This window comes from Streptomyces sp. NPDC059788, assembly GCF_042732265.1.
Taxonomy (GTDB): domain Bacteria; phylum Actinomycetota; class Actinomycetes; order Streptomycetales; family Streptomycetaceae; genus Streptomyces.
The window spans coordinates 56,511-145,379 of the sequence record NZ_JBHWHY010000026.1 but is presented as its reverse complement, the minus strand read 5'-3'; the positions used below and the strand labels follow the sequence as shown (position 1 = coordinate 145,379).

At 70.5% G+C, this 88,869-nt stretch carries 94 protein-coding genes and 4 tRNA genes (1 of these 98 cut by a window edge); 75 read left to right on the top strand and 23 right to left on the bottom strand.

Annotated features, from left to right (window positions below):
* Positions 1 to 79: 79 nt before the first annotated feature.
* Positions 80 to 568, bottom strand: coding sequence for a YajQ family cyclic di-GMP-binding protein (locus ACFV57_RS23495; protein ID WP_385235514.1), 489 nt, complete (start codon positions 566 to 568; stop codon positions 80 to 82).
* Positions 569 to 760: 192 nt separating this feature from the next.
* On the opposite strand from ACFV57_RS23495, the gene ACFV57_RS23490 reads away from it, so the two are divergent.
* A tRNA-Tyr gene (locus tag ACFV57_RS23490) sits at positions 761 to 842 on the top strand.
* A gap of 125 nt (positions 843 to 967) precedes the next feature.
* Here the strand turns inward: ACFV57_RS23490 and ACFV57_RS23485 are convergent.
* Together ACFV57_RS23485 and ACFV57_RS23480 are read right to left on the bottom strand one after the other, a co-directional pair.
* Positions 968 to 1,627, bottom strand: a complete 660-nt coding sequence (locus tag ACFV57_RS23485; RefSeq protein ID WP_385235511.1) for an NAD(P)H-binding protein — start codon at positions 1,625 to 1,627, stop codon at positions 968 to 970.
* A gap of 71 nt (positions 1,628 to 1,698) precedes the next feature.
* Positions 1,699 to 2,988 carry a hydrolase gene (locus ACFV57_RS23480; RefSeq protein WP_385235508.1) on the bottom strand — a complete coding sequence of 430 codons (1,290 nt, stop codon included), beginning with the start codon at positions 2,986 to 2,988 and terminating at the stop codon, positions 1,699 to 1,701.
* A 180-nt stretch (positions 2,989 to 3,168) separates the two neighbouring features.
* On the opposite strand from ACFV57_RS23480, the gene ACFV57_RS23475 reads away from it, so the two are divergent.
* The 6 genes from ACFV57_RS23475 to ACFV57_RS23450 all read left to right on the top strand — a co-directional run bounded on the left by ACFV57_RS23475 (position 3,169) and on the right by ACFV57_RS23450 (position 5,804).
* Positions 3,169 to 3,241: transfer RNA gene (locus ACFV57_RS23475), tRNA-Thr, on the top strand.
* A 49-nt stretch (positions 3,242 to 3,290) separates the two neighbouring features.
* A tRNA-Met gene (locus ACFV57_RS23470) sits at positions 3,291 to 3,363 on the top strand.
* Between the two features lie 88 nt (positions 3,364 to 3,451).
* Positions 3,452 to 3,616, top strand: coding sequence for a 50S ribosomal protein L33 (gene rpmG, locus ACFV57_RS23465; protein WP_006604855.1), 165 nt, complete (start codon positions 3,452 to 3,454; stop codon positions 3,614 to 3,616).
* Between the two features lie 168 nt (positions 3,617 to 3,784).
* A complete protein-coding gene (locus ACFV57_RS23460) occupies positions 3,785 to 4,240 on the top strand; it encodes a MaoC family dehydratase N-terminal domain-containing protein (protein WP_030017016.1) in 456 nt (151 codons plus the stop codon).
* A gap of 4 nt (positions 4,241 to 4,244) precedes the next feature.
* Positions 4,245 to 4,679 carry a MaoC family dehydratase gene (locus ACFV57_RS23455; protein WP_385235503.1) on the top strand — a complete coding sequence of 145 codons (435 nt, stop codon included), beginning with the start codon at positions 4,245 to 4,247 and terminating at the stop codon, positions 4,677 to 4,679.
* A gap of 69 nt (positions 4,680 to 4,748) precedes the next feature.
* Entirely contained in the window at positions 4,749 to 5,804 is a 1,056-nt protein-coding gene (locus tag ACFV57_RS23450) for a UDP-N-acetylmuramate dehydrogenase (protein ID WP_385235500.1), read from the top strand.
* A gap of 27 nt (positions 5,805 to 5,831) precedes the next feature.
* On the opposite strand, the gene ACFV57_RS23445 is transcribed toward ACFV57_RS23450, so the two are convergent.
* Entirely contained in the window at positions 5,832 to 6,848 is a 1,017-nt protein-coding gene (locus ACFV57_RS23445; protein ID WP_385235497.1) for an adenosine deaminase, read from the bottom strand.
* Between the two features lie 119 nt (positions 6,849 to 6,967).
* Positions 6,968 to 8,200 carry a pyridoxal phosphate-dependent aminotransferase gene (locus ACFV57_RS23440; RefSeq protein ID WP_385235495.1) on the bottom strand — a complete coding sequence of 411 codons (1,233 nt, stop codon included), beginning with the start codon at positions 8,198 to 8,200 and terminating at the stop codon, positions 6,968 to 6,970.
* Positions 8,201 to 8,384: 184 nt separating this feature from the next.
* Between ACFV57_RS23440 and ACFV57_RS23435 the strand changes: the two genes are divergently transcribed.
* The 16 genes from ACFV57_RS23435 (at position 8,385) to panD (ending at position 28,150) form a co-directional block, all read left to right on the top strand.
* Positions 8,385 to 8,457, top strand: a tRNA-Trp gene (locus tag ACFV57_RS23435).
* 110 nt (positions 8,458 to 8,567) lie between these two features.
* A complete protein-coding gene (gene secE, locus ACFV57_RS23430) occupies positions 8,568 to 8,861 on the top strand; it encodes a preprotein translocase subunit SecE (protein ID WP_385235492.1) in 294 nt (97 codons plus the stop codon).
* 72 nt (positions 8,862 to 8,933) lie between these two features.
* Positions 8,934 to 9,857, top strand: a complete 924-nt coding sequence (nusG, locus tag ACFV57_RS23425; RefSeq protein ID WP_385235489.1) for a transcription termination/antitermination protein NusG — start codon at positions 8,934 to 8,936, stop codon at positions 9,855 to 9,857.
* Positions 9,858 to 10,026: 169 nt separating this feature from the next.
* Positions 10,027 to 10,461 carry a 50S ribosomal protein L11 gene (rplK, locus tag ACFV57_RS23420; protein ID WP_030262765.1) on the top strand — a complete coding sequence of 145 codons (435 nt, stop codon included), beginning with the start codon at positions 10,027 to 10,029 and terminating at the stop codon, positions 10,459 to 10,461.
* Between the two features lie 106 nt (positions 10,462 to 10,567).
* Positions 10,568 to 11,290, top strand: coding sequence for a 50S ribosomal protein L1 (rplA, locus tag ACFV57_RS23415; RefSeq protein ID WP_385235486.1), 723 nt, complete (start codon positions 10,568 to 10,570; stop codon positions 11,288 to 11,290).
* Positions 11,291 to 11,552: 262 nt separating this feature from the next.
* Positions 11,553 to 12,434, top strand: coding sequence for a hypothetical protein (locus ACFV57_RS23410; protein WP_385235483.1), 882 nt, complete (start codon positions 11,553 to 11,555; stop codon positions 12,432 to 12,434).
* A gap of 315 nt (positions 12,435 to 12,749) precedes the next feature.
* Positions 12,750 to 13,301 (top strand): 50S ribosomal protein L10, encoded by a 552-nt coding sequence (rplJ, locus tag ACFV57_RS23405; RefSeq protein WP_030017006.1) that lies wholly within the window; start codon positions 12,750 to 12,752, stop codon positions 13,299 to 13,301.
* 89 nt (positions 13,302 to 13,390) lie between these two features.
* The gene (gene rplL, locus ACFV57_RS23400; RefSeq protein WP_385235480.1) at positions 13,391 to 13,774 is read left to right on the top strand and encodes a 50S ribosomal protein L7/L12; all 384 of its coding nucleotides are present in this window, start codon (positions 13,391 to 13,393) and stop codon (positions 13,772 to 13,774) included.
* Positions 13,775 to 14,378: 604 nt separating this feature from the next.
* A complete protein-coding gene (gene rpoB / locus ACFV57_RS23395; RefSeq protein WP_385235477.1) occupies positions 14,379 to 17,861 on the top strand; it encodes a DNA-directed RNA polymerase subunit beta in 3,483 nt (1,160 codons plus the stop codon).
* Between the two features lie 124 nt (positions 17,862 to 17,985).
* Positions 17,986 to 21,885, top strand: a complete 3,900-nt coding sequence (locus ACFV57_RS23390) for a DNA-directed RNA polymerase subunit beta' (RefSeq protein ID WP_385235537.1) — start codon at positions 17,986 to 17,988, stop codon at positions 21,883 to 21,885.
* Between the two features lie 327 nt (positions 21,886 to 22,212).
* Positions 22,213 to 22,692, top strand: a complete 480-nt coding sequence (locus ACFV57_RS23385; RefSeq protein ID WP_385235474.1) for a DUF1707 and DUF4190 domain-containing protein — start codon at positions 22,213 to 22,215, stop codon at positions 22,690 to 22,692.
* A 418-nt stretch (positions 22,693 to 23,110) separates the two neighbouring features.
* The gene (gene rpsL / locus ACFV57_RS23380) at positions 23,111 to 23,482 is read left to right on the top strand and encodes a 30S ribosomal protein S12 (protein ID WP_003948652.1); all 372 of its coding nucleotides are present in this window, start codon (positions 23,111 to 23,113) and stop codon (positions 23,480 to 23,482) included.
* A gap of 2 nt (positions 23,483 to 23,484) precedes the next feature.
* The gene (rpsG, locus tag ACFV57_RS23375; RefSeq protein WP_030017001.1) at positions 23,485 to 23,955 is read left to right on the top strand and encodes a 30S ribosomal protein S7; all 471 of its coding nucleotides are present in this window, start codon (positions 23,485 to 23,487) and stop codon (positions 23,953 to 23,955) included.
* Positions 23,956 to 23,994: 39 nt separating this feature from the next.
* On the top strand, positions 23,995 to 26,115 hold the full coding sequence (gene fusA, locus ACFV57_RS23370; protein ID WP_385235471.1) for an elongation factor G: 2,121 nt from the start codon (positions 23,995 to 23,997) through the stop codon (positions 26,113 to 26,115).
* A gap of 155 nt (positions 26,116 to 26,270) precedes the next feature.
* Positions 26,271 to 27,464 (top strand): elongation factor Tu, encoded by a 1,194-nt coding sequence (tuf, locus tag ACFV57_RS23365; RefSeq protein ID WP_361149173.1) that lies wholly within the window; start codon positions 26,271 to 26,273, stop codon positions 27,462 to 27,464.
* 260 nt (positions 27,465 to 27,724) lie between these two features.
* On the top strand, positions 27,725 to 28,150 hold the full coding sequence (gene panD, locus ACFV57_RS23360; protein ID WP_385235467.1) for an aspartate 1-decarboxylase: 426 nt from the start codon (positions 27,725 to 27,727) through the stop codon (positions 28,148 to 28,150).
* 195 nt (positions 28,151 to 28,345) lie between these two features.
* Here panD and ACFV57_RS23355 read toward each other — a convergent pair whose 3' ends face one another.
* From ACFV57_RS23355 to ACFV57_RS23340, 4 genes are all read right to left on the bottom strand, one after another.
* A complete protein-coding gene (locus ACFV57_RS23355) occupies positions 28,346 to 29,353 on the bottom strand; it encodes a hypothetical protein (protein ID WP_385235464.1) in 1,008 nt (335 codons plus the stop codon).
* 457 nt (positions 29,354 to 29,810) lie between these two features.
* A complete protein-coding gene (locus ACFV57_RS23350; RefSeq protein ID WP_385235461.1) occupies positions 29,811 to 30,644 on the bottom strand; it encodes a TauD/TfdA family dioxygenase in 834 nt (277 codons plus the stop codon).
* Complete coding sequence (locus ACFV57_RS23345; RefSeq protein ID WP_385235458.1) at positions 30,631 to 32,643, bottom strand: nucleotidyltransferase domain-containing protein; 2,013 nt, start codon at positions 32,641 to 32,643, stop codon at positions 30,631 to 30,633. The genes ACFV57_RS23350 and ACFV57_RS23345 overlap by 14 nt, the downstream gene beginning before the upstream one ends.
* Before the next feature lie 265 nt (positions 32,644 to 32,908).
* Positions 32,909 to 34,174 carry an MFS transporter gene (locus ACFV57_RS23340; RefSeq protein ID WP_385235455.1) on the bottom strand — a complete coding sequence of 422 codons (1,266 nt, stop codon included), beginning with the start codon at positions 34,172 to 34,174 and terminating at the stop codon, positions 32,909 to 32,911.
* A 638-nt stretch (positions 34,175 to 34,812) separates the two neighbouring features.
* Between ACFV57_RS23340 and ACFV57_RS23335 the strand changes: the two genes are divergently transcribed.
* The 33 genes from ACFV57_RS23335 (at position 34,813) to truA (ending at position 54,017) form a co-directional block, all read left to right on the top strand.
* Positions 34,813 to 35,091, top strand: coding sequence for a hypothetical protein (locus ACFV57_RS23335; protein WP_385235452.1), 279 nt, complete (start codon positions 34,813 to 34,815; stop codon positions 35,089 to 35,091).
* A gap of 146 nt (positions 35,092 to 35,237) precedes the next feature.
* A complete protein-coding gene (locus ACFV57_RS23330; RefSeq protein ID WP_385235449.1) occupies positions 35,238 to 36,149 on the top strand; it encodes a hypothetical protein in 912 nt (303 codons plus the stop codon).
* 432 nt (positions 36,150 to 36,581) lie between these two features.
* Positions 36,582 to 36,890 carry a 30S ribosomal protein S10 gene (gene rpsJ / locus ACFV57_RS23325; RefSeq protein ID WP_004571821.1) on the top strand — a complete coding sequence of 103 codons (309 nt, stop codon included), beginning with the start codon at positions 36,582 to 36,584 and terminating at the stop codon, positions 36,888 to 36,890.
* Positions 36,891 to 36,904: 14 nt separating this feature from the next.
* The gene (rplC, locus tag ACFV57_RS23320) at positions 36,905 to 37,549 is read left to right on the top strand and encodes a 50S ribosomal protein L3 (protein WP_030016992.1); all 645 of its coding nucleotides are present in this window, start codon (positions 36,905 to 36,907) and stop codon (positions 37,547 to 37,549) included.
* A gap of 8 nt (positions 37,550 to 37,557) precedes the next feature.
* The gene (gene rplD / locus ACFV57_RS23315; RefSeq protein WP_385235444.1) at positions 37,558 to 38,208 is read left to right on the top strand and encodes a 50S ribosomal protein L4; all 651 of its coding nucleotides are present in this window, start codon (positions 37,558 to 37,560) and stop codon (positions 38,206 to 38,208) included.
* On the top strand, positions 38,208 to 38,531 hold the full coding sequence (gene rplW, locus ACFV57_RS23310; protein WP_030016990.1) for a 50S ribosomal protein L23: 324 nt from the start codon (positions 38,208 to 38,210) through the stop codon (positions 38,529 to 38,531). Before rplD ends, rplW begins: the two co-directional genes overlap by 1 nt.
* Before the next feature lie 39 nt (positions 38,532 to 38,570).
* Positions 38,571 to 39,407 (top strand): 50S ribosomal protein L2, encoded by an 837-nt coding sequence (gene rplB, locus ACFV57_RS23305; protein WP_073768979.1) that lies wholly within the window; start codon positions 38,571 to 38,573, stop codon positions 39,405 to 39,407.
* A 12-nt stretch (positions 39,408 to 39,419) separates the two neighbouring features.
* The gene (rpsS, locus tag ACFV57_RS23300) at positions 39,420 to 39,701 is read left to right on the top strand and encodes a 30S ribosomal protein S19 (RefSeq protein WP_030016988.1); all 282 of its coding nucleotides are present in this window, start codon (positions 39,420 to 39,422) and stop codon (positions 39,699 to 39,701) included.
* Positions 39,702 to 39,745: 44 nt separating this feature from the next.
* Positions 39,746 to 40,093 (top strand): 50S ribosomal protein L22, encoded by a 348-nt coding sequence (gene rplV / locus ACFV57_RS23295; RefSeq protein WP_004571827.1) that lies wholly within the window; start codon positions 39,746 to 39,748, stop codon positions 40,091 to 40,093.
* Positions 40,093 to 40,920: a 30S ribosomal protein S3 gene (rpsC, locus tag ACFV57_RS23290; protein WP_004571828.1), complete on the top strand. Its 828-nt coding sequence runs from the start codon at positions 40,093 to 40,095 to the stop codon at positions 40,918 to 40,920. Before rplV ends, rpsC begins: the two co-directional genes overlap by 1 nt.
* A gap of 5 nt (positions 40,921 to 40,925) precedes the next feature.
* Positions 40,926 to 41,345 (top strand): 50S ribosomal protein L16, encoded by a 420-nt coding sequence (rplP, locus tag ACFV57_RS23285; RefSeq protein ID WP_004571829.1) that lies wholly within the window; start codon positions 40,926 to 40,928, stop codon positions 41,343 to 41,345.
* Complete coding sequence (gene rpmC / locus ACFV57_RS23280) at positions 41,345 to 41,569, top strand: 50S ribosomal protein L29 (protein ID WP_004950453.1); 225 nt, start codon at positions 41,345 to 41,347, stop codon at positions 41,567 to 41,569. The genes rplP and rpmC overlap by 1 nt, the downstream gene beginning before the upstream one ends.
* Positions 41,569 to 41,850 carry a 30S ribosomal protein S17 gene (gene rpsQ, locus ACFV57_RS23275; protein ID WP_030589651.1) on the top strand — a complete coding sequence of 94 codons (282 nt, stop codon included), beginning with the start codon at positions 41,569 to 41,571 and terminating at the stop codon, positions 41,848 to 41,850. Before rpmC ends, rpsQ begins: the two co-directional genes overlap by 1 nt.
* 131 nt (positions 41,851 to 41,981) lie before the next feature.
* Positions 41,982 to 42,350: a 50S ribosomal protein L14 gene (rplN, locus tag ACFV57_RS23270; RefSeq protein ID WP_003974257.1), complete on the top strand. Its 369-nt coding sequence runs from the start codon at positions 41,982 to 41,984 to the stop codon at positions 42,348 to 42,350.
* A 3-nt stretch (positions 42,351 to 42,353) separates the two neighbouring features.
* Positions 42,354 to 42,677, top strand: coding sequence for a 50S ribosomal protein L24 (gene rplX, locus ACFV57_RS23265; RefSeq protein WP_360124509.1), 324 nt, complete (start codon positions 42,354 to 42,356; stop codon positions 42,675 to 42,677).
* Complete coding sequence (rplE, locus tag ACFV57_RS23260) at positions 42,677 to 43,237, top strand: 50S ribosomal protein L5 (RefSeq protein WP_030016984.1); 561 nt, start codon at positions 42,677 to 42,679, stop codon at positions 43,235 to 43,237. Before rplX ends, rplE begins: the two co-directional genes overlap by 1 nt.
* Before the next feature lie 2 nt (positions 43,238 to 43,239).
* On the top strand, positions 43,240 to 43,425 hold the full coding sequence (locus ACFV57_RS23255) for a type Z 30S ribosomal protein S14 (protein WP_004571834.1): 186 nt from the start codon (positions 43,240 to 43,242) through the stop codon (positions 43,423 to 43,425).
* Positions 43,426 to 43,691: 266 nt separating this feature from the next.
* Positions 43,692 to 44,090 carry a 30S ribosomal protein S8 gene (gene rpsH, locus ACFV57_RS23250; RefSeq protein ID WP_227046489.1) on the top strand — a complete coding sequence of 133 codons (399 nt, stop codon included), beginning with the start codon at positions 43,692 to 43,694 and terminating at the stop codon, positions 44,088 to 44,090.
* 22 nt (positions 44,091 to 44,112) lie between these two features.
* On the top strand, positions 44,113 to 44,652 hold the full coding sequence (gene rplF / locus ACFV57_RS23245; protein WP_073768965.1) for a 50S ribosomal protein L6: 540 nt from the start codon (positions 44,113 to 44,115) through the stop codon (positions 44,650 to 44,652).
* A 3-nt stretch (positions 44,653 to 44,655) separates the two neighbouring features.
* Positions 44,656 to 45,039: a 50S ribosomal protein L18 gene (gene rplR, locus ACFV57_RS23240; protein WP_385235434.1), complete on the top strand. Its 384-nt coding sequence runs from the start codon at positions 44,656 to 44,658 to the stop codon at positions 45,037 to 45,039.
* Between the two features lie 44 nt (positions 45,040 to 45,083).
* Complete coding sequence (rpsE, locus tag ACFV57_RS23235; RefSeq protein ID WP_385235431.1) at positions 45,084 to 45,689, top strand: 30S ribosomal protein S5; 606 nt, start codon at positions 45,084 to 45,086, stop codon at positions 45,687 to 45,689.
* Positions 45,689 to 45,871, top strand: a complete 183-nt coding sequence (rpmD, locus tag ACFV57_RS23230) for a 50S ribosomal protein L30 (RefSeq protein WP_360124500.1) — start codon at positions 45,689 to 45,691, stop codon at positions 45,869 to 45,871. Before rpsE ends, rpmD begins: the two co-directional genes overlap by 1 nt.
* A 1-nt stretch (position 45,872) precedes the next feature.
* Positions 45,873 to 46,328 carry a 50S ribosomal protein L15 gene (gene rplO, locus ACFV57_RS23225; RefSeq protein WP_385235428.1) on the top strand — a complete coding sequence of 152 codons (456 nt, stop codon included), beginning with the start codon at positions 45,873 to 45,875 and terminating at the stop codon, positions 46,326 to 46,328.
* Positions 46,329 to 46,563: 235 nt separating this feature from the next.
* Positions 46,564 to 47,877, top strand: coding sequence for a preprotein translocase subunit SecY (gene secY / locus ACFV57_RS23220; protein ID WP_360124494.1), 1,314 nt, complete (start codon positions 46,564 to 46,566; stop codon positions 47,875 to 47,877).
* Positions 47,877 to 48,530: an adenylate kinase gene (locus tag ACFV57_RS23215; RefSeq protein WP_385235424.1), complete on the top strand. Its 654-nt coding sequence runs from the start codon at positions 47,877 to 47,879 to the stop codon at positions 48,528 to 48,530. Before secY ends, ACFV57_RS23215 begins: the two co-directional genes overlap by 1 nt.
* A 125-nt stretch (positions 48,531 to 48,655) precedes the next feature.
* On the top strand, positions 48,656 to 49,492 hold the full coding sequence (map, locus tag ACFV57_RS23210; protein WP_385235421.1) for a type I methionyl aminopeptidase: 837 nt from the start codon (positions 48,656 to 48,658) through the stop codon (positions 49,490 to 49,492).
* 193 nt (positions 49,493 to 49,685) lie between these two features.
* Entirely contained in the window at positions 49,686 to 49,907 is a 222-nt protein-coding gene (gene infA, locus ACFV57_RS23205) for a translation initiation factor IF-1 (RefSeq protein ID WP_003956442.1), read from the top strand.
* Between the two features lie 59 nt (positions 49,908 to 49,966).
* Positions 49,967 to 50,080 (top strand): 50S ribosomal protein L36, encoded by a 114-nt coding sequence (rpmJ, locus tag ACFV57_RS23200; RefSeq protein WP_003956441.1) that lies wholly within the window; start codon positions 49,967 to 49,969, stop codon positions 50,078 to 50,080.
* Positions 50,081 to 50,286: 206 nt separating this feature from the next.
* Positions 50,287 to 50,667: a 30S ribosomal protein S13 gene (gene rpsM, locus ACFV57_RS23195; protein ID WP_006604894.1), complete on the top strand. Its 381-nt coding sequence runs from the start codon at positions 50,287 to 50,289 to the stop codon at positions 50,665 to 50,667.
* A 60-nt stretch (positions 50,668 to 50,727) separates the two neighbouring features.
* The gene (gene rpsK, locus ACFV57_RS23190; protein ID WP_004571845.1) at positions 50,728 to 51,132 is read left to right on the top strand and encodes a 30S ribosomal protein S11; all 405 of its coding nucleotides are present in this window, start codon (positions 50,728 to 50,730) and stop codon (positions 51,130 to 51,132) included.
* A gap of 255 nt (positions 51,133 to 51,387) precedes the next feature.
* Positions 51,388 to 52,410 (top strand): DNA-directed RNA polymerase subunit alpha, encoded by a 1,023-nt coding sequence (locus ACFV57_RS23185; protein WP_003956430.1) that lies wholly within the window; start codon positions 51,388 to 51,390, stop codon positions 52,408 to 52,410.
* Positions 52,411 to 52,598: 188 nt separating this feature from the next.
* A complete protein-coding gene (rplQ, locus tag ACFV57_RS23180) occupies positions 52,599 to 53,093 on the top strand; it encodes a 50S ribosomal protein L17 (RefSeq protein ID WP_385235417.1) in 495 nt (164 codons plus the stop codon).
* 72 nt (positions 53,094 to 53,165) lie between these two features.
* Positions 53,166 to 54,017: a tRNA pseudouridine(38-40) synthase TruA gene (truA, locus tag ACFV57_RS23175; RefSeq protein ID WP_385235414.1), complete on the top strand. Its 852-nt coding sequence runs from the start codon at positions 53,166 to 53,168 to the stop codon at positions 54,015 to 54,017.
* Between the two features lie 18 nt (positions 54,018 to 54,035).
* On the opposite strand, the gene ACFV57_RS23170 is transcribed toward truA, so the two are convergent.
* The gene (locus ACFV57_RS23170) at positions 54,036 to 54,860 is read right to left on the bottom strand and encodes a hypothetical protein (protein ID WP_385235411.1); all 825 of its coding nucleotides are present in this window, start codon (positions 54,858 to 54,860) and stop codon (positions 54,036 to 54,038) included.
* 57 nt (positions 54,861 to 54,917) lie between these two features.
* Here ACFV57_RS23170 and ACFV57_RS23165 point away from each other — a divergent pair, with 57 nt between their 5' ends.
* The 5 genes from ACFV57_RS23165 to glmM all read left to right on the top strand — a co-directional run bounded on the left by ACFV57_RS23165 (position 54,918) and on the right by glmM (position 60,578).
* On the top strand, positions 54,918 to 56,537 hold the full coding sequence (locus tag ACFV57_RS23165; protein ID WP_385235408.1) for an ABC-F family ATP-binding cassette domain-containing protein: 1,620 nt from the start codon (positions 54,918 to 54,920) through the stop codon (positions 56,535 to 56,537).
* A gap of 83 nt (positions 56,538 to 56,620) precedes the next feature.
* A complete protein-coding gene (locus ACFV57_RS23160) occupies positions 56,621 to 57,880 on the top strand; it encodes a glycosyltransferase 87 family protein (RefSeq protein ID WP_385235405.1) in 1,260 nt (419 codons plus the stop codon).
* 205 nt (positions 57,881 to 58,085) lie between these two features.
* Positions 58,086 to 58,529, top strand: coding sequence for a 50S ribosomal protein L13 (gene rplM / locus ACFV57_RS23155; RefSeq protein ID WP_385235402.1), 444 nt, complete (start codon positions 58,086 to 58,088; stop codon positions 58,527 to 58,529).
* Between the two features lie 41 nt (positions 58,530 to 58,570).
* Entirely contained in the window at positions 58,571 to 59,077 is a 507-nt protein-coding gene (rpsI, locus tag ACFV57_RS23150) for a 30S ribosomal protein S9 (protein WP_385235399.1), read from the top strand.
* A gap of 142 nt (positions 59,078 to 59,219) precedes the next feature.
* Positions 59,220 to 60,578 carry a phosphoglucosamine mutase gene (gene glmM, locus ACFV57_RS23145; protein ID WP_385235396.1) on the top strand — a complete coding sequence of 453 codons (1,359 nt, stop codon included), beginning with the start codon at positions 59,220 to 59,222 and terminating at the stop codon, positions 60,576 to 60,578.
* 19 nt (positions 60,579 to 60,597) lie between these two features.
* Here glmM and ACFV57_RS23140 read toward each other — a convergent pair whose 3' ends face one another.
* Positions 60,598 to 61,536, bottom strand: coding sequence for a DUF389 domain-containing protein (locus ACFV57_RS23140; protein WP_385235393.1), 939 nt, complete (start codon positions 61,534 to 61,536; stop codon positions 60,598 to 60,600).
* A 42-nt stretch (positions 61,537 to 61,578) separates the two neighbouring features.
* Positions 61,579 to 62,577 (bottom strand): type I pantothenate kinase, encoded by a 999-nt coding sequence (gene coaA, locus ACFV57_RS23135; protein ID WP_385235390.1) that lies wholly within the window; start codon positions 62,575 to 62,577, stop codon positions 61,579 to 61,581.
* A 167-nt stretch (positions 62,578 to 62,744) separates the two neighbouring features.
* Between coaA and glmS the strand changes: the two genes are divergently transcribed.
* The 7 genes from glmS (at position 62,745) to ACFV57_RS23100 (ending at position 70,181) form a co-directional block, all read left to right on the top strand.
* Complete coding sequence (gene glmS / locus ACFV57_RS23130; protein WP_385235387.1) at positions 62,745 to 64,592, top strand: glutamine--fructose-6-phosphate transaminase (isomerizing); 1,848 nt, start codon at positions 62,745 to 62,747, stop codon at positions 64,590 to 64,592.
* Positions 64,589 to 64,957, top strand: coding sequence for a holo-ACP synthase (locus ACFV57_RS23125; protein WP_385235384.1), 369 nt, complete (start codon positions 64,589 to 64,591; stop codon positions 64,955 to 64,957). Before glmS ends, ACFV57_RS23125 begins: the two co-directional genes overlap by 4 nt.
* Before the next feature lie 128 nt (positions 64,958 to 65,085).
* The gene (locus ACFV57_RS23120) at positions 65,086 to 66,510 is read left to right on the top strand and encodes an NAD(P)H-hydrate dehydratase (protein WP_385235381.1); all 1,425 of its coding nucleotides are present in this window, start codon (positions 65,086 to 65,088) and stop codon (positions 66,508 to 66,510) included.
* Positions 66,511 to 66,625: 115 nt separating this feature from the next.
* Positions 66,626 to 67,786, top strand: a complete 1,161-nt coding sequence (gene alr, locus ACFV57_RS23115; RefSeq protein ID WP_385235377.1) for an alanine racemase — start codon at positions 66,626 to 66,628, stop codon at positions 67,784 to 67,786.
* Positions 67,783 to 69,090, top strand: a complete 1,308-nt coding sequence (locus ACFV57_RS23110) for an alpha/beta fold hydrolase (RefSeq protein WP_385235374.1) — start codon at positions 67,783 to 67,785, stop codon at positions 69,088 to 69,090. Before alr ends, ACFV57_RS23110 begins: the two co-directional genes overlap by 4 nt.
* Positions 69,091 to 69,254: 164 nt before the next feature.
* Positions 69,255 to 69,791: a tRNA (adenosine(37)-N6)-threonylcarbamoyltransferase complex ATPase subunit type 1 TsaE gene (gene tsaE, locus ACFV57_RS23105; RefSeq protein WP_385235371.1), complete on the top strand. Its 537-nt coding sequence runs from the start codon at positions 69,255 to 69,257 to the stop codon at positions 69,789 to 69,791.
* A gap of 153 nt (positions 69,792 to 69,944) precedes the next feature.
* Complete coding sequence (locus ACFV57_RS23100; RefSeq protein WP_385235368.1) at positions 69,945 to 70,181, top strand: hypothetical protein; 237 nt, start codon at positions 69,945 to 69,947, stop codon at positions 70,179 to 70,181.
* A gap of 72 nt (positions 70,182 to 70,253) precedes the next feature.
* Here ACFV57_RS23100 and ACFV57_RS23095 read toward each other — a convergent pair whose 3' ends face one another.
* Positions 70,254 to 70,820 (bottom strand): hypothetical protein, encoded by a 567-nt coding sequence (locus ACFV57_RS23095; protein ID WP_385235365.1) that lies wholly within the window; start codon positions 70,818 to 70,820, stop codon positions 70,254 to 70,256.
* Between the two features lie 86 nt (positions 70,821 to 70,906).
* On the opposite strand from ACFV57_RS23095, the gene tsaB reads away from it, so the two are divergent.
* From tsaB to ACFV57_RS23070, 5 genes are all read left to right on the top strand, one after another.
* Positions 70,907 to 71,566 (top strand): tRNA (adenosine(37)-N6)-threonylcarbamoyltransferase complex dimerization subunit type 1 TsaB, encoded by a 660-nt coding sequence (gene tsaB, locus ACFV57_RS23090; protein WP_385235362.1) that lies wholly within the window; start codon positions 70,907 to 70,909, stop codon positions 71,564 to 71,566.
* Positions 71,567 to 71,619: 53 nt separating this feature from the next.
* The gene (rimI, locus tag ACFV57_RS23085) at positions 71,620 to 72,162 is read left to right on the top strand and encodes a ribosomal protein S18-alanine N-acetyltransferase (protein WP_385235534.1); all 543 of its coding nucleotides are present in this window, start codon (positions 71,620 to 71,622) and stop codon (positions 72,160 to 72,162) included.
* A complete protein-coding gene (tsaD, locus tag ACFV57_RS23080) occupies positions 72,155 to 73,321 on the top strand; it encodes a tRNA (adenosine(37)-N6)-threonylcarbamoyltransferase complex transferase subunit TsaD (RefSeq protein ID WP_385235358.1) in 1,167 nt (388 codons plus the stop codon). Before rimI ends, tsaD begins: the two co-directional genes overlap by 8 nt.
* A 68-nt stretch (positions 73,322 to 73,389) precedes the next feature.
* Positions 73,390 to 73,770, top strand: coding sequence for a hypothetical protein (locus ACFV57_RS23075; protein WP_385235355.1), 381 nt, complete (start codon positions 73,390 to 73,392; stop codon positions 73,768 to 73,770).
* Positions 73,771 to 73,827: 57 nt separating this feature from the next.
* Positions 73,828 to 74,193 (top strand): hypothetical protein, encoded by a 366-nt coding sequence (locus tag ACFV57_RS23070; RefSeq protein WP_385235352.1) that lies wholly within the window; start codon positions 73,828 to 73,830, stop codon positions 74,191 to 74,193.
* Positions 74,194 to 74,222: 29 nt separating this feature from the next.
* Here the strand turns inward: ACFV57_RS23070 and ACFV57_RS23065 are convergent, their stop codons facing one another.
* The 5 genes from ACFV57_RS23065 to ACFV57_RS23045 form a co-directional block, all read right to left on the bottom strand.
* Complete coding sequence (locus ACFV57_RS23065; RefSeq protein WP_385235349.1) at positions 74,223 to 75,437, bottom strand: methyltransferase domain-containing protein; 1,215 nt, start codon at positions 75,435 to 75,437, stop codon at positions 74,223 to 74,225.
* Between the two features lie 161 nt (positions 75,438 to 75,598).
* A complete protein-coding gene (locus ACFV57_RS23060) occupies positions 75,599 to 77,134 on the bottom strand; it encodes an FtsW/RodA/SpoVE family cell cycle protein (protein WP_385235531.1) in 1,536 nt (511 codons plus the stop codon).
* A 50-nt stretch (positions 77,135 to 77,184) separates the two neighbouring features.
* Positions 77,185 to 78,477 carry an LCP family protein gene (locus ACFV57_RS23055; RefSeq protein WP_385235346.1) on the bottom strand — a complete coding sequence of 431 codons (1,293 nt, stop codon included), beginning with the start codon at positions 78,475 to 78,477 and terminating at the stop codon, positions 77,185 to 77,187.
* 55 nt (positions 78,478 to 78,532) lie between these two features.
* Positions 78,533 to 80,071 carry a sensor histidine kinase gene (locus tag ACFV57_RS23050; RefSeq protein WP_385235343.1) on the bottom strand — a complete coding sequence of 513 codons (1,539 nt, stop codon included), beginning with the start codon at positions 80,069 to 80,071 and terminating at the stop codon, positions 78,533 to 78,535.
* Positions 80,061 to 80,741 (bottom strand): response regulator transcription factor, encoded by a 681-nt coding sequence (locus tag ACFV57_RS23045; RefSeq protein ID WP_385235340.1) that lies wholly within the window; start codon positions 80,739 to 80,741, stop codon positions 80,061 to 80,063. The genes ACFV57_RS23050 and ACFV57_RS23045 overlap by 11 nt, the downstream gene beginning before the upstream one ends.
* 1,040 nt (positions 80,742 to 81,781) lie before the next feature.
* Between ACFV57_RS23045 and groES the strand changes: the two genes are divergently transcribed.
* Both groES and groL read left to right on the top strand, forming a co-directional pair.
* Positions 81,782 to 82,090 carry a co-chaperone GroES gene (gene groES / locus ACFV57_RS23040; RefSeq protein WP_010986397.1) on the top strand — a complete coding sequence of 103 codons (309 nt, stop codon included), beginning with the start codon at positions 81,782 to 81,784 and terminating at the stop codon, positions 82,088 to 82,090.
* Positions 82,091 to 82,193: 103 nt separating this feature from the next.
* On the top strand, positions 82,194 to 83,816 hold the full coding sequence (groL, locus tag ACFV57_RS23035; RefSeq protein ID WP_385235337.1) for a chaperonin GroEL: 1,623 nt from the start codon (positions 82,194 to 82,196) through the stop codon (positions 83,814 to 83,816).
* A 119-nt stretch (positions 83,817 to 83,935) separates the two neighbouring features.
* Here the strand turns inward: groL and ACFV57_RS23030 are convergent, their stop codons facing one another.
* The 5 genes from ACFV57_RS23030 to ACFV57_RS23010 form a co-directional block, all read right to left on the bottom strand.
* A complete protein-coding gene (locus ACFV57_RS23030; RefSeq protein WP_385235334.1) occupies positions 83,936 to 84,985 on the bottom strand; it encodes a hydroxyacid dehydrogenase in 1,050 nt (349 codons plus the stop codon).
* Positions 84,986 to 85,013: 28 nt separating this feature from the next.
* Positions 85,014 to 85,949, bottom strand: a complete 936-nt coding sequence (locus ACFV57_RS23025; protein WP_385235331.1) for a carbohydrate ABC transporter permease — start codon at positions 85,947 to 85,949, stop codon at positions 85,014 to 85,016.
* A complete protein-coding gene (locus tag ACFV57_RS23020; RefSeq protein WP_385235329.1) occupies positions 85,949 to 86,932 on the bottom strand; it encodes a carbohydrate ABC transporter permease in 984 nt (327 codons plus the stop codon). Before ACFV57_RS23020 ends, ACFV57_RS23025 begins: the two co-directional genes overlap by 1 nt.
* Positions 86,929 to 88,248, bottom strand: a complete 1,320-nt coding sequence (locus ACFV57_RS23015; protein WP_385235326.1) for an ABC transporter substrate-binding protein — start codon at positions 88,246 to 88,248, stop codon at positions 86,929 to 86,931. The genes ACFV57_RS23020 and ACFV57_RS23015 overlap by 4 nt, the downstream gene beginning before the upstream one ends.
* Positions 88,249 to 88,399: 151 nt before the next feature.
* Positions 88,400 to 88,869, bottom strand: partial view of a LacI family DNA-binding transcriptional regulator gene (locus tag ACFV57_RS23010; RefSeq protein WP_385235323.1) — the final stretch only. Its footprint extends 847 nt past the window's final position; only the last 470 of its 1,317 coding nucleotides appear in the window; the start codon falls outside the window, past its right edge; the stop codon is at positions 88,400 to 88,402.

The following is an 88,869-nucleotide window of genomic DNA, read 5'->3' as shown; positions in this document are numbered from 1 at the left end:
GCCGAGAACGTTCTCGGCGGTGGCCCCCGTCGCGTTGCGCGCCCCGTCTAGCGGTGCCCGCGCGGGCCGTACCGGTGGATCACCGGTAGTTCACGAACTGCAGCGCGAAGTCCAGGTCCTTGCCCTTCAGCAGCTGCTGCACCGCCTGGAGGTCGTCCCGGCTCTTCGAGGTGACGCGCAGCTCGTCGCCCTGCACCTGCGCCTTGACGCCCTTCGGGCCCTCGTCGCGGATGATCTTGGCAACCTTCTTCGCGTTCTCCTGGGAGATGCCCTCCTGGAGGGAGGCGAAGATCTTGTACTCCTTGCCGGAGGCCTGCGGCTCGCCCGTGTCCAGCGCCTTCAGCGAGATTCCGCGCTTGATCAGCTTGGACTGGAAGATGTCGAGGACAGCCTTCACCCGCTCCTCGGCGTTGGCCCGCATCTCGATCTTCTCGCCCGACCACTCGATCGACGCGCCCACGCCCTTGAAGTCGTAGCGCTGCGAGATCTCCTTGGCGGCCTGGTTGAGGGCGTTGTCGACCTCCTGCCGCTCGACCTTCGAGACGATGTCGAAACTGGAGTCGGCCATCTTGAGTTGGCTCCTCGTACGTAGATCCGTCAGGGGTGCGGCCCGTTCAGGACCGCTCCGCAAGCCTAGCCACCCTGAGCATGATCGAGCCGGGAAGAACCGAGTGGCGAACCACCCCCGGCCATCGGGTATGGTTTACGTCGTTGCCACGGAGCGACGCCACACCGGCAAAACTCCCGGCAGCAAATCCCTGGCGGTGTGCCCGAGCGGCCAAAGGGAGCAGACTGTAAATCTGCCGGCTCAGCCTTCCCAGGTTCGAATCCTGGCGCCGCCACAGGACCGAAGAGGCCCCGATCCGTGAAAACGGATCGGGGCCTCTTCGCTTGACATCGAAGGGCGCCGGGGCCCGCGCGGCCCCCGCTCCGCACGGAGCAAGGGCCACGGCGGGCGGCGTGACGGTCAGCCCGCCACGGCGCGTACGGCGTCCTCCACGGGCGTGTCGCCGCCGATCAGCTCCAGCGTGCGGCCGATCGTGCGCGGTTCGTCCAGGAGGGCGGCGAGCACGGCTGCCACGTCGTCCCGGGTGATCTCGCTGCGGCCGGTCGACTCGGCGAGGCGCACCAGGCCGGTGCCCGGGTCGTCCGTCAGGCGGCCGGGGCGCAGGATCGTCCAGTCCAGGCCGGACCGGGCCCGTACGTCCGCGTCGGCGGCACCCTTGGCGCGCAGGTACGCGGCGAACACCTCGTCGGTGCCCTCCGGCGGCTGTGTGTCGGCGCCCATCGAGGAGACGACGAGGAAGCGCCGTACGCCGGCCGCCTCCGCCGCGTCCGCGAAGAGGGCGGCGGCGCCGCGGTCCACCGACTCCTTGCGTTCGATTCCGCTGCCCGGTCCGGCGCCCGCCGCGAAGACCGCCGCGTCCGCGCCTTCGAGGTGCCGGGCGACGTCCTCGACCGTGGCCGACTCCAGGTCGCAGACGACCGGCTCGGCACCGGCGGACAGCAAGTCCCCGGCCTGTTCGGGCCGGCGGATGATGCCCGCGACCTCGTCTCCGCGCCCGTGGAGCAGCCGTTCCAGCCGCAGCGCGATCTGACCATGTCCACCTGCGATGACAATGCGCATGATCCCGACCGTACGCCTGTCCCGCCGTCAGGGCCCGCCGCCCCGGCGCGCGCCGCTCCGGGCGCCCTCTCTCACCGCTGCGACTGCCGCGGCAGCTCCAGCGCCACCACCGCCGCCGAGTCGCAGTACTCGCGCACCGCACTCGTCCGCGCCACCACGCGCCCCCGGTGCACCACGATCCGGCTGTACGCCAGCGACAGCACCCCGGCGAGGCTCTCGCCGCGTACGGCCAGGAGTTCGGCGGGGAAGCCCGCCTCGACGCGGACCTCCGGCAGGCCCAGGGTCGCGCGCGCGTCCGTACTGACCGCCCCGTAGGCGGCGTCGGGCCCCGCCTCGCCCAGAGAGGCCAGCAGGTACGCCGCCTCCAGGGGATCGCCGCGTCCCACCGGGTTCGCCGCGTCGCGCAGGGCTCCGCTGCCCGCGGCCACCCGCACCCCGGCCGCACGCAGCAGCCGTACGGGCGCGAAACGGGCTGTCCGGCCCGCGGCCCCGCCACGGCCCGGCCGCCCGGCGCCGTGCCGCTCCAGGGCCGCACAGCCGCCCTGCGGCAGGCAGACGACCGTCACGCCGGCCGCGGCGAGCTGCTCGGCGGTGCGCGCCGCGACGTCCGCCGGCAGCGCCGACAGGCCCGTGCACGGCCCGATCGTCACACCGGGCCGCAGCCCGCCCGCCATCGCCGCGAACCGCGCCAGGCGCGCGGGGTCGTCACCGTCCGTGTGGAGGTCCACCGCGCAGCCGTGCTCGCCCGCGAGCTCCAGGACGGCTTCGGCGTATCCGGCCGGGTCGGGGTCGAGGTCCGGGCAGCCGCCGACGACGGTGGCGCCCATCTTGACGGCGTCCCGCAGCATCGCCAGCCCGTCCGCCCCGGCCGCCCCGGTGAGCATCCGCGGCACCGCGACGGCGGTCATCTCGGCCAGCCCGCTCAGCGACCGGCCCGCCTGGAGGACGGCCTCCAGCGACCGCAGCCCCTGGACGTCGCCGACGCGTACGTGGGTGCGCAGCGCCGTCGCGCCGTGGCCGAGTTGCAGGAGGGCGGCTTCCGTGGTGCGTCGCTGCACGCCTTCGAGGGTGTCGTCGGCGGGGCCGGTGGCGTCCGCGGTCAGCGCGGTGTCGCAGTGCGCGTGCGGCTCGGCGGGGGCCGGAAGCAGCAGGTAGCCGCCGAGGTCGACGCGGGAGCCCTGCGGGGCGAGGCTGCCCGCCGTGCCGACCGCCTCGATGCGCCCGCCGCTGAGCCGTACGTCCACCACGCGGCCGTCGGCGAGCCGGGCGTCGCAGAGCACCAGGGTGCCCGCCGCGGCGCCCGCGCCGTCGCTGCCCGTGGCCTTCTCGGGTCCCGGCTGCGGCTGACTGCTGTCGGACATCGCGCTCCTCGAAGGACCGGGCTGCAAGATCACGCAGCGTGGTCCGAGCCTAGGGGGCCCTCCGGGGAGCTTCGCGGAGGCGCGAAATAGTCGTACCGGTGTGGTGCGAGGGGCGGCCGGGGCGGTCCGCGGATACGGATTTCACCTTTGGCGGCAGGCCGTGTAATGTCTTCATCGCTCGCCCCAATAGCTCAGTCGGCAGAGCGTCTCCATGGTAAGGAGAAGGTCTACGGTTCGATTCCGTATTGGGGCTCTGATGTGTGAGGTATCCCGCCTTCGGGCGGGGGACCGACTCGCATCGCAGCGGTGTAGCTCAGTCGGTAGAGCAAGCGGCTCATAATCGCTGTGTCACCGGTTCAAGTCCGGTCACCGCTACTAACAGTAGCCGATTGTGGGGTCGGTCTCCCGATCGGCTACTCTTCTATGCGTTCATCCGTCCATCTGTCCGTCAAGGAGCACTCACGTGGCTGCCACCGACGTCCGCCCGAAGATCACGCTGGCCTGCGTGGAGTGCAAGGAGCGGAACTACATCACCAAGAAGAACCGGCGTAACGACCCGGACCGTCTTGAGATGAAGAAGCACTGCCCGCGTTGCAACTCGCACACCGCGCACCGCGAGACGCGATAACACCAGGCTCGATCGCGAGGCCGTCCCCAGTTGCTGGGGGCGGCCTCGCGGCGTTGTGGTGCGAGGGGCGCGCGCGGCGCGGCGACAGGGCCCGCTGCCGCTCCGGCGTGCCGGTATGTCAAGGTCAGGGTCCTTATACAGGGACCAGTTCAGGGAGGTTGCGAGCCCATGGCGCTCGACCAGTCCTTCGTCGGGCGGAGCTACCCGGCCACCGCTCCTTATGAGGTCGGCCGGGAGAAGATCCGCGAATTCGCCGAGGCGATCGGGGACCCCGCCCCGGCGTACACCGACGCCGAAGCCGCCAGGGCGCTCGGTCACCCCGATGTGATCGCCCCGCCGACCTTTGTGTTCTCCATCACCTTCCGGGCCGCCGGGCAGGTCGTCGAGGACCCGCAGCTGGGTCTCGATTACAGCCGGGTCGTGCACGGTGACCAGAAATTCGTCTACACCCGGCCGGTACGCGCCGGAGACCGGCTGACGGTCACCTCGACCATCGAGGCGATCAAATCCATGGCCGGGAACGACATTCTCGATATCCGCGGCGAGGTGCACGACGAAGCGGGCGAGCACGTGGTGACCGCTTTCACGAAGCTGGTGGCGCGCGCCGCCGGGCAGGAGGGCTGACGCGATGGCGGCGAAGATCTCTTACGACGACGTCGAGGCCGGCACCGAACTTCCGGCGCAGAGCTTTCCCGTGACCCGCGACACGCTCGTGCGGTACGCGGGCGCCTCCGGTGACTTCAACCCGATCCACTGGAACGAGAAGTTCGCCAAGGAGGTCGGCCTGCCCGACGTGATCGCGCACGGCATGTTCACCATGGCCGCGGCGGTCCGTGTGGTCACCGACTGGACCGGCGACCCGGGCTCGGTCGTCGAGTACGGCGTGCGCTTCACCAAGCCCGTCGTGGTCCCCAACGACGACCAGGGCGCGGTCGTCGAGGTCAGCGCCAAGGTCGCGGCCAAGCTGGACGACGAGGCCCGTACGGTCCGCGTCGACCTCACCGCGACCAGCGACGGCAAGAAGGTGCTCGGGATGTCGCGCGCGGTGGTGCGGCTCGCCTGAGCTGCCTGATCGTTACGCCACGGGGGCGGCCCGGCCGGACGGCGGGGCCGCCCCCGTACCCTTGGGCCCGTGCACGAACTCCACGATGCCCCCCTCGCCCCGCTGACCACCTTCCGCCTCGGCGGCCCGGCCACCCGGCTGCTCACCGCCACGACGGACGACGAAGTGATCGCGGCCGTCCGCGAGGCCGACGCCGCGGGCACCCCGCTGCTCGTCATCGGCGGCGGCAGCAACCTGGTCATCGGCGACAAGGGCTTCGAGGGCACCGCGCTGCGCATCGCCACCCGCGGTTTCGCGCTCGACGGCACCGACCTGACGCTGGCCGCGGGCGAGAACTGGTCCGACGCGGTGGCCCGTACGGTCGCGGCCGGGCTCGCGGGCATCGAGTGCCTGGCCGGCATCCCCGGCTCGGCGGGCGCCACGCCCATTCAGAACGTCGGTGCGTACGGACAGGAAGTGTCCGCCACCATCACCGAAGTGGTCGCGTACGACCGCATAGCGCGCGAGACCGTGACTCTTTCGAACGCCGAGTGCGCGTTCACCTACCGCCACAGCCGCTTCAAGGAGCACCCCGACCGGTTCGTCGTGCTGCGGGTGCGCTTCGCCCTGGAGGACGCGGGCGGGCTGTCCGCGCCGATCAAGTACCCGGAGACCGCCCGCACCCTCGGCGTCGAGGCCGGCGACCGGGTGCCGGCCGCCGTCGCCCGCGAGACCGTGCTGCGGCTGCGGGCCGGCAAGGGCATGGTCCTGGACCCGGAGGACCACGACACCTGGTCCGCGGGCTCCTTCTTCACCAACCCGATCCTCACCGAGGCCCAGCACGCCGACTTCGTCGCACGCGTGCGCGAACGCCTCGGAGCGGACGTCGCCCCGCCCGCCTTCCCGGCCGGCGACGGACGCGTGAAGACCTCGGCCGCCTGGCTCATCGACCGGGCCGGCTTCACCAAGGGCTACGGCGACGGCCCGGCCCGCATCTCCACCAAGCACACCCTCGCCCTGACCAACCGCGGCCGGGCCACCACCGAGGACCTGCTCGCGCTGGCCCGCGAGGTCCGCGAGGGCGTCCACGCGGCCTTCGGCGTCACGCTGGTCAACGAGCCGGTGACGGTCGGCGTCGCCCTCTAGCAAACCGGACGGCGCCGAGCGGCCCGCTCACCGCAGCCACTCCTCCACCCCCGCCAGCAGCTGGCGCCGCACGTCCTCCGGCGCCCGCGACGCCAGGACCGACTGGCGGGCCAGCTCGGCCAGCTCGGCGTCCGAGAAGGCGTGCGCCGCGCGGACGATCTCGTACTGATCCGCCAGCCGGGACCCGAACAGCAGCGGGTCGTCGGCGCCCAGCGCCATCGGGACGCCGGCGTCGTACAGGGTCCGCAGCGGGACGTCCTCGGGCTTCTCGTAGACGCCCAGGGCCACGTTCGACGCCGGGCAGACCTCGCAGGTCACCCCGCGCTCGGCCAGCCGCCGCAGCAGCGCGGGGTCCTCGGCGGCCCGCACGCCGTGGCCGACGCGCGTCGCGTGCAGGTCGTCCAGGCAGTCCCGCACGCTCGCCGGGCCGGACAGCTCGCCGCCGTGCGGCGCCGCCAGCAGCCCGCCGTCGCGCGCGATGGCGAAGGCCCGGTCGAAGTCGCGGGCGAAACCGCGCCGCTCGTCGTTGGAGAGCCCGAAACCGATCACGCCGCGGTCGGCGTAGCGGACCGCGAGACGGGCGAGCGTCCGGGCGTCCAGGGGGTGCTTCATCCGGTTGGCGGCCACCAGGACGCGTATCCCGAGGCCGGTGTCCCTGGAGGCGGTGTGCACCGCGTCCAGGATGATCTCCAGGGCCGGGATCAGCCCGCCCAGCCGGGGCGCGTACGAGGTCGGGTCGACCTGGATCTCCAGCCACCCGGAGCCGTCCCGCACGTCCTCCTCGGCGGCCTCGCGGACCAGCCGCTGGATGTCCTCCGGGGCGCGCAGGCAGGAACGCGCGAGGTCGTACAGCCGCTGGAAGCGGAACCAGCCGCGCTCGTCCGTCGCCCGCAGCTTCGGCGGCTCGCCGCCCTTCAGGGCCTCCGGCAGGTGCACGCCGTACTTGTCGGCGAGCTCCAGCAGGGTCGCGGGCCGCATCGACCCCGTGAAGTGCAGGTGCAGGTGGGCCTTCGGCAGTGCTCGGACATCGCGTACACGTTCCATCCCAGGATCTTGCCGTACGCGGCCGACGCGCCGGTAGGCCCTCGCCCGAACGAGCCCCCGCCCGAAAGCAGATGCGGGCCCCGGGAAGACCCCGGGGCCCGCACAGGTGCCGATGCGCGCTACTTCGCCTCGGCCAGCAGCTTCTGGACCCGCGAGATGCCCTCGACCAGGTCCTCGTCGCCGAGCGCGTACGACAGACGCAGGTAGCCCGGCGTGCCGAAGGCCTCACCCGGCACCACCGCGACCTCGGCCTCCTCCAGGATCAGCCCGGCCAGCTCCACACTCGTCTGCGGGCGCTTGCCGCGGATCTCCTTGCCCAGCAGGCCCTTGACCGACGGGTACGCGTAGAAGGCGCCCTCCGGCTCGGGGCACAGCACGCCCTCGATCTCGTTGAGCATCCGCACCATCGTCTTGCGGCGCCGGTCGAAGGCGACCTTCATCTCCTCGACGGCGTCCAGGTCGCCCGAGACGGCCGCGATGGCCGCCGCCTGCGCCACGTTGGAGACGTTGGAGGTGGCGTGCGACTGGAGGTTCGCCGCGGCCTTGATGACGTCCTTGGGGCCGATGGCCCAGCCCACCCGCCAGCCGGTCATCGCGTACGTCTTCGCCACACCGTTGACGATGATGCACTTCTCGCGCAGCTCCGGCACCACCACCGGCAGCGAGGAGAACTCGGCGTCGCCGTAGACCAGGTGCTCGTAGATCTCGTCCGTGAGGACCCACAGGCCGTGCTCGGCGGCCCAGCGGCCCACCGCCTCGACCTGCTCGCGGGTGTAGACCGCGCCGGTCGGGTTGGACGGCGAGACGAACAGCAGCACCTTCGTACGGTCCGTACGGGCGGCCTCCAGCTGCTCCACGGTCACCCGGTAGCCGGTGGTCTCGTCGGCCACCACGTCCACCGGCACGCCGCCCGCCAGCCGGATCGACTCCGGGTAGGTGGTCCAGTACGGGGCCGGCACGATGACCTCGTCGCCCGGGTCCAGGATCGCCGCGAACGCCTCGTAGATCGCCTGCTTGCCACCGTTGGTGACCAGCACGTTCGCCGCCTCGACCGCGTAACCGGAGTCGCGCAGCGTCTTCGCGGCGATCGCTTCCTTCAGCTCGGGCAGGCCGCCCGCCGGGGTGTAGCGGTGGTACTTCGGGTTGCGGCAGGCCTCGACGGCGGCCTCGACGATGTAGCCGGGCGTGGGGAAGTCGGGCTCACCGGCGCCGAAGCCGATCACCGGGCGCCCGGCGGCCTTGAGGGCCTTGGCCTTGGCGTCCACGGCGAGGGTCGCGGACTCGGAGATCGCCCCGACGCGGGCCGACACCCGACGGTCGGTGGGGGACTGTGCGGGAGGAGTAGCGCTCATGTACTGCATGTTCCCAGACCGCCGACGGGGCGGGCACATGGGTTTGAAAGCACCGCCCGGGGGCTTTCTGTTCGACGCCCGGCCGCGAAGCACGTACACTCGCTGTCCGTTGGCTCCCAACAGGGCGCAAGCGGCCACGCACCTGGTGCACTGGTCGGGATGCGGTAGGTTGGGGGAACCACAAAGGGTCGTAGCTCAATTGGTAGAGCACTGGTCTCCAAAACCAGCGGTTGGGGGTTCAAGTCCCTCCGGCCCTGCTACACGCACTTCTTCACCAAGGTGCGTGCACGCGTACGTACTGAAATGCACCGCCGTGCGGCTCTACCGGGCGCGGCACGGCCCACGACCCGGATTCAGGTGAGGACGAGTGACGGACGCCCTGGGCTCCATCGACATGCCTGAGCGCGGTCGTTCCGAAGACGAGGCCTCGGACGCCAAGAAGCCCCGCCGCGGCGGCAAGCGCGGCAAGAAGGGCCCGTTCGCCCGCCTCGCGCTCTTCTACCGGCAGATCATCGCCGAACTCCGCAAGGTCGTCTGGCCCACGCGCGGCCAGCTTTCGACGTACACCACCGTGGTGATCGTCTTCGTCGTCATCGTCATCGGTCTCGTAACCGTGATTGACTTGGGATTCAACGAGGCCGTCAAGTACGTCTTCGGCTGATCCCGCGAAGGGCGCCTTTGCGGGCGCCCCTTTGCATGTTCAACCCCTTGAAGCCAGGAAGAAGCAGCCACCGTGTCTGACCCGAACCTGAACGACGCCGCCGACTCCGTCGAGACGGCAGCGGCCGACGTTGACGCGGCTGCCTCGGCCGAGGTCGAGGGCGACGCTGCGGCGATTGCCGACGAAGAGGGCGCTCGCGAGATCGTCGAGGCAGCCGACGAGAACGACGAGCTCGACACCGAAGAGGCCGAGGCGGGCGAGCCCGCCGAGGAGGCCGCGGTGAGCGTCGAGGACGAGGACGAGGACGAGGCCACCGTCGTGGCCGAGACCGCCGAGGACGCGGCGGCGCAGGACGAGGCCGAGGACGCGGGCGAGCCCGTCGATCCGATCGCCGCGCTCCGCGAGGAGCTGCGCACCCTGCCGGGCGAGTGGTACGTGATCCACACCTACGCCGGCTACGAGAAGCGCGTGAAGGCCAACCTGGAGCAGCGCGCCGTCTCGCTCAACGTCGAGGACTTCATCTACCAGGCCGAGGTCCCCGAGGAAGAGATCGTCCAGATCAAGAACGGCGAGCGCAAGAACGTCCGCCAGAACAAGCTCCCGGGCTACGTGCTCGTGCGCATGGACCTGACGAACGAGTCGTGGGGCGTCGTGCGCAACACGCCCGGTGTCACCGGCTTCGTGGGCAACGCCTACGACCCGTACCCGCTGACCCTGGACGAGATCGTCAAGATGCTCGCCCCGGAGGCCGAGGAGAAGGCCGCCAAGGAGGCCGCCGAGGCCGAGGGCAAGCCGGCGCCGTCCCGCAAGGTCGAGGTCCAGGTGCTGGACTTCGAGGTGGGCGACGCGGTCACCGTCACCGACGGCCCGTTCGCCACGCTGCAGGCCACGATCAACGAGATCAACGCCGACTCGAAGAAGGTCAAGGGCCTCGTCGAGATCTTCGGCCGCGAGACCCCGGTCGAGCTGAGCTTCGACCAGATCCAGAAGAACTGACACCTTCTGGAACCACCGCTTCCGAACAGGTCAGACGTGCCCCTCGGGGACCGTCTGACCTGCTCGGTTTTTGGCCGTACCGCTATACCCGTTATCGTGGTGCGGTATGCCTCCATCCGGATGACCGGATGGACTGGCGAAAAACCTCTCACTAGGACCCGGAGAGAGCATGCCTCCCAAGAAGAAGAAGGTCACGGGGCTCATCAAGCTCCAGATCCAGGCCGGTGCCGCGAACCCGGCTCCGCCGGTCGGCCCCGCGCTGGGTCAGCACGGCGTCAACATCATGGAGTTCTGCAAGGCCTACAACGCCGCGACCGAGTCGCAGCGTGGCTGGGTGATCCCGGTGGAGATCACGGTCTACGAGGACCGTTCCTTCACCTTCATCACCAAGACCCCGCCGGCCTCGAAGATGATCCTGAAGGCCGCGGGCGTGGAGAAGGGCTCCGGCGAGCCGCACAAGACCAAGGTCGCCAAGATCACGGCCGACCAGGTCCGCGAGATCGCCACCACCAAGATGCCCGACCTGAACGCCAACGACCTGGACGCCGCGTCGAAGATCATCGCCGGCACCGCCCGTTCCATGGGCATCACGGTCGAGGGCTGACAGTCACCCCGCATCCGCCCCGCGGCACCCGCCGCACCCCGGGGCACGTGGCAGGGCCAGGCGCTGGCCCGCACCACGACTCCATCGCCACCATTCAGGAGCAGCAGTGAAGCGCAGCAAGAATCTTCGCAACGCGGACGCGAAGATCGACCGGGAGCGGCTGTACGCCCCGCTCGAAGCCGTCCGTCTGGCCAAGGAGACCTCTCCGGCCAAGTTCGACGCGACCGTCGAGGTCGCCATGCGTCTGGGTGTCGACCCGCGCAAGGCCGACCAGATGGTCCGCGGCACCGTGAACCTTCCGCACGGCACCGGTAAGACCGCCCGGGTCCTGGTCTTCGCGACCGGCGACCGTGCTGCGGCCGCGGAAGCCGCGGGCGCCGACATCGTCGGCTCCGACGAACTGATCGACGAGGTCTCCAAGGGCCGCCTGGACTTCGACGCCGTCGTCGCCACGCCGGACCTCATGGGCAAGGTCGGCCGCCTCGGCCGCGTGCTCGGTCCCCGTGGTCTGATGCCGAACCCGAAGACCGGCACCGTCACCCCGGATGTCGCCAAGGCTGTCACCGACATCAAGGGCGGCAAGATCGAGTTCCGCGTGGACAAGCACGCGAACCTCCACTTCATCATCGGCAAGGTGTCCTTCGACGACGCCAAGCTGGTGGAGAACTACGCCGCGGCGCTGGAGGAGATCAACCGTCTCAAGCCGTCCGCCGCCAAGGGCCGCTACATCAAGAAGGCCACCATCGCCACCACGATGGGCCCCGGCGTCCCGGTCGACTCCAACCGCACCCGCAACCTCCTCGTCGAGGAGGACGTGCTCGCCGTCTGAGTCTGACGGCAGGCGCGCGCGTACGCGTACGTCGGGCCCCGCACCTCACCGAGGTGCGGGGCCCGACGCGTTGTCCGGCACAGGCGCCCTCAGGGGCCGTACGGAGCGTCGCGGGGGCCCGGCGCCGGCCCGGTCACGTCCGGCGCGGGGCTCGGCGTGGGGCCCGGTTCACGCCCGGCGCGGGGCCCGGCGCGGGCACTGTCACCCCTCTGCACTACGCTCACCGGCAGTCGTAAAGCTGATCTACAACGGGGAGACACACGTGCGTACTGCGCGGATCACTGCGCTGGCGGCCGGCGTCGTCATGATGGCCGGACTGACCGCCTGCGGCGGCAAGGACGGCGGCGACAAGGCGGGCGGCGACAACGCGGCGGGCGGCGGCTCGCCGGTCCAGGCCGCCGTGGCAGCGCTGCGGACGGCCTCCGAGAAGACCGGTTCGGAGAACTCGGCCAAGGTCGAGGGCACGAACAAGCTGGGCCAGGCCACGCAGACCATCAAGGGCGAGATGGACTGGTCCAACGGCATCCGCATGAACGCCGAGATAACCCAGCAGGGCTCCGCCCTGGGCGGCGGCAAGCCGATGAAGGCCGTGTACACGCCGCAGGCGATGTTCATGAACCTGAACCTCGGCGGCAAGCCCTGGATGAAGTACGACTACGACGCGCTGGCCAAGCAGTCCGCGGCCGGCGCGCTCATCAAGGACCAGATGCAGAACAACAACCCGACGCGGGCCATGGAGCTGGTCATCGCGTCGGGCAAGGCCAAGAAGGTCGGTACGGAGGATGTGCGCGGCGTCCAGGCCACGCGCTACACCGCGACCATCGACGTGGCCGAGCTGAGCCGCATGCAGGCCTCCAAGAACTTCAGCGAGAAGGACATGAAGTCGCTGGAGGACATGCTCAAGCAGACCGGCACGAAGAACGAGACGATCGACCTGTGGATCGGCCAGGACAACCTGCTCGTCAAGAAGCGTGAGCAGGCCAAGAACAACCAGGGCGGCCTGGACTCCACGGTCTTCTACTCGGACTACGGCACCAAGGTCACGGCCCAGGAGCCGCCGGCCTCGCAGGTCCTCGACGCGAGCAAGCTCGGCGCCGGCGCCGGCGCCGGGGGCGGTGCCGGGGGCGGCGGCCTGGCGGGCTGAGGCCGCCCGGCCCCGCCGTTCCCGGGCCCGGCGCGCCGCGCGCCGCCGGGCCCGGGAACGGATTTGCCTGCGCCCTGGCCGTTCGCGTACCGTAGCGAAGAAGCCAAAGACCGCTGGTTGTCTCTGTGCGTCCGTGTGGCGTACGGAACCGAAGGATCCGCTAGCTGCGGACGGCCTGCGCAGGTGTCGAGGAAGAACTCCCGGAAGAACTCCGTTTCGCCCGGTTGAGCCATGCCCCGTGCGCCTGCGCCGGGGCGTTTGTTTTGCCCAGCCCCTTCTGCGCGGTCCTCATCACCCGGAAGGAGGCCGAGGCTCATGGCGAGGCCCGACAAGGTCGCAGCCGTCGAGGAGATCACGGAGAAGCTCCGTAACTCCAACGCCGCTGTTGTGACCGCGTACACCGGACTGTCCGTCGCTCAGCTCAAGCAGCTGCGCCGTTCGCTCGGTGACAACGCTCAGTACCGTGTGGTGAAGAACACGCTGACCAAGATTGCGGCCAATGAGGCCGGGATCACGCTGGACGAGCACCTCAAGGGCTCGACGGCCGTCGCCTTCGTGACCGGTGACCCGGTCGAGGCGGCGAAGGGTCTTCGTGACTTCGCCAAGGAGAACCCCTCTCTCGTCATCAAGGGCGGTGTCCTCGATGGCAGGGCGCTGTCCGCCGACGAGATCAAGAAGCTTGCGGACCTCGAGTCCCGCGAGGTTCTGCTCGCCAAGCTGGCGGGTGGCATGAAGGCGTCCATGGCCAAGGCCGCGGCGACCTTCCAGGCCCCGCTCACGAAGATGGTCCGCACCGCGGAAGCTCTTCGCAGCAAGGTCGAGCAGGGCGGTGCCGGTGAGCCGGCTCCCGCCGAGGCCGCGGAGTAACCACTTCGCAGTCCAGCGGGCACGTCTGCTCAGCACGCCCGCCGCAATGTACATCCGGCACCAGCCGAATTAGTGGAAGGACCGCCACCATGGCGAAGCTCACCCAGGACGAACTGCTGGCCCAGTTCGAGGAGATGACCCTGCTCGAGCTCTCCGACTTCGTGAAGAAGTTCGAGGAGAAGTTCGACGTCGAGGCTGCCGCCCCGGCCGCCGTCGTTGCCGCTGCCCCGGGTGCCCCGGCCGCCGAGGCCGCCGAGGAGCAGGACGAGTTCGACGTCATCCTCACCGGTGCCGGCGACAAGAAGATCCAGGTCATCAAGGTCGTGCGTGAGCTGACCTCGCTGGGTCTGAAGGAGGCCAAGGACCTCGTCGACGGCACCCCGAAGCCGGTCCTCGAGAAGGTCGCCAAGGACGCCGCGGACAAGGCCGCCGAGGCCCTCAAGGGCGCCGGCGCCTCCGTCGAGGTCAAGTGACCCGACGAGTCTGCTGACTCTTCGCAAACCTGAAGGCGATCACCCATGCGGGTGGTCGCCTTCGGGCGTTCGGGCCGCGGCTGCGCCGTCCCGCCCTTCCGTGCGAGTATGGTGATCTTCGTTGCCCGGCCGTGCACCCCGTGACGATCTTCCAGTGGGTGGGGGGCCTTGACGAACCGCACGCAGCGCGCAATTCTCAGGACGCGACGACAGAAGCGATCCGGGTTCGAGGCATGGATCGCCGGCGAAGAGGGAAGCATCGGGGTGCGCCTGTTGGCGCACGGCTCGTGGCAGGCATAAGACGTTGGGCGTTGAGACGAACAAAGAGGGGTTCCTCCGTCACGGAGGGTGCCACCTCCCGGAGGGAGAAGATCGGTATCACGGTGCTGAACCGGTCTCCGGAAACTCGCTCTGGACATCAGTGTGCCGAGTGGCTACACTGACCCTTTGCGCTGCCTGTTAGCTGCTCCCTGCCCGTCACCAGGGGCATACCCGAGCCCGAGCAATACCGACTGATCCGCCCTGACCTGGGCCTTTCTCCGGTTGTGTTCGGTCCGGGACCGGTACGCGCGTAGTGAGTCCGAGCCCTCGGAAGGACCCCCTCTTGGCCGCCTCGCGCAACGCCTCGACTGCCAATACGAACAACGGCGACAGCACCGCCCCGCTGCGCATCTCTTTTGCGAAGATCAAGGAGCCCCTCGGGGTTCCGAACCTCCTTGCGCTGCAGACCGAGAGCTTCGATTGGCTGCTCGGCAATGCCGCATGGAAGGGTCGCGTCGAGGCTGCGCTGGACAGTGGTCAGGACGTCCCCACCAAGTCCGGTCTGGAGGAGATCTTCGAAGAGATCTCCCCGATCGAGGACTTCTCCGGGTCGATGTCGCTGACGTTCCGCGACCACCGATTCGAGCCCCCGAAGAACTCCATCGACGAGTGCAAGGAGCGCGACTTCACGTACGCGGCCCCGCTCTTCGTCACCGCCGAGTTCACCAACAACGAGACCGGGGAGATCAAGTCCCAGACGGTCTTCATGGGCGACTTCCCGCTCATGACCAACAAGGGCACCTTCTGCATCAACGGCACCGAGCGTGTCGTCGTCTCGCAGCTGGTCCGCTCGCCGGGCGTCTACTTCGACAGCCAGATCGACAAGACCTCCGACAAGGACATCTTCACCGCCAAGATCATCCCGTCCCGGGGTGCCTGGCTGGAGATGGAGATCGACAAGCGCGACATGGTCGGCGTGCGCATCGACCGTAAGCGCAAGCAGTCCGTGACCGTCCTCCTCAAGGCCCTCGGCTGGACGACCGAGCAGATCCTGGAGGAGTTCGGCGAGTACGAGTCCATGCGCGCCACCCTGGAGAAGGACCACACCCAGGGCCAGGACGACGCGCTGCTCGACATCTACCGCAAGCTGCGCCCGGGCGAGCCGCCGACGCGCGAGGCCGCGCAGACGCTGCTGGAGAACCTCTACTTCAACCCGAAGCGCTACGACCTCGCGAAGGTCGGCCGCTACAAGGTCAACAAGAAGCTCGGCGGCGACGAGCCGCTGGACGCCGGTGTGCTGACCACCGATGACGTCATCGCCACGATCAAGTACCTGGTCAAGCTGCACGCCGGCGAGACCGAGACGATCGGCGAGAACGGCACGGAGATCGTCGTCGAGACCGACGACATCGACCACTTCGGCAACCGCCGCCTGCGCAACGTCGGCGAGCTGATCCAGAACCAGGTCCGTACGGGGCTCGCCCGTATGGAGCGCGTCGTGCGCGAGCGCATGACCACCCAGGACGTCGAGGCGATCACGCCGCAGACCCTGATCAACATCCGGCCGGTCGTCGCCTCCATCAAGGAGTTCTTCGGCACCAGCCAGCTGTCCCAGTTCATGGACCAGACCAACCCGCTGTCGGGCCTGACCCACAAGCGCCGGCTGTCCGCGCTGGGCCCCGGTGGTCTGTCCCGTGAGCGGGCCGGCCTGGACGTCCGTGACGTGCACCCCTCGCACTACGGCCGCATGTGCCCGATCGAGACGCCCGAAGGCCCGAACATCGGTCTGATCGGTTCGCTCGCCTCGTACGGCCGGGTCAACGTCTTCGGCTTCATCGAGACGCCGTACCGCAAGGTCGTCGAGGGCCGGGTCACCGAGCAGGTCGACTACCTGACCGCCGACGAGGAGGACCGCTTCCTCATCGCCCAGGCGAACGCTCCCCTCACCGAGGACATGGAGTTCGCCGAAGGCCGCGTCATGTGCCGCCGCCGCGGTGGTGAGGTCGACCTCGCCGCCCGCGAGGACGTGGACTACATGGACGTCTCGCCGCGCCAGATGGTGTCGGCCGCGACCGCCATGATCCCCTTCCTGGAGCACGACGACGCCAACCGCGCGCTCATGGGATCGAACATGATGCGCCAGGCCGTGCCGCTGATCAAGGCGGAGGCCCCGCTGGTCGGCACCGGCATGGAGTACCGCTGCGCGGTCGACGCCGGTGACGTCATCAAGGCCGAGAAGGACGGTGTGGTCCAGGAGGTCTCCGCGGACTACATCACCGTCGCCAACGACGACGGCACGTACACCACGTACCGCGTCGCCAAGTTCACCCGCTCCAACCAGGGCACCTCCTTCAACCAGAAGGTCGTCGTGGACGAGGGCGCGCGCGTCGTCGTGGGCCAGGTGCTCGCCGACGGTCCCTCCACCGACGAGGGCGAGATGGCGCTGGGCAAGAACCTGCTCGTCGCCTTCATGCCCTGGGAGGGCCACAACTACGAGGACGCGATCATCCTGTCGCAGCGCCTCGTGCAGGACGACGTCCTGTCCTCGATCCACATCGAGGAGCACGAGGTCGACGCCCGGGACACCAAGCTGGGCCCGGAGGAGATCACCCGGGACATCCCGAACGTCTCCGAGGAGGTCCTCTCGGACCTCGACGAGCGCGGCATCATCCGGATCGGTGCCGAGGTCGTCGCCGGCGACATCCTCGTCGGCAAGGTCACGCCCAAGGGTGAGACCGAGCTGACCCCCGAGGAGCGCCTGCTGCGCGCGATCTTCGGTGAGAAGGCCCGTGAGGTCCGTGACACCTCGCTGAAGGTCCCGCACGGCGAGATCGGCAAGGTCATCGGCGTCCGCGTCTTCGACCGCGAGGAGGGCGACGAACTGCCCCCGGGCGTGAACCAGCTGGTCCGCGTCTACGTCGCGCAGAAGCGCAAGATCACCGACGGTGACAAGCTCGCCGGCCGCCACGGCAACAAGGGCGTCATCTCGAAGATCCTGCCGGTCGAGGACATGCCGTTCCTGGAGGACGGCACCCCGGTCGACATCATCCTCAACCCGCTGGGTGTCCCGTCCCGAATGAACCCGGGACAGGTCCTGGAGATCCACCTCGGCTGGCTCGCCAGCCAGGGCTGGAAGGTCGAGGGCGACGCCGACTGGCAGAAGCGTCTCCAGGCGATCGGCGCCGACGAGGTCGCGCCCCGCACCAACGTCGCGACCCCGGTCTTCGACGGTGCGCGCGAGGACGAGCTCGCTGGTCTGTTCGACTCCACGCTGCCGAACCGCGACGGCGAGCGGATGGTCAAGGACACCGGCAAGGCCCGGATGTTCGACGGCCGTTCCGGTGAGCCGTTCCCGGACCCGATCTCGGTCGGGTACATGTACATCCTGAAGCTCCACCACCTGGTCGACGACAAGCTGCACGCGCGTTCGACCGGTCCGTACTCGATGATCACCCAGCAGCCGCTGGGTGGTAAGGCCCAGTTCGGTGGCCAGCGCTTCGGTGAGATGGAGGTGTGGGCGCTGGAGGCTTACGGCGCCGCGTACGCCCTCCAGGAGCTGCTGACCATCAAGTCCGACGACGTGACCGGCCGCGTGAAGGTCTACGAGGCGATCGTCAAGGGCGAGAACATTCCCGAGCCCGGCATTCCCGAGTCCTTCAAGGTGCTCATCAAGGAAATGCAGTCGCTCTGCCTGAACGTGGAGGTGCTGTCCTCGGACGGCATGTCCATCGAGATGCGCGACACGGACGAGGATGTCTTCCGCGCCGCGGAGGAGCTCGGTATCGACCTGTCCCGGCGCGAGCCGAGCAGCGTCGAAGAGGTCTGACGGGCCTGGCCGGGGCTCCTGCCCCCAAGGAGCCCCGGTCGCCCCGGACCCGTACAGACCATGATGTAGAGCCCATTTTTTCGCTTACGCGAAGGGCACGACCCTGAAAGAGGGATTGACGACAGTGCTCGACGTCAACTTCTTCGACGAGCTGCGGATCGGCCTGGCGACCGCGGACGACATCCGACAGTGGTCCCACGGTGAGGTCAAGAAGCCGGAGACCATCAACTACCGCACCCTCAAGCCGGAAAAGGACGGGCTCTTCTGCGAGAAGATCTTCGGTCCGACCCGGGACTGGGAGTGCTACTGCGGCAAGTACAAGCGTGTCCGGTTCAAGGGCATCATCTGCGAGCGCTGCGGCGTCGAGGTCACTCGCGCCAAGGTGCGCCGTGAGCGGATGGGCCACATCGAGCTGGCCGCGCCCGTCACGCACATCTGGTACTTCAAGGGCGTTCCGTCGCGGCTGGGCTACCTGCTCGACCTCGCCCCGAAGGACCTGGAAAAGGTCATCTACTTCGCCGCCTACATGATCACGTGGGTGGACGAGGAGCGCCGTACGCGCGACCTGCCCTCGCTGGAGGCGCACGTCTCCGTCGAGCGCCAGCAGATCGAGCAGCGCCGCGACGCCGACCTGGAGGCCCGCGCCAAGAAGCTCGAAACCGACCTGGCCGAGCTGGAGGCCGAGGGCGCCAAGGCGGACGTGCGCCGCAAGGTGCGCGAGGGCGCCGAGCGTGAGATGAAGCAGCTGCGCGACCGCGCGCAGCGCGAGATCGACCGTCTCGACGAGGTGTGGAACCGCTTCAAGAACCTCAAGGTCCAGGACCTGGAGGGCGACGAGCTGCTCTACCGCGAGCTGCGCGACCGCTTCGGCACGTACTTCATGGGCGGCATGGGCGCCGCGGCGCTGCAAAAGCGCCTGGAGTCCTTCGACCTGGACGAAGAGGCCGAGAAGCTCCGCGAGATCATCCGTACCGGCAAGGGCCAGAAGAAGACCCGCGCGCTCAAGCGCCTGAAGGTCGTCTCCGCGTTCCTGCAGACCCGCAACAGCCCCAACGGCATGGTGCTGGACTGCATCCCGGTCATCCCGCCGGACCTGCGTCCGATGGTGCAGCTGGACGGTGGCCGCTTCGCGACCTCCGACCTGAACGACCTGTACCGCCGTGTGATCAACCGCAACAACCGCCTGAAGCGGCTTCTCGACCTCGGCGCGCCCGAGATCATCGTGAACAACGAGAAGCGGATGCTCCAGGAGGCGGTCGACGCCCTCTTCGACAACGGCCGTCGTGGTCGCCCGGTGACGGGCCCCGGCAACCGTCCGCTGAAGTCCCTCAGCGACATGCTGAAGGGTAAGCAGGGCCGTTTCCGTCAGAACCTGCTCGGTAAGCGTGTGGACTACTCCGCGCGTTCCGTGATCGTCGTCGGTCCGCAGCTGAAGCTGCACCAGTGCGGTCTGCCGAAGGCCATGGCGCTGGAGCTCTTCAAGCCGTTCGTGATGAAGCGCCTGGTCGACCTGAACCACGCGCAGAACATCAAGAGCGCGAAGCGGATGGTCGAGCGCGGCCGCACGGTCGTCTACGACGTCCTCGAAGAGGTCATCGCGGAGCACCCGGTTCTGCTGAACCGTGCGCCCACCCTGCACCGCCTCGGCATCCAGGCCTTCGAGCCGCAGCTGGTCGAGGGCAAGGCCATTCAGATTCACCCGCTCGTGTGTACCGCGTTCAACGCGGACTTCGACGGTGACCAGATGGCCGTGCACCTGCCGCTGTCCGCGGAGGCGCAGGCCGAGGCCCGCATCCTGATGCTGTCCTCGAACAACATCCTCAAGCCGGCCGACGGCCGTCCGGTCACCATGCCGACCCAGGACATGGTGCTGGGTCTGTTCTTCCTCACCACCGACGAGGCGGAGCGCAAGGTCATCGGCGAGGGCCGGTCCTTCGGCTCGGTCGCCGAGGCGATCATGGCCTTCGACAACCGGGAGCTCTCGCTCCAGGCGAAGGTCGACATCCGCTTCCCGATCGGCACCGTTCCGCCCCGCGGCTGGACCCCGCCGGTGCAGGAGGAGGGTGAGCCGGAGTGGCAGCAGGGTGACAGCTTCCGGCTGCGTACGACCCTGGGCCGCGCGCTCTTCAACGAGCTGCTGCCCGAGGACTACCCGTTCGTCGACTACTCGGTGGGCAAGAAGCAGCTCTCCGCGATCGTCAACGACCTGGCCGAGCGCTACCCGAAGGTCATCGTGGCGGCGACGCTCGACAACCTGAAGGCGGCCGGTTTCCACTGGGCGACCCGTTCCGGTGTCACCGTCGCGGTCTCGGACATCGTCGTGCCGGAGGCCAAGAAGGCCATCGTCGCGGGCTACGAGGCCCAGGACGAGAAGGTCCAGAAGCAGTACGAGCGCGGTCTGATCACCAAGGACGAGCGCACTCAGGAACTGATCAACATCTGGACCAAGGCGACCAACGAGGTCGCCGAGGCGATGAACGAGAACTTCCCCAAGACGAACCCCATCTTCATGATGGTTGACTCGGGTGCCCGAGGAAACATGATGCAGATGCGGCAGATCGCCGGTATGCGTGGTCTGGTGTCGAACGCGAAGAACGAGACCATCCCGCGGCCCATTAAGGCGTCGTTCCGCGAGGGTCTGTCCGTGCTGGAGTACTTCATCTCCACCCACGGTGCCCGTAAGGGTCTCGCGGACACCGCCCTGCGTACCGCCGACTCGGGTTACCTGACCCGTCGTCTCGTGGACGTCTCGCAGGACGTCATCATCCGCGAGGAGGACTGCGGCACCGAGCGCGGTCTGAAGCTGCGGATCGCCAGCAAGGGCGCCGACGGTGTGCTGCGCAAGGCGGACGACGTCGAGTCCTCCGTGTACGCGCGGATGCTGGCCGAGGACGTCGTCGTCGACGGCAAGGTCATCGGCCCCGCCAACGTCGACCTGGGCGACGTGCTCATCGACCAGCTGGTCGCGCACGGCGTCGAGGAGGTCAAGACCCGCTCGGTCCTGACCTGCGAGTCCGCGGTCGGCACCTGTGCCTTCTGCTACGGCCGCTCGCTGGCCACCGGCAAGCTGGTCGACATCGGTGAGGCGGTCGGCATCATCGCCGCCCAGTCCATCGGTGAGCCCGGCACCCAGCTGACGATGCGTACCTTCCACACCGGTGGTGTGGCCGGTGACGACATCACCCTGGGTCTGCCGCGTGTCGTCGAGCTCTTCGAGGCCCGTACGCCCAAGGGTGTCGCCCCGATCTCCGAGGCCGCCGGCCGCGTGCGGATCGAGGAGACGGAGAAGACCAAGAAGGTCGTCGTCACGCCGGACGACGGCAGCGACGAGACGGCGTACGGCGTCTCCAAGCGTGCCCGTCTGCTGGTGGGCGAGGGTGACCACGTCGAGGTCGGCCAAGCGCTGACCGTGGGTGCCGTCAACCCGCACGACGTGCTGCGCATCCTGGGCCAGCGCGCCGTCCAGGTCCACCTGGTCGGCGAGGTCCAGAAGGTCTACAACAACCAGGGCGTGGCGATCCACGACAAGCACATCGAGATCATCATCCGGCAGATGCTGCGCCGTGTGACGATCATCGAGTCCGGCGACGCGGAGCTGCTGCCGGGCGAGCTGGTGGAGCGTACGAAGTTCGAGGGCGAGAACCGTCGTGTGGTCCAGGAGGGCGGTCACCCCGCCTCCGGCCGTCCGCAGCTGATGGGTATCACCAAGGCTTCGCTGGCCACCGAGTCCTGGCTGTCGGCGGCGTCCTTCCAGGAGACGACCCGGGTGCTGACCGACGCGGCGATCAACGCCAAGTCGGACTCCCTGATCGGCCTCAAGGAGAACGTCATCATCGGTAAGCTCATCCCGGCCGGTACGGGCCTGTCCCGCTACCGCAACATCCGGGTGGAGCCCACCGAGGAGGCCAAGGCCGCGATGTACTCGGCCGTCGGTTACGACGACATCGACTACTCGCCCTTCGGCACCGGCTCCGGCCAGGCGGTCCCGCTGGAGGACTACGACTACGGTCCGTACAACCAGTAAGGGCCCGGTCGGCCTGACGGGCCGTACCGGACACGCACTGTAACCGCAGGGCGGCCACCCACTCGGGTGGCCGCCCTGCGGTGTTCGCGGGCCGCGGGGCGGTGCGTACGGGCCGCGTGGCCGTGCGCGGGTGGCCGGGATGGTGCGGTGGCGCGCCGCGGATTCGTCGCCCGGGGAACCGTGCGCTCGGCCGGCGCGTACTGAATGATGGGTGTACTGCCTAATGTGGGGGAGGTGCTCAGGGTGGCGTTCCAGCCGTGGCAGGGTGGGCAGCCGGCGCCGTGGCAAGGCGGGCAGCCGGTGCAGGGTTCCGGTCAGGCTCCGGCGATGCGTGCCTCGCACGCCGATCGCGAGCGTGCGGTGGACGTGCTGAAGGCCGGGTTCGCCGAGGGCCGGCTTCCCCAGGAGGAGTACGAGCAGCGGATCGGCCGCGCCTATCAGGCGCTGACCCACGGCGAGCTCCAGATGCTGGTGGCGGACCTGCCGCAGGGGCCGGTGCCGCAGTCGCAGTTCGCGCCCCGTCCGGCGGTGCCCCCGGCGTTCATGCCGGCGCCGATGCCGGTGGTGGCGCCCACGAACGGCTCGGCGACGGGCGCCCTGGTCTGCGGCATCCTCACGCCGGTGACCTGGGGGCTGACGTCCATACCTGCGGTCATCCTGGGGCACAAGGCGCGGGCGGAGATCCGCCGCACGGGCGAGCGCGGGGACGGTCAGGCGGTCGCCGGGCTGATCCTGGGCTGGCTCGGCATCGGCGGCTGGCTGCTGTTCTTCGTCTTCATGGTGATGGTGGGGATCGCGCACCTCTGAGGGCGCGGCGGGGGCGTACAAAGGCTCCGGCACGCGGGGGTACGGTAGGTCCCGCAGAAGGGCCCGACACCCCTCACGGCGCCCGCCACGGCGCGTGCAGCGATGGTGGAGCCTTCTTCCGTACGGCCCCTGATCGCACTACGGTGGCCGCAGCGCCGGGGGAGTCCGGCGTGTCCTTCGCGTGTGCATTTGTTTTGACCGCAGCCCATGCGGTAGGTACGCTCTGACCTTGTGCCTGGGGTGTCCTCGTGCTGCCGTGCGTGCAAGCGTCCGCACGGAAGCCGGGTCTCGACACCGCAATCTGCCGCCGTCCTCGTTCCAGCGAGGGGTCTGCAGTATTCGACACACCCGACCGCGTGGGTCGGGGATTGTTCCAGGTTAGCTTTACCGAGACTGGCACACAGAAACCGGAGAAACGGTGCCTACGATCCAGCAGCTGGTCCGCAAGGGCCGGCAGGACAAGGTCGAGAAGAACAAGACGCCCGCACTGGAGGGTTCGCCCCAGCGCCGCGGCGTCTGCACGCGTGTTTTCACGACCACCCCGAAGAAGCCGAACTCGGCCCTGCGTAAGGTCGCGCGTGTGCGTCTGACCAGCGGCATCGAGGTCACCGCTTACATTCCGGGTGAGGGCCACAACCTGCAGGAGCACTCGATCGTGCTCGTGCGTGGCGGCCGTGTGAAGGACCTGCCGGGTGTTCGGTACAAGATCATCCGCGGCTCCCTCGACACGCAGGGCGTCAAGAACCGCAAGCAGGCTCGCAGCCGCTACGGCGCCAAGAAGGAGAAGTAAGAATGCCTCGTAAGGGCCCCGCCCCGAAGCGCCCGGTCATCATTGACCCGGTCTACAGCTCTCCTCTGGTGACCTCCCTCATCAACAAGGTTCTGCTGAACGGCAAGCGCTCCACCGCCGAGCGCATCGTTTACGGCGCCATGGAGGGTCTGCGCGAGAAGACCGGCAACGACCCGGTCATCACGCTCAAGCGCGCGCTGGAGAACATCAAGCCGACCCTTGAGGTCAAGTCCCGCCGTGTCGGTGGCGCGACCTACCAGGTCCCGGTCGAGGTCAAGCCCGGCCGTGCCGCCACGCTCTCGCTGCGCTGGCTCGTGGGCTACTCCCGCGCCCGCCGCGAGAAGACCATGACCGAGCGCCTCATGAACGAGCTGCTGGACGCCTCGAACGGCCTCGGCGCTTCGGTCAAGAAGCGTGAGGACACCCACAAGATGGCCGAGTCCAACAAGGCCTTCGCGCACTACCGCTGGTAGTCGCTACCCACATCGAGACCGAGAGAAGATTGAGCCACTATGGCCACCACTTCGCTTGACCTGGCCAAGGTCCGCAACATTGGGATCATGGCCCACATCGACGCGGGCAAGACGACCACCACCGAGCGGATCCTGTTCTACACCGGTGTTTCGTACAAGATCGGTGAGGTCCACGACGGCGCTGCCACGATGGACTGGATGGAGCAGGAGCAGGAGCGCGGCATCACGATCACGTCTGCCGCGACGACCTGCCACTGGCCGCTGAACAACGTCGACCACACCATCAACATCATCGACACCCCGGGCCACGTCGACTTCACCGTCGAGGTGGAGCGTTCGCTGCGCGTGCTCGACGGTGCGGTGACGGTGTTCGACGGCGTTGCCGGTGTTGAGCCGCAGTCCGAGACCGTCTGGCGCCAGGCGGACCGCTACGGCGTGCCGCGTATCTGCTTCGTCAACAAGCTCGACCGCACCGGTGCGGAGTTCCATCGCTGCGTCGACATGATCGTGGACCGCCTGGGCGCGACCCCGATCGTGATGCAGCTGCCGATCGGCACCGAGGCGGACTTCAAGGGCGTCATCGACCTCGTCTCCATGAAGGCGCTGGTCTGGTCCGCCGAGGCCGCCAAGGGCGAGATGTACGACACCGTCGACATCCCGGCCACGCACACCGAGGCCGCCGACGAGTGGCGCGGGAAGCTGCTGGAGGCCGTCGCCGAGAACGACGAAGAGATGATGGAGCTGTACCTGGAGGGCCAGGAGCCCACCGTGGACCAGCTGCACGCGGCGATCCGCCGTATCACCATCAACTCGGGCAAGGGCGGCGACGTCACCGTCACCCCCGTGTTCTGCGGTACCGCCTTCAAGAACAAGGGCGTGCAGCCCCTGCTCGACGCGGTCGTGCGCTACCTGCCGTCGCCGCTGGACGTCGAGGGCATCGACGGCCACGCGGTCAACGACGCCGAGCAGGTCATCACGCGCCGTCCCTCCGAGGACGAGCCGCTGGCCGCTCTCGCGTTCAAGATTGCGAGCGACCCCCACCTGGGCAAGCTCACCTTCATCCGGGTGTACTCGGGCCGCCTTGAGGCCGGCTCGCAGGTCACCAACTCGGTGAAGGGCAAGAAGGAGCGCATCGGCAAGATCTACCGGATGCACGCGAACAAGCGTGAGGAGATCGACTCGGTGGGTGCCGGCGACATCGTCGCCGTCATGGGTCTGAAGCAGACCACCACCGGTGAGACCCTCTGCGACCCGTCGAACCAGGTCATCCTGGAGTCGATGGAGTTCCCGGCCCCGGTCATCCAGGTCGCCATCGAGCCCAAGTCCAAGGGCGACCAGGAGAAGCTGGGTGTCGCCATCCAGCGTCTCGCCGAGGAGGACCCGTCCTTCCAGGTCCACACGGACGAGGAGACCGGTCAGACCATCATCGCGGGTATGGGCGAGCTGCACCTCGACGTGCTGGTCGACCGTATGAAGCGCGAGTTCCGGGTCGAGGCCAACGTCGGCAAGCCGCAGGTCGCGTACCGCGAGACCCTGCGCAAGCCGGTGGAGCGTCTGGACTACACGCACAAGAAGCAGACTGGTGGTTCCGGCCAGTTCGCGAAGGTGCAGATCGCGCTCGAACCGCTTGAGGGCGACGGGTACGAGTTCGAGAACAAGGTCACCGGTGGCCGTATCCCGCGGGAGTACATCCCGTCCGTGGACGCGGGCTGCCAGGAGGCCATGGAGTTCGGCGTGCTCGCCGGCTACCCGCTGACCGGCGTCAAGGTCGTGCTCCTCGACGGCGCGTTCCACGAGGTCGACTCTTCGGAGATGGCCTTCAAGATCGCCGGTTCGATGGCCTTCAAGGAGGCCGCCCGCAAGGCCAGCCCGGCCCTGCTGGAGCCGATGATGAAGGTCGAGGTGACGACGCCCGAGGACTACATGGGTGACGTCATCGGCGACATCAACTCGCGTCGCGGTCAGATCCAGTCCATGGAGGACCGCCACGGCGCCAAGCTCGTCACGGGCCTGGTTCCGCTCTCGGAGATGTTCGGCTACGTCGGAGACCTCCGCAGCAAGACCTCGGGTCGCGCAAGCTACTCGATGCAGTTCGACTCCTACGCCGAGGTTCCGCGGAACGTCGCCGAGGAGATCATCGCGAAGGCCAAGGGCGAGTAGTACCGGCTCGCACGAGTCGCAAGACGCTTTAGGCTTGACACCGTCTGCCGGGGCCCGTCCCCGCCACCCGCGAGGGGGCCCCGGCGGCCGGCATCCCAGCAAAGATCACCTGGCGCCGATGAGTAAGGCGTACAGAACCACTTCAGGAGGACCCAGTGGCGAAGGCGAAGTTCGAGCGGACTAAGCCGCACGTCAACATCGGCACCATCGGTCACATCGACCACGGTAAGACGACCCTCACGGCCGCCATTACCAAGGTGCTGCACGACGCGTTCCCGGACCTGAACGAGGCCTCGGCCTTCGACATGATCGACAAGGCGCCCGAGGAGCGCCAGCGCGGTATCACCATCTCGATCGCGCACGTCGAGTACCAGACGGAGAACCGTCACTACGCCCACGTTGACTGCCCCGGTCACGCGGACTACATCAAGAACATGATCACCGGTGCCGCCCAGATGGACGGCGCGATCCTCGTGGTCGCGGCGACCGACGGCCCGATGCCGCAGACCAAGGAGCACGTGCTCCTGGCCCGCCAGGTCGGCGTGCCCTACATCGTCGTCGCCCTGAACAAGGCCGACATGGTGGACGACGAGGAGATCCTGGAGCTCGTCGAGCTCGAGGTCCGTGAGCTCCTCTCCGAGTACGAGTTCCCGGGCGACGACGTTCCGGTCGTCAAGGTCTCGGCGCTCAAGGCGCTCGAGGGCGACAAGGAGTGGGGCGACTCCGTCCTCAAGCTGATGGCCGCCGTCGACGAGGCGATCCCGCAGCCCGAGCGTGACGTCGACAAGCCGTTCCTGATGCCGATCGAGGACGTCTTCACGATCACCGGCCGTGGCACCGTCGTCACCGGTCGTATCGAGCGTGGTGTCCTCAAGGTCAACGAGACCGTCGACATCATCGGCATCAAGACCGAGAAGACCACCACCACGGTCACCGGCATCGAGATGTTCCGCAAGCTGCTCGACGAGGGCCAGGCCGGTGAGAACGTCGGTCTGCTGCTCCGCGGCATCAAGCGCGAGGACGTCGAGCGCGGCCAGGTCATCATCAAGCCGGGCTCGGTCACCCCGCACACGGAGTTCGAGGCGCAGGCGTACATCCTGTCGAAGGACGAGGGTGGCCGCCACACCCCGTTCTTCAACAACTACCGCCCGCAGTTCTACTTCCGTACCACCGACGTGACCGGCGTCGTGACCCTCCCCGAGGGCACCGAGATGGTCATGCCGGGCGACAACACCGAGATGTCGGTCCAGCTGATCCAGCCGGTCGCCATGGAGGAAGGCCTGAAGTTCGCCATCCGTGAGGGTGGCCGGACCGTCGGCGCCGGCCAGGTCACCAAGATCGTCAAGTAAGTCCTTGACGGTCGGGGAGACCCGGCAGCTCTTCTGAGCGCTCAGAGAAGCCCCGCTCACCTTCGGGTGAGCGGGGCTTCTCGCTGTTCGGGGGCCGTCGCTGTGCGGAGCTCTGCCGGTCGGTGCCTCTCGCTGTTCAGGGCCGGGGCGGGTGTTCAACTGCGGGCCCCGGTCCCTTCTGCTGCACAGCGCGGCTGCCTAGCATGAGCGGATCGGCGCGTACCCGCCGAGGACGCGACCCTTCTCCCGGGAGTGACACCGTGCAGCGCACCATGTTCAAGTCCAAGATCCACCGTGCCACCGTGACCCAGGCCGACCTGCACTACGTCGGCTCGGTCACGGTCGACGCCGACCTCCTGGACGCCGCCGACCTGCTGCCCGGCGAGCTGGTCCACATCGTCGACATCACCAACGGTGCCCGCCTGGAGACGTACATCATCGAGGGCGAACGCGGCTCCGGCGTCCTGGGCATCAACGGCGCCGCCGCGCACCTCGTCCACCCCGGCGACCTGGTGATCCTCATCAGCTACGCCCAGGTGGACGACGCCGAGGCCCGCGCGCTGCGCCCGCGCGTCGTCCACGTGGACGCGAACAACCGGATCGTCGCCCTGGGCACGGACGCCTCGGAGCCGGTGCCGGGCGGCGACACGGAGCGGAGCCCGCAGGCGGTTGTGCAGGGGCGGTGAGCGGGGCGGGACGAAGTCGTTCCGTGGGCGGGCAGGGGCGGAGTACGCGCTCGGTGTGGCCCGGTCGGCCGGGTGGTCGGCTGAGGTGCTGCCGGTGGAGCGTGGGCAGTGGCACCCGGGTGCTGTCCGGGCCTTTCGGAGGTACGGGGCTCGGCCGGCGGAGGCCCGGCCGCGGGACGGTGCCCGGAGCGGCGCCTAGGCGGGGGCTCCCGTTCGGCGTAGGCAGGGGTTGCAGAGGTCCGCGTGTGCGGATCGGAAGGCCAGGTCGCATTCCGGGCAGTTCCGCAGGGGCAGGACGTGTGGCTGTGCCGGGGGCTCGGGGAGCGGGGGAGGCAGAAGGTCGTCGAGCCGGTGGGCGACGAAGGCCGCCGGGATCTTGACGCGGGGCGGCAGGTCGGCGGTGAGAGCGCGGCGTACGGACTCGGGGGAGACGCCTCGCTCCAGCCAGCGGGCGACGCTCGGCGCGAGCCGGTGTACGTCGCGTTGGGAGAGCAGCAGGCGGGGATCGTCCGCGCGGAGGCCCGACAGGACGTCCAAGGCGGCCGCTGAGGGCTTGGGGGACGGCTGCGCGGGGGTGGCCGGGGGCGGTTCGGGTGCGGGCCGGGGCGGGGCCTGGACGAAGCCGCGGTAGGTCAGCTCGGCGAGGTCGAGGGGGGTGGGGGCGAGGAGGGCGGGGGTGCCGGGTGCGCGGGGTCGGGAGGCGGGAGCAGGGGGTGGGGCTGCGGGCGGGGGTGGAGTGGTGCGGGGTTTCGGGATCGGGGGTGGGGCCTGGGGCTGGGGCGGGAGGTTTGTGGCGGGGGTGGTGGTGGGCGTCGTGGGGGTGTTGTCGGGGGGCTCGTCGGGGGTCTCCGGGTTCGCGTACGCGTACGTGACGGTGCGGAACCTGCCCCGGTCGCCCCGCTGCCTGGCCCGCTCGATGTAGCCGCGGTCCTCCAGTTGGCGCAGGGCGGCGGCGATCCGTTCGCGGCCTTCGGGGAAGCGCTTGGCCAGGGTCACGATGTCGACCGGGGAGCCGTCCGGCAGGGACAGGATGTACGTCGCGATGCCGATCGCCATCGCGGACAGCTCGCGGTGCTGCGCGAGGTGGTTGCCGATGATCACGTAGCGCTTGGGGCGGCTGCCGCTGATCTTGCGCAGACCGGTGGCGTATCGGCGAACCGGGTCACAGGGGCGTTCTTGGGTACTAGGCTGCAGGTCGTCCATCGGGAAGGGTCTTCTTCCTTGGTGGTCAGGTCCGCCGGAAGTTCGTGCTTCCAGGCGGGCGGGCCCTCGCTCGGGATGTCAGTCCCGGTCGAGGGCCATTTGCATATGACGGGGGCTTTTGCGGCGCGGATGCCGCTGTGGCTGAGAGTGCACCCTCCGGCCCGGCGGAAGCCACCATTCCGCCTCCTGATCACCCAGGTGGGTGACAACGGGGACGGTAGGGGAGGGTTGGGTAATTTCCCCCCGGTCCTTTGGTCTTTTAGGGGCGGGGGCACCGTCGGCCGGTCCACCGTCGGCCGGTCCACCGGACGCCGGTGCACCGGACGCCGGTCGGCCGGACGCCGGTCGGTTCCGGGAGAGGCGCGTCGGCGGAGCTGTCGGTGGGGGCGGCGGGTGTGTTTTCGGCCGGGCGCCGTCACCGCGTGGCCGGGCGCCGTCACCGCGTGGCCGTGTGCCGTCACCGTGCGGCCGGGGCCGCGGGGAAGCCGAAGACCATACGGGCGCAGGTCGGCCCCGTGGCGTCGAAGTTGAGACGGCGCAGCATGCGGGGCTCGCCGGCGGGGATGGTCGTCCGGCCGTGGACGACGGCCGAGTTGTCGGCGATCAGCACGTCGCCGGGGGCGAGCTTGAAGGCCAGCCGGTTCGCGGGGGCGGCGAAGAAGCGGCACAGCTCCGCGAACTGGTCCCGGACGTCCGGGCGCGGCACGACCCGCGACATGCCGTCCGGCATCCGGAACTTCAGGCCGCAGACGCCGCCGCGGTGCCGGAACAGCGGCTGCGTGCTGGTCCGGCCGGTACGGGTGATGGTCAGCGCGTCGGGCTCCGTCAGCGCCTGCCACCGCCCCGGGAAGTGCCGCGCCAGGTGCTGGCGGGCCGCCTGGGCGCTGGCCAGCACGGACAGTCCGCCGCGGGCGGCCGGGCGTACGCACTGGAGCGTGATGAGGGCCTCGGGGCGGTCGCGGAAGGCGCCGTCCGTGTGCAGCAGGTGCTCCGAGCGGGTGGAGCCGGGGAAACCGTCGACCGGCTCCGCGGGCGTGATCGGCACGATCCCGTCGTCGTCCGCCCGCGGGTGCGGTGCCGGGGTGCCGAAGCGCCACCGCAGACCGAGCAGGTCCTGACGGCTCCCCGCGCGCTCCGTGCTGCGCAGGACCGCGAAGCCGTACCGGTTGAACGCGGACAGCATCTCGCGTTCCTGCGCCGTCGACATGCAGGACAGGGAGCCGACCCGGACGGTCTGCGCCGCCAGGGACAGGCCGGAGCCGAACGGGCGGCGGAGGTCAGCTGACGCCATGGCCGGTGCCCTCGGGGAAGGCGGGGCGGGGGACGCCGTTCTTCGGAGTACCGGGATACGGGCCGCCGTTCTTCGGAGCACCGGTGTGCGGACCGCCGTTCTCCGGAGCACCGCTGTACGGGAGCCCGGCGGCCGGTGGGGTGGCCGCCGGCCCGGCGGTGAGCGTGGCCAGCCAGCCGCGCAGCACGGCACCGGCCACCCGTTCGGCCTCGGCGCGGTCGTGCCGTACGTCGCCGGGCGCTTCGCCGGTGCCGTCGGGCTGCCGACGGTGGAAAGCGGCGAGGGCCTGGTCGTCGGCCGGGTACTCGGCACCGCTCTCCAGCCGCAGCATGATCTTCGCGAGGAGGGCGGTGGACTTGTAGAGCACCCGCAGGTCCGGTTCGCCGAGCAGGAGCTGCTTGCGGAGGGTGACGGCGGCCCGCACGCCGTCGCGCACACTGACGTCCGCGTACGTCACGGCGTCCGGTACGGGCAGGACGAGGCCGGGCGCGCACCACAGCGGCGCGATCGCACCCGCCCCGCTGAGGGTGAGGACGTGCAGCAGCCGCGACGGCAGCGCGCCCGCGCGGAGCTCGTCCTCGGTGAGCACCGTCATCGTCATCCGCACCCCTTCGAGCACCGGTTCCAGCTCGGTGCGTACGCCCCGGAGCCGGGGGAGCCGGTCCTGCGGTGCCAGCACGAGCACGTCCAGGTCGCTCCAGCCGTGCTGGTACGTGCCCCGGGCCGCGCTGCCGGTGACGGCGAGCAGGTCCACGGCCGGGCGCGGGCCCGTCAGCCGCCCGCGCAGTTCGCGCAGGTAGGTCCCCAGGCACGGCGGAAGCCCCAGGCTGTGGACGGCCACGGGTCTCGGCGGCCGGAAGGTCCAGGCCGCGTCGAAGGCCAGGCGGTCCAGCCGCCGCTGGAGGCTCAGCTGCGCCCAGGGGGCGGCGGGGGCCCGGCCCGAGGCCCCCTGCCGTGCCGCTCCCTGCCCCGCGGTGTCCGGCCCGAGGGGTTCGGGTGCGGTGGCGCGCAGCCGGTCGCCGAAGATCCTTCGCAGCTCGGCGAGGGTGCCGTGGTCGCGTACGGGCTCGATGCTGACGCGGTCGAGGAACGGGTGCGCCGCGCAGTAGCGGTCGAGGCCGTCGGCGATGCGCTCGGCCCGGTTCGCGGCGTCGTCGGCCCGCGTACCGGCCGGGCCGGGGGCCGTGGCGCCGAGGAGGTGTTCCGCGTCCAGCCGGGCGTAGCCGCGGCGGGTCCGCAGGTACTCGCCCGCGGCGTCGCGCGCCTGGTCGCAGTCGCCGCCGAGCGCCACCACCCGTACGCGGGAGAGCGCGCATTCCGGCACCGCGGGGTAGCGCCGGTGCAGGCACTGGCGCAGCTCGTGCTGGATGTCGATGACGGACCGGTCGCCGACGACGACGGCCGCGTCGAAGCGTCCTTCGTCGAGGAGACGGTGGATCTGGTCGTGGAGCCGTCGCTGGTAGCTCTCCAGGTGGCTGTCGGGGGCGGGGGAGCGGGCCAGGCCGCGCGCGGCGCCGCGGGCCGGGTCCTCGTCGTGCAGCAGGACGACGCCGTATTCGCTCTCCTCGGCGGCGCGCAGGGCGGTGCGGTACGGCGCGAGCGCGGCGCGGGCGGCACGGGCCGCCCGTGCCGTACCGCAGTGCTCGCGCACCGCGACGACGGCCGCCAGCGCCGCTTCCAGCATGGGCAGGCCCTGCCGTACGCCTCGCAGGTCACAGGCCTGGGGCTGCCGGGCGCGGGACAGGTACGAAGTGGCGAGGACGTCCGCCAGCTCCCGGTAGGAAGCACCTTCGAGCCACCACCCGGTTCTCTCCGTGCCGGTGAGGGCGGGCCACCGTGGGGCGTGTTTCTCCGCGGGCGCGGAGATCTCGATCTGCGGGGTGCGGCGGGCCAGCATGCGCAGCTGGGTGTCCTTGCCCACGCGGGCCGGTCCGCTCACGGCGATGACGGGGTGCGGGGACGGCGGGCGGTTTTCGCGCGGTGGGTTCATCCGGGGCATGGGTTTTTTTCCTCCGGTGATGCGTGGTTCGGGTTCGGGTTCGGGTTCGGGTTTTCGTGGGGTTGTGTGCATGGGGGAGGCGGATGGAGTTTTTCTTTCGGGTTGCGTTTCTTTGTGTGCGTGGAATTTGCGCGGACGAGCGGAATGCGGGCGCCATTCATGCGCGGCGGCGGAGGCGCGGAGACGCGGTTGACTGAAGTGCGGATACGGGGATACGTGACGGCGTGCGCGGGAATTCCGTACGGAGAATCCGTCGCGGCCGGGGTCACGCCTTCGTACGGGACAGCACCAGGCCGACCCCCGCGGCCGCCGCGAGGGAGGCCAGGCCACCGGTGAGAAAGCCGGTACGGGGCCCCCAGGCCGCGGTGACCCAGCCGACGGCCGGCGCGGTCACCGGCGTACCGCCCATGAACGCGATCTTGAAGAGGCTCATCACCCGGCCCCGCGTCGCCGCGTCGGCTGTCAGCTGGACATGTGCGTTGGCGGTGACGGTGACGACCAGGCCGGTCGTGCCGACCAGGACCAGCAGGGCCGCGAAGAGCCACAGGGCGGGGGCGAGGGCGGCGGCCGTCTCCAGCGCGCCGAACAGCAGCGCCGCCATGGTCAGCACCCGCCGCGGCGGCGCGAGGCTGCGCGCCGCCCACAGGGCGCCCGCCACCGCGCCCGCCGCCAGCAGGGAGTTGAGCAGCCCGTACACGCCGGAGCCGGTGTGGAAGACCTGCACGGTGAACGCGGTCAGCCAGACGGGGAAGTTGAAGCCGAACGTGCCGACGAAGGCGACCAGCACGATGGGCCACAGCAGGCCGGGGTCGCGGGCGACCTGCCGCAGCGTCGCCCTGACCTGGCCGCCGCCGCGTGGGGCGCGCGCGGCCGGGTGTATCTCGCCGGTGCGCATGAGCAGCAGGGCGGCCGGCGGCGCGAGGTAGGAGAGGCCGTTGAGCAGGAAGGCCCAGCCGCTGCCCACCGCCGTGATCACGACACCGGCGACCGCGGGGCCGATCAGACGGGCGGTCTGGAAGACGGCGGCGTCCAGACTCACCGCGTTGCGCAGCTGCTCGGGGCCGACCAGCTCGGCGACGAACGCCTGCCGGGCGGGGGCGTCCGCGACGGAGACCAGACCCAGCGCGGCCGCCATCAGGTACACATGCCAGGGGCGCGCCTGGCCGGACAGGACCAGCGCGGCCAGGCCCAGGCCCGTCGCGCCCAGCGCGGTCTGGGTCCACAGCAGCAGCCGGCGCATGGGCATCCGGTCGGCGATCAGGCCGCCGTGCAGGCCGAGGAGCAGCATGGGCGCGTACTGGAGGCCGATGGTGACCCCGACGGCGGCGGAGGAGCCGGTCAGCTCGACGACCAGCCAGTCCTGGGCGATGCGCTGCATCCACGTCCCGGTGTGGGATACGGCCTGTCCGGCGGCGAACAGCCGGTAGTTGCGGATGCGGAGCGATCCGAAGGCCGCGGCGGCCCGCCCGGACGGACCCGACGCGCGGCGGGGCGGCAGGGATGCGGGGGCGGGGCCCGGCGCGCCGGTCACGTCCGCCGCTCCCTCGCGGGGACCGGGAACGGATTTTGTCCGTACGCGGGCGCGGGATTTCCGTTTCCGTTTCCGTATCGGAATCGGGTCATGGCAGCTCCCTCCCGCGTCGATACGGTCCAGGATTCCCCCGGCGGTGCCCTTCAGTCGCCGGACTCTCCGGCTTCATTCGGAAGGCTTCCATTTCTTGTGAGCTGTAGGACTTTTCTGGGGAGTCAATTGCGGCGCCCATTCCGTCCGGCCGGTTTTCTTTTCGCGCTCGGCGGTCGCGGGGCGCTCGGGCGCGCGCGGTGGTGCGCCGGAGCCGGGGAGCGGAGTGCGCGCCGCGCCGTGCCGCGAGTGGTGGAAGTTCGGCTCGCGGGGTGTGGCGCGCACGAATTACCGAGGAGGCTTCCGTCATTTGGAGTAACGTGCTGGTGTCGGAGCGTCACCGTCTTGGGAGGGGCGGCTCGCGCCGAGGGGGGCGGGCGTCGCCAACAAGTCCAGTCGGCACCGGAGGAGTCAGCCTCTCGTGGTACTTGCTCACCCCGTCGTCCGCGCCGGGCCGCCGTTCGGCGGCGGCCCGGCGCCCGCCCCGAAGCCGTGCGCGCGCCGCGCGCCGCTGGGGCCGTCCGTACGCGCCGACGGGCGGTGAGCGGGTGGCCGCGAACGAGATCAAGCCCGGCGACCACCCCAAGAAGGACGTGCGGCGGGTCCTGGAGAAGTGGGTGGCCCGGGGGTGGGTGCTGCGCAAGGACGGGCACTGGGGGCGGCTCTACTGCCCGTGCGAGGGGCGCTGCACCGCCATCCCCGTGGCCGGTACGCCGCGCAGCGCCACCGCGCACGCGCGCACGATCGACCGCCTGGCGTCCCGGTGCCCCCTGCCCTGTGGCGCGGCGAACCGAAGTCTCACGGGGATGCCGCGCGGCGAAGCGTGACCGTCGCGTCAACTGAGGTGGGCCGTCGGAGATCGTTCGTTTTGCGACAGTTGGCCGCGCGATGTTCGCCAGGCTTTGTCATGCTTTGTCTGTTGACGAACGACAACAGACCTGCAACCCTGCCGGAGGACTAGGGGGACGCCGTCATGGACTACGACTTCACCTTCGTCGTCACGGGCGCGAGCGTCGACGACCAGGACGCCGTCGACGCGCTGCGCGACAGCTGCGACGCCCTCCTCGCGCGGGCCGGCGGCGCCGACCTGCTCAGCGTCACCTGGCCCGGCGACTGCGCCGTGCGGGCCGCCCTCGAAGCGGCGTCGGCGGCGCGGGCCGCGGTGCCGCGCCTGCGGGTGCGCCGCCTCGACCGCGACCTGGTGGGCATGCACGAGATCGCCGAGCGCACGGGCCGCTCCCGGCAGAACGTCGCCCAGTGGGCCGCCGGGGCACGCAAGGCCCGCGGCGCGCCCTTCCCGGAGGCCGAGGGGACCGTAGGGCGCTCCCAGGCCTGGCTGTGGTCGGAGGTCAACCGCTGGCTCGCCGCGCACGGCCTGGACGACGGGGCCGCCCACCCCACGCGCGAGGAGATGGCGGAGATCGACGTGGCGCTGGCCGGCCGGGTCGCGCTGACGTTCCGGTTCGCCGCGACCCCGGGCTTCCAGGAGGGGCGCCAGCGCGTCATCGAGGAACTGCGCAACCGCCACATAAACCGGTTCCTGGGCATACTGGCCGGGTTCGACGGCACCACCGACGGGCACGGCAACCACGTCCTGGTCGTGGCCGACGGTCGGGAGCCGGCGCGCGGGGTGATGGAGCGCGTGGCGCAGTTCCCGCACGACGTGGTGCTGGTGACCGAGACCGACCAGTTCACGGTCACCGTCCTGTCCAGCCGCGGCCCGGGCCGCTCCGGCCGCGTCGTGCCCGTACCCGGCACGGCGACGGTCGGCGAGTGGCTGCGCCAGGTCCGCGACTTCCCGCACGCCGCCTTCGCCGTCGAGGGTGACGACCGCCACACGGAGGAGCCCGCCCGCATCCAGTGGCAGATGGCCATCGCGGCGTAGGGGAGGGGCCGGGCGGCCTTCGCCGGTGTTCCGTTCCGGCGCGTCGGAGACGGGTCCGTGCACCCGGACGGTGTGGCGCGGTGTACGATCTCCCGCTCGATTGGCAGCGTTCGCCGCTGGTGTGGCACACTGTCCAGGTTGCTCGGTTGAGTGCCGATGCTGCGCGCCTCCCGCCGGGAGGACTGGAAGCGAGTCCTAGGTATTCGTCGCCTCTTATCAGAGGCGGAAGTACGGGAATCTTCCGGGAAGTGCAGCGGGGTGCCTCAGCCAGGCGCCCGGTGGGTGTTCATCCCCCACGTTTTCCTTCTCGAAGGATCACCCTTGCGGAGATCTGCGGGAAGGAGCGCGACACGCCCGACCGCGTGGGTCGGTGGATGAACGGCAACGCACCGGGTCCCAGAGCGTTACGAGAGACAGGACTACGAAGTAGCCATGGCGGGACAGAAGATCCGCATCCGGCTCAAGGCCTACGACCACGAGGTCATCGACACGTCGGCGAAGAAGATCGTCGAGACGGTGACCCGTACTGGTGCGTCGGTCGCGGGCCCGGTGCCGCTCCCCACCGAGAAGAACGTGTACTGCGTCATCAAGTCGCCGCACAAGTACAAGGACTCGCGCGAGCACTTCGAGATGCGCACGCACAAGCGCCTGATCGACATTCTCGACCCGACGCCCAAGACCGTTGACTCGCTGATGCGCCTGGACCTTCCGGCCGGCGTTGACATCGAGATCAAGCTCTGAGAGGCGCAGTAGAGATGGCTAAGCAGATCAAGGGCATCCTGGGCGAGAAGCTCGGCATGACCCAGGTCTGGGACGAGAACAACCGTGTCGTCCCGGTCACTGTGGTCAAGGCCGGCCCCTGCGTCGTTACCCAGGTGCGCACCAATGACCAGGACGGCTACGACTCCGTCCAGATCGCCTTCGGCGAGATCGACCCGCGCAAGGTGAACAAGCCCCTCAAGGGCCACTTCGCGAAGGCCGACGTCACCCCCCGCCGTCACCTCGTCGAGGTCCGTACCACTGACGCCAGTGAGTACACCCTCGGCCAGGAGCTGACCGCCGAGACCTTCGAGTCGGGCGTCAAGGTGGACGTGACCGGCAAGAGCAAGGGCAAGGGCTTCGCCGGTGTCATGAAGCGTCACGGCTTCCACGGCGGCAAGGCTTCGCACGGTGCCCACCGCGTGCACCGCAAGCCGGGCTCCATCGGTGGCTGCGCCACCCCGGGCCGCGTGTTCAAGGGCATGCGGATGGCCGGCCGTATGGGCAACGAGCGGGTCACCACCCAGAACCTGACCGTCCATGCCGTTGACGCGGAGAAGGGTCTGCTGCTCATCAAGGGCGCAGTTCCTGGTCCGAACGGCGGCCTCGTCCTGGTCCGTACCGCGGCCAAGGGGGCCTGAGGTAACCGATGAGCACCATTGACATCCTTTCGCCGGCAGGCGACAAGGCCGGGACCGTCGAGCTCCCCACGGAGATCTTCGACGCGAAGGTCAGCGTTCCGCTGATCCACCAGGTCGTTGTCGCGCAGCTGGCCGCGGCCCGTCAGGGCACGCACAAGACCAAGACTCGCGGCGAGGTCCGCGGCGGTGGCAAGAAGCCGTACCGCCAGAAGGGCACCGGCCGCGCGCGCCAGGGTTCGACCCGCGCGCCGCAGTTCGCCGGCGGTGGCGTCGTGCACGGTCCCGTGCCGCGTGACTACTCGCAGCGGACCCCGAAGAAGATGAAGGCCGCCGCCCTGCGCGGTGCCCTCACCGACCGGGCCCGCAACAGCCGCATCCACGTCGTCTCCGGCGTGGTCGAGGGCGAGGTCTCCACCAAGGCCGCCAAGGCTCTCCTCGGCAAGATCAGCGAGCGCAAGCACGTGCTGCTGGTCGCCGAGCGCGCCGACGAGGCCGCGTGGCTCTCCGCCCGCAACCTGCCCCAGGTCCACATCCTGGAGCCGGGCCAGCTGAACACGTACGACGTGCTCGTCTCCGACGACGTGGTCTTCACCAAGGCCGCCTTCGAGTCCTTCGTGGCTGGTCCCAAGGCCGCTGAGCTCGAAGGGAGCGCCGCCTGATGACTGAGGCGACCGTTACCAGCAAGTCCTTCTCGGACCCGCGCGACCTTCTGGTCAAGCCGGTCGTCTCCGAGAAGAGCTACGCGCTGCTGGACGAGAACAAGTACACGTTCATCGTCGACCCGCGTGCGAACAAGACCCAGATCAAGCAGGCCGTCGAGGCGGTCTTCTCGGTCAAGGTCACCGGGGTCAACACGATCAACCGCCAGGGCAAGCGCAAGCGCACCCGCACCGGTTTCGGTAAGCGCGCCAACACCAAGCGCGCCATCGTGACCCTCGCCGAGGGCGACCGTATCGACATCTTCGGCGGCCCGGTCTCCTAACGGAGTCCGAGTCGTCCGGAATCGGACGAGGACTGAGAAATGGGTATCCGCAAGTACAAGCCGACGACCCCGGGCCGTCGTGGCTCCAGCGTCGCCGACTTTGTCGAGATCACGCGGTCCACGCCGGAGAAGTCGCTGGTCCGCCCGCTGCACAGCAAGGGCGGCCGTAACAACGCCGGTCGTGTGACCGTTCGCCACCAGGGCGGTGGCCACAAGCGCGCCTACCGCGTGATCGACTTCCGTCGTCACGACAAGGACGGCGTGCCGGCCAAGGTCGCGCACATCGAGTACGACCCGAACCGCACCGCGCGCATCGCGCTCCTGCACTACGCGGACGGCGAGAAGCGCTACATCATCGCCCCCCGCGGCCTGGTGCAGGGCGCTCGGATCGAGAACGGCCAGGGCGCCGACATCAAGCCGGGCAACAACCTGCCGCTGCGCCACATCCCGGTCGGTACGACGATCCACGCCATCGAGCTGCGGCCCGGCGGCGGCGCGAAGTTCGCCCGCTCCGCGGGTGCCTCCGTGCAGCTGCTGGCGAAGGAGGGCACCATGGCCCACCTTCGTATGCCGTCCGGTGAGATCCGCCTGGTCGACGTCCGCTGCCGCGCCACTGTCGGCGAGGTCGGCAACGCCGAGCAGTCGAACATCAACTGGGGCAAGGCCGGCCGTATGCGCTGGAAGGGCGTCCGCCCGACCGTGCGTGGTGTCGTGATGAACCCGGTCGACCACCCGCACGGTGGTGGTGAGGGCAAGACCTCCGGTGGTCGCCACCCGGTCTCGCCCTGGGGCCAGAAGGAGGGTCGTACGCGTTCGCCGAAGAAGGCTTCGAACAAGTACATCGTCCGCCGCCGCAAGACGAACAAGAAGCGCTAGGAGCGGGTTTAGATGCCGCGTAGTCTCAAGAAGGGGCCCTTCGTCGACGACCACCTGAGCAAGAAGGTGGACACGCAGAACGAAGCCGGCACCAAGAACGTCATCAAGACCTGGTCCCGCCGCTCCATGATCGTCCCGGCCATGCTCGGCCACACGATCGCGGTGCACGACGGCCGCAAGCACGTCCCGGTGTTCGTCACCGAGTCGATGGTCGGCCACAAGCTCGGCGAGTTTGCGCCGACCCGCACCTTCCGCGGCCACGAGAAGGACGACCGCAAGTCGCGTCGTCGCTGATCGACCGGAGTGCGAAGACTATGACTGACACCGAAGGGACAACCATGGAAGCCAGGGCCCAGGCGCGGTACATCCGCGTCACGCCCATGAAGGCCCGCCGCGTGGTGGACCTTATCCGTGGCATGGATGCCACGGAGGCTCAGGCGGTCCTGCGTTTCGCCCCGCAGGCCGCGAGCGTGCCCGTCGGCAAGGTGCTGGACAGCGCCATTGCCAACGCGGCGCACAACTACGACCACACGGACGCCTCCTCGCTGGTCATCAGCGAGGCGTACGTAGACGAGGGTCCGACCCTGAAGCGGTTCCGTCCGCGTGCCCAGGGCCGTGCCTACCGGATCCGCAAGCGGACCAGCCACATCACCGTGGTCGTCAGCAGCAAGGAAGGAACCCGGTAATGGGCCAGAAGGTAAACCCGCACGGGTTCCGGCTCGGCATCACCACCGACTTCAAGTCGCGTTGGTACGCCGACAAGCTGTACAAGGACTACGTCAAGGAAGACGTCGCCATTCGTCGCATGATGACGAAGGGCATGGAGCGCGCCGGCATCTCGAAGGTGGAGATCGAGCGCACCCGTGAGCGCGTCCGCGTCGACATCCACACCGCTCGTCCGGGCATCGTCATCGGCCGCCGCGGCGCCGAGGCCGACCGCATCCGCGGCGAACTGGAGAAGCTGACCGGCAAGCAGGTCCAGCTGAACATCCTCGAGGTCAAGAACCCCGAGACCGATGCTCAGCTCGTGGCCCAGGCCGTCGCCGAGCAGCTGTCCTCCCGCGTCTCCTTCCGTCGCGCCATGCGCAAGAGCATGCAGTCGACGATGAAGGCCGGCGCCAAGGGCATCAAGATCCAGTGTGGTGGCCGTCTCGGCGGCGCCGAGATGTCGCGCTCGGAGTTCTACCGCGAGGGCCGCGTGCCCCTGCACACGCTCCGCGCCAACGTCGACTACGGCTTCTTCGAGGCCAAGACCACCTTCGGCCGTATCGGTGTGAAGGTCTGGATCTACAAGGGCGACGTCAAGAACATCGCCGAGGTCCGCGCCGAGAACGCTGCCGCCCGTGCGGGCAACCGCCCGGCCCGCGGTGGCGGCAACGACCGCCCGCGTCGCGGTGGCGAGCGCGGCGGCCGTGGCGGCCGCAAGCCGCAGCAGAACGCCGCTGCCGAGGCCCCCAAGGCCGAGGCCGCTGCCGCTGCTCCGGCTGCTGAGAGCACCGGAACGGAGGGCTGACCGACATGCTGATCCCTCGCAGGGTCAAGCACCGCAAGCAGCACCACCCGAAGCGCAACGGTATGGCCAAGGGTGGCACCGAGCTTGCCTTCGGTGAGTACGGCATTCAGGCCGTGACCCCCGCCTACGTGACGAACCGGCAGATCGAGTCCGCTCGTATCGCCATGACCCGTCACATCAAGCGTGGCGGCAAGGTCTGGATCAACATTTACCCGGACCGCCCGCTGACGAAGAAGCCGGCCGAGACCCGCATGGGTTCCGGTAAGGGTTCTCCGGAGTGGTGGGTCGCGAACGTCAAGCCCGGTCGGGTGATGTTCGAGCTGTCCTTCCCGAACGAAAAGGTTGCCAAGGAGGCGCTGACCCGCGCCGCCCACAAGCTTCCGATGAAGTGCCGCATCGTGCGGCGCGAGGCAGGTGAGTCGTGATGGCGGCCGGTACCAAGGCGACCGAGCTGCGCGAGCTGAACAACGAGGACCTCGTTGCGAAGCTCCGCGAGGCCAAGGAGGAGCTGTTCAACCTCCGCTTCCAGGCGGCGACCGGACAGCTTGAGAACCACGGCCGGCTGAAGGCCGTCCGCAAGGACATCGCCCGGATCTACACCCTGATGCGTGAGCGCGAGCTGGGCATCGAGACGGTGGAGAGCGCCTGATGAGCGAGAAGAATGTGACTGAGACGAACGAGCGCGGCTTCCGCAAGACCCGTGAGGGCCTCGTCGTCAGCGACAAGATGGACAAGACCGTCGTCGTCGCTGTCGAGGACCGTGTCAAGCACGCGCTGTACGGCAAGGTCATCCGCCGTACGAACAAGCTCAAGGCGCACGACGAGCAGAACGCTGCCGGTGTCGGCGACCGCGTCCTCCTGATGGAGACGCGTCCGCTGTCGGCGAGCAAGCGCTGGCGCATCGTCGAGATCCTCGAGAAGGCCAAGTAAGGAAATTCCCGTTCGGGAATTTTCATAGATACCGCCTGGGGGGTTTCCCCCAGGTCAGTTCCGCCAGGCTCGGCGGTGGGCCTCAGCGATGAGGCCCCCGCCGGGAACCGGCAGACGATCAGGAGATAGACGTGATCCAGCAGGAGTCGCGGCTTCGGGTCGCCGACAACACGGGTGCGAAGGAAATTCTCACCATCCGTGTTCTCGGTGGTTCGGGCCGCCGCTACGCGGGCATCGGTGACGTCATCGTCGCCACCGTCAAGGATGCGATCCCCGGTGGCAACGTGAAGAAGGGTGACGTCGTCAAGGCGGTCATCGTTCGCACCGTCAAGGAGCGCCGCCGTCCGGACGGCTCGTACATCCGCTTCGACGAGAACGCGGCCGTCATCCTCAAGAACGATGGCGACCCCCGCGGCACCCGCATCTTCGGCCCCGTGGGCCGGGAGCTGCGCGAGAAGAAGTTCATGAAGATCATCTCGCTCGCGCCGGAGGTGCTGTAACCGATGAAGATCAAGAAGGGCGACCTGGTCCAGATCATCACCGGCAAGGACAAGGGCAAGCAGGGCAAGGTCATCGCGGCCTTCCCCCGCGAGGACCGTGTCCTGGTCGAGGGTGTCAACCGGGTCAAGAAGCACACCAAGGCCGGTCAGACCGCTCGTGGCTCCAAGACCGGCGGCATCGTGACGACCGAGGCCCCGATCCACGTGAGCAACGTGCAGCTCGTCGTGGAGAAGGACGGCAACAAGGTCGTCACCCGCGTCGGGTACCGCTTCGACGACGAAGGCAACAAGATCCGCGTTGCCAAGCGGACCGGTGAGGACATCTGATGACTGCCACCACCAACGCGCCGCGCCTCAAGCAGCGCTACCGCGAAGAAATCGCCGGGAAGCTGAAGGACGAGTTCTCCTACGAGAACGTCATGCAGATCCCGGGTCTGACCAAGATCGTGGTCAACATGGGTGTGGGCGACGCCGCCCGCGACTCCAAGCTGATCGAGGGTGCCATCAAGGACCTCACCACGATCACCGGTCAGAAGCCGGCCGTCACCAAGGCCCGTAAGTCCATCGCGCAGTTCAAGCTGCGCGAGGGCCAGCCGATCGGTGCCCACGTCACCCTCCGTGGTGACCGCATGTGGGAGTTCCTGGACCGCCTGCTGTCGCTCGCGCTGCCGCGCATCCGCGACTTCCGTGGTCTGTCCCCGAAGCAGTTCGACGGTCGGGGCAACTACACCTTCGGTCTCACGGAGCAGGTCATGTTCCACGAGATCGACCAGGACAAGATCGACCGGCAGCGGGGCATGGACATCACCGTGGTCACCACGGCGTCCAACGACGATGAGGGCCGCGCCCTGCTTCGTCACCTCGGCTTCCCGTTCAAGGAGAACTGACCGTGGCGAAGAAGGCTCTGATCGCTAAGGCGGCCCGCAAGCCGAAGTTCGCTGTGCGCGCGTACACGCGTTGCCAGCGCTGCGGCCGGCCGCACTCCGTGTACCGCAAGTTCGGCCTGTGCCGCGTGTGCCTCCGTGAGATGGCTCACCGTGGCGAGCTGCCGGGCGTGACCAAGAGCTCCTGGTAACACCCCCTTCCGCTCGTCCGACCAGCGCCCTCGCGGGCGCCTGGTGGGGCGGCAGGAGACATGTGGGTGGTTCCGGAGTCTCTCGGTAAGCATCTGTTCGGCGGGGCCCCGCCCTTTGATCCCGTAGGGTAGAAGGGTTGGGCGCCCCGTCGCCCAGGAACGACTTACTACGCCGAAGGTCCCCGCGCCGCACCCGTCCCGACCCAGCTCGGGGAGAGGGATGGCGCATACAGGAAACCCCGGCGAGAGAGGCCGAAGGCCAATTCATGACCATGACTGACCCCATCGCAGACATGCTCACGCGTCTGCGTAACGCGAACTCGGCGTACCACGACACCGTCGTGATGCCGCACAGCAAGATCAAGTCGCACATCGCGGAGATCCTCCAGCAGGAGGGCTACATCACCGGCTGGAAGGTCGAGGACGCCGAGGTCGGCAAGAACCTCACCCTCGAGCTGAAGTTCGGCCCGAACCGCGAGCGCTCGATCGCCGGCATCAAGCGCATCTCGAAGCCGGGCCTGCGGGTCTACGCAAAGTCCACCAACCTGCCGAAGGTGCTCGGCGGCCTGGGCGTGGCGATCATCTCCACGTCGCACGGGCTCCTCACCGGTCAGCAGGCCAGCAAGAAGGGCGTAGGCGGAGAAGTTCTCGCCTACGTCTGGTAATTCGGGAACGGAGGAATAGCTAATGTCGCGTATTGGCAAGCTGCCCATCCAGGTTCCCGCTGGTGTGGACGTCACCATCGACGGCCGCACGGTTTCGGTGAAGGGTCCCAAGGGCTCCCTGCAGCACACCGTCGCCGCGCCCATCGAGGTCGCCAAGGGTGAGGACGGCTTCATCGCCGTCACCCGCCCGAACGACGAGCGTCAGAACAAGGCCCTGCACGGCCTGTCCCGCACGCTGGTGGCGAACATGATCACCGGCGTGACCCAGGGATTCACCAAGGCGCTCGAAATCAGCGGTGTCGGTTACCGCGTCCAGGCGAAGGGCTCCAACCTGGAGTTCTCGCTCGGCTACAGCCACCCGATCCTGGTCGAGGCGCCCGAGGGCATCTCGTTCAAGGTCGAGTCCCCGACCAAGCTGAGCGTCGAGGGCATCGACAAGCAGAAGGTCGGCGAGGTCGCCGCGAACATCCGCAAGCTGCGCAAGCCCGACCCGTACAAGGCCAAGGGCGTCAAGTACGCCGGCGAGGTCATCCGCCGCAAGGTCGGAAAGGCTGGTAAGTAAGCCATGGCATACGGTGTGAAGGTCGCGAAGGGTGACGCCTACAAGCGCGCCGCCGCCAAGCGTCGCCACATCCGCATCCGTAAGCGGATTTCGGGTACGCAGGAGCGTCCGCGTCTGGTCGTGACGCGGTCCAACCGTGGCATCACCGCCCAGGTCATCGACGACATCAAGGGTCACACCCTGGCGTCGGCGTCGACCCTGGACGCGTCGATCCGCGGTGGCGAGGGCAACAAGACGGACCTGGCCAAGCAGGTCGGCTCCCTGGTCGCCGAGCGCGCCAAGGCCGCCGGTGTCGAGGCCGTCGTGTTCGACCGTGGTGGCAAGCAGTACGCCGGGCGGATTGCCGCTCTGGCCGACGCCGCCCGCGAAGCCGGGCTGAAGTTCTAGCCCCGGTTCCGAGCTAGCGGACGTAACAGAGAGAGGTAATTCCAATGGCTGGACCCCAGCGCCGCGGGAGCGGTGCCGGTGGCGGCGAGCGGCGGGACCGTAAGGACCGGCGGGACGGCGGCGCAGCTGCCGAGAAGACCGCCTACGTCGAGCGTGTTGTCGCAATCAACCGCGTCGCCAAGGTTGTGAAGGGTGGTCGTCGCTTCAGCTTCACCGCGCTGGTCGTGGTGGGCGACGGTGACGGCACCGTGGGTGTCGGTTACGGCAAGGCCAAGGAGGTGCCGGCCGCCATCGCCAAGGGCGTTGAGGAGGCCAAGAAGCACTTCTTCAAGGTCCCCCGTATCGCCGGCACCATCCCCCACCCGATCCAGGGCGAAGAGGCTGCGGGCGTCGTCCTGCTCAAGCCGGCTTCCCCCGGTACCGGTGTGATCGCCGGTGGCCCGGTGCGCGCCGTTCTGGAGTGCGCGGGCATCCACGACGTGCTGAGCAAGTCGCTCGGCTCGTCGAACCCGATCAACATCGTGCACGCCACGCGCGCAGCGCTCCAGGGCCTTCAGCGGCCCGAGGAGATCGCGGCCCGCCGTGGTCTGCCGCTGGAGGACGTTGCTCCCGCCGCTCTGCTGCGGGCGCGTGCCGGGGTGAACGCGTAATGGCGTCGCTCAAGATCACGCAGACCAAGTCCATCATCGGCAGCAAGCAGAACCACCGTGACACCCTGCGTTCCCTTGGTCTCAAGGGCATCAACACGCAGGTCGTCAAGGAGGACCGCCCCGAGTTCCGCGGCATGGTGCACACCGTCCGCCACCTCGTGACGGTTGAGGAGGTCGACTGACATGGCGGAGCAGAACCCGCTGAAGGTCCACAACCTCCGGCCCGCCCCGGGCGCCAAGACCGCCAAGACCCGTGTGGGTCGTGGTGAGGCGTCCAAGGGTAAGACCGCTGGTCGTGGTACCAAGGGCACGAAGGCCCGCTACCAGGTTCCGGAGCGCTTCGAGGGTGGCCAGATGCCCCTCCACATGCGCCTCCCGAAGCTGAAGGGCTTCAAGAACCCCGCCCACAAGCAGTTCCAGGTCGTGAACCTGGACAAGCTGGCCGCGCTCTACCCGCAGGGTGGCGAGGTCACGGTGGCCGACCTGGTCGCCAAGGGCGCGGTGCGCAAGAACGAGCTCGTCAAGGTCCTGGGCCAGGGCGAGATCTCCGTGGCGCTGACGGTGTCGGTGGACTCCGTCTCCGGCTCCGCCAAGGAGAAGATCACCGCTGCCGGTGGCAGCGTCACCGAGCTCATCTGAGTTCAGTGAATCAACTGACCGGGGATGCCCACGTATTGGGGCATCCCCGGTTGGTCGTTCCAAGGGGGGCCTGGTCGCCGGTAAGGTGGCGTGCACTGTTGCTGTATTTTCCGGGGGTTCTTCCCCCGGGCCCCCGCCGCGTGGGCTAATGTCTGCGCGGTTTTGGCCGCTTTGTATTCGTCGATCCTCAAGACCGTCACCTCTCGCTCCAGAGGCGGGAGGCGCAGGAGGCACCGTGCTCACCGCGTTCGCCCGAGCGTTCAAGACGCCCGACCTGCGCAAAAAGCTGCTGTTCACATTGGGCATCGTGCTCGTCTACCGGCTCGGAGCTCATGTTCCGGTGCCCGGGGTGAACTACTCCAATGTCGACACCTGCATGAAGCAGGCCGGCGCCAACGGCGGTCTCTTCGGTCTGGTGAACATGTTCAGCGGTGGTGCGCTGCTCCAGATCACGATCTTCGCGCTGGGGATCATGCCGTACATCACGGCGAGCATCATCCTTCAGCTGCTGACCGTGGTGATCCCCCGTCTGGAGGCCCTCAAGAAGGAGGGGCAGTCCGGACAGGCCAAGATCACTCAGTACACCCGGTACCTGACCGTCGCGCTGGCGATCCTGCAGGGCACCGGACTGGTCGCCACCGCCAAGAGCGGTGCGCTGTTCCAGGGCTGCCCCGTCGCCAGCGAGATCGTGCCGAGCGACTCGATCTTCACGACGATCACGATGGTGATCACGATGACCGCCGGTACGGCCATGGTCATGTGGCTCGGTGAGCTGGTGACCGACCGCGGCATCGGCAACGGCATGTCGATCCTGATGTTCGTGGGCATCGCGGCCGGCTTCCCCGGCTCGCTGTGGCAGATCAAGATGTCCGGCAAGCTGGCCGACGGCTGGATCGAGTTCTTCGCCGTCATCGTGGTGGGCCTGGCGATGGTCGCCCTGGTGGTCTTCGTCGAGCAGGCCCAGCGGCGGATTCCCGTGCAGTACGCCAAGCGGATGATCGGACGCCGCTCGTACGGCGGTACGTCCACCTACATCCCGCTCAAGGTGAACCAGGCGGGTGTGATCCCCGTCATCTTCGCTTCGTCGCTGCTCTACATCCCGGCCCTGGTGGCACAGTTCAGCGGGTCGAAGGCCGGCTGGGCGACCTGGATCGAAACCAACTTCACCAAGGGCAACCACCCGGTTTACATCGTCACGTACTTCCTGCTGATCGTCTTCTTCGCGTTCTTCTACGTCGCCATCTCCTTCAACCCCGAGGAAGTTGCCGACAACATGAAGAAGTATGGTGGCTTCATCCCGGGCATCCGGGCCGGTCGCCCCACGGCCGAGTACCTCAGCTACGTGCTCAACCGGATCACGTGGCCGGGCTCGCTGTACCTGGGTCTGATCGCGCTGGTGCCAACAGTGGCGTTGGTGCTGTTCAAGGCCAACCAGAACTTCCCGTTCGGCGGGACGAGCATCCTGATCATCGTGGGTGTGGGTCTGGAGACCGTGAAGCAGATCGAGAGCCAGCTCCAGCAGCGCAACTACGAAGGGTTCCTCCGCTGATGCGAATCGTCCTCGTCGGGCCTCCTGGGGCAGGCAAGGGTACGCAGGCCGCGTACCTGGCCAAGAACCTCTCGATCCCGCACATCTCCACGGGCGACCTCTTCCGCGCCAACATCAGCCAGGGCACCGACCTCGGCAAAGAGGCGAAGTCCTACATGGACGCGGGCAACCTGGTCCCCGACTCGGTGACGATCGCGATGGCCGAGGACCGGCTGAACCAGGAGGACGCCGGGCACGGCTTCCTGCTGGACGGCTTCCCGCGCAACCTGGGCCAGGCCGAGGCGCTGGACGCCTACCTCAAGGACAAGAGCGTCAAGCTGGATGCCGTCCTGGACCTGGAGGTCCCGGAGGACGAGGTGGTCAAGCGGATCGCCGGCCGCCGGATCTGCCGCAACGACAGCAGCCACGTCTTCCATGTGGACTACCACAAGCCGAAGACCGAGGGTGTCTGCGACATCTGCGGCGGGGCCCTCTACCAGCGCGAGGACGACAGCGAGGACACCGTCCGCAAGCGCCTGGAGGTCTACCACTCGGAGACCGAGCCGATCATCGACCACTACAAGGCGCAGGACCTGGTCGTCACGATCCCGGCCCTCGGCAAGGTGGACGAGGTCACGCAGCGCGCGATGGCCGCGCTCGGCAAGGGCGAGTAGTCCCTCGAAGATCAGCGCTTACGGCCGCGGTGCCCGGGTACGGGACCGCGGCCGTATCGTGTAATGGCGCGGCCCGGTGCCGCGGCAGCGTCGTAGTAGTCGGTTTGAGGAAGGCGTAAGCCACCATGGTGGAGATCAAGACCCCCGAGCAGATCGCGAAGATGCGCGAGGCGGGGCTGGTGGTCGCCGCCATCCACGCGGCCACCCGTGAGGTGGCGGTGCCCGGCGCCACCACCAAGGACCTGGACGACGCCGCGCGCAAGGTGCTCGCCGAGCACGGCGCCAAGTCGAACTTCCTCGGTTACGGCGGCTTCCCGGCGACGATCTGCACGTCGGTCAACGACGTCGTCGTCCACGGCATCCCCGACACCGAGACCGTCCTCGCCGACGGCGACATCATCTCCATCGACTGCGGCGCGATCATCGACGGCTGGCACGGCGACGCGGCCTACACCGCCTTCGTGGGCTCCGGTCACGCTCCGGAGCTGGTCGAGCTCAGCCGGGTGACCGAGGAGTCCATGTGGGCGGGCATCGCGGCCGTCCGCAAGGGCAACCGCCTGGTCGACATCTCCAAGGCCATCGAGGGCTACATCCGCCGCCAGCCGCGCCCGGCCAACGGCAAGTACGGCATCGTCGAGGACTACGGCGGCCACGGCATCGGCTCGCAGATGCACATGGACCCGCACCTGCTGAACTACGTCGACCGCAAGCGCGGCCGCGGCCCGAAGCTGGTCCCCGGCTTCTGCATCGCCATCGAGCCCATGGTCAACCTGGGCACGGCCAAGACCCACGTCCTTGAGGACGACTGGACGGTCAAGTCGAACGACGGCAGCTGGTCCTCGCACTGGGAGCACTCGGTCGCGATGACCGAGCAGGGCCCGCTGGTACTGACCGCCCCCGACGGCGGCAAGGCCAAGCTGGCGGAACTGGGCATCGAGGCCGCCCCCGACCCGCTGGCCTGACCCCTGCGTACGGTCGCGGCGCGTCCCCGGCCCGGAGGCATAACGATCACTGTCCGTGGGCAATAATCGTGGATTCGTCTTTTCGGGAACGCTGACGTAGACTGACGCGTCGGCTGTCGTGCATCCGTGTGCCTGTTTGTCGGGTAAACGGGGGTGCGAAGTCGATCAAGGTAGCCGATTCGAAGGGCGAAGCGTGGCCAAGAAGCAAGGTGCCATCGAGATCGAGGGCACCGTGATCGAGTCCCTGCCGAACGCAATGTTCAAGGTGGAGCTCCAGAACGGTCACAAGGTCCTCGCGCACATCAGCGGAAAGATGCGGATGCACTACATCCGTATCCTCCCGGATGACCGGGTCGTCGTGGAGCTTTCTCCCTACGACCTGACGCGTGGCCGGATCGTCTACCGCTACAAGTAGATCTTGTCGACGCCCCCTCCCGTGGGGTGGCGGCACTGACCCGGAGAACCTCACATCCCATGAAGGTCAAGCCGAGCGTCAAGAAGATCTGCGACAAGTGCAAGGTGATCCGCCGCCACGGCCGGGTCATGGTGATCTGCGACAACCTGCGCCACAAGCAGCGCCAGGGCTGACGCACGCCGACCTCTCTGCATTTCGCAGTATCTTCGCGCGACGCATACGCACAGTAATACGTACATACGCAGTCACCCGACTCCACGTGCACGCTCACGTGGGACGACACCCCCGGCTCGGAGGCCGGGGACCCGGCTCGTAATGCTCCAGAGTCTTACGGGAACGGTGCTGCGGAAGACCTCCGAATACATCAGGAGCCACATCAATGGCACGCCTCGCAGGCGTTGATCTCCCGCGCGAAAAGCGCGTCGAGGTCGCCCTCACCTACGTCTTCGGCATCGGGCGCACCCTGTCGCAGCAGACCCTCGCCGCCACCGGCGTGAACCCGGACACCCGCGTTCGCGACCTGGCCGAGGAAGACCTGGTCAAGATCCGCGAGTACGTGGACAACAACCTCAAGACCGAGGGTGACCTCCGTCGCGAGATCCAGGCCGACATCCGCCGCAAGGTCGAGATCGGCTGCTACCAGGGTCTGCGTCACCGCCGCGGCCTGCCGGTGCACGGTCAGCGCACCAGCACGAACGCCCGTACCCGCAAGGGTCCGCGTCGCGCGATCGCCGGCAAGAAGAAGCCGGGCAAGAAGTAGTCCTCAGCGGACGCTGTTCAGCGGTCCCTGCAGGACCGACCACCTCCACGGGAGTAATACATGCCTCCGAAGGGCCGTACGGCCGGCGCCAAGAAGGTGCGCCGCAAGGAGAAGAAGAACGTCGCCCACGGGCACGCTCACATCAAGAGCACGTTCAACAACACCATCGTCTCGATCACCGACCCCACGGGCAACGTGATCTCCTGGGCCTCGGCGGGCCACGTGGGCTTCAAGGGCTCGCGCAAGTCCACGCCGTTCGCCGCGCAGATGGCCGCCGAGTCGGCCGCCCGTCGCGCGCAGGAGCACGGCATGCGCAAGGTCGACGTCTTCGTCAAGGGTCCCGGCTCCGGCCGTGAGACCGCGATCCGCTCGCTCCAGGCCACCGGCCTGGAGGTCGGCTCGATCCAGGACGTCACCCCCACGCCGCACAACGGCTGCCGTCCCCCCAAGCGTCGCCGGGTCTGATCCCGGAGCGGTGGCGCTCTCCGCGTGAGCGGAGGTGATCCGCGTCGCCGCGTCTGACGTCGCGCGGTCCTCATAGGGCCGCAGCCGGTCGGTCCGCGCTCCGGCGCGGCCCGGCACCGGGCACTTTTCGGGCGGTACGCCGCGACTCCTGGGAGCCGCGCCGTGCCGCCCGTACCCTTGTAGAAACCGCCGGGCCACCGTCCGGCGCAGCTGGCATCAAATAGCGGGTGCCAAGACTGGAAGGCGAAACACCTCATGCTGATCGCTCAGCGCCCCTCGCTGACCGAAGAGGTCGTCGACGAATACCGCTCCCGGTTCGTGATCGAGCCGCTGGAGCCGGGCTTCGGCTACACCCTCGGCAACTCCCTGCGTCGTACGCTCCTCTCCTCGATCCCGGGTGCGGCGGTCACGTCCATCCGCATCGACGGTGTCCTGCACGAGTTCACCACCGTGCCGGGCGTCAAGGAGGACGTCACCGACCTCATCCTCAACATCAAGCAGCTGGTCGTCTCCTCGGAGCACGACGAGCCCGTCGTGATGTACCTGCGCAAGCAGGGCCCCGGCCTGGTCACCGCCGCGGACATCGCCCCGCCGGCCGGTGTCGAGGTGCACAACCCCGACCTGGTCCTCGCCACCCTCAACGGCAAGGGCAAGCTGGAGATGGAGCTGACCGTCGAGCGCGGTCGCGGCTACGTCTCCGCCGTGCAGAACAAGCAGGTGGGCCAGGAGATCGGCCGTATCCCGGTCGACTCCATCTACTCGCCGGTTCTCAAGGTCACCTACAAGGTCGAGGCGACCCGTGTCGAGCAGCGCACCGACTTCGACAAGCTGATCGTCGACGTCGAGACCAAGCAGGCCATGCGTCCCCGTGACGCCATGGCGTCCGCCGGTAAGACCCTGGTGGAGCTGTTCGGTCTGGCGCGCGAGCTCAACATCGACGCCGAGGGCATCGACATGGGCCCGTCGCCCACGGACGCCGCCCTGGCCGCCGACCTGGCGCTGCCGATCGAGGAGCTGGAGCTCACCGTTCGGTCGTACAACTGCCTCAAGCGCGAGGGCATCCACTCCGTGGGTGAGCTCGTCGCCCGCTCCGAGGCCGACCTGCTCGACATCCGCAACTTCGGTGCGAAGTCGATCGACGAGGTCAAGGCGAAGCTGGCCGGCATGGGCCTGGCCCTGAAGGACTCGCCTCCCGGGTTCGACCCGACCGCCGCCGCTGACGCCTTCGGCGCCGACGACGACGCGGATGCCGGTTTCGTGGAGACCGAGCAGTACTGAGCCGCCGTACGGCGGGTCGGCCGGGAACGGCGGCCCGCCGTACTTCGGGTGCAGGCTCGATCGGCCCTGAGGCCTCGTCCTCAAGCGCCGGACGGGCTTGAAATGAAGAACCTTCCGCGGGGCACCCGCCTCGTGGGAACTGACACCGGTACCTGATACGGCCGGTGCAGCAATGAAGGAGAAATACCATGCCGAAGCCCGCCAAGGGTGCCCGTCTGGGCGGCAGCGCAGCGCACGAGCGTCTCATGCTGCGCAACCTGGCCACCAACCTGTTCGAGCACGGCCGCATCACGACGACCGAGGCCAAGGCCCGTCGTCTGCGTCCGTACGCCGAGCGTCTGGTGACCAAGGCGAAGAAGGGCGACCTTCACAACCGCCGTCAGGTCATGCAGCTGATCTCGGACAAGAGCGTCGTGCACACGCTCTTCACGGAGATCGCGCCGCGCTTCGCGGAGCGTCCGGGTGGTTACACCCGTATCACCAAGATCGGCAACCGTCGTGGCGACAACGCCCCGATGGCGGTCATCGAGCTGGTCGAGGGCGAGATCGCCAAGAAGGCCACCGTTGCCGAGGCCGAGGCCGCGACCAAGCGCGCGGTGAAGGAGTCCGACGAGGCCGCCAAGGCCGAGGACACCAAGGGCGAGGCCGCCGAGGCCCCGGCCGAGGAGTCGAAGGACGCCTGAGCCTGACACAGGCCACCGGACGGGCCCGCTCCCTCAGGGGGGCGGGCCCGTTCCGCTTGAGAGGATGCACGCGTGAGCGATGAAGTGGAGCCCGGGTTCGTACGGGTGCGGCTGAACCTTTCGTACGACGGGAAGGACTTCTCGGGCTGGGCTAAGCAGCGGGCGCGGCGCACGGTCCAGGAGGAGCTGGAGACGGCGCTGCGGACGGTGACGCGGTCGGCCGAGACGTACGAGCTGACCGTGGCGGGGCGCACGGACGCCGGCGTGCACGCGCGCGGACAGGTGGCGCATGTGGACCTGCCGGCGGAGCTGTGGGCCGAGCACGCGGACAAGCTGCGGCGGCGGCTGGCCGGGCGGCTGCCGAAGGACGTACGGGTGTGGCGGGTGGCCGAGGCGCCGTACGGGTTCAACGCGCGGTTCTCGGCGGTCTGGCGGCGGTACGCGTACCGGGTGACCGACCACCCGGGCGGCGTGGACCCGCTGCTGCGCGGCCACGTGCTGTGGCACGACTGGGACCTGGACGTCGACGCGATGAACGAGGCGTCGCAGGCGCTGCTGGGGGAGCACGACTTCGCCGCGTACTGCAAGCGGCGCGAGGGCGCGACGACGATCCGTACGCTGCAGACGCTGAGCTGGGTGCGGGATGCGGACGGGATCGTCACGGCGACCGTGAAGGCGGACGCCTTCTGCCACAACATGGTGCGGTCGCTGGTCGGCGCGCTGCTGTTCGTGGGGGACGGGCACCGGCCGGTGGAGTGGCCGGGCAAGGTGCTGGCCGCCGGGGTGCGGGACTCGGCGGTGCATGTCGTACGGCCGCACGGGCTGACCCTGGAGGAGGTCGGCTATCCGGCGGACGATCTGCTCATGGCCCGTAACAAGGAGGCCCGCAACAAGCGGACCCTGCCGGGGGGCGGCTGCTGCTGAGCCGGCCCCGGGCGGGCGTCAGGACTGGGCGCGGGCGGCCTTCGCCGCCTGGTCCGTGCCGCGCTGCCAGATGCGGTTGTACGCGTACTGGCCGCCGTCGCGGGCGATCTGCAGGGCCTTGGCGGATGCCTTGGTGACGGCCGAGCCGTCCAGGTTGCCGGCGATGGTGAAGTAGGCGTAGCGGCCGGTGGCGTTGGTGTACATGGTGCAGGCCGTGCCCTGGCAGAAGGTGCCGACGTCGCCGCCCGCGAGCGGTGCGAGGCTGGCCTTGTTGGCGGCCTTGACCTTGAAGGCGGCGGTCTTGGAGTCGAAGACCGCGACGCCGACGGTGACCGCCACGCCGTCCTTCGCGTAGGTGGCGCGCAGCAGCTTCTTGCAGCCGTTGTGCTTGAGCTCCGAGCCGAGGGCGCCGTGGGTGCCGGCCGTGCAGTCGTCGGTGGCGGCGGTGGTCTTGCGGGGGTAGCTGTTCTTGCCGAGCACCATGTTCTTGTCGGGGAAGAGGGTGTCGGGGGTGAGGGCCGCGGTGTCCTTCTTGGGGTCGGTGATGTAGTCCCGCGGGTTGGGCGGCGGCGGGACGGAGACCTCGGAGAAGGACGGTTTGGGGGCGTCGGGTTCGTCGGGCAGTTTCTGCGCCTGCGGCAGGTTGTTGTCACTCTTGTTGCTGGTGATGACGGCGGTGGCGACGATGCCGGCCACGGCCACGGTCGCCAGTGCCCCGCCGCCGATGAACAGCCAGCGGCGGCGCTTGCCGCGCGCCGCGCTCTCGTCCGCGAGCGCGTCCCAGTCAGGAGTCGAGGAGTCCGGTCCCCCGGGCCCGTACGGCCCACCATGCCCAAAGCTCATGCCGCGCATCCTAAACCGGTTGGTGGAACGCGGGGCGGGCAGCGACAATCCGGGGCTATGGGACACGTGGAGGCCGGGCATCTTGAGTACTACCTGCCGGACGGGCGGGCGCTGTTGGGCGACGTGTCCTTCAGAGTCGGCGAGGGCGCCTCGGTCGCCCTCGTCGGGGCGAACGGGGCGGGCAAGACGACGCTGCTGCGGCTGATCTCGGGGGAGCTGCAGCCGCACGGGGGCACGGTGACCGCCAGCGGCGGCCTGGGCCTGATGCCGCAGTTCGTGGGGTCGGTGCGGGACGAGCGGACCGTGCGGGACCTGCTGGTGTCGGTGGCGCAGCCGCGGATCAGGCAGGCCGCCGCGGCGGTGGACGCGGCCGAGCACGCCGTCATGACGGTGGATGACGAGGCCGCGCAGATGGCGTACGCGCAGGCGCTCAGCGACTGGGCCGAGGCGCGCGGCTACGAGGCCGAGACGGTGTGGGACATGTGCACCATGGCCGCGCTGGGCGTCCCGTACGAGAGGGCGCAGTGGCGGCAGGTGCGCACGCTCAGCGGCGGTGAGCAGAAGCGGCTGGTGCTGGAGTCGCTGCTGCGCGGCACCGACGAGGTGCTGCTGCTGGACGAGCCGGACAACTATCTGGACGTGCCGGGCAAGCGCTGGCTGGAGGAGCGGCTGCGCGAGACGAAGAAGACGGTGCTGTTCGTCAGCCACGACCGGGAGCTGCTGGCGCGCGCCGCCGACAAGATCGTCAGTGTGGAGCCGGGCCCGGCCGGGTCGGACGTGTGGGTGCACGGCGGCGGCTTCGGCACGTACCACGAGGCCCGCAAGGAGCGCTTCGCCCGCTTCGAGGAGCTGCGGCGGCGCTGGGACGAGAAGCACGAGCAGCTGAAGAAGCTGGTCCTGGACATGCAGCAGTACGCGTCCCGCAGCGACGTGATGGCCTCGCGGTATCACGCGGCGCAGACCCGGCTGCGCAAGTTCCAGGAGGCCGGTCCGCCGCCGGAGCCGCCGCGGGAGCAGGACATCACCATGCGGCTCCAGGGCGGCCGTACCGGCGTGCGGGCGGTGACCTGCGAGAACCTTGAGCTGACCGATCTGATGAAGCCGTTCGACCTGGAGGTCTTCTACGGGGAGCGGGTCGCGGTGCTGGGGTCCAACGGCTCGGGCAAGTCGCACTTCCTGCGGCTGCTGGCCGGGGACGACGTGGCGCACACGGGGGCCTGGAAGCTGGGCGCGCGCGTCGTACCCGGTCACTTCGCGCAGACGCACGCTCATCCGGAGCTGGAGGGGCGCACGCTTCTGGACATTCTGTGGAAGGAACACGCCAAGGACCGGGGCAAGGCGATGAGCGCGCTGCGCCGGTACGAGCTGGAGCGCCAGGCCGAGCAGCGCTTCGAGCGGCTGTCGGGCGGCCAGCAGGCGCGTTTCCAGATCCTGCTGCTGGAGCTGGCCGGGACCACCGCCCTGCTGCTGGACGAGCCCACCGACAACCTCGACCTGGAGAGCGCGGAGGCCCTTCAGGAGGGGCTGGAGGCGTACGAGGGGACCGTGCTGGCGGTGACGCACGACCGCTGGTTCGCGCGGTCCTTCGACCGCTACCTGGTCTTCGGCGCGGACGGGCGGGTGCGGGAGACCGCGGAGCCGGTGTGGGACGAGCGCCGGGTGGCGCGCAAGCGGTAGGGGCTGCCCCGTGGGCCCCGTCCGGTCCGCCGGGCGGGGCACGTCCGGTGGTGGGGCGGGGGCGGCGGCTCTTAGATTGAGCCATGAGCGCGGATGAAGCGGGCATTGCGGGCGGGGAGGAGGGCGGCCGGGGCGCGGCCGGGACCGCGGGCGCTCCGGTGGCCGGGTGGCTGCTCGGGCGGGCGTCCTGGCCGCTGTGGGGGGTGGCCGCCGTCCTGATGTCGGCGGTGGTCTTCGCCGTGCACCGGCACAGCCCCACCGTCGGCATGGACAACGACTTCGTGGTCAAGGCCGCGCGGGCGCTGCTGCGGGGCGACGCCCCGTACGCCGACAAGCGGTTCCTGTACCTGCCGAGCGCGGTGCTCGCCGCGGTGCCCGAGGCGCTGCTGTCCGCCGGGAAGCTGCGGCTGCTGGTGCCGGTGGCGGGCGTGGGGCTGGTGGTGCTGGGCTGGCTCGTCTCGCTGCGGATCTTCCGGGTGTCCGTACGGAGCCGGCTGGCGGCGCTCGGGGTGGCGGCCCTGGCGTTCTTCGAGCCGTTCCGCAACGTGGTGAACATCGGGAACTGGACGCTGGCCTCCGTGGCGGCACTGCCCCTGGTGCTGCTCCTCGCGCTGCGCTCCCGGTGGGTGGCGGCGGGGGCCGTCCTCGGGCTCGCGCTGGCCCTCAAGCCGCTGCTGGCGCCGCTGCTCCTGCTGCTGGTCCTGGCGCGGCGGTGGCGGGCGCTCGCGGTGGCGGTGGCGCTACCCGCCGTGACATCCGTGCTCGCGGTGCTGGTGATGCCGCGGCCGGGCATGTTCTTCACCCGTACGCTGCCGTTCCTGCTGCACGGCCAGGACAGCTTCGCGCGGCCCTTCGACGCCTCGCTGGGCATGATCCTGACCCGGTTCGGGGTGCCGGAGACCGCCGCGTACGGGGTCGCCGCGGTGGCGGCGGTGGCCGGGACCTGCTGCGCCTGGGTGCGCTGGCGGCGCGGCGACGAGGGGCCGCTGCGGCTCGTGGAGACCGCCGCGATGCTGATGCTCGCGGCCTTCCTGGTGTCCCGGCCGTCCTTCGACCACTACCTGCTGGTGGTGCTGCCGCCGCTGGCGGCCTCCGTGGCCCTGCCGGGCTCGGTGCCCCGTACGGTCTGGTTCTGGGTCGCGCTCGTGCCGCAGGTCACCGGGCTGGTCTGGCCGCATCTGGAGGGACTGCACCGGAGGGCCTTCAAGGACGCGGTGATGCTGTGGACGGTCGCGGCCGTGACCGCGTGGGTCTGTGTGCGGCCGCGGGTGCTGCGGGCGGTGGCCGTGCTGCCCGTGGGGCCCGAGGGTGCGGATCGTACGCCGGTTCGGGACGTGTTTTGACCCGGCTGGGGGCGGCCCGGTATTCTGCCAGTTCGTTATGCGTATTGGCTTGCTCTATCTCACGTGAGGGGCCCTTACGCCGGTCCACCGGGCCGATGACCAGCGGCAGGAACCCGGGTTGCGTCACCCGTGGGGCCGCCAGTGCTGGAGATCGACTGTGGTGACCAGTACAGGACCCTATTCACTGAAGAAGCGAAGGCTAACCGTGCGTACGTTCAGCCCCAAGCCCGGCGATGTCCAGCGCCAGTGGCACATCATTGACGCGCAGGACGTTGTCCTGGGCCGTCTGGCCTCGCAGGCCGCGTCCCTCCTGAGGGGCAAGCACAAGCCGGTGTACGCGCCGCACGTCGACACCGGTGACTTCGTCATCATCGTCAACGCCGACAAGGTGCACCTGTCCGGCAACAAGCGCAGCCAGAAGATGGCCTACCGCCACTCCGGCTTCCCGGGCGGTCTGCGCTCGGTGCGCTACGACGAGCTCCTCGACAAGAACCCCGAGAAGGCCATCGAGAAGGCCGTCAAGGGCATGCTTCCCAAGAACACCCTGGGCCGTCAGATGCTCTCGAAGCTGAAGGTCTACGCGGGCGCCGAGCACCCGCACGCTGCCCAGCAGCCGGTCCCGTTCGAGATCACCCAGGTCGCGCAGTAAGTCCGGCCACCCCCTAAGACGAAACGAATCTGAGGAGAATCGTGGCTGAGACCACCCCCGAGACCCCGCTGGACGAGGTCGAGGAGTACACCACCGAGACCGAGGTTCCGCTGGAGGGTGAGTACACCTCCGAGTCGCTCGCGTCGCGCTTCGGCGACCCGCAGCCGGCGGCCGGCCTCGGCCGTCGCAAGAACGCCATCGCCCGCGTGCGGATCATCCCCGGCACCGGCCAGTGGAAGATCAACGGCCGCACCCTTGAGGGTTACTTCCCGAACAAGGTGCACCAGCAGGAAGTCAACGAGCCCTTCAAGGTTCTTGAGCTGGACAACCGTTACGACGTGGTCGCCCGTATCGCCGGCGGCGGCATCTCCGGCCAGGCCGGCGCGCTGCGCCTGGGCGTGGCCCGTGCGCTGAACGAGGCGGACGAGGACAACAACCGCGGCCCGCTGAAGAAGGCCGGCTTCCTCAAGCGCGACGACCGTGCGGTCGAGCGCAAGAAGGCCGGTCTGAAGAAGGCCCGCAAGGCGCCGCAGTACAGCAAGCGCTAATTGCCGCTTGGCTGCTCGCGCAGCTCTTGGCGAACGCCCCGGTGGCACCATCCGTGCTGCCGGGGCGTTCGGCTATCCGGGACCAGCGGCGTATACCTGGACGCAACGTTCTGGTCCAAGTACATCAACTCGGAGGACACCAGTGGGACGACTCTTCGGCACGGACGGTGTGCGCGGTGTCGCCAACGCGGATCTCACGGCGGAGCTGGCGCTCGGGCTGTCGGTCGCGGCGGCGCACGTGCTTGCGGAGGCGGGCACTTTCGAAGGCCACCGGCCGGTGGCCGTGGTCGGGCGCGATCCGAGGGCGTCCGGGGAGTTCCTGGAGGCCGCCGTCGTCGCGGGCCTGGCCAGCGCGGGCGTGGACGTCCTGCGGGTGGGCGTGCTGCCGACCCCGGCCGTGGCGTACCTGACCGGCTCCCTCGGCGCGGACCTGGGCGTGATGCTCTCCGCCAGCCACAACCCGATGCCCGACAACGGCATCAAGTTCTTCGCCCGCGGCGGCCACAAGCTCGCCGACGAGCTGGAGGACCGCATCGAGCGCACGTACCGGGCGCACAGTTCCGGCGAGCCGTGGGACCGGCCCACCGGCGCCGGTGTCGGCCGGGTCAAGGACTACGACCAGGGCTTTGACAACTACGTCGCCCACCTGGTCGGCGTACTGCCCAACCGCCTCGACGGGCTGAAGGTCGTCATCGACGGCGCGCACGGCGCGGCGTCCCGCGTCTCCCCGGAGGCGTTCGCCCGGGCCGGCGCCGAGGTCGTCACCATCGGCACCGACCCCGACGGCCTGAACATCAACGACGACTGCGGCTCCACGCACATCGAAGGCCTGCGCGCCGCGGTCGTCGAGCACGGCGCGGACCTCGGCGTCGCGCACGACGGCGACGCGGACCGCTGCCTGGCGGTGGACCGCGAGGGCAACGAGATCGACGGCGACCAGATCCTGGCCGTCCTCGCCCTCGGCATGCGCGAGGCCGGGACGCTGCGCCGCGACACCGTCGTGGCGACCGTGATGTCCAACCTGGGCTTCAAGCTGGCCATGGAGCGCGAGGGCCTGACCTTCGTCCAGACGGCGGTCGGCGACCGGTACGTCCTGGAGGAGATGAAGTCCGGCGGCTACGCGCTCGGCGGCGAGCAGTCCGGCCACGTCATCGCGCTGGACCACGCGACGACCGGCGACGGCACACTGACCGGCCTGATGCTGGCCGCCCGCGTCGCGGCGACCGGCCGCCCGCTGGGCGAGCTGGTCCGCGTCATGGAGCGGCTGCCGCAGGTGCTGGTGAACGTGCCGGACGTCGACAAGACCCGGGTGAGCACGTCGCCGGAGCTGACGTCCGCGGTGGCGGAGGCGGAAAAGGAGCTGGGCGCCACCGGCCGGGTGCTGCTGCGCCCCTCCGGCACCGAGCCGCTGGTCCGCGTCATGGTCGAGGCCGCCGACATCGAGCAGGCGGGGGCCGTCGCCGGCCGCCTGGCCGACGTCGTGAAGTCGGCGCTGGGCTGACCGTGAAGCCGGCGCCGGGCTAACGGCCCGGCCGACGCCGATGCTGTCTGGCCCAGAAGAGTTTCTGGGCCAGCAGCGTCAGCGTGCCCGCGATCACGATGCCGAGAAGGTTCAGCAGGAGCTGTTCCGTGGAGCCCCACGCCTGTTTGTACGAGCTGTAGCCGAAGGCGACGGCGGCGTTCGCGGCGGCGGGGACGGTGGTGACCGAGATCGCCACGCCGACCAGGGCGCCGGACTTCGCCGAGGTCAGCGAGAGGACGCCGGCGATCCCGGCGAGGACGGCGACCACGAACGAGAACCAGTCCGGCCGGTAGATGAAGTTCGTGTTCGGACGCTCGGCCGTCAGCGCCTCGGCGTGGAAGAGCCCCATCGCGTCCATGAACAGGCTGAAGCCCACCGTCGCCGCCATCGCCACCGCGAAGCCCACGACCAGCGCGATCAGGGAGCGCCAGGCCAGGCGGGGCGCGCGCCGGACCAGCGCGGTACAGATGCCGGCCAGCGGGCCGAATTCGGGGCCGACGGCCATCGCGCCGACGATCAGGATCGCGTTGTCCAGCACCACGCCGCAGGCCGCGATCATCGTGGCGAGGGCGAGGAACGCCAGGTAGGTGACGGAGAGCGTGGACTCCTCGTGGGTGGCCTCGGTCAGCGACTCCCACAGCACGGCGTCCGCGCCCTCGCCCGGCGCGTCCCGTTCCGCGCGGTCGGCGCGGGCGGACAGGGACAGGTCGATGTTCTCGACGGCGATGGCGCCGTCCCGGTCGACGCCGAGCGCCCGCAGTTCGTGCAGCAGCCCGTCACCGGCCTCGCGGGCCACGTCGCACAGGACGACATCGCCCCGCGGGTCGCGGGCGGCGCCGGTCAGGACGGCGACGTGGGCGGTGCCGACGGTGCTCTCCACCAGACGCAGGACGTCGCGCGTGCGGTCGGCGGGGACGATCAGGCGCAGGTGCAGCACGGCGTACTCCTCGTGGGCGGGAAGGCGGCGCGGCCGGCCGCGTCAGAGTTTGCGCAGTGACAGGCGCTGCACCTTGTGGTCGGGCCCCTTGCGCAGGACGAGGTTGGCGCGGCTGCGTGTCGGTGCGACGTTCTGTTCCAGGTTGGGCTTGTTGACGGTGCGCCAGATCATCCGCGCGTAGTCGAGGGCCTCGTCCTCGGAAACCTGGGTGTACTTGCGGAAGTACGAGAACGGGTTCTGGAAGGCGGTCTCGCGCAGCTTGCGGAACCGGCCCAGGTACCAGCGCTCGATGTCCTCCGTACGGGCGTCCACGTACACCGAGAAGTCGAAGAAGTCGGCGAGGCCGAGGCGGGTGCGGCCGTCCTTGCCGGGCAGCGCGGGCTGCAGCACGTTCAGGCCCTCGACGATCAGGATGTCGGGCCGGTGCACGGTCAGCCGCTCGCCCGGCACGATGTCGTAGATCAGGTGCGAGTAGACCGGGGCGCTGACCTCGGACTTCCCCGACTTCACATCGGCGACGAAGCGGGTCAGCGCCCGCCGGTCGTACGACTCGGGGAAGCCCTTGCGCGACATCAGGCCGCGGCGGTGCAGCTCGGCGTTGGGGAACAGGAAGCCGTCGGTGGTGACCAGTTCGACGCGCGGGTGCTCCGGCCAGCGGGCCAGCAGCGCCTGCAGGAGGCGGGCGGTGGTGGACTTGCCGACCGCGACGCTGCCCGCGACGCCTATGACGAAGGGCGTGCCGGGCTGCGCGCCGTGGCCGCCGCCCGCGTCGCCGAGGAAGGTGTTCAAGGCGCCGCGCAGATTGCTGGACGCGCCCACGTACAGGTTGAGCAGGCGGGACAGCGGCAGGTAGACGTCGCGTACCTCGTCCAGGTCGATCACGTCGCCCAGGCCGCGCAGCCGCTCGACCTCCTCGGCGGTCAGGGGCAGCGGCGTCTTCTCCCGCAGGGCGCTCCACTCGGCGCGCGTCAGGTCGACGTACGGCGTGCGCTCGGCGCGGCGGCGGTGCTGCGACTCGGTCGGCTCTGTGGTGAGGGGCACGCGCCCATTGTCCGCAGGCGCGGCGGCCGGTTCACCCCGGGGTGGGGTTGTGGCCGCCCGGTGCGCGTGTCGTGGCGCGGTCCGGTTCGGTCCGGCCGTGGCCGGGACACCGCGGGTCGCCCCGACGGAGCGCGGGTATCGCCGGGACCGCCCCGTAGGCTGCCCCCATGTGCGGAATCGTGGGGTATGTGGGCGGCCGGTCCGCCCTGGACGTCGTGCTCACCGGGCTGAAGCGGCTGGAGTACCGCGGCTACGACTCGGCCGGGGTGGCCGTACTGGCCGACGGCGGGCTGGCCGCCGCCAAGAAGGCGGGCAAGCTGGCCAATCTGGACAAGGAGCTGGCGGACCGCCCGCTGCCGGCCGGCGCGACGGGCATCGGGCACACGCGATGGGCCACGCACGGCGCGCCCACCGACGCCAACGCCCATCCGCATCTGGACAACGCGGGGCGGGTCGCCGTCGTCCACAACGGCATCATCGAGAACTTCGCGACCCTGCGCGCCGAACTGGCCGGGCGCGGCCACACACTGGCCTCCGAGACGGACACCGAGGTGGTCGGGCACCTGCTGGCGGAGAACTTCTCCTCCTGCGGGGACCTGGCCGAGGCGATGCGCCAGGTGTGCCGTCGGCTGGAGGGCGCGTTCACGCTGGTCGCGGTGCACGCGGACGCGCCGGACGTGGTGGTGGGCGCGCGCCGCAACTCGCCGCTGGTGGTGGGCGTCGGCGAGGACGAGGCGTTCCTCGCGTCGGACGTGGCGGCGTTCATCTCGTACACCCGCGAGGCCGTCGAACTGGGCCAGGACCAGGTCGTGGAGCTGCGCCGGGACGGGGTGACGGTCACCGACTTCGACGGCGCGCCGGGCGAGGTGCGCGCGTACCACGTGGACTGGGACGCGTCGGCCGCCGAGAAGGGCGGCTACGACTACTTCATGCTCAAGGAGATCGCCGAGCAGCCGAAGGCGGTCGCCGACACGCTGCTGGGCCGGGTGGACGGGGCCGGGGTGCTCTCGCTGGACGAGGTCCGCATCGACGACACGGTGCTGCGCGAGGCCACGAAGGTGGTGATAGTGGCCTGCGGCACGGCCTTCCACGCCGGGATGATCGCCAAGTACGCGATCGAGCACTGGACCCGCATCCCCTGCGAGGTGGAGCTGGCCAGCGAGTTCCGCTACCGTGACCCGATCCTGGACCCGCGCACGCTGGTCGTCGCCATCTCGCAGTCCGGCGAGACGATGGACACCCTGATGGCGGTACGGCACGCCCGTGAGCAGGGCGCGAAGGTCCTCGCGGTGTGCAACACCAACGGCTCGACGATCCCGCGCGAGTCGGACGCCGTGCTCTACACGCACGCCGGGCCCGAGGTCGCGGTCGCCTCGACCAAGGCGTTCCTGACGCAGCTGGTGGCCTGCTACCTCCTCGCGCTGTACCTGGGCCAGGTGCGCGGCACGCAGTGGGGCGACGAGATCCGGGCGGTGGTGCGTGAGCTGGCCGCGATCGGTACGCAGGTCGAGCAGGTCCTGGGGACGATGGAGCCGGTACGGGAGCTGGCGCGCAGCCTCGCGGACAAGGACACGGTGCTGTTCCTGGGGCGGCACGTGGGCTATCCGGTCGCCCTGGAGGGCGCGCTGAAGCTGAAGGAACTCGCGTACATGCACGCGGAGGGCTTCGCGGCGGGCGAGCTGAAGCACGGCCCGATCGCCCTGATCGAGGAGGGCGTGCCGGTCGTCGTGGTCGTGCCGCCGCCGCGCGGCCGGTCCGTCCTGCACGGCAAGATCGTCTCCAATATCCAGGAGATCCGGGCCCGGGGCGCGCGCACCATCGTGATCGCGGAGGAGGGTGACGAGGCCGTCGTCCCGTACGCGGACCACCTCGTACGCATCCCGCGCACGCCCACCCTGCTCCAGCCGATGGTCTCCGCCGTGCCGCTGCAGGTCTTCGCCTGCGAACTGGCCACGGCCCGCGGCAACGAGGTCGATCAGCCGCGCAACCTCGCCAAGTCGGTGACCGTCGAATGATCATCGGGGTGGGGATCGACGTCGCCGAGATCGACCGCTTCGCCGCGGCGCTGGAACGCACCCCGGACATGGCACAGCGCCTCTTCGTCGAGCGGGAGTTGACGCTGCCCAGCGGCGAACGCCGCGGTATCGCCTCGCTCGCCGCGCGCTTCGCGGCCAAGGAGGCGGTGGCCAAGGCGCTCGGCGCGCCCGCCGGGCTGCGGTGGACGGACGCGGAGGTGGCGGTGCTGGACACCGGGCAGCCGATACTCCAGATCCGGGGGACGGTCGCCGAGCGGGCGGCGGAACTGGGCGTGCGGTCCTGGCATGTGTCGCTCAGTCATGACGCGGGCGTGGCCTCGGCGGTGGTCGTCGCCGAGGGCTGAACGGAGTTCGCGCGCAGCCCGTAAGGAGCCCGAAAACGCCCCGGCCACCGGCCCGGTCCGGCGCCGACGGCCGGGCGAGCCGGGCGAGCCGGGGGAATGTTGCCGCCGCCCGGGGTGAGACTGGAGGCATGAGGACTGCGTTCAGCGTGGATGTCGTACGGGCTGCCGAGCGGGACCTGATGGCGCGGCTGCCCGAAGGGGCCCTGATGCAGCGGGCCGCGGCCGGACTGGCGGTGGCGTGCGCGGAGCTGCTGGGGCGGGTGTACGGGGCCCGCGTCGTGCTGCTCGTGGGCAGCGGCGACAACGGCGGCGACGCGCTGTACGCGGGCGCCCGGCTGGCCCGGCGCGGCGCGGGCGTACGCGCCGTCCTGCTGTCGCCGGACCGGGCGCACGCGGGCGGCCTGGCGGCGCTGCGCGCGGCGGGCGGCCGGGTGTCCGGCGACGCCCTCGCCGACATCGCGCGGGCCGACCTCGTCGTGGACGGCATCGTCGGCATCGGCGGCAAGGGCGGGCTGCGGCCGGAGGCGGCCCGCCTGGCCGACGCCGCCCGGCAGGCCATGACCGTGTCCGTCGACCTGCCGAGCGGCGTGGACGCGGACACCGGGGAGGTGCCGGGAGAAGCCGTGCGCGCCGACGTGACGGTGACCTTCGGCGCGTACAAGCCGGGCCTGCTCATCGACCCGGCCCGCGAGTACGCGGGCGCGCTGCGGCTGGTGGACATCGGCCTGGAGCCGACCGCGCAGGCCACGGCCGAGGCGCTGCAGTACGCGGACGTGGCGGCGCTGCTGCCCCGCCCGTCGGCGGAGAGCGACAAGTACCGGCGCGGCGTCGTGGGCGTCGTCGCGGGGTCCGCGCGCTATCCGGGTGCCGCGGTGCTGGCCGTCTCCGGGGCGCTGCGTGGCGGCGCCGGAGCCGTACGGTACGTCGGCCCGGCGGCCGACGAGGTCCTCGCGCGCTTCCCGGAGACCCTGGTGCACGCCGGGCCGCCGTCGAAGGCGGGCCGGGTCCAGGCGTGGGTCATCGGCCCCGGCATCGGCGACGACGGCGACGCCATGGCGGACGTGCTCGACTCCGGCGTACCCGTCCTGGTGGACGCCGACGGGCTGCGCTTCCTGGACGCCGCGCGGGTACGGGGCCGTGGCGCGCCGACCCTGCTGACCCCGCACGCCGGGGAGGCCGCCGCGCTGCTCGGCACCGACCGGGCGGACGTCGAGGCGGCCCGCCTGCGCTCCGTACGGGAACTGGCCGGGCGGTACGGCGCCACGGCCCTCCTGAAGGGCTCCACGACCCTCGTCGCCGACGCGGCGGGCGGCCCCGTGCGCGCCAACCCCACCGGTACGGGCTGGCTGGCCACCGCCGGCAGCGGCGACGTGCTGTCCGGCCTTACCGGCTCGCTCCTGGCCGCCGGACTGCCCGCGCCGGACGCGGCCGCCGCGGGCGCGTACCTGCACGGCCTGGCCGCCCGCCTGGCGGCCACCGCGGACGGCGCGCCGATCCTGGCGACGGACGTGGCCGGGGCGCTGGGGGAGGCGTGGCGGGACGTCAGCCGTTGACGGGGGAGCCGGACCGTGGGGGCCGGGTGCGGGGCGGGGCGCCGGCCGCTGATGGGAGAGTCCGGGCGCACCTGCCTCCCGGTGCCCCAACACCCCGTTCTGCGACACTGGGTGGATGAACCACACAGCCATGCGGGCCCGTGCGGCCGTCGACCTCGCCGCGGTGCGCTCCAACGTGCGGGCGTTGCGGGACCGCGCGCCGCGGGCCGAGCTGATGGCCGTGGTGAAGTCCGACGGCTACGGCCACGGCGCGGTCCCCTGCGCGCGCGCCGCGCGCGCGGCCGGCGCGTCATGGCTGGGCACCGCGCTCCCCGAGGAGGCGTTCGCGCTGCGCGCCGCGGGCGACACCGGGCGGCTGATGTGCTGGCTGTGGACGCCCGGCGGGCCCTGGCGGCAGGCGGTCGAGCAGGACATCGACGTGTCGGTCAGCGGCATGTGGGCGCTGCACGAGGTGACCGGGGCGGCGCGGGCCTGCGGCCGCACCGCCCGCGTCCAGCTCAAGATCGACACGGGCCTGGGGCGCAGCGGCTGCCAGCCCGCCGACTGGCCCGAGCTGGTCACCGCGGCGCGCGCCGCCGAGGCCGAGGGCGCGATACGGGTTACCGGCGTCTGGTCGCACTTCGCCTGCGCCGACGAGCCCGGACATCCCTCCATCGACGCCCAGCTCGCGGTCTTCGCCGAGGCCGACGAGGTGGTCCGCAGGGCGGGCCTGGACCCGGAGGTGCGCCACCACGCCAACACCCCGGCGCTGCTCGGCCTCCCGCACGCGCACTTCGACCTGGTGCGCGCCGGGATCGGCATCTACGGCATCTCGCCCAGCCCGGAGATGGGCGTGCCGGAGGACTTCGGGCTGCGGCCCGCGATGACGCTGGAGGCGTCGCTGGCGTCGGTCAAGCACGTGCCCGGCGGCCACGGCGTCTCGTACGGGCACCGGTACACGACGGCCGGTGCGACCACGCTCGCCCTCGTCCCGCTCGGCTACGCCGACGGCATCCCCCGCCATGCGTCGAACAGCGGACCGGTGCTGGTCGCGGGCAAATGGCGGACGATCGCCGGGACCGTCGCGATGGATCAGTTCGTGGTCGATCTCGGCGGGGACCCGGCCCAGGTGGGGGACGTGGCCGTGCTGTTCGGCCCGGGAGACCGGGGCGAGCCGACCGTCGAGGACTGGGCGCGTGCGACGGGCACGATCGGGTATGAGATCGTCACGCGGATCGGTACCCGGGTGCCACGCGTCTATGTTGACGAGCGCGCGGACACGGGGAGCGGGACATGAGCGACAGGACGGGGGCGGCCGCCGACACCGCGATCGACGCGGCGGCAGCGGCGGCCGAAGTGGCCACGGCGGCAGGCGGCTGGACGCGGGCGGGACGCCACGCGGGCATCGCGGGCGCCGCCATCGGCGTCGTCGCGGCGGGCGCCGCGGCGGGCGTGGCCATCGAGCGGCTGACGGTAGGCCGGGGCATACGGCGCCGGGCGCGCCTCGCGCTGGACGCGGCGGGCCCGTACGGCACGCTGCGCGGCACGCCGGGCACGGCGGTCGCCGAGGACGGCACACAGCTGCACTACGAGATCGACGAGCCCGGCGACGGCCCTGCCGGGCGGGCGGGCCGCGGCGGCCACGACGACCGGGGCGACCGGGGCGGCAAGGGCGGCGGCACCGGCGCCGCGCGCCGCAAGCGGCTGCTGGGACTGCTGGGACGCCGCTCCGAGGCGCCCACGGTCGTCTTCTGCCACGGCTACTGCCTGAACCAGGACGCCTGGCACTTCCAGCGCGCCGCCCTGCGCGGCGCGGTGCGCAGTGTCCACTGGGACCAGCGCAGCCACGGCCGCTCGGAGCGCGGCCGGGCCCAGCGCGAGGGCGCCGAGCCCGTCACCATCGACCTGCTGGGCCGGGACCTGAAGGCGGTGCTGGACGCCACCGTGCCCGAGGGGCCGATCGTGCTGGTCGGGCACTCCATGGGCGGTATGACGGTGATGGCGCTGGCCGACCAGTATCCGGAGTTCGTCGCGGAGCGGGTGGTCGGCGTGGCGCTGATCGGCACCTCGGCGGGCCGGCTCAGCGAGGTCGCCTTCGGGCTGCCGTCGCTGGGCGTCAAGGCGTTCCACCGCCTGGCGCCGGGGGTGCTCAAGGCGCTGGGATCGCAGAGCGAGCTGGTCGAGAAGGCCCGGCGGGCCACCGCCGACCTGTTCGCCGGGCTGGTCAAGCGCTATTCGTTCGGTACGCCGAAAGAGGTGGACCCGGGGGTGGCGCGGTTCGCCGAGCGGATGATCGAGGCGACGCCGATCGATGTCGTCGCCGAGTTCTTCCCGGCCTTCGCCGTGCACGACAAGACCGAGGCGCTGACGGCGTTCGACCTCGTACCGGCGCTGGTGCTGGCCGGTGACCGGGACATGCTCACCCCGCCCGACCACAGCGACGCCATCGCCGAGCTGCTGCCGGGCGCGGAGTCGGTGCGCGAGGAGGGCGCCGGCCACCTGGTGATGCTGGAGCGTGCCGAGACGGTCACCGGACTGCTGGAGACGCTGATCGAACGGGCGGCGGCCACGGCCGCGGGGACCCGGTCGGCACGGGCGTAGGCAGGGGCACGGGTACGGCCGCGGCGGCACGCTCGGCGCGGGCGTAGGCGGTCCCCACGGCACGGGCGCGCCGGGCCCGATGGCGCGGGCGCGGCGGTCCTGGTGGTGCGCGCGGGCCGCGGACGGGTTCGGAATGCCGGTTGTGTGCCCCGTACCATCGGCGCATGAGCGCCACCGAGACGACCGTGCACGTAACCGTCAAGTCACCGCAGTCGATGCGGGAGTTGGGCCGCAGACTGGCCGGGCTGCTGCGGCCCGGGGACCTGGTGCTGCTCACCGGGGAGCTGGGCGCGGGCAAGACGACGCTGACGCGCGGGCTGGGCGAGGGCCTCGGTGTGCGCGGCGCGGTCACCTCCCCGACGTTCGTGATCGCGCGGGTGCACCCGCCGCTGGCCGAGGGGCCCGCCCTGGTGCACGTGGACGCGTACCGGCTCGGCGGCGGGCTGGACGAGATGGAGGACCTGGACCTCGACGTGTCGCTGCCGGAGTCGGTGGTGGTCGTGGAGTGGGGCGACGGCAAGGTCGAGGAGCTGTCCGAGGACCGGCTGCACCTGGTCATCGAGCGCGCCGTGGGCGCGGACGCGCCCGCCGCGGACGCCGGGGACGAGGTGGCGGACGAGGACGACGTGCGCGAGGTCGCGGTCCGCGGGGTCGGCCCGCGCTGGGCGGGCGCGGACCTGACGGTGCTGGCCGGGGAGTAGGCGGCGAGCCGAAGGGCGGCCGGTCCGTAGTTTCCGACAAGCCGTCGGGAAGATGTTGCGCGGGCGGCGTCGGACGTGGTCACATGGGTGAAGAGAGAGCCGGTTAGGTCTGCCTAACCAGGCCCGCTTGCCCAGGAGCCACGGGAGGCATCCATGTCGGCCCACCAGCCCGTCACCGCAGCGGTCCGCAACGGCGCGGCCGAGCCGTCGCCGACGATGAACGAGCTGCTGGCCGCGTGCGCCGCGGCCAGCGCGGTGTCCACGCCCCCGGAGCCGCCGTCCCGTGCCGAGGACCGTACGGAGGGCGACGCGCGGGGTGACGGGCGCGACACCGCGGCGCAGGACGCCGCCCCGTGCCCGCACGGCGCACAGGCGCGCGACGCGGCGTAGTCCGGCGCCGGACGCAGGCGACCGGGGCCGCGCCGCGCCTACGAAACGACGGCGCCTACGAAACGACGAGGCCTACGAAACGACGACGACCTTCGTCTCCCGCAGCGCGAAGTCCCACAGCGCCGTACCGTCCGCCCGCGATCCCCGGATGGCGCCGGTCTTCTTCGTCGCGTTCGGGTCCGGCTTCGAACCGTCGAGCGCCGCGCTGAAGCCGACCACCACACCGTCGGCGATCGTGAAACGCACCACGTGCTCGACCGGCACCCCGTCCGAACCCTTGAGCTTCAACGTACGGCCGTTGACCTTGTACGTCCCCGGCGCCGGGGAGACCGTGCTCGGCGTGACCTCGAAGGTCCGCTTGATCTTGCCGTCCGCCGTGACCAGCCACACCCGACGCGCGCTCAGCGAGTAGACGACCCGCTCGCCCTCGCCCGAGTCGGCCGGCACCGGCACCTCGGTCTTCTGCTGGTCCGCGCCGCCCTTGCCCTTGCCCGGGGCCGGGCTCGCGGTCGCCGACGGGTGCTTGTCCGCGGTTTTGTGATCCGGCGCCGAGGCGGACGCCTGGTAGGCCAGGAAACCGACGGCGGCGAGCGCAGCCGTGGTCAAAGCGGTGACGATCGAGCTGCTCTTTGCGGACACCGCCGTGCCACCTTTCGTACGCGCGTGACTACGGGTGACGGTAGCACCCGGCGAGGCACCCGCCGCCGCGCCGTAGTCTTGGAAGCGTGCTGCTGCTTGCTCTGGACACCGCAACCCCCGCCGTCACCGTCGCCGTCCACGACGGCTCCCGCGTCCTCGCCGAGGAGCGCCAGGTGGACGCCCGCCGGCACGGCGAACTGCTGCTGCCCGCCGTCGACCGCGTCCTCGCCGAGGCCGGCGTGAAACTCGACGCGGTCAGCGACATCGTCGTCGGGGTCGGCCCCGGCCCGTACACGGGCCTGCGGGTCGGACTCGTCACGGCCGCGACGTTCGGGGCCGCGCTCGGCGTTCCGGTGCACGGCCTGTGCACGCTGGACGGCATCGCGTACGCCGCCGGGCTCGACGAGCCGTTCGTGGTGGCGACCGACGCCCGCCGCAAGGAGGTCTACTGGGCGCGCTACGCCGACGCCCGCACGCGGCTCACCGAGCCCGCCGTGGACCGCCCCGCGGACATCGCGGACCAGGTCGGCGGGGTGCCGTCGGTGGGCGCGGGCGCGCTGCTGTACGCGGGCACCTTCACCGGCGTACGGGACGGCGGCCCCGAGCACCAGTCCGCGGGCGCGCTCGCCGCGCTGGCCGCCGAAAAGCTGGCGCGCGGCGAGGAACTCCTGCCGCCGCAGCCGCTGTACCTGCGCCGCCCCGACGCGCAGGTGCCCGCCAACTACAAGGTGGTCACGCCGAAGTGACCGCGGGGACGGCCGCCGGGGGCGGCGTGCGCGACGGCGTCGTACTCCGCGAGATGCGCTGGTGGGACATCGCGCCGGTCCTGGACCTGGAGCGCGAGCTGTTCCCCGAGGACGCCTGGTCGGCGGGCATGTTCTGGTCCGAGCTGGCGCACGCGCGCGGGCCCGCCGCCAACCGCCGCTACCTCGTCGCCGAACGCGACGGCCGCCTGGTCGGCTACGGCGGCCTCGCCGCCGTCGACGGCACCGGAGACATCCAGACCATCGCCACCGCCCGCGACCAGTGGGGCTCCGGCCTCGGCGCCCGGCTGCTGACCGAGCTGCTGTCCGCCGCCACCGCCTTCGAATGCGCCGAGGTGCTGCTCGAAGTACGCGTGGACAACACGCGGGCCCAGCGCCTGTACGAGCGCTTCGGCTTCGAGCCGATCGGATTCCGGCGCGGCTACTACCAGCCGGGCAACGTGGACGCCCTCGTCATGCGCCGTACCACCGTCTCCCCCTCCGAATCCCCGGCCGATTCCACCCCCGGACCGGCAGGCGAAGCCCTCGCACCCCCCACCTCACCGCCCCCCGCGCAAGGAAACCGGACCCATGGCTGACGAACCGCTCGTCCTCGGCATCGAGACCTCCTGCGACGAGACCGGCGTCGGCATCGTGCGCGGCCACACACTTCTCGCGGACGCCGTCGCCTCCAGCGTCGACGAGCACGCGCGCTTCGGCGGCGTCGTGCCGGAGGTGGCCTCGCGCGCGCACCTGGAGGCGATGGTCCCCACCATCCAGCGCGCCCTGAAGGAGGCCGGCGTCGCCGCGTCCGACCTCGACGGGATCGCCGTCACGGCGGGCCCCGGCCTGGCCGGCGCCCTCCTCGTCGGCGTCTCGGCGGCCAAGGCGTACGCGTACGCCCTCGGCAAGCCGCTCTACGGCGTCAACCACCTCGCCTCGCACATCTGCGTCGACCAGCTCGAACACGGCGCCCTGCCCGAGCCGACCATGGCCCTGCTGGTCTCCGGCGGCCACTCCTCCCTGCTGCTCGCCCCCGACATCACCTCCGACGTACGCCCCCTCGGCTCGACCATCGACGACGCGGCGGGCGAGGCGTTCGACAAGGTGGCGCGCGTCCTGCACCTCGGTTTTCCGGGCGGCCCGGTCATCGACCGCTACGCGCGCGAGGGCGACCCCGACGCGATCAAGTTCCCCCGCGGCCTGACCGGCCCCCGCGACCCGGCCTACGACTTCTCCTTCTCCGGCCTCAAGACGGCCGTCGCCCGCTGGATCGAGGCGAAGCGGGCCGCGGGCGAGGAGGTCCCGGTCGCGGACGTCGCGGCGTCCTTCCAGGAAGCGGTCGTCGACGTCCTGACCCGCAAGGCCGTACGCGCCTGCAAGGACAACGGCGTCGACCACCTGATGATCGGCGGCGGCGTCGCGGCCAACTCCCGCCTGCGCGCGATGGCCCAGCGCCGCTGCGAGGACGCGAACATCACCCTGCGCGTCCCCCGCCCCAAACTCTGCACCGACAACGGCGCGATGGTCGCCGCCCTCGGCGCCGAAATGGTCACCCGCAACCGCCCCGCCTCCTCCTGGGACCTCCCGGCCGACTCCTCCCTGCCGGTGACGGAGCCGCATGTGCCGGGGGCGGAGCACGGTCCGGTGGGGCATGGGCACGGGCATGGCCATGCGCATGGTCACGGCCACGGGCACGGCCACGGTCACGACCACGACCACTTCCATGAGCTGAGCAAGGACAACTTGTACTCGTAGGCAGCGGCCGGGAGGCCCGTGCCACGGGCCGGGCCACGGTCTTGAATCCCGCCCCGGGGAGAGAACCGATGACCGCCAGTGCCTCCGAGCGCCCCCTCATCCCACAGCCTGCGGCGTCCGTCATGCCGCTGCACGATGCCGTGGCGCAGATCGCCCCAGCCGCCCTGCCCGCCTTCGCCCACGAGCTCTCCCGGGCCGCCGATCAGGCCCGGCAGGGCTGCGATCTCGTGCCGCTGCGGCGTTTCACGACCCAGTGGGCCGCCTACGTGCACATCCAGCGCCACCCCGGGACCGCTGCCAGGTTCAGGGAACTGGAGGATCGGGCGGTGGTCACCGACAACGCCGACGAGGCGCGGAGCGCCGCGGCCGAACTCGGCCGCATCCTGGACGCCGCCCATCGTGCCGTTCGCGAGCCTCTGAAAGAGCGCCCTGCCCCGTCCTCGCCCTGACAGCAAGTCATACCCTGGCCGTGACTGACATATGTGCTTACGGGGAGGGGGCAGGCTGTGAACTGGTTCTGGTGGGTGTTCGCGTTCTTCATGGCGGGGGGTTTCGCCAAGGTCGCCGATGTGGGCCGCAAGGCCATGAGTACGCGGCACGCGCGGAAGATGGAGCGGCTGGAGAGCGCGCAGCGGGAGCGGCTGGAGCTGGAGGCGGCGCAGCGGCCGCCGGAGCCGGTCTGCGGGTGTACGCATCATCTCGCCAAGCACGACAAGCAGGGCAAGTGCCATGAGGTGACGCAGGTTCCGACGGCCTGGGACGCGGAGCAGAAGCCGGTCAGGTACGAGCCGGGGCAGTGCACCTGCCAGCAGTACGTCGGTCCGCAGCCCCTGTCGCAGGTGTACGCGGAGGAGCTGACGGACCGGGCGTAGGCGGGTGCCGCGGCGGCGCGGGTGGCGCGTCAGGCCGTGGGAGCCGCGGAGGCTTCCCGCCCCAGCAGCATCGTGGGGGCGCCGGCCACGCGCGTCAGGAAGACCACGCAGGAGTTCGGGCCGGAGAGCTTCAGTTTCCTGCGGAGTTCGTCGGGTTCGACGGCCGAGCCGCGCTTCTTGATGACGGCGACGCCGATGCCGCGTTCGCGCAGCAGCGCCCGGAGCTTCTTGACGTTGAACGGCAGCGTGTCGGTGATCTCGTACGCGGTGGCGTACGGGGTCGGGTGGTGCTCGTCCGCCGTGACATAGGCGATGGTCGGGTCGATCAGGCGCCCTCCCACCCGCTGGGCGACCTCGGCGACGAGGTGCGCCCGGATGACGGCGCCGTCCGGCTCGTACAGCCAGCGGCCGACCGGGCCCGGCTCGGGGTCGGGCAGGCCGCTGTCCAGCAGGAAGTCACCGGCGGGGAGCAGGGTGGCGCGGCGCGCGCCCGGCGCGGTGCCGAACCACAGGACCGCTTCCTTCACGTCCCCGCCGTCGGAGATCCACTCCGCCTCCGCCTCGTCCGGGACGACCTCGTGCGGCACGCCCGGCGCGATCTTGAGGGCCGCGTGCGGTGCCGTGCGGGCGGCCTGGACGGCCCAGGACAGCGGCGGCGAGTACGCCTCCGGATCGAAGATCCGCCCGCCGCGCCCGCCCCGGCCGCCGCGCCGCGCCGGGTCGACGAAGACCGCGTCGTAGGCCGAGGTGTCCACCTCCGTGACGTCGGCGCAGCGCACCTCGATCCGGTCGGCCAGCCCCAGCGCCTCCGCGTTGGCGCGGGCCGCCGCGCAGGCCAGCGGGTCGCGGTCGACGGCCAGGACGTGGATGCCGGCGCGGGCCAGGGCGATGGCGTCGCCGCCGATGCCGGAGCACAGGTCGGCGAGCGAGCGGACGCCGAGGGCGGCGAGACGGGTGGCGCGGTGGGCGGCGACCGTGCTGCGGGTGGACTGTTCGACGCCGTTGGGCGTGAAGTACATGCGCGCGGCGTCCGCGCCGAACTTGGCCGCCGCGCGCTGGCGCAGCCGCGCCTGGCCCAGCGCGGCGGAGACCAGCGGAGCCGGGTGGTCGCGCCGCAGCCGGGTCGCGGTGGCCAGCTCGTCGGCCGGGTCGTGGTCGCGCAGCTCGGCCAGCAGCGCCTGCCCTTCGGGCGTGTGCAGCGCGGAGAAGGAGTCGAGGTCGTTCGCCTGGTTCACCCGGTCCATTGTGGGCCAGCGGGCGCGTACGGGAGCGCCGGGGCGGGGCCGGGCCGGGAGCGGGGAGGGGCGGGCGCGGCTGTCCGCGTGTACGGCGGGGCGGGGGCCGGGAGGAGAAGTCGTGACTGTCCGCGCGTACGGCGGGGCGGGGCCGGGGGGAAAGGCCGTGGCTATCCGCGCGTACGGCGGGCCCGGCGTCCGTGCCCCGTGGCGCGGCCGCCTTCCCGGGAAGGCGGGGCGGGGGGCGCCGCCGGCACGCGCGGCGTGGCCTGCGTCGCGTCCGGGTCCATCGTCTCCCGGACGCGCCGCCCGCGCCGCCCGCCGCGGTCGCCCCGCCCGCCCGGCTGCCCGACCGGCTCACGGCGGCGCTGCGCGCTGTCGCTGATCCGTATGAGCAGCGCCACCATCACCCAGTTCGCGACGAGCGAGGAGCCGCCCTTGGCCAGGAACGGCAGAGCCTTGCCGGTGAGGGGTATCAGCCCGGTGACGCCGCCGGCGACGACGAAGACCTGCAGCAGCAGGGCGCTGGCCAGGCCGACGGCCAGCAGCTTGCCGAAGGGGTCGCGGGCGGTGAGGCCGACGCGCAGGCCGCGCTGCGCCAGCAGCACGTACAGGAGCAGTACGACCATCACGCCGGCCAGGCCCAGTTCCTCGCCGACGGTGGTGAGGATGAAGTCGCTGTTGCCCGCGAAGCCGATCAGTTCGGGGTGGCCCTGGCCCAGGCCGGTACCGCTGATGCCGCCGCTGCCGAAGCTGAACAGCGCCTGGGCGGCCTGCTCGGACACCAGGCCCGGCGGCCGCTGTTTCTCGGGCAGGAAGATGTCCATGGGGTGCAGCCAGGCCATCACACGGCCCTTGACGTGCGGCTCGGTGGAGCCGACGACGGCGGCGCCGGCCACCGCCATGGCCAGGCCGCACAGCACCCAGCTGGTGCGCTCGGTCGCCATGTACAGCGTGATCACGAAGAGGCCGAAGAAGATCAGCGACGTACCGAGGTCGCGCTCGAAGACCAGCACCAGCAGGCTGATGATCCAGATGGTGAAGATCGGCCCGAGCTGGCGGCCGGGCGGCAGCTGGACGCCCATGACGCGGCGCCCGGTGAGCGCGAGCGCGTCGCGGTTCATGGTCAGATAGCCCGCGAAGAACACCGCGATCATGATCTTCACGAACTCGCCGGGCTGCAGCGACAGCGGCCCCACGAAGATCCAGCGCTTGGCGCCGTACGTGTCGCCGGGGAAGAACGCCGGGGCCATCAGCAGCACCAGCGCGACGGCCATCGTCAGATAGATGTAGCGCTGGAGGAAGCGGTGGTCGCGCAGCAGCATCAGCACGGCCGTGCAGACCGCCACCCCGATCACCGTCCACACCAGCTGCCCGTCGGCCGCCGGGGTCATGTGCAGGCGTGGTGTGGCCGCGTACGTGATGTCGAGGCGGTGCAGCAGCACCAGGCCGATGCCGGTGAGGAGCGTGGCGAGCGGCAGGATCAGCGGGTCGGCGCGCGGCGCGAAGCGGCGGACGACCAGGTGCGGGACGAGCGCCATGAAGAACATGGCGGCGGCGAAGCCGGGCAGCCCGTCCGGCACCCGGCCGTTCATCGACAGGCCGGTGTAGGTGTAGCCGAAGACCGTTATGAGCACGGCGAAGGCCAGCAGCCACATCTCCGTACGCCGCCGGTCGGGGGCCTGGGCGAGGGCGGCGAACGTCATGGTGCGCTCGGCGTCGCTCTCCGGTCCCCCGAGGGGCCGGAGCGAGCTCGTCAGTCCACGCACGGGATGCCTCCGCCATCGATCATGGGAGTCGTCTGCCCGGAACCCTCCGTCCCGGAACCGGACTCCACCGTCGATGAGGAAGACGAGGGTGGGGGTTGCTGGGTTCCCGCAGGTGAGCGAGGTGTGCCGGGTCCGGGGGTGGCGCCGGGCGCGGGGGAGGGGCCGTTCGCGGCCCCGATCTGCCGGGCGACCAGTCTGCGCACCTTGTCCGGGTTGACCAGGTTAACGTCCTCGCCGCGGTGCTTCGCGAACCCCTCCACGGGCAGGGTCGTGAACCGTACGTTCCCGCCCGAGAGGTTCTTGGCCTGCCCGACGAACGACAGCAGGTCCCAGCCCTCGTCGATCACCAGGTCCTGCTTGGCGACGTCCATCAGCTTCAGCAGTCGCAGCGGATCGGTGAAGGTGCCCGCGGAGTTCAGCTTGTGCGTGGCGGAGGCGAGGAACGCCTGCTGGCGGCGCGTACGGTCCAGGTCGCCCGCGGGCAGGCCGTGCCGCTGCCGTACGAAGGCCAGCGACTGCGGCCCGTCGAGGGTCTGCCGCCCGGCCTGGAAGTCCGCGCCCGAGTACCGGTCCTTGACCGCGTGCTTCAGGCACACCGGTACGCCGTCGAGCGCGTCCGCGATGTGCAGGAAGCCCACCAGGTTGACCTCGGCGAAGTGGTCGATCGGCACGCCGAGGAAGTTCCGTACCGTCTCGATCTCCGCCTTGCGGCCCGCCTCCCGCCCCGCGTGCTCCAGCTGGTGGTGGTCGGTGACGCCCTGTCGCGCGAGCCGGTCCTCGGCGGCGGCCTTGGCCAGCCCGTACGCCTTCTTGATCTTGTCCTTGCCGTGGCCCGGGATGTCCACGAAGTCGTCGCGCGGGACGGAGAACGCGGTGGCCCGGCCGCCGTCCGCGGGCACGTGCAGCAGGATCAGGGTGTTGGTGTTGTAGCCGCCGATGTCGGACGACGCGCCCGCGTGCAGCTTGTCCAGCACGTCCTTCGGCAGGTCGTCGCCGTTCTGGTCCTTACGGCTGTCCAGCCCCATGAGCAGGATGTTGGTCGCCCCGCCCGACGACTTCGGCGCGCCGTCGCCGAGCGCCTTCGACGAGCCGATCTGCGCGGCCAGGTCCCGGTAGAAGTACCAGCCCGCCCCCGCGGTGCACAGCAGCAGCACCGACACGCACAGGGCCAGTCTGCGCACCAGAACCCGCCGCCGGGACCCGCGGCCGTGCCGGGCTCCGCGCCGGCGCCCCTGCGGGCGGGCCGCGTCCGTGCTGGTGAGCCTGCGACGGTGCTTCATCCGAACAGGCTGGCCGGACCGCGCTGAAGGAATCCTGAAGGTCCTGAAGGCGGCCTCAGGAGCGGTCGGGCACGGGAAGGACGGCCACGAAGCGGGCGCCGGGCCGTCCGTCCTCCCTGCTCCGTACGGTCAGGTCGCCGCCGTGCGCACGGGCGATGCCGCGGGCGATGGCCAGCCCCAGCCCCGTACCGCCGGTCTCCCGGTCGCGCGCCGCGTCGAGCCGGGCGAAACGTTCGAATACCTGCGACCGGTCGGCTTCCGGGATGCCGGGGCCGTCGTCCACCACCTCCAGTACGGCCCGGGGGACGGGACCTCCCTGGAAGCGTGCGACGACACGGACCTCCGACGCCGCGTAACGCAGGGCGTTGTCGACCAGATTGGTCAGCAGGCGCTCCAGCTGCACCGGGTCACCCCGTACGGGAACCGGCTCGGCGGCCGCCACGATCAGCCGGGCCCCGCCACGCCCCGGCCTGCCCGCGGCCTCCTCCGCCGCCAGCAGGGCCAGGTCGACCGGCTCGGCGGCACGCGGGGCGTGCGCGTCGAGGCGGGCGAGGAGAAGCAGGTCGGCGGCGATCCGCTGGAGCCGCTCGGTGTCGCGGAGGGCCGCGCGTACGGGGTGCTCCAAGGAGGCGGGGTCCTCGGCCCCGGCTCCGGACCCGGCCCCGCTCCGGGCCTCGGCCGCGAGCGCCACCTCCAGCCGGGACCGCACCGCCGCGATCGGGTTGCGCAGTTCGTGCGACGCGTCCGCGACGAACTGGCGCTGCCGGGTCACGGCCTGCTCCAGCCGGTCCAGGGTGGCGTTGACCGTACGGGCCATCAGCGCGATCTCGTCACCGCCCGCCGGGTCCGGCACCCGCCGGTCCAGCTCGCTCTCGCTGACGGCGGCCAGCTCCGTCCTGATGGCGGTCACCGGGCGCAGCGCCAGCCCGGTCACCGCCCAGGCGATCGCCGCGGCCAGCGCGATCAGCGGCGGGGCGCTGGCGAGCAGGGCGACGCCGATGGCGTGGGTCGCGTCGTCCACGTCCGAGAGCACGGTCACCGCGTACACGTAACGGACCTGCCCGCCGCCGGGCGGCGTGGCCCGGACCACCACCACGTCCGCGCGCGAACCGCCGGCTGCCACGGCGGGGGAGCCGCTGATGACGCGGTCGGCGGAGTCCTGGTCCGACGGCGGCCGCAGGTCCCGCAGCTCGGCGGCGAGCGGATCGGCGGTACGGAGACTGGTGGCGACGACCCGGCCCGCGCCGTCCAGGACCAGCACCAGGTCGACGCCGTCGGCGGGCGAGGGCAGCACGTCGGGCAGGGCGCCCGTGTCCGCCTGCGCGGCGACCTTGCGGGCGGCGACCTCCGTACGGCTGGTGGTGTTGTCCAGAAGATTGGCGCGCAACAGCGCGTAGAGCCAGCCCCCGCCGACAGCCAGCACGAGAGCCATGGCGAGGGCGGCGGCCGCGGCGGAACGGCCGCGCATGGACGCGGGCCGGGGCGGGAAGCGGGTGGTCCGTACCGGACCGGTCCGACGCCGGCCTGCCCGCAGCCGGCCGGTCCGTACCCGGGCGGCCCGGTCCGGGGGCGGCGGCCGCCTCTCAGTCGTCACCGGGCGCCATCCGGTAGCCCGTACCGTGCACGGTACGGATGGAATGCCGGCCGAACGGCACATCGACCTTCTTGCGGAGCGACGAGACGTACACCTCGACGATGTTGGGGTCCACGTCGGCCGGCGAGTCCCAGACCTCGTCGAGGATGTCCCGCTTGGCGACCGCCTGGCCCTCGCCCGCCATGAGACAGCGCAGCACGGCCAGTTCCCGGGCGGTCAGCTCGATGTCGGCGTCGCCGCGCCGGCAGCGGCGGGCCTCGGCGTCCAGGGTGAGGTCGCCGCACTGGAGGGTGCGGGGTCGTTCGGCGGCCCGGCCGCGGCGGGTGAGCGCGCGCAGCCGGGCGAGCAGCACGACGAACGAGAACGGCTTGGTCAGGTAGTCGTCGGCGCCCGCGTCCAGCCCTTCGGCGACGTCGTACTCGCCATCCTTGGCGGTCAGCATGAGCACGGGCGTCCAGTCGTCCCCGCGCCGCAGCCGCCCGCAGATCTCGTACCCGCTGGGCCCCGGCAGCATCACGTCCAGCACGATCGCGTCGTACGAGTTGGTGAGCGCCAGCTCCAGCCCTCGGTGACCGTCCCGGGCGACATCCACCCAGTGCCCCTCGGCAGCCAGCCCCCGCCGCAAGGAGTCGGCCAGGCCTTCTTCGTCCTCCACGACCAGTATGTGCATGGGGCCATTGTTGCGGGTGCGCCCCGTTTTGGGCTTCGGGTTGCCTGGGTGGGGGTGCGCGTTGTGCGCATTTGGTCCGGTGGGTGGGGGGCTCGGGCCCACGCAGGGGTCACTCTCCCCCAGCCTTCGGCCGGGGGCACCCCCACGACACCGTGCACGTCATCCGGGACGTCATCGTGAACCCAGATACCCGGCTGCTCTGCGGGGAGACCCCTGCGTGGACCCGAGCCCCGCGCCGTGGGCGACTATCCGTACGACGTGGCTAGCCCCTGCGCGAAGCGCAGGGGCGGGACCGCCGCGCGGAGCGTGGCGGGGAGGTTGCGATGGCCCGGGCCGCGCACTGCCTCGCCGGGCGGTAGCTGTGGACGCCGCCACCATGACCGCGAGCATCACCACCAGGTCAGGCGCACCCGGGGCTGTCTGTCATCCCCCCACCGGCCGGGACGCGCCAAACCGGCCGGAGGGGGTGCGTAGGGGGCCATCCCCGCAGAGCAGCCGGGTATCTGGGTTCACGACTACGTCCCCGTCGCCGTGCACGGTGTCGAGGAGTTGGCCCCCTGCGCACCCCCGCCCCCAGAACGAAAGCAACGCGACCCCGGCACGGACCCCACCCCCACGCGCGAAGCGCGCAACGCAACGCGCCCCCGGCACGGACCCCACCCCCACGCGCATAGCGCACACCGCGCAACAGGCCGACGCCCCCGGCCACCACAACCCCGCGCGCAAAGCGCGCACCGCACCGCGCACCAGTCCGACGCCCCCGGCGTCAACCCAACGCACGCCCCGCAGGGGCAAGGATTGCCCCACCCCCCACCTGGGCAAGGACGCACACGAACCCCACATCCGAAACACGCACCCCAAACCGCATTGGCACTCCGCTTGACCGAGTGCTAACCGCGTCATAGTCTCGGCTCTGGCACTCTCCACCGGGGAGTGCCAAACACAGCGACGGGCAGGTCCGGCACCCGCGACGACGGATCGACCTGGTCGCCACCTCAGACAGTTAACCCCGTGAGATCTCCGAAGGGGGAGGTCGGATCGTGACGACCGCCAGCTCCAAGGTTGCCATCAAGCCGCTCGAGGACCGCATCGTGGTCCAGCCGCTCGACGCCGAGCAGACCACGGCTTCGGGCCTGGTCATTCCGGACACTGCCAAGGAGAAGCCCCAGGAGGGCGTCGTCCTGGCCGTGGGCCCGGGCCGCTTCGAGGACGGCAACCGTCTTCCGCTCGACGTGACCGTCGGCGACGTCGTGCTCTACAGCAAGTACGGCGGCACCGAGGTGAAGTACAACGGCGAGGAGTACCTCGTCCTCTCGGCGCGCGACGTGCTCGCGATCGTCGAGAAGTAATTCACCGAAGATTGCCTTGTGCTGCGCCCCTGGTTCCCGCGTCTAAACAACCGGTCGCCCGGGGCGCAGTTCGTTGGAGAGAACGACTAAGGACACGTAACTCATGGCGAAGATCCTGAAGTTCGACGAGGACGCCCGTCGCGCCCTTGAGCGCGGCGTCAACAAGCTGGCCGACACCGTGAAGGTGACGATCGGCCCCAAGGGCCGCAACGTCGTCATCGACAAGAAGTTCGGCGCCCCCACCATCACCAACGACGGTGTCACCATCGCCCGTGAGGTCGAGGTCGACGACCCGTACGAGAACCTCGGCGCGCAGCTGGTGAAGGAGGTGGCGACCAAGACCAACGACATCGCTGGTGACGGCACCACCACCGCCACCGTGCTGGCCCAGGCGCTGGTCCGCGAGGGCCTGCGCAACGTCGCCGCCGGTGCGTCCCCCGCCGCCCTGAAGAAGGGCATCGACGCCGCGGTCAAGGCCGTGTCCGAGGACCTCCTCGCGACCGCCCGCCCGATCGACGAGAAGTCCGACATCGCGGCCGTCGCCGGTCTGTCCGCCCAGGACAAGCAGGTCGGCGAGCTGATCGCCGAGGCGATGGACAAGGTCGGCAAGGACGGTGTCATCACCGTCGAGGAGTCCAACACCTTCGGTCTGGAGCTGGACTTCACCGAGGGCATGGCCTTCGACAAGGGCTACCTCTCGCCGTACATGGTCACCGACCAGGAGCGGATGGAGGCCGTCCTGGAGGACCCGTACATCCTGATCCACCAGGGCAAGATCGGCTCGATCCAGGACCTGCTGCCGCTGCTGGAGAAGGTCATCCAGGCCGGCTCCTCGAAGCCGCTGCTGATCATCGCCGAGGACGTCGAGGGCGAGGCCCTGTCGACGCTGGTCGTCAACAAGATCCGCGGCACCTTCAACGCCGTCGCCGTCAAGGCGCCCGGCTTCGGCGACCGCCGCAAGGCGATGCTGGGCGACATGGCCGCGCTGACCGGCGCGACCGTCATCGCCGAGGAGGTCGGCCTCAAGCTGGACCAGGCCGGTCTGGACGTGCTGGGCACCGCCCGCCGCGTGACCGTCACCAAGGACGACACCACCATCGTGGACGGCGGCGGCAACTCCGCCGACGTCGAGGGCCGCGTCAACCAGATCAAGGGCGAGATCGAGTCGACCGACTCGGACTGGGACCGCGAGAAGCTCCAGGAGCGCCTGGCGAAGCTGGCCGGCGGCGTCTGCGTGATCCGCGTGGGTGCGGCCACGGAGGTCGAGCTCAAGGAGAAGAAGCACCGTCTGGAGGACGCCATCTCCGCGACCCGCGCCGCGGTCGAGGAGGGCATCGTCTCCGGTGGTGGCTCCGCGCTGGTGCACGCCGCCAAGGTGCTGGAGGGCTCCCTCGGCAAGGAGGGCGACGAGGCGACCGGTGTCGCCGTCGTCCGCCGCGCCGCCGTCGAGCCGCTGCGCTGGATCGCGGAGAACGCCGGCCTTGAGGGCTACGTCATCACCGCGAAGGTGGCGGAGCTGGAGAAGAACCAGGGCTTCAACGCCGCGACCGGCGAGTACGGCGACCTGGTGAAGGCCGGCGTCCTGGACCCGGTCAAGGTGACCCGTTCGGCGCTGGAGAACGCCGCGTCGATCGCGTCGCTGCTGCTCACGACCGAGACCCTGGTCGTCGAGAAGCCCGCCGAGGAGGAGCCCGAGGCCGGTCACGGCCACGGTCACGCCCACTGAGGCAGCGCGAGCCGTACGAGGCCCGGTCCCCTTTCGAGGGGGCCGGGCCTCGTCCCGTTTCCGGCGGGGCCGGTCGGGCCCTGCCCCGTTTCCGGCGGGCCCGGCCGGGGCGGCCCGCTTCAGGCGGAGCGGCCGAGCCCTTCGGGGCGTACGGGGTCGGCGAACGGCAGCCCTTTCGTGTAGCGCTCGACCTCGTCCAGGGCCTGGTCGGCCATGCGGTGGAGTTCGTTGCCGAGGGAGCCGGCGATGTGCGGGGTGAGCAGGACGTTCGGAAGGTCGTACAGGGGTGAGGAGGGGGGCGGGGGTTCGGGTGCCGTCACGTCGAGGACGGCGTTGAGGCGGCCGGCGAGGAGCTCGGGGAGCAGGGACGTTTCGTCGACGAGGGAGCCGCGGGCGGTGTTGATCAGGGTGGCCCCGTCGGGCATGAGGGCGAACTGGCGGGCGCCGAGCAGGTGGTGGGTCGCGGGCAGTTGGGGCGCGTGGACGGTGACGACGTCGGAGGCCGCGCAGAGGTCGTCGAGGGCGGCGGGGGCGACGCCGAGCCGGGCGGCTTCGGCCGCGTCCACGTACGGGTCGTGGAGGAGGACCGACAGGTCGAAGGGGCGCAGGAGTTCGATGACGCGGCGGCCGATGCGGGAGGCGCCGATCACGCCCACCGTACGGTGGTGGTTGCCGGCGCCGTCCAGCTCGCGGCGCCAGTCGTGGGGGGCGCGCAGCGTGCGGTAGCGGTGTGCGACGGGCAGGACGCGCTTGTTGGCGAAGAGGATCGCGGCGAGGGTGAATTCGGCGACGGGCTGCGCGTTGGCCGACGCCGCCGAGGCGACGGCGATGCCGCGGTCCCAACAGGCGCTGGTGACATGGGGTTTGACCGAGCCGCCGGCGTGGACGACGGCGCGCAGGCGCGGGGCCCGGTCGAGGACGGCGGCGGTCAGCGCGGTCGCGCCCCAGGACGTCAGGAGCAGCTCGGCATCGGCCAGCGCGGCGGCCACCGCCGGGGGCGGGTCGGCCAGGTCGTGGGCGACCAGGCGGGGGTCGGTGCGGGTGAGGGCCGCGAGGCGGGTGCGGTGGTGGTCGGCGAGGAGGCGTCCGGCGAGGCCGGGTTCCATGGCGAGCAGCAGCGTGGGGCGGGAAAGTGCCTGGTCGCAGCGATTGTCAGTGGTGTGGTGCATGGTGGAAGCGTGCTCCTGGTTCGGGGCGTCACTTGACGCTTCCGGCGGCGAGTCCGGCCTTCCAGTGCCGTTGGAGGGTCACGAAGGCGATGATCAGGGGGATGACGGCGAGGAGGGAGCCGGTGACGACGAGGGGGTAGAAGGACGGCTCGCCGTGCGCGTTGCCGTTCCAGGCGTACAGGCCGAGGCTCACGGGGAAGAGCCGCTGGTCGGAGAGCATGACGAGGGGGAGGAAGAAGTTGTTCCAGATCGCGGTGAACTGGAAGAGGAAGACGGTCACCAGGCCCGGCGCGACCATCCGCAGGCCGATGGACCAGAAGACGCGCAGCTCGCCCGCGCCGTCGATACGGGCGGCTTCGAGGGCTTCGTCGGGGATGTAGCCCGCGCTGAAGACCCGCGCCAGATAGACGCCGAACGGGTTGACGAGTACGGGCACCAGCACCGACCAGTAGGTGTTGACCAGGCCGGTGCCGCTGGCCAGCAGGTAGAGGGGGAGCGCCAGCGCCGTGGTGGGGACCAGGACGCCGAGCAGGACGACGCCGAACAGCGCCTTTTTTCCGGGGAATTGGTACTTGTCGAAGGCGTATCCGGCGGCCACGCAGATCAGCGCGCACAGCGCGGCGCCGGCGCCGGCGTAGAGCAGGCTGTTGGCGTACCACCGGAAGTAGATGCCGTCGCCCTCCGCGGCGAGGCGGGAGAGGTTGCCGGCCAGGTCGAAGCCCTCGAAGGACAGGGCGTCGCCGGCGAGCAGGCCGCCCGCGTCCTTGGTGGCGGCGGTGACCAGCCAGACGAGGGGGAAGAGCGTGTAGAGGACGGCGAGACCGAGCGCCGCGTTGACGGCGGCGGGGGAGAGCCAGCGGCCGCGGGGGCGGCGGCCGGCGGTGCGTACGGACGGCGCGCGGGGCGGGCGTACGGGCGCGGGGGCCGACGGGGCGGCGACGGCGGTGCGGGGCGAGGGCGCCATCAGGGTCTGCCCTTCGGGTGGGTGAGCGGGGGACGGGAGGCGCGGCCGGATCGGGGGGTCCGGGCGGATCGGAGGGGCCGGGCGGATCGGAGGGTGCGGCCGGATCGGGAGGCGCGGGCGGAGAGGCGGGTGACGGCGAAGGACAGCAGCGCGGCGGCGAGGGCGAGCAGGACGGACGAGGCGGCCGCGAGGCCGTAGTCGTTGCGGCCGAAGGCGGCGGTGTAGGCGTACATGTTCGGCGTCCAGGAGGAGGTGACGGCGGAGCCGGAGCCCTGGTTGAGGATCAGTGGTTCGGTGAAGAGCTGGAGCGAGCCGATGACGGTGAAGAGGGCCACCATGACGAGGGAGGAGCGGATGAGGGGGAGCTTGACCGCGATCGCGACGCGCCAGGCGCCCGCGCCGTCCACCGTCGCGGCCTCGATCACCGAGCGGTCGATGGCCTGGAGGGCGGCGTAGAAGATGACCATGTTGTAGCCGATCCACTCCCACAGGGCGATGTTGACGACGGAGGGCAGCGCCGTGGCGGGGGAGAGGAAGTCGAGGCCGAGGCCGCCGGACTCCATCGCGGCCACGACCGGGCTGAGCTTGGGCGTGTAGAGGTAGACCCAGATCAGGGCGGCGATGATGCCCGGCACGGCGTGCGGCAGGAACAGGGCGAGCTGGAAGAAGCGCCGGGCGCGGGCCAGTGCGGAGTCCAGCAGCAGGGCCAGTGCCAGCGCGCCGGCCAGCAGGAGGGGGATGTAGAGGGCGCAGTAGCCGAGGAGGACGAGGAAGCCGTCGCGGAAGGCGGGGTCGCCGAGCGCCGCCGCGTAGTTGCCGAGTCCGCTGAAGACCGTGTGCGTACCGCCGAAGCCGAGGCCGGACTGCTTCTCGGTGAAGAGGCTGAGCCAGACGGCGTACCCGACCGGGATGACCATGACCACGACGAACAGGGCGAAGAAGGGGGTGAGCAGGACGGAGACGGCACGCGCCTTGGCGCTCACCGGCCCATGACCTTCAGGCCGCGCTTCCTCAGCTCGCGTACCGTCGCGTCGCTGCCGGCGCGTACGGCGGCGGCGAGCGAGGCCGCGCCGCGGCTGCCCGCCACCTTGCCGAACTCGTCCTTCAGGGCGGTGTTGGTGGTGCTGGTGGCCGGTCCCCAGCCCCAGTCCGCGTGCACCGAGGCGGCGGCCGCGTCGAAGAGGGCGTAGACGTCCTGGCCGCCGTAGTAGCGGGTGTCGAACGCCCGCCGGGCGACGGGACGCAGGGCTGCGGTGACCGGGTAGGCGCTGGACTGGCCGGACGCGGCACGGGCTCGGACCGCGTCCGCGGAGGTGGCCAGCCAGGTCGCGAACCGTACCGCGGCCCCGGTGTGGCGGCTGCTCCTGGTCACGGCCGTCGTCGAGCCGCCGAGCATTCCGCTGGCGGGCCTGCCGTCCCAGGTCGGCACGGGCGCGGCGGCCCACTTGCCGCTCTGGTCCGGCAGGGTGCCCTTCAGGACGCCCGCGCCCCAGGAGGCGCCGAGGTAGCCGACGGTGCCGCCGCCGCGCAGCGAGTTGGTCCACCCGGGGCTGAAGGAGGCGTGGGTGTGGACGAGGTCGTCCTTGAGGAGGCCCTGCCAGTAGGCGGTGACCTTGCGGGTCGCCGGGTCGGTGGTGTCGAGTTTCCAGGAGTCGCCCTGGGTGGCGAACCAGTGGGCGCCGGCCTGCCAGGCCATCGCCTCGAAGGTGGTCGGGTCGTCGGGGAAGAAGGTGGCGACGCGTGCCTTCGGGTCGGCCTTCTTCGCCGCGGCCGCGGCGGCGCGGAAGCCGTCCCAGGTCCGTGGCACTTCGATCTTGTGCCGGGTGAAGAAGTCCTTGCGGTAGTAGTAGACCTGGGGCGCGGCGTCGAAGGGGACGGCCCAGTTCCGGCCGCCGAGGGTGGTGAGCCGGACGGCCTGCGGCAGCAGCTTCCTCTTCAGGTCCGGTGTCACGTACGGGGTGATGTCCTGGATGGCGCCCTGGCTGACGAACTCGGGGAGCGTCGGGTATTCGACGCTGACCAGGTCGGGCGCGTTGCCCGCGCGGACCGCGTTGGAGATCTTGGCGTAGCCGCCCGCGGTGCCCGAGGGGATCTCCTCGTACCGGACCTTGGTGTCGCGGTGCGTGGCGTTGAACGCGGCCACGGCCTGCCGGGTGCCCTTGGTCCAGCCCCAGTACGTGAGGGTCACGGGGCCTTCGTGCCCGGCGGCGCCGCTGCTGCTGCCGCAGGCCGTCAGCAGGGTCAGGGCGGTGAGGCCGCCGGCGAGCGCGAGGGACGTTCTGCTCCAACTGAGGCTCATGGCGCGGCTCCTGAGCGTGGGGGAGGGGAGCGGCGCGAAGGTGGTGGCCGCGATCCGCGATCCTTGGCCCGGCCTTGAGCGAAGTCAAGAGCGAAAGATTGATTGATCGAAAAAAGAACAGGATGGGGGAGGCGGGTGCGGCGTACGGGGGTCAGCCGGAGCCGCCACCCGCGCCGCACGAGGCGCGTACCCGCAGGGTCGGCAGCAGGGTGAGGTGACGTCGCGGGGCCGGTTCCGGCTCGCCGCCCGGCCCGCCCGGCCCGCCCGGCAGACCCGGCCCGACCTGCCCACCCACCAGATCCGCCCCGGCCAGCCCACCCGGCAGGCCCGTCCCACCCGCCCCGCCCGTCCCCGCCAGCTCGCCCGGCAAGCCCGGACCGCTCGGCTCGCCCAGCAAGCCCGGCCCGCCCAGCAAGCCCGGCCCGCCCAGCAGGCCCAGCCCGCCCCCACCCCCGCCCCGCTCGCGCAGCCGGTCCACCAGGAGGCGCGCCGCCTGCCGTCCTACCTCGCGCTTGGGCGGCGCCACCGCCGTCAGCGGAGTGTCCGCCAGGGCCGCCACCTCGTCGTCGTACGCGACCAGCGCCAGGTCGTGCGGCACCCGTACGCCCAGTTCCGCCAGCC

What these genes read in the sequence shown, in the direction of transcription:
- ACFV57_RS23350 (WP_385235461.1), bottom strand. Translation starts at nt 30,644, where the DNA reads ATGGCGTCAGCTGACCTCCGCCGCCCGTTCGGCTCCGGCCTGTCCCTG.
- rpsK (WP_004571845.1), top strand. Translation starts at nt 50,728, where the DNA reads ATGCCTCCGAAGGGCCGTACGGCCGGCGCCAAGAAGGTGCGCCGCAAG.
- ACFV57_RS23170 (WP_385235411.1), bottom strand. Translation starts at nt 54,860, where the DNA reads ATGAGCTTTGGGCATGGTGGGCCGTACGGGCCCGGGGGACCGGACTCC.
- rplO (WP_385235428.1), top strand. Translation starts at nt 45,873, where the DNA reads ATGGCGGAGCAGAACCCGCTGAAGGTCCACAACCTCCGGCCCGCCCCG.
- rpsM (WP_006604894.1), top strand. Translation starts at nt 50,287, where the DNA reads ATGGCACGCCTCGCAGGCGTTGATCTCCCGCGCGAAAAGCGCGTCGAG.
- ACFV57_RS23185 (WP_003956430.1), top strand. Translation starts at nt 51,388, where the DNA reads ATGCTGATCGCTCAGCGCCCCTCGCTGACCGAAGAGGTCGTCGACGAA.
- ACFV57_RS23330 (WP_385235449.1), top strand. Translation starts at nt 35,238, where the DNA reads ATGGACTACGACTTCACCTTCGTCGTCACGGGCGCGAGCGTCGACGAC.
- ACFV57_RS23025 (WP_385235331.1), bottom strand. Translation starts at nt 85,949, where the DNA reads ATGGCGCCCTCGCCCCGCACCGCCGTCGCCGCCCCGTCGGCCCCCGCG.
- ACFV57_RS23355 (WP_385235464.1), bottom strand. Translation starts at nt 29,353, where the DNA reads ATGGACGACCTGCAGCCTAGTACCCAAGAACGCCCCTGTGACCCGGTT.
- ACFV57_RS23160 (WP_385235405.1), top strand. Translation starts at nt 56,621, where the DNA reads ATGAGCGCGGATGAAGCGGGCATTGCGGGCGGGGAGGAGGGCGGCCGG.
- rplL (WP_385235480.1), top strand. Translation starts at nt 13,391, where the DNA reads ATGGCGAAGCTCACCCAGGACGAACTGCTGGCCCAGTTCGAGGAGATG.
- ACFV57_RS23460 (WP_030017016.1), top strand. Translation starts at nt 3,785, where the DNA reads ATGGCGCTCGACCAGTCCTTCGTCGGGCGGAGCTACCCGGCCACCGCT.
- rpsS (WP_030016988.1), top strand. Translation starts at nt 39,420, where the DNA reads ATGCCGCGTAGTCTCAAGAAGGGGCCCTTCGTCGACGACCACCTGAGC.
- ACFV57_RS23485 (WP_385235511.1), bottom strand. Translation starts at nt 1,627, where the DNA reads ATGCGCATTGTCATCGCAGGTGGACATGGTCAGATCGCGCTGCGGCTG.
- rplE (WP_030016984.1), top strand. Translation starts at nt 42,677, where the DNA reads ATGACTGCCACCACCAACGCGCCGCGCCTCAAGCAGCGCTACCGCGAA.
- glmS (WP_385235387.1), top strand. Translation starts at nt 62,745, where the DNA reads ATGTGCGGAATCGTGGGGTATGTGGGCGGCCGGTCCGCCCTGGACGTC.
- ACFV57_RS23075 (WP_385235355.1), top strand. Translation starts at nt 73,390, where the DNA reads ATGACCGCCAGTGCCTCCGAGCGCCCCCTCATCCCACAGCCTGCGGCG.
- ACFV57_RS23385 (WP_385235474.1), top strand. Translation starts at nt 22,213, where the DNA reads ATGCGTGCCTCGCACGCCGATCGCGAGCGTGCGGTGGACGTGCTGAAG.
- fusA (WP_385235471.1), top strand. Translation starts at nt 23,995, where the DNA reads ATGGCCACCACTTCGCTTGACCTGGCCAAGGTCCGCAACATTGGGATC.
- tsaE (WP_385235371.1), top strand. Translation starts at nt 69,255, where the DNA reads ATGAGCGCCACCGAGACGACCGTGCACGTAACCGTCAAGTCACCGCAG.
- rplC (WP_030016992.1), top strand. Translation starts at nt 36,905, where the DNA reads ATGGCTAAGCAGATCAAGGGCATCCTGGGCGAGAAGCTCGGCATGACC.
- ACFV57_RS23165 (WP_385235408.1), top strand. Translation starts at nt 54,918, where the DNA reads ATGGGACACGTGGAGGCCGGGCATCTTGAGTACTACCTGCCGGACGGG.
- rplP (WP_004571829.1), top strand. Translation starts at nt 40,926, where the DNA reads ATGCTGATCCCTCGCAGGGTCAAGCACCGCAAGCAGCACCACCCGAAG.
- rplR (WP_385235434.1), top strand. Translation starts at nt 44,656, where the DNA reads ATGGCATACGGTGTGAAGGTCGCGAAGGGTGACGCCTACAAGCGCGCC.
- rimI (WP_385235534.1), top strand. Translation starts at nt 71,620, where the DNA reads ATGCGCTGGTGGGACATCGCGCCGGTCCTGGACCTGGAGCGCGAGCTG.
- ACFV57_RS23440 (WP_385235495.1), bottom strand. Translation starts at nt 8,200, where the DNA reads ATGAGCGCTACTCCTCCCGCACAGTCCCCCACCGACCGTCGGGTGTCG.
- rpsC (WP_004571828.1), top strand. Translation starts at nt 40,093, where the DNA reads ATGGGCCAGAAGGTAAACCCGCACGGGTTCCGGCTCGGCATCACCACC.
- rpmD (WP_360124500.1), top strand. Translation starts at nt 45,689, where the DNA reads ATGGCGTCGCTCAAGATCACGCAGACCAAGTCCATCATCGGCAGCAAG.
- ACFV57_RS23100 (WP_385235368.1), top strand. Translation starts at nt 69,945, where the DNA reads ATGTCGGCCCACCAGCCCGTCACCGCAGCGGTCCGCAACGGCGCGGCC.
- rplJ (WP_030017006.1), top strand. Translation starts at nt 12,750, where the DNA reads ATGGCGAGGCCCGACAAGGTCGCAGCCGTCGAGGAGATCACGGAGAAG.
- rplD (WP_385235444.1), top strand. Translation starts at nt 37,558, where the DNA reads ATGAGCACCATTGACATCCTTTCGCCGGCAGGCGACAAGGCCGGGACC.
- rplF (WP_073768965.1), top strand. Translation starts at nt 44,113, where the DNA reads ATGTCGCGTATTGGCAAGCTGCCCATCCAGGTTCCCGCTGGTGTGGAC.
- ACFV57_RS23120 (WP_385235381.1), top strand. Translation starts at nt 65,086, where the DNA reads ATGAGGACTGCGTTCAGCGTGGATGTCGTACGGGCTGCCGAGCGGGAC.
- alr (WP_385235377.1), top strand. Translation starts at nt 66,626, where the DNA reads ATGAACCACACAGCCATGCGGGCCCGTGCGGCCGTCGACCTCGCCGCG.
- rpsJ (WP_004571821.1), top strand. Translation starts at nt 36,582, where the DNA reads ATGGCGGGACAGAAGATCCGCATCCGGCTCAAGGCCTACGACCACGAG.
- ACFV57_RS23060 (WP_385235531.1), bottom strand. Translation starts at nt 77,134, where the DNA reads ATGACGTTCGCCGCCCTCGCCCAGGCCCCCGACCGGCGGCGTACGGAG.
- rpsH (WP_227046489.1), top strand. Translation starts at nt 43,692, where the DNA reads ATGACCATGACTGACCCCATCGCAGACATGCTCACGCGTCTGCGTAAC.
- ACFV57_RS23055 (WP_385235346.1), bottom strand. Translation starts at nt 78,477, where the DNA reads ATGAAGCACCGTCGCAGGCTCACCAGCACGGACGCGGCCCGCCCGCAG.
- ACFV57_RS23125 (WP_385235384.1), top strand. Translation starts at nt 64,589, where the DNA reads ATGATCATCGGGGTGGGGATCGACGTCGCCGAGATCGACCGCTTCGCC.
- ACFV57_RS23445 (WP_385235497.1), bottom strand. Translation starts at nt 6,848, where the DNA reads ATGGAACGTGTACGCGATGTCCGAGCACTGCCGAAGGCCCACCTGCAC.
- ACFV57_RS23065 (WP_385235349.1), bottom strand. Translation starts at nt 75,437, where the DNA reads ATGGACCGGGTGAACCAGGCGAACGACCTCGACTCCTTCTCCGCGCTG.
- ACFV57_RS23110 (WP_385235374.1), top strand. Translation starts at nt 67,783, where the DNA reads ATGAGCGACAGGACGGGGGCGGCCGCCGACACCGCGATCGACGCGGCG.
- ACFV57_RS23455 (WP_385235503.1), top strand. Translation starts at nt 4,245, where the DNA reads ATGGCGGCGAAGATCTCTTACGACGACGTCGAGGCCGGCACCGAACTT.
- ACFV57_RS23015 (WP_385235326.1), bottom strand. Translation starts at nt 88,248, where the DNA reads ATGAGCCTCAGTTGGAGCAGAACGTCCCTCGCGCTCGCCGGCGGCCTC.
- ACFV57_RS23495 (WP_385235514.1), bottom strand. Translation starts at nt 568, where the DNA reads ATGGCCGACTCCAGTTTCGACATCGTCTCGAAGGTCGAGCGGCAGGAG.
- rplX (WP_360124509.1), top strand. Translation starts at nt 42,354, where the DNA reads ATGAAGATCAAGAAGGGCGACCTGGTCCAGATCATCACCGGCAAGGAC.
- rpsE (WP_385235431.1), top strand. Translation starts at nt 45,084, where the DNA reads ATGGCTGGACCCCAGCGCCGCGGGAGCGGTGCCGGTGGCGGCGAGCGG.
- rplK (WP_030262765.1), top strand. Translation starts at nt 10,027, where the DNA reads ATGCCTCCCAAGAAGAAGAAGGTCACGGGGCTCATCAAGCTCCAGATC.
- ACFV57_RS23215 (WP_385235424.1), top strand. Translation starts at nt 47,877, where the DNA reads ATGCGAATCGTCCTCGTCGGGCCTCCTGGGGCAGGCAAGGGTACGCAG.
- rplB (WP_073768979.1), top strand. Translation starts at nt 38,571, where the DNA reads ATGGGTATCCGCAAGTACAAGCCGACGACCCCGGGCCGTCGTGGCTCC.
- ACFV57_RS23480 (WP_385235508.1), bottom strand. Translation starts at nt 2,988, where the DNA reads ATGTCCGACAGCAGTCAGCCGCAGCCGGGACCCGAGAAGGCCACGGGC.
- rpmC (WP_004950453.1), top strand. Translation starts at nt 41,345, where the DNA reads ATGGCGGCCGGTACCAAGGCGACCGAGCTGCGCGAGCTGAACAACGAG.
- rpsQ (WP_030589651.1), top strand. Translation starts at nt 41,569, where the DNA reads ATGAGCGAGAAGAATGTGACTGAGACGAACGAGCGCGGCTTCCGCAAG.
- rpmJ (WP_003956441.1), top strand. Translation starts at nt 49,967, where the DNA reads ATGAAGGTCAAGCCGAGCGTCAAGAAGATCTGCGACAAGTGCAAGGTG.
- tsaD (WP_385235358.1), top strand. Translation starts at nt 72,155, where the DNA reads ATGGCTGACGAACCGCTCGTCCTCGGCATCGAGACCTCCTGCGACGAG.
- rplV (WP_004571827.1), top strand. Translation starts at nt 39,746, where the DNA reads ATGGAAGCCAGGGCCCAGGCGCGGTACATCCGCGTCACGCCCATGAAG.
- rpsG (WP_030017001.1), top strand. Translation starts at nt 23,485, where the DNA reads ATGCCTCGTAAGGGCCCCGCCCCGAAGCGCCCGGTCATCATTGACCCG.
- ACFV57_RS23045 (WP_385235340.1), bottom strand. Translation starts at nt 80,741, where the DNA reads ATGCACATACTGGTCGTGGAGGACGAAGAAGGCCTGGCCGACTCCTTG.
- ACFV57_RS23345 (WP_385235458.1), bottom strand. Translation starts at nt 32,643, where the DNA reads ATGCCCCGGATGAACCCACCGCGCGAAAACCGCCCGCCGTCCCCGCAC.
- groL (WP_385235337.1), top strand. Translation starts at nt 82,194, where the DNA reads ATGGCGAAGATCCTGAAGTTCGACGAGGACGCCCGTCGCGCCCTTGAG.
- rplW (WP_030016990.1), top strand. Translation starts at nt 38,208, where the DNA reads ATGACTGAGGCGACCGTTACCAGCAAGTCCTTCTCGGACCCGCGCGAC.
- ACFV57_RS23030 (WP_385235334.1), bottom strand. Translation starts at nt 84,985, where the DNA reads ATGCACCACACCACTGACAATCGCTGCGACCAGGCACTTTCCCGCCCC.
- rplQ (WP_385235417.1), top strand. Translation starts at nt 52,599, where the DNA reads ATGCCGAAGCCCGCCAAGGGTGCCCGTCTGGGCGGCAGCGCAGCGCAC.
- map (WP_385235421.1), top strand. Translation starts at nt 48,656, where the DNA reads ATGGTGGAGATCAAGACCCCCGAGCAGATCGCGAAGATGCGCGAGGCG.